A 115,039-nucleotide genomic window follows, 5' to 3' on the forward strand; every position below is an offset into this window, starting at 1 on the left:
AGCGCCGACGCAGTGAGTCCAAGTTCGATCGCAGCAAGTGTGAAGCTGCGGCACCTGACGATGGTCAGGAATGATCTCAAGTCCGCGAAGTCGATCCGATCCGTCTTTGCCATGATGAATTCCGTTCATCTCGCCATTGAATACCGCTCATTCTAGCTCGTGCAATCATGGATACCCGATCGACGCGGAAGCAGCGCGCGATTCGGCCAGCCCACGGGTTGGCCTTTTCTGATTCGGAGAGAGAGATCCATGTCCAATTTCGAGCAGGTGCGAATCGGCGATATCAACGGCACCAAGGTCCTCGTGACCGGCGCGTCGACAGGCATCGGCGCCGCAGTCGTTCGTGCATTTGCCGCACAGGGCGCTCACGTCGTGGCGCACTACAACGAGAGCGAAGCGGCTGCACGGGCACTGCGTGCTGAAAACCCGGAGCGGATCGAGCTCATCCAAGGGGATCTGGCTCAACCGGGCAGCGCGGCGCGCGTCGTCAGGGAGGCGGTAGCGATGCTCAACGGGCTAGACGGCCTGATCAACAACGCCGGCGGCATGTTGGGACGCATTCGCACCACGGAAATGCCCGAGGGTCATTTCGATCGCGTCGTCAATCTCAACGCCCGCGCCGTGTGGGACGCCACCGTGGCCGCTCACCCCTTTCTCAAAGCGGCACGGGGCTACATCATCAACACGTCGTCGGTGGCCGCACGCACGGGCGGCGGCGCAGGTGCGGTGCTGTACGCCGCCACCAAGGCCTTCGTCAGCAGCTTGAACCGAGGTCAGGCGAAGGAATTCGTTCAAGACGGCATTCGCGTCAATGCAGTCGCGCCCGGACTGATTCAAACGCCGTTCCACGAGAAATACACCTCCCCGGAGGTGCAGGCGGCGCAGACCGCTACCGTGCCGATGGGCAGAGCGGGATTGCCGGAAGAATGCGTCGGCGCGTTCCTGTTTCTGGCGTCCCCTGCCCTGTCCGGGTATGTCACCGGGCAGATCATCGAAGTGAACGGCGGCCAATTCATGCCATGAAAGAGGAAAGAAAATGAAGCAACGCACATTTGGACGGACGGGAAAGACCGTCTCCGAGATCGGGTTCGGCGCCTGGGCCATCGGCGGCTCGTGGGGCGACGTATCGGAACGCGACGCGAAGGCGGCGCTGCATGCAGCGCTCGATAGCGGCACGACATTCATCGACACGGCCGACGTGTACGGCGATGGGCGTTCCGAGCGCATCATCGCGGCCGTGCTCAAGGAGCGAGGCGGCCCGCGGCCGTTCGTCGCGACCAAGGCGGGCCGCCGGCTCGACCCTCACGTTGCACAAGGCTATACCGCGGCCAACCTGAATGCGTTCGTCGAGCGCTCGCTGAAGAATCTCGAAACCGACTGTCTCGACCTGGTGCAACTGCATTGTCCGCCGACCGAGGTTTACTACCGCCCGGAAGTGTTCGATGCGATGGACGGCATGGTCCGATCGGGAAAGATCCGGGACTATGGCGTATCGGTGGAGAAAGTCGAGGAAGGACTGAAAGCGATCGAGTACCCGGGCGTCAGGTCGGTACAGGTGATCTACAACATTTTCCGGCAACGGCCGGCCGATCTTTTCATGCGCGAAGCGCGAAACCGAGGGGTCGCCGTCATCGTGCGCGTCCCGCTCGCATCGGGGTTGCTGACCGGAAAGATGACGGCCGATACGACCTTCGCAGCCGATGACCACCGCCATTTCAATCGCGAGGGGCAAGCCTTCGACAAGGGCGAGACATTCGCGGGCGTTCCCTATGACGTGGCGCTCCGCGCCGTCGACACAATCCGCCCGTTGCTGCCGAACGGCGTCACGATGGCGCAATTCGCGTTGCGCTGGATTCTGATGAACGAGGCGGTCACGACCGTCATCCCCGGCGCCAAGAACGCCGCGCAAGCGAAGGCGAACAACGCCGCCAGCGAGCTGGCGCCGCTGAGCGATGCCACGATGTCGGCTTTGCGCGAACTGTATGTCGAGACGATCGCTCCGTTTGTTCATCACCAGTGGTGACGTAAGCGCCGCGCCCGCTGAGACTTGACGCATGTCAACACGGCGACGCGGCGCAAGCGTCAAGCTGGATGGGCAAACCGAAGAGGTTCCCATGGCCACGCTCTCTACCCGCTTGCCCACCGCGCTGCTGATCGCATGCCTCCTCGCGAGCAGCCACGTCTTCGCGCAGACCGAACCTACGCCTGTCGAGCGTAACGGCGTCACCTATGTCACCGGGGGCGTCGGCGAAGATGAGGTTCTCGCGTTCCGTCAGGTTGCGCCGAAATACAACCTGCGCATCACGCTCGCGTCGAAGTCGGGCCACTATCTTTCCGACGTCAACGTCAAGATCACTTCCGGCCCGCGCGCGGTGCTGGAGGTGCAGACCGAGGGGCCGTTTCTGTTCGTCCATGTGCCAGCAGGACACTATCGGATAGCCGCTCTTTATCGGCATCTGACGGAAACGAAAGACGTCGTGGTGCCGGCCCAGCGCGCCATCGACGTCCACTTGTACTGGGACGACCCTGATCGTCGCGGCGTCACGCTGATTTGTCGCCGCTGCCCGAAGCCGGTCCAGCAATAATCGTAATCGTCGGACAACCTCGGCTCTGCCCCTGCCAGCGTTTACCGGGGCAAGGATCCCGATCGCTTCGCGTGCAGGAATGAACTCGGTACCGGTGTTAAGAATCCGGTAAGGCAGCAGCCGGAACATGGCAAGCGTCCACCGGGAGTATTCACGATGATCACCTTCGGGCGCTCGTACGCACTGCACGCACGAGTCTCGAGTCGGGTACCCCATGGAAACTGTCTTTTCCATCCAGGCAGTCAGCAAGGTCTATCCGATGGGCGCCGTCAGCGTTCGGGCGCTGCACGATGTCAGCCTTGAATTTGCAGCGGGCGAGTTCGTGGTATTGCTGGGCGCATCGGGGAGCGGAAAATCCACCCTGCTCAATCTGCTGGGCGGGCTCGACACCCCGACGAGCGGCGCCATCAACTATCGGGATCATCGCCTCTCCACTGCCGCCGAGCGTGAGCTGACCCGGTTCCGCCGCGAGCACGTCGGCTTCGTATTCCAGTTCTACAACCTCATACCGGGCCTCACCGCGCGCGAGAACGTCGCGCTCGTCACCGATATCGCCGAACGTCCGCTCGACCCCGACGAAGCGCTGCGTATGGTCGGCATCGGCGCCTTGGCGGACCACTTTCCGTCGCAGATGTCGGGCGGCGAACAGCAGCGTGTGGCGATCGCACGCGCAGTCGCCAAACGCCCGGACGTGCTGCTTTGCGACGAGCCGACCGGCGCACTCGACTTCCAAACGGGACGGCTCGTGCTCGAAGTGCTCGAGCACGTCAATCGATCCTTCGGTTCGCTGACGATCGTCGTCACGCACAACGCCGTCATCGGCGATATGGCCGATCGAGTCGTGCGAATGAGCAGCGGCACGATCCTCGAGGAACGGCGCAATGCCAGCCGCGCGACGGCACAGGCGCTGACATGGTGAGCGCCCTTACGCGGCTGTGCTGGCGCGATCTATGGAATATGCGCGCCCAGGCGTTGGCAGCCGTGCTGGTCGTGGCGTGCGGCGTGGCCACGTTCGTGGGGATGCGAAGCACCTACGAGGTCCTGCTCAAAGCGCAACAGGACTACTACGTTGCCTATCGATTCGCAGATGTGTTCGTGCATCTGAAGCGTGCACCGCTGGCAGTCGCCACGCGGATTTCGGCGATACCCGGCGTGGCCCGCGTGCAGGCGCGCGTGGTATCGGACGTCACGCTCGATGTTCCCGGGCTTCGCGAGCCCGCCACGGGCCATATCGTGTCGATTCCGGACCAAGGCTGGCCAACGCTGAATCTGCTTCATCTGCGCAGCGGCCGGTATACCGCACCGGGCCGCGACGATGAGGCCCTCGTCAGCGCCGCGTTCGCCGACGCCAACCACCTGCATGCGGGACAGCAGATCGGCGCCGTGCTCAACGGACGCTGGAAACAGCTTCGGATCGTCGGGATCGCCTTGTCGCCGGAATACATCTATGAGGCCGGCGCCGGCTCCATCTTTCCCGACAGCCGGCACTACGGCGTACTGTGGATGGGCGACGACGCCGTGGCAACCGCCTTCGGCATGGATGGTGCCTTCAACGATCTGGCGCTCGCGCTGGAGCGCGGCGCGAACGCGCCCGAAGTCATCGCACGGATCGATCGCGAACTGGCCGTCTATGGCGGCCTCGGCTCGATCACGCGAGACGACCAGTTGTCGAATCGCTTCATATCGGACGAGATCGCACAGAACCGGATAACGGCCACCTACGTGCCAGCTATCTTTTTCTGCGTCGCGATGTTTCTGCTGCAGACCGTTCTGAGCCGATTGGTGGATACCCAGCGCGCGCAAATAGGACTGATGAAGGCGTTCGGATATGGAAACGCCCGTGTCGCGCTGCATTACCTGCTGTTCGCGGCGCTGATTGCGGCTGCGGGGGCATCGGTCGGCGTCGGCGCCGGGCTTGCATTGGGCTCGTCGCTGACCAGCCTGTACGACCGCTATTACCACTTCCCTCAACTTCAATATCGTTCCGACCTTCCCATCGTCATCCTGGCCTTCGTCGCGAGTTTCGCCGCATCGATCATCGGAGCGACAACAAGCGTCGCGAAAGCGGCGCGACTCATGCCGGTCGAGGCACTGCGCGCCCCGCCTCCGCCCGCTTTCGCCTCAGGCTGGGTCGAGCGGATCGGACTCGTGCGGCATCTGGCGGTGACGTGGCGGATGATCGTGCGCAACATCCTGAGACAGCCGATCAAGTCGCTACTTTCATGTCTGGCCATCGCCTGCGCAAGCGCGATTCTCGTGACAGGCGGTTTTTTCTTCGACGCGATCGACTATTTGTTCGATGTCCAATTCCAACAAATAGAGCGGCAGGACGCGACCCTCGTCTTCACGCAGCCCCTGCCCTATCGGGCCGTCTACGCGCTCGAGAGTCTGCCCGGCGTGTTGCGTGTCGAGCCATTTCGCGAAGTGCCCGTGCGGCTCGTTGCCGGATACCGGACGCGGCGCGTGTCCTTGAGCGCGGTCGTGCCGGGGGCGCAAATGCATCGCCTGGTCGACGAGCGCGGCGTTGCCCTGCGTGTGCCCCCCGATGGCATGCTGCTCTCATCTCAGCTGGCCGATACGCTCCATGTCCGCGCTGGCGATCGGATCACCATGGAGGTGCTCGAAGGCAAGCGGCAAATCCGGGACATCACCGTGGCGGGCCGGGTCGGCGAGCTGGTCGGCATGCATGCGTACCTCGATGAACAGGCGTTGGCCCGGCTTCTGGGTGAGGGCCGCAATTGGTCGGGAGCATGGCTGCGTATCGACTCGCGCACGACCGATCGACTGTACACGACACTCAAGCGCATGCCGGCCGTCAATGCCGTGGCGATCCGTCAGTCGGTGATCGATAGCTTTCGCAAGATTATCGACGAGAGCGTGCGGCTATCCACCTCGATCAATTTCGCCTTTGCCTGCATCATCGCGTTCGGCGTCGCGTATAACGGCATGCGCATCGCTTACTCGGAGCGGGTCCAGCAGTTGGCCTCGCTGCGCGTGCTCGGCTTCACGCGCGCCGAGGTCGCGTGGATCCTGCTGGGTGAGCAGTTCTTCCTGGCGGCGGTGGCCATGCCGGTCGGCCTCATGCTGGGCTATGGCCTGGCCGCGCTGCTGGCAAGGCGGCTCGCAACGGATTTGTACCGTTTCCCGCTTGTCGTCGAACCCGCCACCTTCGGGTATGCGATCGTCGTGACAGCGGGCGCGGTTGCACTTTCCGGGCTGGTGGTGGCGTGGAGGCTCCGAAGTCTCGATATCGTTGCCGTGCTCAAGGCGAGGGAGTCATGAAGAGTCCCGGCAAACATCGATTGTGGTTCGGGGCGGCAGCAGCGCTGGTTCTCGCTCTGGTGTCGGTCTATGTGTTTCGGCCGGCGCCGATGATCGTCGACACCGCTCGAATCGGCCGCGGCACGCTCCGGGTCACGATTGACGAGGACGGTGAGATCCGAGCGCACGATCGCTACGTGATCACCGCGCCGATCACAGGCCGCCTCTTGCGCGTGACCCTCCGGGAAGGGGACCACGTACGCGCCGGCCAGGTCGTTGCGGTCCTCGTGCCTGTACCCATGACACCCGGGGAAAGCGCCGAGCAGCAAGCCCGCGTCGAGGCGGCCGAGGCATCGTACCGGGAGGCGCAGGCACGCGTCGACCACGCCCGAGCCGATCTTGCTCAGGCGCGCCGCGAACGCGAGCGGGGACAGGCGATGTTCGACATCGGCGGCATCTCGAAGCAAAGCCTGGAACAGTTCCGCGCCGCCGAAACGTCCAGCGCGAGCGAGCTCGAAGCGGCGCGTGCGCGCGAGCGGTCGGCGGCGGCCGAAGTCAAAGCGGCGACAGCAAACCTGAAGGCACTGGAAACGGGGCACCCGGTGCAGGTGCGCGCGCCGGTCGACGCGGTGTTGCTGCGGGTCGATGAAAAGAGCGAGCGCGTGGCGACGGCCGGCACGCCGATCATGGTGCTGGCCGATCCTTCACGCTACGAAGTCGTCATCGACGTCTTGTCGACCGATGCCGTGAAAATCAGCACCGGCATGCGGGTGTCGGTCGAAGACTGGGGCGGCGGCGCGCCGATCGACGCGAGAGTGCGAGTCGTGGAACCGGGCGCGTTCACCAAGACTTCGGCCCTTGGTGTGGATGAGCAACGCGTACATGTCGTCGCGGACCTGGCTGGCTCGCCTGGACCGCTGAACGATGGCTATCGCGTACACGGCAGAATCGTCATTTGGGAACGCCCCGATGTACTCAGCGTTCCGATCGGTGCCTTGTTTCGATGCGGCGAGCGTTGGTGCGCATTCGTCGTCGACCAGGGGCGAGCCGTCCTGCGCGTCGTGGATATCGGCCAGCGCAACGCCGAGGCAGCCGAGGTGCTTGACGGACTGCGCGACCGCGACACCGTCGTCGTGTACCCGCCCTCCACGCTGACGGAGAACGCCCGGATTCGGCCCAGATAGGCGAGCCGGGTGTGCCCTGCCAACCGCGCAAGGCAGCGGCCCGGGCACCGTGTTCAGACCGGCGCTGTAGCGCTATCGGTCCGCTGACGCGGGTCCGCATGGGTCATCACGTTCAGCACCCTGTGACGCGTGTCGATGGCAAGCCCGACGGGCACGCGCCGCGTTACAACCGCCCCGCTAGCGGCCGCGCGTGGAATCCGGCATGGCCTGTAGCCGGTGCATCAACGGCTTGAGCGCCGGATAAAGGCCGGCATAGACTTCGAAACGATCGGAGTACAGTGCGAGACGATCGGCATCCGGCCGCGCGCGCTCGACGAGCCTCGCCCATCCGCCGCGCGCGACCTCGTCGGTGACGAGCGACGTACCGACCGCGGCCAAAAGCGCCGCACCCATGGCGGCCTCCACTTCCTGCTCGATCGTGTAAACCGGATAGCCCGTCACGTCGGCAATGATCTGCATCCACAGATCGGAATGGGCGGCCCCGCCGACCACGATCAATTTGTCGTCGAGAAACTGCGCGCCTTTGCGGCCCGCTTCGATGTTGTGCCTGAGCGCGAATGCAACGCCTTCAAGCACCGCGCGATACAAGTGTGCGCGCGTATGCACGAGATTGAGCCCGATGAATGCGCCGCTCGCCTTCGCATCCCACACGGGGCTGCGCTCCCCCATCAGATAAGGGAGAAACATCACGCCTTCCGAGCCGGCCGGCACGCGCGCCGCCGCTTCCTCCAGGAGCACATGCGGGTCGCCATGCGGCAAGGCGCGCGCCGCTTCGACTTCGGCCTGGCAAAACTGCTCGCGATACCACGTGACGGAGGCGCCCGCCGTGATCGCGCCGCCGAATACGTACATATCGCGCCGGCCATTGAACACGTGCGGCATGCTGATGAGACCGTTGCGCGCATCGACCGTCTGATTGATGTAACCCCAGCACATGCTCGTGCCGATCATCGCGACGTGCTGACCCACGCGCGTAGCACCGGCAGCGAACGTCGCGACCGCTGCGTCGACGCCGCCCGCGACGATCGGCGTACCCGCCTGCAGGCCGAGCCGCGCTGTCCATTGCGACAGGAGCGAGCCGACGACGTCCGTCGATTCGACGAGCCGCTCGGGCATCATCGTGGCGGGAATGCCGAGCATATCGAGCATCACGTCGGACCAGTCGCGTCGGCCGACGTCGTAGACGCCGCCGATGTTGCCGGCCGAACTGTGGTCGACGGCGATCTCGCCCGTCAACAGGTAGATGACGTAGGCATTCGGCGGCAGGAAGTAGCGCGTAGCGGCCCAGACGTCCGGGCGATTGTCGCGTAGCCACAGCATCTTCGTGAACCCGTAGTAGCTGTCCACGCCGTTGCCGGTAATCGCATACAGCCGTTCCAGATCGACGCTCTCTCGTACCTGGTCGACCTGCGCGGTCGCGCGTCGATCCATCCAGATCAGACACGGATGCAGCGGCTTGATGTCGTTGTCGACCGGAATGCCCGATCCGCCGTACAAGCTGCTGACGCATACGGCACGAATCGCCGACGCCTCGATACCCTGTTCGCGCGCCTGCTCGACGCAGCGCGCAATGCACTCGAGCACGGCGTCGAACCACACCAGGGGCCATTGCTCCGCCCATAGCAGCTTCGGCGTGTCGGGCTGATAGCCGACCGAATGCTTGGCGATGATCGTGCCGTCGCCGTCGACGAGCAACGCCTTCGTGCTTTGCGTGCCGATGTCGACACCGATCACATATTGCATGGAGCCTCCACGATCGATCAAAGATCGACGTTATTGGGAAGAATCACGAGATCGCGGATCGTCACGTGGCGAGGCCGCGTCAGCATGTAGCGCACCGCATCGGCCACTTCCTCGGGCTGCATCAGGCTACCCGAGGCCAGCGCCTCCTCCATTTTGGCTTTCGGCCAGTCGTCGAGCAATGCCGTGACGACCGGCCCGGGCGCCACCGCGCCGACGCGCACGCCGTGTTTCGCGACCTGACGCCGTGTCGTGTGAACGAACGCCTGAACCGCGAATTTGGAAGCAGTGTAAATCGGCTCCCAGACGACGGGCACGATACCCGCGATCGAGCTCGTGAAAATGATGTCGCCCGTTTTGCGGGCGACCATATGCGGCAGGACCGCATGGACCGAGCGAAACGCCGCGTTGACATTCAGGTTGAGCACTCTGTCCCACTCGTTTGGATCGCCGTCGACGACATCGCCCCCGACATAAGCGCCGGCGTTCGCATGGAAGATATCGAGGCCACCGGCAAGTTGGAGGATCTTGGGCAGCAGCGCCGACACTTCGGCCGGATTGAGCAGGTCCGCGACGAGCCCGAACGCATTGGGCCCGAGTTCCGCACAACATGCCGCGAGCCGATCGCCGGCGCGATCGATCAAGACGACCCGTGCATCCGCTTCGATCAACGTGCGCGCACACGCCAGCCCGATACCCGACGCCGCGCCGGTGATGGCGGCGACTTTTCCTTTCAACGATTCAGACATTCACTGCTCTCCTGGTTGAGGGGATCACGCGCGGCCGTGCGACAGGCGGGACTGCCTGGCGAGCGAATCGACGATCACCGCAATGGCCAGCACGGCGCCGGTGATCATGAAGCGCAGCGAGGACGACAGGTTCAAGAGCGTCAGGCCGCTCGCGATCGACTGAATGACGATGATGCCGAGCACGGCCGAATAGGCACTGCCGCGCCCGCCGAACAAACTGGTGCCGCCGATCACAGCCGCGGCGATCGCGTTCAGGTTCACGTCGCCGGTACCGGCTTGCTGACTGGCCGAGGCCAGCCGCGCCGCACTGAGCACGCCGCCAAGCGCCGCCAGGCTCGCACACAGCACAAAAGCACTGGTGTAGATGGCGCCGACCTTGATCCCGGCGCGACGGGCGGCTTCGCGGTTGCCCCCGACGGCGTTCATCGACCTGCCCCACCGCGTGCGCGTCAGCGCGTAATCCATGACGACGGTCAAGCCAAGAAAGATGCCGAACATCAACGGAACGCCACGCCCTCGATCGAGGTAGGCCACGACGATCTCCAGAAACGCGGTGAGGGAGAGACTGCGTGCGAGCAAGCCGCCGACCGACGCCGCCGACAAATTGGCCACATGACGGCGCATACGCGTGCGCATGCCGATGATCAGAATCACTGCGCCCGGCAGCAACGCAAGCACGTGCGAGACGACGGCCGGGATGACCGCCAGTTGCCCGAGGTTCACGAGGCGCGAGCCGTAGGGCAGATTGATCGACCCGGCAGCGCCGAGCACGTACAGTTGCATCCCGAGAATCGCGAGCAGTCCGGCCAGCGTCGAGACGAAGCTCGGCATGCCGAGCCGGTTGAAGAGCAGCGCATAGAGCCCGCCCACGCCCGCCCCCACGACGACGGCAACGACGATCGCAAGCGAGACGGGCCAGCCGTGGTCGACCCAGAGCATGCCGACGAGCGCCGACGCGAAGCCGCTCATCGAGCCGACCGATAGATCGATCTGACCGACCAGCAGCACGCACACGATGCCGAGCGCGATGACACCGACAGTCGAGCAGTCGAACAACAGATTCACGAGGTTGTTGGCCGACAAAAACACCGGATTGAGGCTCGTAAACACGGTCCAGATGATGACGAGGCCCACGATGACCGGTAACGATCCGACATCGCCCGACCGTACGCGGTCGACGAAGTCGGAGACCGTGTCGCCGATTCCGCTTGCATGCTTGACGCGGACGTCGCCGCGGTCAAGCGGTTCGGCGGGCTTGCCGTCGCTCCGTGTTTCAGGCTCAGGAGCATGGTGCGATCGATGGTTCATGGTCATTCCTTATTCCGGCCGGCCCGGCTGCCCGGCCTGGCGCCGCTGCGCGCGGCGCGATACGGCGTTCTCCGTCGCGCCCGTAATCGCGGCGACGAGTGCTTCATTGGACGAGTCGGGGTAGAAGATGCCATTGTTGCGGCCGAGCCGCAGGACCACGATTCGGTCAGCCACCGCGCGCACGTCCTCCATGTTGTGGCTGATCATGATCACGGCATGGCCACGGTCGCGCACGCGCTCGATCAGGTTCAGCACTTCGGCAGTCTGAGCCACGCCGAGCGCCGCCGTCGGTTCGTCGAGCATGATCAGCTTCGGATCGAGCAACAACGAACGGGCAATGGCCACAGTCTGGCGCTGCCCACCCGACAAGGAAGCGACCACGTCGCGCACGCTCGGGATGCGCGCCGACAGTTCGTTCAACAGCGTCCAGGCGCGCACCTCCATGGACACTTCGTCGAGCCGCCACGGGGCAAGCTCGCGCCCGAGGAAGATGTTCGCGACGACATCGAGGTTTTCGCACAGGGCAAGATCCTGAAACACGGTAGCGATGCCCAGATCGAGCGCCGTCGCCGGATCGGACAGCGCCACCTGCCGGCCGCCGAACGTGATAGTGCCCGCGCTCGGTTGATGGACGCCGGCGAGCACCTTCACCAGTGTCGATTTGCCGGCGCCGTTGTCGCCCACCAGCGCGACGACCTCTCCGGCATGTACGTCGAGTTCGATGTCGGTCAGCGCGGAGACCGCGCCGAAGTGCTTCGAGATGCCGCGCAGACTCAGCACGAGTTCGCCCGGCTTCGAACGTGTCCGTGAATTGTCGATCATGGGAGAAAGGACCTCGTCGTTACGTCGTTGCTTTGCTTCGCGGGGCCCGGCAGCGGCCGCGCCCCATCGTGCATCGGGTTCGATCAATGTTTGATGCCAAGCTTCTTGCAGCCGTCCGCGTAACGGCCCGTGCAGAGCTGATCGGCCGTCGTGAACCCCTTGTCGACGACTTCCGCCTTGATATTGCTCTGTGTGATCACCATCGGCGTGAAGAGCTGCGTCGGCGTCTTGAAGAGCGTGGTTTCCCCCTTCGGCGCCTGGCCCGACAAGAAGCCGACGGCGACTTTCGCCGCGGCCGCCGCGACGATTTCGCTGGGCTTCAGAATCGTGTTGTACTGATCGCCGGAAATGATCAGTTGCAAACCCGCGACCGTGGCATCGTTGCCGGTCACCGGAGGCACGGGATTGACGCCGGCCGCCTTGAAGGCCGCGATGGTTCCGCCGGCCGTGCCGTCGTTGGCGGCCACCACGCCGACGATCTGCGAACCGAAGCGCGTGATCTGCCCACTGACCCATTGTTGCGCCTTGGGCGGCGCCCATTCGGGCGTGTCGTATTCGGCAAGCGTCTTGTACCCGCTTCCCGCCAGCCCCTCGTGGATGCCCTTTCGGATCAGTCCAGCCGCCGCGTCGGTGGGCGAGCCATTCACCTCGAGCACGCCGCCCTTGCCGGTGGGCACGCCTTTGTCTTTCATATGTTGCACGAGCGACTGCGCGATGGCCTTGCCGATCCCTTCGTTGTCGAACGACACGTAATAGTCGGCCGGCGTCGAGGGCACGGGCCGGTCATAGGCAATCACCTTGACGCCCTGGGCTTGCGCCATGTGAACGAGCGATGCGGCGGCTGTCGAATCGACCGGATCGAGCACGATCACCTTGGCGCCCTGCGAGATGGCCGAATTGAACTGCTGTTGCTGCTGAGCGGCGTCCGCGTTGGCGTTTTGGTAGAGCAGCTTGCAATCGGGACAGAGCTTCTTCATCGCGGCTTCGAAGCCGGGGAAATCGTGCTGCTCGTATCGGGTGGAGGCTTCATCGGGCATCAGGAAAGCAACCGTTCCGCTGGGCCCGGCCACCGCTGCCGTGCTGCCGATCAGGCTCAAGGTCAACGCACTTGCGCCAATGAGGTAGTTCGTCGCTTTCTTCATCGCTTGTCTCCGTCGTTAGAAAAATGGTGGCGTGTGTGCCGCCACGGTTGAAGTTCAAATGGTCGATCTCTGAAATGCAGCGGTGCCCCTCGATGGCGTGAACGATTCAAAGTCGAGCGAAGCCCTCCCTCCTGCATCGATGCAGGACGGCCGGGACAATCCATGGAATCAGTCCGGGCTGCCGATCGGTCAGCCCGGCCGCGGGGCTGATGGCATGTTGCCCGGATGCGTCGGCTGCGCGCGCAGCGGCACGCCACGGGGCGTGGGCGCATCGTCGATGGATAGCGCGACATCGCGGCTGCGCGCATTCAGCCGCTGCAAGGCGCGAAATTCGGACGGCGACATCCCCTTCAACGCGCGAAACTGCCGGTTGAAGTTCGACACATTGTTGAACCCTGACTGGAAGCACACTTCGGTGATGCTCGCTTCGTCGGCAATCAGCATCTGGCAGGCAGATTCGATTCGCAAACGGTTGACGTACTGCACGAAGGGCATGCCCGTGTGCCGGTGAAACGCACGCGAAAACGCGCTGATGCTTTGCCCCGCCAGCTGCGCGAGATCCGCTTCGCGCAAATTCGATGCCAGATTCTTGCCGATGTAGGAGAGCGCATGGCTCAACCGCGTCGATGCGGCGTTGATCTGGTCACATGCGGGGCTGGCGAGCAGTGTTCGCTTGTCGGCGCCGCAAAGCCGATCGAGCAACAGCAGAAACAGCGAAGTGCGGCGAATGCCCTGTGCGCTCAGCAATTCCTCGAAGATCGGCGCAACGGCTGCGCTCGTCGCTTCGTCGAATGCGATGCCCCGACGCGCGTCGTCGAACAGGCTTTGCGCCTCGCGGCACTCGGGAAAGGCATCGATACAGCGACGCACGAAGTCCTGACCGAACTGCATCACGAGATTGCGACGTTCGATCGTTCCGCCCTCAGGGACATCGCTGACCCAGTTGTGCGGCAGGTTCGGCCCGAGCAACACGAGATGGCCGGGAGCGAACGCCCCGATATGGTCACCGACGAAGTACCGCCCTTGCGTCGCGACGATCAAGTGAAGTTCGTACTCAGGGTGAAAGTGCCAACGGATCGTCCGGTACGGATACCCGTGCGACCAAACCTTGAACGACTCGTCGCGGCGTACTTCGACTACCTCCAGGTCCGGGCGCATGATCGTGCTGTCTCCAATCTTGTACGGCTTGCGCGCTGCCGCCCGTTGAAACCTGTCAGGCGGCGACTCGATGTCTTATGACTGAAATTTAGGGCGCTCGCCCGCTTCGTGCCACCCACTTTACGCCGTTTTTTCTGTACTTTTTTGCTCCTGAATCGGGGATGAAGGCCCCGAACAGCAAAATTGTGCAATGCGAAAAAGCGCCAGAGCGGCGCCAACCGCCTGGTCGCGCGGCGCCTTCTCACGCGCCCGGCGGGCAATTCACATATCCAGTGACGGAATCCGTGCGTATACAGCTGATAGAAGACCGCGTTTCCTCCTTCTACCGAGCCTTGGTGACGAGTCCCCTATGAAAACAGCGTTTTGCAACATCGCCCCTCAGGTTTGGCTCGCCGCAAGCACGCTGTCGTTTCTGGTCATCGTGTTCACCGCGGCATGGTGGCGCCAACTTTACACGCGTAACGCCGGGATGATCGACCCGGTTTGGGCACTCTCACTGGGTGGCGTTGCGCTCATCTACGCGTTCTTCGCTTCAGGCGACACAGTGACGCGTTGGATGGTAGGGCTGGGCGGATCGATCTGGGCGTTCCGGCTCGGTACACACCTGTGGCGCCGCAATGCCGGCAAGCCCGAAGATGCTCGCTACCGCCGGTTACGCGAAACATGGGGTGCAAAAGCAAACAGTCGCATGTTCTGGCTGTTCCAGCTTCAGGTAGGCGTCTCCATGATGCTTTCTCTCGCGTTTGCGATGCCCGCCTATCGCCATGACCGACCCTCGGTGGCATGGCTCCTGGCTGCCTGCGCGGTATGGTTGATTTCGGTAGGCGGAGAAGCGCTTGCCGACAGGCAACTCGCCCGATTCGCCGCGGAGCCCCTCAATCGCGGTGCGGTCTGTCAAGCCGGGCTGTGGCGCTACTCGCGCCACCCGAACTACTTCTTCGAATGTCTGCACTGGCTGGCCTACCCATTCCTCTCCCACGGTGTGCCCTTCGCGTGGTTGACCCTGATTCCCCCGTTGCTCATGGCGTGGCTCCTGATCAAAGTGTCCGGCCTACCCATGCTCGAGCAACACCTCGCTGCGACGCGTCCGGGCTACGCCTCGTATATGCGTCGCACCAGCGCGTTGGTGCCGTGGCCGCCCCGGCGGCGCTAAACGGCGCAGCAAACGTGCAAAGCAACGCACCCACCGCAGAACGGCGGCTGCGTTGCGCGATCGTTCATTCACCACGACTGTCCAGCTACCGAGGTTCCAAGATGTCACAGACCACCACGAACTTGGCGGCAAGCTTCCCGCGCCGAGACCCATCAGATGATTTCCTCACGCGACTCTGCGAGAAAGGCTGGCTGCCGGACTGGCTCGTGCGCGCAGGGATGCGCAGGTTGATGGCGCAACGCCTGGCGGACGAAGGCGTGCAGGACGGCGAGTTTTGTGCGACGCGCCTTGCGTCTCTGCTCGACGAATTACGCGCGAGCCCGATCGCAGTCGAAACCGACGCTGCCAACGCCCAGCATTACGAACTGCCGGCTTCGTTCTTCGCCGCCCACCTGGGCCCTCACTTCAAGTACTCGTGCTGCCTGTATGCCGATGGTACGAGCACGCTCGCGCAAGCGGAGCAAGCCATGCTCGAGCTGTACGAGCGACGCGCGCTGCTGGCGGACGGGCAACGCATCCTTGACCTCGGTTGCGGGTGGGGGTCGCTCTCACTGTGGCTCGCCGCGCGGTATCCGAACGCCGAAATCGTGGCGCTCTCCAATTCTCATGGCCAACGAGCGCATATAGAAGCGCAGGCCGCGATACGCAAGCTCAGGAACATCAGGGTGCTCACGGGCAATATCGCGAGCTTCGACTTCGGCCAACTGAGCGAGCGCGAGCGCTTCGACCGCATCGTATCGATCGAAATGTTCGAGCACATGAAAAACTATGGCGCGTTGCTGGCGCGGATCGCCGGTTGGTTGCGCTCCGATGGCAAGCTGTTCGTGCATCTGTTTGCACATCGCACGCTCGCCTATCACTTCGAGGTGCGAGACCGAAGCGACTGGATGTCCAAATACTTCTTCACAGGCGGGACGATGCCCTCGGAGTCGCTGCTGCTCCACTTCCAGGACGATCTCGCCGTCAAACGCCACTGGTGGTTGAATGGCACGCATTACGAGCGCACGGCAAACGACTGGCTCGCTCGACTCGACGATGCCAAGCCAACCGTCCTACCGATCCTGGCGAAGACATACGGTGCTGCCGACGCGACGCGCTGGTTTCAGCGCTGGCGCATGTTCTACATGGCCGTGGCGGAATTGTTCGGCTTTGCGCAAGGCACCGAATGGGGCGTCGCGCACTACTTGTTCGAAAAGCGCTGACGCCCCCCTCGCCCTCGCAACCAAATCAAGAGGACATCGAGTTGAATTGCGAAGATAGCCCCAAGCCCCGCGATCCACGCGGGCACCACGACTTACCTCGAACGATACGGCTACGAAAAACCGTCGGCATGTTGGCGTGCCTCGCGGCGGTGACCGCGTCTGCCTGCACGCAGACGCCCCCCAATCCGAACCCGCGTGCGAACGTACCGCTCCAGACCGTCCCGATCGATCTGCCGCGCTACATGGGTCGGTGGTACATCATCGCCCACATCCCCTATTTCGCCGAGCGCGGTTTCGTAGGGAGCTACGCTCAATGGTCGCTGCGGTCGGACGGTAAGATCGACGACCGCTTTGTGGGTCATAAGAAGCGCTTCGACACGCCGCCTGCCGAGTACCATTTCGTCGACACCATCGTGCCGGGCAGCGGCAATGCGCAATGGCGGGTCCGCTTGTTCTGGCCGATCTACGTGACCCAGCTCACGGTCTATGTCGATCCGGACTATCGCTATACGATCCTCGGCTACCCGGACAAGAGCCTGGGTTGGATCTTCGCCCGCTCGCCCGAAATCAGTGACGATGTCTACCGGTCCCTGCTCGCTCGGATGGACGCGATGGGCTACGACACATCACGCGTGCGCCGCGTACCCCAGTTGCCTTCCCAGGTCGGCAGGCCGGGGTTCGAGTCTCCCGGCGGAAACGACTGAGCGCGTCGGCGCACGACCTTTTAAATGGCCTCGTGCTTTGCCGATGCAAGTTCGAAATGCATCACGTCTGTGCGCCCTTCGGTGAATCCCGCCTCGCAGTACGCGAGGTAAAGCCGCCACGTGCGAATGAATATCTCATCGAAACCCTGCGCCCGTACCGCGTTCAGACTCGCTTCGAAGTTTTCGCGCCAGCCACGCAGCGTGCGCGCGTAATCGGAACCGAAAGCGAGCGAACGGTGTGCGTGTAGCCCCGCACGCCGTGCCGCCGAGATAAAGCGTTCCGCCGAAGGCAGCATGCCGCCCGGAAAGATGTATTCGCGGATGAAATCACTCGAAGCGCGATAGGCGGAGAATCGCGCCTCGTCGATGGTGATGGTCTGAACGAGCGCCCGGGCCCCATCGGCCAAACACCGCCCCACTACAGTGAACCAGCGATGCCAAAACGCCTCGCCCACCGCTTCGAACATTTCGATGGACACCACCGCGTCGTAACGGCCCTGCACATCGCGGTAGTCGCACAGTTCCAGACTGACGAGTTCCGTCAGACCGGCGCGATGCACGCGGGCGCGCGCGTACTCGAGTTGCTCCGTCGATAGCGTGATCCCATGCACACGAATACCCTGCATCGCTGCATGCAGCGCAAACCCGCCCCACCCGCAGCCGATCTCGAGCACCCGCATGCCAGGACGCAGCGCCAATCGATCGACGATGCGTTGATACTTGGCGGTTTGCGCCGCCTCGAGCGAACGCCGCGCGTCACCTTCGAACAGTGCGCTCGAATACGTGAACCCCGGATCCAACCACAATGCGTAAAAAGCATTGCCGAGATCGTAGTGCGCATGCACGTTATGGCGACTGCCCGATCGCGTATTCCGGTTCATCCAGTGGCGCAGCCGGTACCACCCGCGTGCGAGCATCCGGCCGACGACCGGTTGCGGCATCGCGCTTTCGTTCAGCAGCGCCAGTCGCAGCAGCGCCACCAGATCGGGGGAGTCGAGCCATCCCTCCCGGTAGGCTTGCGCAAAGCCGATGTCTCCCGCTCGCAGCATGAGTGCGCATGCGCGCCAGTCGAGCAACGCCAGATGGGCGCCGGGCTGCGCATGCGCCTGACCGAACAATCGCTGCGCCCCGTCGGGCGTCGCCACGATCAAATGTCCGATGCGCAGACGATCGAGCAGCGCGAGAAACAACCGGGCCGAAGGTGGAACACCCGGTTCGCCCACCAAGGTAGGGAGTGGCTTCATCGTTGTACCTGTTCTTGCGAGGAGGAAACAGCTGGCAAAGAGGCGTCGCCTTGCGAAGCCGGAGCCGGGGTCGGGGCCGCGGCTGGCGGACGCTTGCCGTAGAACGGCACGCCTTTGAGCCAAAGTCGCAGCGCCTGCCAATGGATCCGCGCGACGATGGCGATCGTGAGCCACGGTTGGCGCACCACCGCGCGCAGCGCGCCCCACTGCGTGAGCGGGACTTTGCGCACGGCGATCGACGTGCGAATCAGAAGCCCTTCGGCGTCGTGGTAATCGATCGCAATCGACGCGGCCGCTTGCGTCTCCCGCACACGAAACACGTATCGTCCTTCCACGCGGCAAAACGGCGAAACATGAAACGCTTTAGCGCAAACGAGCGGCGTGTCGTAGCCGATGGGCTCATCGTCTTCGGCGCGAAGCAGATAGCGATGGCGCTCGCCGAACGTGTTGCGCACTTCGGCGAGTAGCGCCCGCAAGTTGCCGTCGCGATCCTCGCAGAGCCAAAAGCTCACCGGATTAAACGCATAGCCGAGCACACGAGGAAAGGTCTGCAACCAGACGCGGCCATCGGCGGGCAGGCCGGCCTGAGCGAGTTGGTCGCGTATCCATGCGAGCAGATCGGTGCCGTCGCACGGGCCGTAGTCGCGCGGGTCGATACCCAGAAGCCGCCATCTGCCGATGCCAAACCACCAGGCCCGCTGCGTTGCAAGATGACTCAGATCGAAACGCACGCAAAACACCGGATAGACGAAACGGTGATGCGCCGGTCGCACCCGTTCGTGCATCACCGTTCCGAGCATTAACGAATCCGGCGCGTACGGGCGTTCGGGTGCAGTGCCGTTCATATTCGCGCCCATGCCGGTCTGACGCCGAAAGCGGCCGCCACACGCAGGGCCGAGTTCAGTCCGTCTTCATGAAAGCCGTATCCGGTCCACGCGCCGGCAAACCACGTATTGCGCAGCCCTTGGATCTCATGTAGCCGCTGCTGGGCGCTTACGGCAGCGTGATCGAGCAACGGATGGTCGTAAGCGAAACGCCCCAGTACCCGATCGGGCCTCGGCTCGGTGCGCGCGTTAAGGGTGACGACGACGGGCCGCTTGAACGGCAGCGGCTGCAGCCGATTGATCAGGTAACTGACGCACACCGGCGCGTTCCCTTCTGCGTTGCGCGCCGCCAGATAGTTCCATGCCGACCATACGCGCTCGCGGCGTGGCAGCAGCGCGGCATCGGTATGCAGGATCGCAACGTTCGGCTGGAAGCGGACGGCGCCGAGCAGGCTGCGCTCCAGCGCATCGGCATCCTTCAACATCTTCAGGCTCGTAGGCGCATGCGTGGCGAGCACCACATGGTCGAAGCGCGCCGTCTCGCCGGCGACCGAAATGTCGATACCGTCCGCCACGCGAAGGATCCGCTCGACCCGCGCATGGGTGCGCACGCGACCTATGCCCGCAGCCAGGCGCCGGACATATTCGCGTCCGCCTCCGAGCACGGTGCGCCAGCGCGGACGCTGGTTTATCTGCAGCAGCGCGTGATTGATGCAGAAATTCAGGAAAGTGGCGGCGGGAAAGCGCAGCACATCGGCCGTCGCGCACGACCAGATGGCAGCTGCCATAGGGAGCAAATAGTGATTGCGGAAGGGTTCTCCATAACCGCCTGCATCCAGAAGATCTCCCACGCAGCAGCCCGTGCCCGACGACAGCGAAAGATAGCGGCTTGCTGAGCCGTTGAAGCGAATGATGTCACGCAACATGCCCAGGAAACCGGGCGAAAGCATGTTGCGCCGCTGCGCGAACAACGTATTCAGATTCGTTCCCGCCCATTCGAGCCGACCGCCGTCGAGCGACACCGAGAACGACATGTCGCTTTCATGGACGCCGACCTTCAACTCATCGAACAGCGCAATCAGGTTCGGGTAGGTACGTTCGTTGAAGACGAGAAACCCCGTGTCGACCGGATGCGTCACTCCGTCCAATGTGACGTCGACCGTGTTCGTATGTCCGCCCAATCGTTCGCCCGCTTCAAAGAGCGTGACGTCATGGCGACGCGATAGCAGCCACGCCGCAGCGAGGCCGGAGATGCCGCCGCCGACTACAGCGATTTTGCGGCCGGACGGGGGAGCGGATGTGATCTTGTTCATGCAACTGGTTGGGGTGGGCTTGCTGGACCGCGTCAAGCGACCGGCGCTTCGATCAGTTGCTTTAGATTGACGAGGCCCGACCTGATGCGGGCCTTCACCGTGCCGAGCGGCATGCCGAGCCTGCCCGCGACCTGCGAGTGCGAGCATTCGCGCAAGTAGGCAAGGCTGATGGCCTGCCTTTGCGCCGGAGCAAGTTGCGCAAGGCATGCGAGCGCACGCTTCACATCGACCGCCACGGCAGCGTCCGCACCTTCGCCCGACTCATCGGCGGCCTCATCGCCCAGCTGACCCACAGCATGCCGCGCGATCCCGGCTTCATGCTCGAAGGTCGCGTTGCGGCGCAATTGATCGAGCGCCTGGTTGCGCACGATGCTGACCATCCACGTCAGCGCCAACGCACGGGCCGAGTCATAGCTGCCCGCGAAACGCCAGACCTTGACGTAACTTTCCTGCAGCACTTCCTCTGTCCACTCCCGGCGCCGTAGGATCTTCCACGCGACACGCGAGAGCACCAGCTCGGTCTCGCGGTATAAAGTGGCGAATGCCGCAACATCGTGTCGCGCGACCCGCTCAAGCAGCAACGCAAGCATCGACGCGCGGTGCCCCTCGCGTTCAAATAAGACATCGCCAGGTTCGCTCCCTGCACGAGGCATCGTCATACCGCCCCCTGCCCGCGCCCTGGCAACAAGGTCATCAACTCGCGCCGCAATGCCGGATCGTTGAGAAACGCCCCGCGCATGACGCTCGTGACCATCTTCGCGTTGCTTTCTTTGATGCCGCGCCAGTGCATGCAAAAGTGGTCGGCCTCCATCACCACGGCGAGACCATCGGGGGCGATACGGCGCTCGAGCAGGTCGGCAAGCTGCTTGACCGCTTCCTCCTGAATCTGCGGGCGGCTCATCACCCAGTTCACCAATCTTCCGTATTTCGACAGGCCGATAAGATTGGACGACGCATTGGGCAGCACGCCCACCCACACGCGGCCAACAATCGGACACAGGTGGTGCGAACAAGCGCTTCTGACTGACAGTGGCCCGACGATATTCAATTCATTGAGGCGCTCGACGTTCGGGAATTCGGTGACGCGCGGCGCGCGCTCGTAGCGGCCCGCAAACACCTCGCGCACGAACATCTTTGCGACACGCTTGGCCGTCTCGCGGGTGTTGTGGTCGTTTTCGACGTCGATCACCAGCGCATGCAACACGCCTTGGAGTTGCGCTTCGATCTCGTCCTGAAGCAGATCGAGCTCACCCTCGCGCAGAAAGTCGGCGATGTTGTCGTTGGCGTGAAAGCGCACGCCGGCACGCAACAACCGTTGGCGGATCCGATGCGACACCGTCGTCGGTCCGGGCATCCACGCAGCAATTGGCGGGTTCACCGCATCGGCGGTCTCTTGTTCTTGTTCTTGTTCTTGTTCTTGTTCTTGCTCTGGCTCCCGCGACAACACGCATTGCTCGGTCAATGATTCCATGCACGCTTCTCCGGGCCCGGCTCTCGCCGATAATTGCCGTTGAAAAAAACGCATCTGTACCCCGTGAATCCTGTACAAGGCTGCGTGCCAACGAGCCGCGGTGCGATGTTCGATGTTCGAACTACCTACGTCTGGCTCACGCAAGGCGTAGTGTAACGCTTTTTCGATTCATATGTAACGTTTATGCCCGGATATATCGTTTCATTCAGGCGACGACAGCCCACCCCGCGCGCAGCGGATCACCGCGACGTCCGTCGAAAAGTGGCTTGTCGCCTATGGATGGAATGACGGCGCGCAATGGGGCGCCTGGTGGAGTCGATGCGCCTGTCTCACTGGGCTGTGCGCCGCAACATGGACACGTCGTAGCCCAACCCCTGCACACGCTGATAGAGCGCCTGCGCTTCTGACGGCGCTGGTCGCGCCACACGCGTCAATACCCACAGAAAGCGGCCTGAAGGCTCACCCACGATCGACCATGAGTAATCGTCGGCATGGTCGAGCACCCAGTAGTTGCCCACGAAGAAGGGGCCAAAGAACGACACCTTCAACTTCGCTCCGCGCGTGCCCGCCACGACCTTCGCACGCCCGTCCGAGACGCGCTCGCGCCCGTCTGCGCGACAACTATTGCGGACGGAGATGAGCCCATCATCGCGTACCGCGTATTCGGCGGTGACTGCATCGCACCCGCGCTCGAAGCGGTTTTCATAGCGAGCGAATTCGAACCACTTGCCGGTGTAACGCGCCAGGTCAACGGGCTTGGCCGGCTCGGGAACGCTCGCATTACCCACCTTCCCGCCAGCGAAATACGTGCAGCTGCACAAGAAGACACACGCGGCAAGGGCGGCGCAGGCGAACAACGACGCACGACCCGGTTTTGGTAAATGCATAGGACCCTCCCAACGAACGTTGCGCTGGCGAGCGCGCTTTGAGTTTGACTCGAAATACCGTTTCATGCAACATTGTCACAGAACAATATAACGCTACGCCCTACAAGGAATCATAGACGACGCCGGTCATGCCCGAGCAGCCCTGGATGTGATCACGGAGAGGCGCTGGCCGGCCCGTCTCTGCGGAAGTGGATGACGTCAAATGAATGAGTCGAGAGGGCACAAAGGCAACAAGCGGGCACTGCTCTGCAAAATTTGCGCCGCATGCGGGCGCACGATGACATGGCGCCGTGCATGGGCCAAAAGCTGGGCCGAAGTCCGCTATTGTTCCGACCGATGCCGGCGCCGCAGATTGCAGATGCGACGATAGCGCTCAATCTCTTGCTCGTATTCGATGCGCATTTACTCGCGGCCCTGCGCGTCAACCACGCGTTCCAGCGCGGCTTCCAACATCGCTCTGGCGCGATTTGCCACATCGCCCAAATGCCGATGCAGCACGGCATCGTCGACCGATCGCGACATGCAGTCATTGCTGTAGCGCTCGAACGCATCGAGACGCGTGATCAGCTCGCCCAGGTGTTGCGGACACTCGCACTGAACGATCGCCGATTGCAACATCAGGCGCTCCAACTCCTCGTCGCCAAAGCGGCGCGGTACGCGAACGCCAATCGCTTCGGTGCCGAGCACCTCGATACCGGCCCCGCCCGCCTGCAGATCGGCCGCAAGCTGCCGGCTTTCCACGGCAGTGAGCGGCGCCCGGTACAGCCGCACGCCCGCCAACCGCAGCGTCTCGGTGGGCGCGGCATTGCCGTAGGCATAGGAAACCGCCGCAATGCGTGCATGCAAACGCCCCCGCATTTCGAGCACTTGCGCGGCAACATCGTGTGTCAGCGCAAGCACGTCGACCACCAGAGCATCGACCTGCTCGCCCTTGTCGGCGGCGATCCCCGCTTCGCCGAGATTGGCCAGCTTGACCAAATCGACGTGGTTGGCTTGCCCCGTCTGGGCAAGCGAGAGCGCGAGCCGTCGCTGCACTCCCGAACCCACGACCGCGATCCGTGCAACGCGCTCGGCCCCGCCGTCCTTCGCTCGCGATTCCGAAGCGATGATTTCCGGGCGAGCCTGAAACAGCGACTCCAACTGCTCGCGCGGCAAGCGCGCGATCGAGCCGATCGAGTGCCCCTGCCTGACCAGCGCCTTAAGCAGGACCAGGCGGCGCACGTCTTCTTCCGAATACAACCGCTGGCCCGCCTCGCTCTTCAGGGGACTGATGACGTCGTAGCGACGCTCCCACATGCGCAGCGTGGTGGGCGGCATTTTCGCGCGCCGCGCGGCCTCGCCACTGCGATAGCGGTGCTCATCGCTCGCGCGCCCTTCCGTAGCTTTTGCCTCGACTGCCGGCGCGGCGGCTTTCTTTTTCATGCGCTTTCTCTCGACTATGGATTCGATGCGGAACACGAAACGCCGATGTGTCGCTTTTCCGATTCACCAAAAGCTCAATCCTACTATAGCGTCGGCCGCCCGGCACCCGCTTTCGCTCGGTTAAAGCCGCACCCCGGTGCGACAAAGAGCCCGTTGCGCCTGCTCAGCATGGCAATGCGTCGAAGGACCGTACGCCAATCTCGCTTCATCCTCGTATCGCCAAGGCGGTTTCGCCACAAAACCTTGTACACTTGCGTTTCATTGCTGACCAATCAAAGGCTATGACAGAACGCCGACAGCCACAACTGCGCCGACCGATCATCGTTTGGTTCCGCGACGACCAGCGGCTGGCCGACAATCCCGCCCTTTCGCACGCGGTGTCCAGCGGATGCCCAGTGGTGTGCGTCTACGTGTACGATGCCGAACCGCGGCATGGCCGATCCCTCGGCGCCGCCGCGCGCTGGTGGCTCCATGAGTCGTTGCGCGAACTCGATAGAGCACTGCGATCGCTGGGCGGCAGCCTCGTGTTGCTCAGCGGCGCGGAACGGGAAACGATCGAGGCGTTCGCCTCGGCTGTCGAGGCCGTCGAGGTCTGCTGGAACCGTCGCTATAGCGCCGCGCAACGGCAGACCGATGCGTCAATCAAGTCGGCGCTCGAAGCCAAGGGCGTCTTGGTCTCGACCTTCAACGGACACCTACTGCGCGAGCCGTGGAAAGTCACTACGCGAGAAGGCCAGCCGTTCCAGGTGTTCGGCGCGTACTGGCGTGCGGCACGCCTGGGCTTTTCTCCCGAGCCGCCCCAACCTGCCCCCGACGGTCTGCCGTTCTATTCGCTGCCTGAGCGCGCACGCACATTGGCCGTCGACCTCATCGACCTCAAACTACAGCCTCATGCACCGGACTGGGCGGCCGGGTTGCGAGAAACATGGACGTGCGGGGAAAACGGCGCACAGCAGCAGCTGCAGCACTTTCTAGCTCACGTGCTGGACGGCTACGCGGCGAGTCGCGACGCGCCGGCGCATGACGGAACGAGCAAGCTGTCGCCCTACCTTCGCTTCGGCAATATCTCGGTGCGGCAGATCTGGTACGCCGCACTCGCGACCGCGCAGTCGGAGTCGATCCCGGGCGAACACCTTCACCGGTTCCAGGACGAACTGGGATGGCGCGAGTTTTCGTATCATCTGCTCTTTCATTTTCCGCCGCTGCACGAAGTGAACTTCAGACGGCAATTCGACGCGATGCCGTGGCGCCACGATGCGCAAGCCCTGCGGGCATGGCAGCGCGGCAAGACCGGGTACCCCGTCGTCGACGCCGGGATGCGGGAGTTGTGGCGAACCGGCTGGATGCATAACCGGGCACGCATGGTGGTCGCGTCGTTTCTGATCAAGCATCTGCTGATCGACTGGCGCGAAGGCGAGTCCTGGTTTTGGGACACGTTGGTCGACGCCGACGAGGCCAACAATCCGGCAGGCTGGCAATGGGTTGCGGGCAGCGGCGCCGATGCGGCGCCATACTTTCGAATTTTCAATCCGGTATTGCAAGGGCAGAAATTCGATGCGCGGGGGGACTACGTGCGGCGCTGGGTGCCCGAGCTTAGCCGGTTGCCGGACGTATCGATACACGCGCCGTGGCTCGCCGCGCCCGCCCAGCTCGAAGCCGCCTCCGTTCGATTGGGCGAGACCTATCCGTTCCCCGTTGTCGATCATCCGCAGGCGCGCATGCGTGCGCTCGCGGCCTTCGATGCGTTGCGCGGCGGTGCCGCCCTTGAACGCGGCGATCGCTGAAAGGGCGCCGCGCGCGAGAAGCGACCGGCCGCCGCGCAGCTTTCACGATTGGCTCTTTGCCGAGTTGGAGAAATAACAGGCACGTTGGCGTCGATCGCGCGCGGCAAATCCGCTACCGGCGCCAGCCAGCCATCGACGAGCATCGATGCTGATTTCGATCAACGTAGCGCTGCGATCGACGCGTTAACCTGCAAGTCCAGCCGCGCCGCGACACCCTCCGAAATCGCAGGCAGCAAGGGGCGAATCCGGCAGCCCATAGCGTCCTCCAGCCATCGCATGAACCAGCGCCTCGCTGCCCGCATCCTGATCGCCCTATTTCTTGTCGCTCCGTTTTCCAACGCGGCGGCAGGACCGTGGTATGCCGCCTCTCCTAACACCTATGGCTGGCGATTCATGACCCCGGAAGAACGAGAGGAGCATCAGCGGCGCATGCGCAGCTTCACCTCGTATGAGGAATGCAAGGCCTATCAAGCCGAGCATCACGCTCTGATGGCCGAGCGGGCGCGCAAAGCGCGCGCGTTGCTTAAACCTCATGCGGACTCCGGTTGCGAGCAGTTGCGCGCACAAGGCCGATTGCAATGAGTCCGCACTCGATTGAACGCTGGCAACGGCGCTTGACGATCCCGGCGATTGCGGTGGCCTCGTCCCTATTGCTCGCATGGTGGGCGTTTCCCGTCGGCGTGCAGCCGTGGCGCAGTATCGGCATCGTCAGCGCCTGGACCGGCACCGGAATGCTCACGATCGCCACGGTCCTCATGGTGCGCGAGCCGCATCTTACCGGCGCGCTGGGTGGACTCGAACTCTGCTATCGCTGGCATCATCGCGCCGGTGTCCTCGCCTACCTCGCGCTGCTCGTGCATCCGCTCGCCCTTGCGATCGACGGCTGGAAGGAATCGCCCCGCGTGGCGTGGCAGTCGCTTGCTCCGTGGCTGCAGGCGTGGCCGGTCTGGCTTGGCTGGTGCGCGCTTGCTCTCCTGATGATCGGGCTGACTGCCACCTTCGCCTCGCAGTTGCCCTACCGTCGCTGGCGCGGCCTCCACGCGTTGCTCGGAGTCGGCGTTCTGCTCGCCTTCTCTCACGTGGGAGCGCTGCTCGGCGAGCCTGCGCCGTCGCTCGGCATCCTGATCCTCGGTATGTTTGCCCTGGCCTGGCGCATCATGGGAAGCGATCTCGGCCTCGCCGCCGCGCCCTATCGAGTGACTGCAGTGACAAATCCTGCTGCGGGGACGATCGAAGCGGCAGTCTCCCCGTGTGCCGCCGCACTCGCCGTTGCACCGGGTCAGTTCGTGCTGGCGGCATTTGGCCACGGCAAGCATTTCCGGGGCTGCGGTGAGTACCACCCGTTCACGGTGAGCCGCATCGAAGCGGAGCACCGTCTGCGGCTCACGATCAAGGCGCTCGGCCGGTGCTCGCAGAACCTGCAAGCGCTGGAGCCCGGCGTCCTGGTGCATCTGCAGGGGCCGTTCGGCAGCTTCCTTGCGGATACTGCCGATGGTCCCGAGCTTTGGATTGCGGGCGGTATCGGAATCACTCCGTTTATGGCCTCGCTGCGCGCGCAGCCCCGCATGCAGCCGACCACGCTGATCTACCTCTACCGATCAGCCGGCGATGCGGCTTTCCTCGACGAACTCGCCATGCTCGCGGAGATCGATTCGAACTTCGACCTGATAGCGCAAGCCACCGGCAATCACCCGCCAAACGTCGAACCGCTGATGGCGAAGGTGACACGCCTGACCGAGCGTCGGGTTTACCTTTGCGGACCGCCGGCGATGGTCGACACGCTGGTTCCTCGGCTGGTCGAGCTGGGTGTATCGCCTGGATCCATTCACTACGAGCGATTCGACTTCCGCTGATCATGCGTACACTCTTCATTCTGTCGACGGCAGTGTTCTGGCTCGCCGTCGGGGCGTTTTGGGCCGCCAACGTCTGGCTTCCCGATAAAGCGGCCGGTCCCGATGCAGTAGCGGCGGATAAAATGTGGACGCTCGTTGAAGTCGCTCGACACAACCAAGCGGCGGATTGCTGGATGGCAATCGATGGCGCCGTGTATGACCTCACCGCCTACCTGCCGCAACACCCGTCCAATCCCGCAATCATCCTGCCTTGGTGCGGCAAGGAGGCGACCGAGGCATACCATACGAAGACCAAGGGTCGACCGCACTCCTCCCATGCCGATCAGTTGCTATCGACGTTTCATATCGGGAGGCTTATCCGACCGTGAATCGCGTAAGCACGTTGCTCGGCGAAAAAAGAATACATCTTGCATTCAAGCTCAGCTTATGGTGCAAGGGTGCCTTCGCGCTATTAGAGATAGTAGCCGGCGTAGCCACCTGGTTCGTGCCGCCGCAGCTTTTGCTGACGCTTGTCCTTTGGGTCACCAAGAAGGAATTCGTCGAAGATCCGCAAGATCTCGTCGCGAACTTCCTCCTGCATACTGCCCAGGATCTTTCAGTCGGCACCGAAACGTTTGCCGCGATCTACCTGCTTGTGCATGGCCTGATAAAACTGTGGTTGATCGCCGGCCTGCTGCGAGAAAAGCTGTGGTATTACCCCGCCGCAATGTCGATCTTCGGCTTGTTTATCGCCTATCAGCTTTATCGATACACGTTTGCGCACTCGGTCTCGCTGCTACTCATCACGGCATTGGACATCGTCGTCACCGCGCTTACGTGGCACGAGTACCGATATATCAGGAAAGAACGGAGCGAAGCGCCTCACGCAGCGCCTTAAGCTCCCGTTAAGCCTCGCTGGATTAGTCTTGCGGCATCCATCTTCCACTCAATGATTGCCGATGTCCAAGCTTCCACCCCGGATGTATCTCCAGGCGCTACTTCTATGCGCGCAACTCGTCATCGGCGTGCAGACGACATACGCTGGCGAGATCAAGGTCGTCATGAAAGATATGAAACGCGCACTGCAAGGCGCAATGGCCAGTACCACGATGCCGGAGCTGAGCCGCTACGTGGCGCGGCTGGAAAGCGATGTCGATCATGCGAGTCGTCAGGCCTACCGTGACGATCAGGCGACCTACGACGAAGGCATGCAAAAACTGAAGCAGCAACTCGCTGTCGTCGACGAAGCCATTCGCGCCAACGACATGAACGAGGCCAAGCAGGATCTGCGCAAGATAAACGTCACAAGAAAGCACTACCACGATCTGCTGAACTAGACGATCGGTCCCTTACCCTTTGGAGTACCGCCCGATGAGGCACAAACCCCGCTATCCGCTTTCGATCAGCCTGCTTCACTGGCTGCTCGCCGTCGCGCTGATCGGCAATCTGGTCATCGGATGGCTGCTGGATGATCACGAGGAACTGATCGCACTGCACAAGTCGATCGGCATCGCCATTCTCGGCCTCGCATTGATCCGCATCGCGAATCGGCTGCGCATGCGACGCCGCTTGCCGCCTTCGATCAACGTGGCCGGATCGCCAAGCTACTTCGCGGAGAAAGCCGTCCATTACCTGCTCCTCGTTCTCATGCTCGCCATTCCTATGCTTGGCTGGCTGAAGACGAATGCGGCAGGCCACGTCGCCAGTTGCTTCGGCGTGTTCTCCCTCCCGACACTCGTGCCAAAAAGCCACGAGCTGTCACAGCTGTTTGGCGAACTTCATGCGTTGACCGCATATGGACTGGCGACGTTGATGGGCCTGCATGTACTGGCCGCCGTTGCTCATTGGCTGATGAACTCGGAGAACGTGCTGCCGCGAATCAGCCCGTTGCCTGGCCGCCTGCGGCCGAAGGTATCAACGCGCAATTGACGCCGTGCGCGTGGGGAGGAAGTCGGGTTCGAAAAAACACCGTCGCGGGCCGACGGCACATGCCTCGCCTTTCTCATGCCGATCAATTGCTATTGACGCTTCGTATCGGAAGGCGTGTCCGACCGCCCTCCGATTGCGCCGAGCGATTCATCATTGATCAGGTCGGCCTGCCATTCACGCCAAACCGCAAGCAGCGTGGCAATGACAAAAGGCCCGATGAAAATGCCCACGAAGCCAAATGCCAGTACCCCGCCCAGAATACCGAACACCACGAGCAAGAACGGCACGCGTCCCGTGCTGCTGATCACGAGCGGACGAATGAGGTTGTCGATCCAACTCACCACGAGTGCCCCCCATAGCAACAAGCCGATCCCCGCCCATGTGTCGCCGTTGATGATCAAAACGATGCCGGCTGGCGCCCATACCAGCGGCGTGCCGAATGGCAGCAGCGCAGCCAGCGCGGTCAACGTCGCGAGTAGCAACGGCGCACCCACACCCGCCGCCCAATAACCGATTCCCGCGAGCACGCCTTGAGCCGCCGCCGTGAGTACGATGCCGCGCACGACCGAGTGACAGACCGCGCCGATCGCGGCAAGGTAAAGGTCCAGCCGCTTGCCGAGGTAAGGCCACAGCGAGCGCCGGACCTGTTCAAGCAACGTCCGACCATCTCGATAGGCAAAGAAGAGCGTCAGCAAAGCAAAACCGAACTTCACGGCGTTGCGCCCGAGACTGCCCGCGAGTTGGGCGGCTTCGCCAATCCAGCGATTGCCCCACTGCGAGAACTGCGCGCGCCATGCGGAAGGTTCGCGCGCGATATCGTCGAATACGGTCTGCAGCCCCGCACCGAGCCACGGAATCGAGCGGACCGAACGCGGCAATACATGGTCTCCATCGGCCATCCACGCCGCCAATTGCCGCCCGAACGCCATCGTCTCTTTCGTCAGCGGCATCGTCAACAACAACACGGGAACCACGAGCCCAAGCATGACCAGCAACGTCATCAGCAATGCTGCAAGCGATCGCCTGTTGCGCGTGACGGCAATCAAACGCTCATAGGCAGGCCACGTCATATACGCAATGATGAAGGCCCACGTAATCGGAATCAGGAAAGGTCGCAGCACTACGATGCCGAGCGCAATGAGGCCGGCGAGAAGCAATGCATGTACTGCGCGCGTGCCGAATAATGTCGTCATGCTCCCCCCGATTCTCCCCCGCGCTCCGTCTCGCCTGCGAGGCGATCACGTCCCGGGCGATCAGACCGGGTGCGACGAAAGAAAAGTTTCTCGACCTCGATGAGCGAGAACACGATAACGGACGCTGCCAGCGAAAGCGCAAGTTCGGGCCCGCTGAGCGCAGTCGTCCGAAGCGCCGCACTCAAGCCTGGAACGTAGAGAGCCGCCATTTGCAGTGCGGCCGTGAGCGCGACCGCGGCGAGCATTGGCGCGTTCGATTTCAATCCCTGCGCGAACAGCGAAGTGCGCTCGGAACGGATCGCGAGCGCGTGGCCCAACTGAGAAAACGCCAGCACCGTGAACGTCATCGTCTGCCATGCGGCGTAGCCGCTGTGGAGCCCCCACGCTTGCACGCCGAGCGTGACGGCCGCCATGGCGACGCCACCCCAAAGAATCTGCCGCCACATGCCACCTGTGAAAAGGCCCTCGTTGGGCGGGCGCGCACGCTCCTGCATGAGCGTCGGTTCGGCGGGCTCGGCAGCAAACGCGAGCCCGGGCAACCCGTCCGTCAGCAGATTGATCCACAAAATGTGGATCGGCAACAGCGGCATCGGCAGCCCCAGCAATGGCGACGCCGCCACCACCCAAAGCTCCGCCGAATTGCAGGTCAGCACATACCGGATGAACTTTCGGACATTGGCGAAGATGCGTCGGCCTTCTTCGACCGCGGCCACTATCGTGGTGAAGTCGTCATCGAGAAGCACGAGGCTCGCTGCCTCACGCGCGACATCCGTACCCGCGCGCCCCATCGCGACACCGATGTCGGCGCGGGCAAGCGCCGGTGCGTCGTTGACGCCGTCCCCTGTCATCGCGACATATTGGCCCCGCGCCTGTATTGCCTCCACGATTCGAATCTTCTGCGCCGGGTCCAAGCGCGCGAACACCCTCACGTGCTCGATACGCCTCGCAAGCTCGTCATCGGCAAGTGCGGCAAGCTCACGTCCGGTCATGATCGTATCGCCTTCGTCGAGCATGCCGAGCGAACGCGCGATCGCCCGCGCCGTCATCGGATGGTCGCCCGTAATCATCACCAGCGTAATGCCCGCCGCGCGACACGTCGTCACTGCCGCCGACACACCGGGCCGCAGTGGATCGAGCATGCCGACGAATCCGATCAGCGTAAGCTCGCGCTCCACGGTATCCGGCGTAGCGCCCGTTGCCGGTAGCGCGGGCCATGCGCGCCGCGCAAGCGCGAGCACTCGCAGACCATCGGCTGCCATGGCACCTGCCATGGCAAGCAGCGCGCCCTGGTCGAGCGGCCCATGGCGGTCGTCGACGTTATCGCCATCCGCGCGCGCAGTGGATAGGCAACGCTCAACGATGGCCTCCGGTGCGCCCTTCGTATACGCGACGAAGCCGCTTCCGGCCCGGTGTATCGTCGTCATCCGCTTGCGGTCCGAATCGAATGCGAACTCCATGCAGCGCGGCATCGACCGTTCGAGCTTTCGCCTGTCGAGCCCCGCGTCAGCCGCCATACGCCATAACGCAACTTCGGTCGGATCACCCGCAATCCCGCCCCGCTCGTCGTATGCCGCATCGTTGCTCAATGCAGCCGCTTCGAGCAATTGCGCGGTCACGCCTTCGTGGGCGGCCGACTCCACGTCCACCCGGTTTTCTCCGCTCGGACAGATCTGCGTCACACGCATTTCGTTGCGTGTCAAAGTTCCGGTCTTGTCGGTGCAAATCCAGCTCACCGACCCGAGTGTCTCGACCGCGGGCAACCTGCGCACCAGCGCGTTGCGCCGCGCCATGTTGCGGGCTCCCAGCGCACGCATGATGGTCACGACCGCAGGCAGCGCTTCGGGAATCGCAGCCACCGCGAGGCTCGCGGCCGTGAGCAGCATCTGCGTCACCGCTTCGCCACGCAGCACACCCGCAGCAAAGATCACTGCGCATACCACGACGACCAGCACCGCCAGTTGACGCCCGAACACGGCCAAGCGCTTTTGCAGCGGCGTCGATGCAGGCGGCGCTTGCTCGAGCAGTGCCGCGATGCGCCCGAGTTGCGTGTTCATGCCCGTCGTTACCACGATGCCGCGTGCGCGTCCGTAGGTGATCATGGTGCCCTTGAACACCATGTTGATCTGGTCGGCAATCGGCAGCGCCGCATCGTCGAGGGGCGCGACGTTCTTTTCGATCGGAAAGGCTTCGCCTGTCAGCGCCGCTTCGCTCACCTTCAGTTGCGGTGCTTCGATCAGACGAATATCGGCCGGCGCCACGCAACCGGCCTCCAACAATACGAGATCACCGGGAACCATCGACGCAGCGGGGATCGTCGAGCGACGGCCATCGCGCACGACCGTCGCCTGGGGTGCGCCGAGCCGCTTGAGTTCGGCCATCGCGCGGTTGGCGCGAAAGTCCTGAATGAAACCGATGGCTGCATTGAGCGCCACAATGGCGACAATGACCAAGGTATCCTCTACGTCGCCCAATACGCCTGAGAGCACCGCCACTGAAATGAGGACAAGAATGGCGAAGTCGCGGAATTGGGCAAGGAACATCGCGATGACACTTCGCCCCTTCGCTTCGACAATCTCATTGGGCCCGTACCGTGCAAGCCGACGCGCCGCCTCCTCGCCGCAAAGCCCATTCGCGGCGTCCGACACCAGGCGCTGCGTCACGGCGTCAGCGCTCAGGGTGTGCCAGGTTTCCATCATGTGATGTTCATCCGCACGGGCATCGGGCCGCGGAGAGTTCTACCCATGGTGTCACCTTAGGCAGGTTCGAGAGCGTCCCGGAGCCGATCGTCGACCGACGCGCGCGTGGCTGATTGCGACTCCCCGCTCCGGCGTTGCACTAACACTACGCCCAACGCGTGCGGACGCGTTGATGCATGTCAATGCGCTGCAGGCGCCACAGCAGAAGACGTCTGGGGTATTTCGACCCAGTGATGTGATGGACCGATCTTCGCGGACAGGTCGAATAGGAGAACAATCCGAAACCGACGGGGAAAAGAGTTCGATTCCGGCGTGTCACCGCCGGAATCGATTACTGCAACCCGTGCTAATTATCGGCACTATCGCTCGAATCATCCGCTTTCATAAGCGGGCTCTCGGAAGCGATGAACGCTCCGGTCGCTGTCGTGGTGGCAAAAACGATCGATCGCGAACCCATGACGTAATACCCGGTGCCGGTCACCGGCGCAACAGCCCCCGCGTTCAGTGCAAAGCTCGCGGAAGCATCACTGAGGATGAACGCAGCCGATGCCGTCGGCGTCCATGTCGTCGCGGTCAGCGTCGGTGTCGCCGCCGGCGTTTCCTTCGTCGCGAACTCGAAATCGAATTCGCCATGCACCGATGTCGGGCTCGACATCGTCCATCCCCCCGCCGTCGGCACGACGCATTCGCCAAGCACGCCGCCACCCAGCCCCGGCACGAAACCGCTCAAACGAATCGGCTGGCCCGCCGTACAGGTTACGCCCGCATCGTCGCTGCTTCCGGCCGGCACTGCCACGCCGTTCCAGACCGGTACCGCACCACTCGCTGCCAGCACCGCGGAGAAATTCGTCAAAATGTTCGTCCCCGTATTGACCCCGCCCCCTTGCACCGCGAATGCACTACCTCCGGTCACGAGTGCGGCAGGCACCGTGCCGAGTTTGCCGCGCAATTGGTACGTCGCCGTGCCCGACTTCACGGACAGCTTGATCAAGCTACCACGGACGGCGCCCGTCACATTGCCGTCCGTCGAGGTAATCGTGCCGTCGTTAGCGATCGTCAGCGCCGTATCGGCCACGACGCTCGCCGCTGCGACGTTCGCAGGCGAGGAGGTAAGGTTCGCCGCCGTCAGACTACTATCGAGCCCCGTCTCCGCGACAAGCGCCTGCAACTGATACGCGCCGGCCGGCACAACGGACGTCCCCGACTCCAACACATCGCCCGTGGACAACTGCGGGCCGAACACGTCGTCGGACGTAATCGCTTGTTGCAACGTCGTCAGCGCGGCCGCACAGTTTCCGCCCAGGGCGGCAGCGGCAGATGCGAGCGTCGTCGAATTACCCGAGGTCAGGTTCGACGCCGCGGCGATGGCTGCCGCCAGATTCGTCGTGGACGTAATGCTGGCCGACGGCGTACACAACTTGTCGCCCACCGCCTTGATCGCCGATGCAATGACGAGAATGTCGCCGCGGTACGTCCGCAGCGTCGTCCGATATCCGCTGTGCGTCAAATTCGAATAGCCCCCCCCGTTCGCCTGCGCATAGACTGCTAATGCGGCCGTCGTCACGGGCGTGATGTCCAGGTCGGGCAGGTCGTTCGCACTGAGCGTTCCGGCCGAAGAGATCGCGGCCCCCGTTCCAAGGTAGCTCGACAGCACGAGGGAGGTTTGATTCGGATCGGTCGCGTTCGCAAAGATGGGGGCGCTGGTGGCGGGAACCGAAACGCTACCTGTGAACGAACCGTCGGCGCTGGCCGTCACAGTACCGATCACTGTGGCGCCGGTGTCGCCTTGCGGCGAGTTCGCCGTAAAGACGATTTGCGCGTTCGCGATCGGGCGATCGATCGCCTTACCCGACAATGACGCCGCCGCGACGACGCCGGAAGAGGTCGATGCGCTCGTCCCGGAGGAACTCCCCCCGCCCCCGCATGCCGCGATTGTCAACGACATTGCTGCAAGCGGCACCCACATCAGGCGCCATACAGTCTTACGTTCGGCCAGATTCGTCGCCAAACGTTTGCGCAAGCCTGCGCGTTGCTTTGTCATAGTCATAGAGCCGCCCTCCTAGTGCGGTTACAGGGGGTATCGGCACTTATTCCGAAATCTTCAATTTATCGGATAAAAATGCGTTCAATGCTCGCTTGCGGCTTCTTTCGCACGGTTCTTAAGGAGTCCTTAAGGTATGTTCATCCGAACCAAGATAGAATAATCGCCCCCGCGACAAGGCAAATCCATCCACCGACGCCCGCAACCACAACGAAACGATATGGCAGATTTTTGAAAATCGAATTTTCATTTACATGCCGATCGCGTTTGTTTCCTCTCGCAAAGCAAAATCATCGAATATGCGCCGCCGGCGCAGTTCTTCTCACTCGCCGAAGCGCACTCAGCAGTGTTTGCGAGCGGTGCGCAAGGAGATGTCAAACGCGCACTTACGTCCTATGATGAATATCATCGTCCCACGGCGGCGATAACCTCTTAATCGAGGAAAAAACATCATGAGACGCATCTACTTTCTCGTACCGGACGCGGCAATCGCCAGAGCAATCGTGGACGATCTGCTGCGGGCGCGAATCACCTGGCGCCATATCCATGTGCTTGCCAATCACAACGTCGCACTCGAACAATTGCCCGAGGCTTCGCTGTTGCAGAGCAGCGACGTGGTTCACGCGCTCGAACGCGGCGTTGCGCTTGGCGGCGCGACAGGCGCCTTTCTTGGTCTGATTGCGCTCGCGTTTCCTCCCGCGGGACTGACGATCGCCGGCGGCGCCGTCGTCGCAATGACGCTGGCCGGCGCCGGAGTTGGGGCATGGGCCGCCTCGATGATCGGTGTCGCCGAACCCAATACATTGCTCGCTCGCTTTCACGATGCGGTACGCGATGGCCAGTTGTTGCTGATGGCCGATGTGCCGGCGTCACGGGAACAGGAGATCGAGGAACTGGTTGCGCAGCATTTCCCGCAAGCCGAGCTGCACGGAGCAGAGCCGACGACGCCCATCTTCCCCTGATGCGCGCGCACAGAGCGCCCCCTAAAAAAATTCTGCGGATGATGTCACAAGCCTGAGTGCCGAGCCGTCTATTCCGAATCGGATTTCACGACTCGCGCGCTTATGTCAGATGATTCAGGCCCTCTCCTCGTCCCCGGCCCGGACGATCCATTCTCCGCCAGCTTTGCGACCAGTTACACCGGCGTCGTCTCGTTCCTGGCCGTCGCCAACGAAGGCAGCTTTGCGCGCGCCGGGGATCGGCTCGGGATCGGTCGCTCGTCGGTTAGCCGCAATGTGCAAAAGCTCGAAGCCCAGGTCGGTGCGCGGCTGTTTTTGCGCACGACCCGACACACTTCGCTCACGCGCGAGGGCGAACTCTTCTACGAGAACTGCCGGCAAGGCATCGAGCGCATCGCGCAAGCGTTCGAAGACATGCGCGAGCTGCGTAACGGCCCGCCGCGCGGCCAGCTACGGATCAGTTCGACGCCAGGCTTCGGCCGCAAGATTGTCGCGCCCCTGCTCGGAGGGTTTCACGCGCACTATCCGCAAATCGCGCTCGAATTGCTGCTGAACGATCGCCCCGCCGACTTCACGAGCGACAGGATCGACGTGTCGTTTCGCGATGGACGCATGGAAGACAGCGGAATCGTCGCGCGACAGCTGATTCCGATGCAGATGATCGTCTGTGCATCGCCCGGCTACGCACGGACTCACGGTTTGCCCCGCAATCCAGATGAGCTGGCCAAGCACCGCTGCATCAACTTTCGGACAGCGTCAGGCCGCCTCGCGGAGTGGGAATTCAAAATCGACGGCCGCCCGCAGCGGCGGCAGCCCCTCGCGCGACACACGTTCAACGATCCGGAGCTCGTCCTGCAAGCGGTGCGCGACGGGCTGGGCATCGCGCAGTTGCCCGCGTATCAGGTGTGCGATCTGGTTGGCGACGGTCAGCTGATCACTGCGCTCGCAGCGAACGCACCGGACGACGGCGGCCATTACATTTGCTACCTCAGCCGCAAGCATCTTCCCGCGCGCATTCGCGTGTTCATCGACTACATGATCGAGAAGACGAGAGCCCTCGATGTGCAGTGCCTGACGATGACGGCGCTCGTGACGGCAGCATAGCTGCCGCGCGGTACCTCGCACCCCTCAAGGGCTTCCAATTCACGCTCGTCCACCTCCAAGATGCCGTGTCTCTCCTCGCGAAGCAGAACGAGGAAGGTCCTGATCGTTGCATCGAGGAAGCGCCGGGATTGATACAGCGCGTAGACGTTCACCGGCTGCGCCTCGTAGTCGCGAACTACCCGCACCAATGCGCCCGATCGCAGATCACGCAGTGCGATAGAGTCGGGCAGGATGGCGATGCCGCGACCGTCGAGCACTGCTTTCAAAGCGGGGTCGGCATCCCGTCATCATAAAGCGCTCCATTCATGATCGCCGGCCGGGATTGGTGTCATATAGGAAACACGGTGCGTCGTCGAATAGCCCTACCGAACTCCCCAAAACGTCACCTACCATCCGTTAAACGGCCGCATCAGAGTCATCGGGGAGCGCCCCGGCAGCGCAGCAATGGATGCGCGACTCGGCGTCGCGGCACATGACAGAGTTCGAGAAAGCCTTATGAATAACGATAAGCTGCAACCCCCGCCGCTCTCCCTGCTCGACAGGTACCGCGGTCAGGAGTTTCATCCGCTGTATACGACAAGCGTCACAGTTTCCGGCGGAGAGACGGGGCACGGCCGTGCCTCCGGTATCGTCCGTTCAAGTGACGGGAATCTGGTTCTGGATTTGCGGCTGCCGACCGAATTCGGCGGCCCCGGCAACGGGACCAATCCCGAGCAACTGTTCGCAGCAGGGTTTGCAGCGTGCTTTCATGGGGCGCTGAACCTGCTCGGAAAGCGTGCCGGCATGGAGCTCGGCGATATCATCGTGGAAGCACACGTTTCGTTTGGCCGCGACCCAATGGACGGAGGCTACGCGTTGGTCGTCGATCTCGAGGTTCGAATGCCCAGCATCGAACGACGCGTCGCGGAAGAATTCGTTCGAAATGCCGAGCGCTTGTGCCCCTACGCCAAAATGGCCAGGCAAGGGGCCGTCAACATCATAACCGTTGTCGACTGATGCACGACGCGCCACGTGCCGGCGAGAGCATGTCGCTCGCCGGCACGGCGCCATGCATGCTCTCGGCGATTCACGACTCGCGATGACACGAAAGACGACGCTGCGCCCGCCGCCGCTTACGCTGCTCGACAAGTATCACGGGAAAGAAATCTAAACGTTGTATTCGACGACCGTTACCGTGACTGGCGGCGAGGTACACCATGGATTGGTGCTTAAACGACAACATCGTGCGCCCGTCTACCTATCTACCGCTATGCTCCGCCCGCACCTACGATTGATTCCGAGCGGCGCCTTGCCGCTAACGAAACGGAGGGTTGCATCATGAAGATCGTCGTCATGGGTGGCACTGGGTTGATCGGCTCGAAGACTGTCGCCATTCTTCGGCAGAAGGGCCACGAAGTGATTGCGGCCTCGCCGCAGAACGGTGTCAACAGCATCACCGGCGAGGGACTCGAAAACGCCATGCGCGGTGCAAAGGTGGTGGTCGATCTCGCCAACTCGCCCTCGTTCGAAGACAAAGCGGTCATGGAATTCTTCGAGACCTCCGGCCGCAATCTGTTGGCAGCGGAGGCGGCGGCTGACGTTGAACACCATGTCGCACTTTCGATCGTTGGAACGGACCGTACGCCCGAGAACGGCTATTTCCGTGCGAAGGTGGCTCAAGAGAAGCTGGTCGTCGCATCCGGGATCCCGTACACGATCATCCGTTCCACACAGTTCATGGAATTTCTCGGCGGCATCGCGGCGGCCGGTACGGAAGGCAATGTAGTCCGACTCTCGCCCGGCCTGTTCCAACCCATCGCATCGGATGATGTCGCCGCGTTCGTGGCCGATGTCGCGTTGGCGGCGCCGCGCAACGGCATCGTCGAAATTGCAGGCCCCGAGCGCGCGCCATTCGATCAAATCGTCGCTCGCTACCTGAAGGCGGTGGGCGATTCGCGCGAGGTCGTGCGTGACCCTCAGGCGCGATATTTCGGCGGTCTCGTCGAAGAGCACTCACTCGTGCCGTTGGGTGAGGCCCGTCTCGGTAGCATCGGTTTCGACGAATGGTTCCGTCGCTCGCAGGCGAAAGCGTGATCGTAGTCCGCCGGCTCGGATAGCGACTCCCCGCTCCGACGTTGCGCTAACACTGCGCCCAACAAGTGCAGCGCGTTGATGCACAATCAACGCGCTGCACGCGGCACAGCGACTCTGAGGAATTTCACGCAGTGACTGCGTTCTGCCATTGCGGCACCCTGCACTTGGCGATCAACGGTTGGCGTAGCCATCACATGACCACGGCGAGCTACAAAACTGACAAGCTCCGCCGTGTCCGTCCCACCGCGGGGTCTTGAACCTCGGAATCGGGAGCATAGGGTTGAGCGTTCTGAGTGGACATCGTTGTTCCAGCGATGAAATCGATAAACGCACGCACCTTTTGAGGAACATGGCTCCTACTGGGGTAATAGACATACAAGGGGAATACTTCGTCCGGCCACTCCGAAAATAAAACCTCGAGCTGTCCGTTCTGGAAATATTCATCGAGCCCGATATCAATGACCTGGGCGATGCCATAACCCGCCACGCAAGCGCCGATTTTCGTACCGGCATCCGTCACCGTCAGATTGCCCCGGACGTCGACGACCATCTTTTGCTGCCCTTTCCAAAACTCCCACTCGAACGGCCTGCCTGTCGATGGATCGATTGCCAATATGCATTCGTGATTGTCTTCAAGCAGTTCACTCGGGTGCTGCGGGCGCCCCCGGCGCGCCAGGTAGGAGGGAGCGGCAACCGTCAGGATGCGAGCGCTGAATAAACGGCGGCAAACCAGCGTAGGCAACGATGGCATACCAAAGCGCACGGCGAGATCGAATCCTTCGCTGACCAGGTCTGGAAGCTGGCTCCTGGTTTCGAGCTTGAGTTGTAGAGACGGATTTTCGCGCAGAAATGCCGTGAGCCGCGGCGCCAGAACCAAGCGCGAAAACAACGCGTCACAGGCAACACGTAGCGTTCCGCGAACCGAGGAACTGTGCTCGGCAGCCTCGGTCGTTGCCTCGTCGATTCCTTGCAGGTGCGGCAGCACTCGCGTCAGGAGGTCATGGCCTGCTTCAGTGACCTCAACATGACGGCTCGTTCGATTCACAAGCCGGGCGCCGAGCCGATCCTCAAGCCGGGCAACGGCCCTGCTTACGGCCGGTTGCGTTTTTCCGAGGCGCTCCGCGGCACGCCCGAAGCTTTGGGTGTCGGCTACGGCTGCGAGCGCAATCAAGCCGCCCACCAGTCCTCCATCAAGCTCTTCCATCATCGATGCGTTTCCGTAATAGCAGGAATGCCCGACTTGCAGTGGTGCGAGGCGGCACGAGGCATCACTATACAAGTCATCCCAATTTCATCAAACAGGAGCAGCAATGAACCAAACATCCGCAGTTGCGTCGCTCATCAATGACTATTTCAATCTCGCTTACGATCCGACCAGTCGCAAGTTCGACAATATCTTCCATTCGCAGTGCCTGATTCAATGGTTGAACAACGACACATTTCAATCGATGACAGCCAACGATTATCAAACACTCATCTATGGACGCCCCAGCCCATTGTCAATGGATGCTCCGCGCGACGAGGGCGTTATCGATATTAATCACATTTCGGCACATCTGTCTGCAGCGACCGTACGCGTTCGAATCGGGCATAAATCATTCGTAGATCATCTCATCCTTCATGAGATAGATAAAAAATGGTTGATCACCAACAAAACCTCTTTTATTGCATGCGATCGATCAAGCATATCGTCGACGCAAAATTAACCACGCCGGTTGATGGGAAACGCCTCGAATCGGACGCTGCGCGCCGCCGCATTTCTTTCGTTTCTCTTTCATTTAACGGCGCACGCGGACGTTGCGACCGAAATTGACGAGGGATTGGCGAAATCGCGCCGCCAATCTCCTGAGCGTGCACGGCGCGCATCGGCCATCATTGATCGATCTCGAGACATCGAGGGTGTGCGCACAATGTGGGATGCGACGCTGACTCGCGTTGTCAGCCGCGGCTCTCGAATCGGCAACCACCGAATAGGGATCCGCTAATGAATCAAGGCAATCATGTTGGGCAAATCGATCAACTGACAGGACTGCGCGCATTCCTCGCATTGTGGGTCGTCACGCGCCATCTGTTTTATCCATTCGAGAACGGCGCTTTCATCGATTTCGGTATCCGCTTCGCCGCGTTCGACCATGGGTACCTTGGCGTCGACGGTTTTTTCATCCTGAGCGGCTTTATCCTCGCCTACAACTACGCCAACGGCAAGCCGCTCGACTATCGGGCTTTCGTTGGCGCACGGATCGCGCGCATCTATCCGATCCATTTCGTGACGTTGCTGGGCGCGATCGGCTTGGTGTTCCTCAAGCAGTTCGTTTTCCACAAGCATGTCATCGGTACCGGGCAAAACACTTATCCGGCGCTCGCGGCCAATGTCGTGTTGCTCAATGCCTGGTCATTCAAATTCGTGACCGGATGGAACGACGTGGCCTGGTCGGTCAGTGCGGAATGGTTCGCCTATGTCTTCTTCCCGCTCTTCGTGGCACTGGCGCCCGCACGTAACCGGCTCTTTGCCGTAGTGCTGCTACTCGTGCCGGCCGGCGCGCTGGCCGTCATCGAGTGGCGCTCGTCCGCCGCATTGTCGTTGCCCGGAGGACTCGCGCGATTGATCCCGGAGTTCTACGCCGGCGTCTTGCTGTTTCGGCTGCGCAGCAGCTCGGGATTCGCCTCGCTGCCGCGCGCATTGGGTCTCGCGGCGATCGGCGTTATCGCGCTCGGCATCGCCGTGCAACTCGACACGTTGACCGTTGCGGGCCTGGGCCTGTTGATCTTCGCGCTGTCATCCAACGCCGATCTGGTCGCGCCCCTGCTAGCCTTTCGCCCGATCGTTTACCTCGGCGAGATTTCGTACTGCCTCTACATGGTGCAACGCTTTCCGATGGAGGGCCTATCGCTCGCCCGCAAAGCCAGCACCGCACTCGCAGGCTCGCCGCTCATGCAACTGATCGTATTGCTCGCGACGCTGCTCGTGGTGAGCCACTGGGCCCATCGGCTCATCGAACTGCCCGGCAGGAAATGGCTGCGACGCGTGCTCTCAGCCCGGCAGGTCCGGCCGCGGACCGTGGCGACGCACGGCCCGCAGAGCGCGGCCGGCGTGGTGCGCGAGTAAGGGGATGGCACCGCTGAGAATCTGCCCGCCGCGACACCGTTACTGCGCTCACTTATCGCAGGAGCGATTGCTTGCACTATGCCCTGAGCGGGATGGTCAACGCACCCTGACCACCATCGACGCCGAACTGTTGTCCCGTTACCCATGAGGCGTGCGGGCTCAGCAGAAAGTCGGCAAGTGCCGCCGTGTCATCGCCTGTTCCGAGCCGCCCGAGTGGATTCGCACGCGACAGGCGTGCTACCGCCGGCTCGGATGCGGTCAGACGGGCGGACATCGCGGAAAGGGTCAACCCAGGATGGATGCAATTGACGCGTATTCCTCTATCGGCATACGTTGCGGCCGCTGATTGAGCGAGCGCCCCGACAGCCGCTTTCGCGCTGGCGACGGCCTCATGGTTGGGAAAGCCTGTCCTCGCCGCCACGCTCCCGATCAAGACAGCACTGCCGGCCGTACGCTGCGAGATCAACTCGCGTACGAACGCGCGTAAGACATTCCATGCGGACAAATAGTTTGCGGCCAGAACCTGATTCAGTTCAGCGTCGGACGTCAGATGGATCGGCTTAATCACAATCGAGCCCACGCAATGGGCCATCCCCTCGGGCGGGCCGAACTGCGCGACTCCGCACTCCAGCGCGCGTTGGACGGTCTCGGCATCGGTCACGTCGGCAGGACACACCAGCACGGGGTCTGCATCGAGCGAATCCGCCAGAGCCGCCAACCTATCCGGCTCTCGTGCCGTGAGCACGATTGGAATGCCTTTGCTGCTCAGGCGGCGAGCCAGCGCGCTACCGATTGCGCCGCTTGCGCCTGTAATCCATACGAAAGCCATAGCGCTTCCACAGTGTTCGAGGAACATAGAGCAGGCTCGGCAGCAGGCCGAACCGTTTCGTTTCTCCACGCGTAGAACCCCGTTCCCAGCGAAGAGAACCTTCGTCACAAAGTGTACGCCATTTCGCTACGCGATGAAACGCCATATCGCGACATCGCCTCACAAACGCCAGCATCGAGCAACCTCTCTCGCTAACCCGACAACCTCGTACGGGCGGGCGCTCAAGCGAATCTGCACGTCACAACGTCAATACACGGCCATGCCGACACGATGCCCGCAATTCAAGCATTGAACCGCAAAAACGTTTCATCAAATGAAGCAATTATCAGACGCAGCTGCGTTGGCAGACGGACAATCAACGCTGCGCCGGGGCCGCTCCCGCAATCAGACGGTCCAGCCATTCGGTTCGCTGGCGGCGCGGCGTCGTGATCGCGTAGAAGCGTTCCTGCAAGTCCGCGGATTGCCCCACGATCACCAGACTGCCGGTTCGAATCTCATCCTGTACGACGACTTCCGGCAATACGGCGAGCCAACCGCTGTCGCGCGCGATAAGCCGAAGCATCGCCATATCGTCGACTTCGGCCCTCACCCGCGGTTTCACTCCGGCGGAAAGGCACATGGCGTCGAACTGAGCTCTAAAGACGTTCCGAGGACCAGGCAGCGCGATATCGGCGCCATCCAGGTCGTCGGGAATACGCAGCGTGCGCTGCGACCAATCCTTGGCGGGACCCACGAGCGAGATCGCCTGGCTACCTAGAAAGCGGGATTGCAAAGGGCGGTCCGGGTCGGACGGCACCGGTTGATTGGCAAGGACGACGTCGAGTTTGTGCTGAAGCAGGCGGTCCAGCAATCCTTCGAGCAAACCGGACTCCAACGTCAGCAGCACGGCAGGGTCCATGAGCAGCGGGCGAATCCAGTTCTCCTGGTAGTTGCGCGACATGGTGGCGACACTGCCCACACGCATCCGCACCATCCCCTCGCGTTGCCCATGAACGTGCCCGAGCATCTCCTGCCCTAGCCCGAAAATGTCTTCGGCATACGAAAACACCAGCTGGCCAGTATGAGTGGGGCTCAGGCGCCTGCGCTCTCGTTCGAACAGGGGCTCGCCCAGCCGATCCTCCAATTGCCTGATTTGTGCGGACAGGGCGGACTGAGAGACGTGCAACTCGGTCGCCGCACGCGTCAGATGGCCTGTCTTCGCCACTCTCCAGAAATAGAAGAGATGGCGAAAGTTGAGCTGGTCCAGGTCAATCATTCTCTTTTATGTATCAAATAGTTCCAATCAATGAATTTTACAGAACAAGAAACGAAGTGCAACATCGTGACACCCTGTCACAACCCTCCCAACCATGAACCTTGCGAACCTGATGGCGCTCGCGTGCGCGCTCACGCCAATCGGTCTGATGTCAACCGCCGCCCTCTCCGCCCTCGTCGGGGTGCGAAGCCCAACCACGCAATGGAAGCGGTTTGCTTTCCTCGCGCAATTGGGCCTGGTGGCCGCGCTGTCGACAGTCGTGCTGCAGTTTCTCTCACCACACATTGGCCCTGTTCAACTGTCGCGCTGGGTTGCGGTTGAACCGTTCGGCGCCTGCGTGGCCCTCCTGGTTCAGCTGCTCGCCACCGTCATTGGCGTGTTTTCGGCGCGCTACCTGGAGGGCGAACCCGATCAGCAGCGCTATATCGCAGCGCTCGCCAGTGTGCTGGCCTCCGTTCATCTTCTGCTGCTTGCGAACCACTGGCTGGTGCTGATCGTCTCGTGGTCCTTCGCCGGGTCTGCATTGCGGCGCCTGCTATGTTTTTATCGGGATCGTCCGCTTGCAATGCTGGCAGCGCATAAGAAGCGCGTGGCAGACAGACTCGCCGACATACTCCTTCTCGCCGCAGCCGCGCTTGCATGGTCGACGGTAGGCAGCGGTTCCTTCTCGGATCTGTGGCTGCATCTTGCTCGCGACGGTGCTTCGCTCCCACTGCAAATCAGCGCAGTCTGCCTCGCATTGGCGGCAGTTTTCCGGACAGCCCTGCTACCGATGCACGGGTGGCTGATTCAGGTCATGGAAGCGCCGACGCCAGTGTCCGCGCTAATGCATGCAGGCGTGGTCAACCTTGGCGGCTACGTGCTGATCAGATTCGCGCCGCTGCTGAACCATGCGCCGGCCGCGTGCTGGCTTCTGGTGGCCCTCGGGCTCGGCACTGCCGTGCTCGCGGGACTGGTGCTACTCACCCGAACCAGCATCAAAGTCCGGCTCGCGTGGTCGACCGTAGCGCAGATGGGATTCATGCTGCTCGAATGCGGATTGGGCCTCTACACGATGGCGGCACTCCATCTCATCGGCCACTCGCTGTACAAGGCTCACGCTTTCCTCTCCGCTTCGACGATTGTGCGCGAGACCAAACTGAAGGCGATGCGTGGCCAGACGTCCTTCTCGCTAATGAGCCTGATGGCGGCGCCCGCGTTCGCCGCATCGAGCGTCGCCGCGGTTCAGTTCTTCGTCGGGCATACCGCCTGGCCGTGGTGGTGGAGCGGTGCGCTGGCGCTGGCCTGGGCTCCCCTCTTTTGGCTACCGGCCGATCGTCAGGACGGCGCGATCGCGGCCTTATGGCGCGTCCTCTTCGGATGGGGTATCGCCGCAGCGCTGACGACGATTACCGCTGTCGGACATGCGCTGCCGCTTGGCGTACCCGATACGCCAAACGATGCTGCAGGCGGCGTCGCGTTGGCAGGTGTGGCGCTCATGTACCTGTCTCTCGTCGCCTTGCAGGTATGCCCCGAAAGGCTGAATACGTGGCGGCGATGGAGCTATGCGGGGTTCTACATCGACGAGTTCTCCACGCGCCTCGCTCTGCGCTTTTGGCCGACGCGCTGGACTGCTGCCGCGACAGCGGCACCGCGCGAGCACACGATGAAAGGCTCGATGGTCGCGGTAGCGGCCGAGTGACAAACGACATTGGGAAAACATATGGAAGCCTTGGCATTGCGCGATGACCTCCCGCGCTACAACCCGGAAGAATCGTCGGTCGCCCGTCATGCACCCGAGCGCGTGCCCGGACACGAATTGACGGCGCAAATCGAGGCCGCTTGCGAACGCGCATGCCAGTCTATTGCGCCTGCGTGGCCGCTGGATCGCGCCGTTGCGGTCAATCCGCATTGGGCACGGACCGGCCGGCCGCTGCGGCTCGTTGCGGCGCGCATGGCCGTGCTGGGGGGCGTTCGGGTGTTTCCGTCTCGCCGCTACATTGCGGATGCGTGGAGCAAAGAGCGCATCACGCACGCGGATCTTGCTTATGCACTCGCTTCGCTGCCGGTCGCGCGCGAAAACGCGCTGACCGCAAAGCAGTGCATCGACGCATTGCGCAACGAAGAAAACCCGCCGCGTTTGCCGCTTCTGATCGACGTATTGGATGCCGACCCAGCGCGTGAGAACTGCTTAACCTACAGGCAGGCGGTGACGCATCAGATCGGGCAAACGTGCGCCGCCTATTTCGACGACAGCCAGGCGGAGTGGCAGCCCGATCGATCCGGCGGGCTCTATGCCTTTTGGCGCAACACGCTCACGCACGACCATGGCATCGGAACATTGATGGGCATACCCGAGCTCGGCAAGTGGCTCGACAAGATTCCCGTCGACCGCCGTCAGGCGGAAACGTGGGTCTTGCAGCGTCTGGGTTTGCCGCCCGAGGTGTGGGCCGATTATCTGGAAGCTGTTCTGCTCTCCGTCAACGGTTGGGCTTCATGGTGCGCCTATCTTGGCTGGCAGGCCGTGCTGGCTGGCGAGACCGACCCGCATCTGCGAGACTTGCTGGCCATTCGACTTGCTTGGGGCGTGATCTTGCTGGAGAGCAACGGTGCCTCGAATGCTCACCGTGCGTTTTCGGCATTGCAGACCGAGTGGAACGACTCCGCCGCGGTGCTACGACATGCGCAAGACATGCTGACTGTCGACGAGGTTTGGCAGGTGGCCCTGGAAACCGGCTATCAACGGCAACTCACACGTAAGCTCAGCACGACATCGTCTTCTCGCATGAGCGCGGTCCCGCGCCAATCGATCGAAGTGCAGGCGGCTTTTTGTATCGACGTCCGTAGCGAACGGATGCGCCGCTCCATAGAAGCCGTGTGGCCCGCCGTGCAAACGATAGGTTTCGCAGGCTTCTTCGGCCTACCCGTTGCCTACGCGCCGCTTGGCACGTCGGCGTCGCGCCCTCAACTGCCAGCGCTGCTCGCGCCTTCGCTCGGATTGACTGATCGCATCATTGCTTCCGAAGCCGACCGGGCGAAAGGTGACGCGACCCTGCGCGACCGAGCGCGTCGAGGCAGGAGGCGTCGGTTTGCGCTTTCGGAGCAGGGACAAGCACTGGGCCGCTGGCCCAACGCCGCGTTTTCCTTTGTCGAGGCGGCCGGGGTGGGATACGTCGGAAAACTTGCGCAATGGTTCGCCCCATCGGGCGGCCCACGCGGGCGAGACGATTGGGCAGGACTACCGGCACGTTACAGAGCCATCTGCCGCCCAACGCTCGGCGATCTGGATACCGACACGAAGGTGGAGTTGGCCGCGGGCGTGCTGCACGCGATGGGACTGGACCGTCATCTGGCGCCTCTCGTGCTGTTCATCGGCCACGGCAGTCAAAGCAGCAACAATGCTCACGCCGCGTCATTGGATTGCGGCGCCTGCTGCGGTCAGACGGGCGAAGTGAACGCGCGTGCGCTAGCGCTGCTGCTCAACGACTCTGCCGTTCGCGAGGGACTGGAGTGCCTTGGCATTGCCATACCGCACGAAACCGTCTTCGTGGCCGCGTTGCACAACACCACCACCGATGAAGTCGAGGGCTTCGACCTGGATCTGTTGTCGCCCATTGCCCTCGAGCGCTGGAACAGCATGCAACGCGTTTTTGCTCAAGCGAGCGACCAGGTTCGCCGTGAGCGCGCCGTGAGTCTCGCTATCGATCCTCGAACCGCGAGCGCCCAACTGCTCACGCTGCTGCGCCGTCGAGGAAACGATGGCGCTCAGACACGACCGGAGTGGGGACTAGCCGGAAATGCCGCATGCATCATCGCGCCGCGCCATCGCACATATGGCGCGGCTTTGGACGGACGTTGCTTCTTACACGACTACGACGCGGACAGTGACCCGGACGGTAGCTTGCTGGAATCGTTGATGACCGGGCCACTGATCGTGGCTCATTGGATCAACTGGCAATATCACGCGTCAACGTGCGACCCGTTGCACCTGGGCAGTGGGAACAAGCTCCTGCATAACGTCGTGGGAGGGCGGATCGGCGTGTTCGAGGGCAACGGCGGCGACCTCCGAATCGGGCTGGCCCGCCAGTCTGTACACGATGGCACGGGCTGGGTGCACGAGCCGCTTCGAATGACCGCAATTATCGATGCTTCGGAAAATGCAATCGAGCGCGTGCTGCACAAACGCGAGGAGGTGCACCGCCTCGTCGAAAACGGCTGGCTGCATTTATGGCGGTTCGACGGCTCGAACCTCGCCCGCTACGTCGACGGTAGATGGCACGCACTGACGCTGGGTTGAGGCTGCGGCCACGAAACCGGACTGGCGCGAATTCAAAGTGTACGGATTTAGCAACGAATGAAACGATATTTGGGTTCATGTCACTACTTTTTCCGCATATTCCCACACGATGTCGCCACATCTGGCATCATGACTCGCGCAACGGTCGGGCTGAGGCGCGCAAGGGTTCTCGGCTCGCCCGCGCAGTAGAACGGCAGGCAGCGCCACGCCCGTAACGCGCCTGTAGCTTGAATCGTCAAGACAGGAAGACGAAGACCAACTCATGAGACAAGTCGACAACGAGTTCGAGGCTGTAACGATTGCACAACTGGCGGCATCAGATTTACGCCAGATCGACGCGTTGAACTATGGGGTCATTGGTTTCACGGCTGATTTCCGCGTGACTGTGTACAACGCGACCGAGTCACGAAACGCGGGACTATCGCCCGCACGGGTCATATCCCGACACCTGTTTGAGGAAGTGGCGCCCTGTATGAACAACTTCATCGTCGCCCAACGATTTATCGACTGCGAAGCGCTCGACGAAATCGTCGCTTATGTGCTTACCTTGCGGATGCGACCGACGCCCGTCAGGTTGCGCCTGCTGATGTCCCCGGACATTGCCACTCGTTATCTCCTGATCGACCGACAGGTGACAAGTTGACCAGTACCGCTGCTGACAACGACCTCGGCTCCGAGTACGAAGCGCTGCTGTCATTCATGTACCTGTCGCCTGTAGGCCTGGTTCGCAGTGACATGGATGGTGTCGTCGACATGATGAACCCGATGGCGGCGCAACTGTTGATGCCGCTCGTCAAGGGCGGTGGGTTGTCCAACATTCTCGATGCACTGACTGCAATTGCACCGGAACTGCGAAACATGGTGTCTGGCTTCACGGGAGAACGCGGAGCCGTCTGCGAGAATTACAGACTGTTTATACGTCCAGCCAAAACGCAGCCAGTGGTGCTTTCCTGTTCACTCATAAAGGTCGGCGAAAACCTTTTGATGACCGTGCTGACCGATATATCACGACAAGTCGTCGCCGAAAGACGAGTCCAACAAACAGAGTCATGGCTGGCCGGGATCTGCACAAATATTAACGATTTTGCGTTCTTCACACTCGATGAACACGGTCAGGTCGAAGCATGGAATTCTTCGATTGAAAGATTAGCGGGTTTCTCCCCCGACGACGTGGTGGGAAAGCGGTTGGATCTGTTTTATGGACTGGATCAAGAGAGGGGCGGCAGGCTGCTTCAACAGGTCGCACTCGCACGCGATGACGGATGGCACATGGAGGAGTGCTGGTGTGAAACGAAATCAGGACGACGCTTCTGGGGACAAGTTCTCGTGTGCGTACTCCGCGAAGACGCGGGTGAGGTATCCGGTTATTCCGTCGTCATTCGCGACACGTCCGAACGGAAAGTGACCACCGACAACCTGGAACGCTTGCTTACAACGGACCATTTGACTGGCGCCCGCAATCGAGCTCATTTTATTCAGGTGGCCGAGGCAGAAATTGCGCGCGCCAAGCGACATGCACGACCTCTATCGCTCGTCATGCTGGACGCGGATCATTTCAAAGCAATCAACGATACAGCCGGGCACAAGGCGGGCGACGAAGTGTTGAAGCACCTCGTCACCGAAGCCAAGGGTGTTCTTCGCCCGTCGGATGTCGTCGGCCGGCTGGGGGGTGAGGAGTTCGCCCTGCTTTTGCCGCAGACTCTTCCGCAAGAAGCCGTCGCGGTCGCGGAGCGACTGCGCGCCTTGGTCGAACATGCGCCCGTCGAGTTTGACGGCCAATCACTGAGGGCCACCATCAGCCTTGGCGTTGCATCGCTGAGCGAACGCAACGACAATCTTGACGACCTGCTCGAAGCCGCCGATCGTGCTTTATATGAAGCGAAGCGCTCTGGACGAAACCGTGTCTGCGTCGTGGGTATCGAAGAGGTCGTCAACGAAACGATTCCGCAGGACGAAACCTCGAAGCGCTGAAATCAGGTCAACTCGTAAACGGGTATCGAACGAGGCACATCAATCAGGGCAACTCAGGCAATGAAATCTCTAACCTTATCCCGTGCTGATGGGCAGGTGCCGTCCCACGGCTGCGAAGGCTGCAAAGACGAAACTGCGTTGTCGATCGATATCGCCTTCGCGTTTCAGCCCATTATGGACGTCGTCGACAAAAAGCCTTTTGCGTATGAGGCACTGGTTCGAGGTCGACAGGGAGAACCAGCCTCGACGGTGCTATCACAGGTTGATGGAAGAAATAGATACCGGTTCGATCAGAAATGCAGGCAAATCGCTATCGCGACAGCTGCGGAGCTGCAGTTAGAAACGCATCTCTCGATCAACTTCATGCCGAATGCTGTGTACCGGCCCGAAGTGTGCATCAGAACGACACTCGAGGCGGCTGAGACGCACGGATTCCCGCTAGAGCGGATCATATTCGAGACCGTCGAGGGCGAAGAAATTGCCGATCGCGCACACATGGTCGAAATTTTCAAGGCCTATAAGAACTACGGCTTCCTCACAGCAATTGATGATTTCGGTTCCGGTTATTCGGGGTTGGCTTTGCTGGTGGATTTCCAGCCTGATATCGTTAAGCTCGACATGTGCCTCCTGCGTGGCATTGACAGAGACTCCGTGCGACAGCGCATCGTCAAAGGGATATTGGCGATCGCCGCGGACTTGGGCATCAAGGTGATTGCGGAGGGTATCGAAACGAGCGGCGAACGCGACTTCTTTCTTGCTCATGGAGTCCGCCTGATGCAGGGTTATTTTTTTGCGAAGCCCGCGTTCCGGGCCCTGCCCCCGGTCAGCGAATGGGCGTTCGTTTGAAACGGATGAGATCGAGCCTGCGGATGACGCGACGTGCGTGACGCCCGGCGCCGCGCCGCCCGTCGCCAACATGTTGTCCGCACCTATCGTCGTCCTCATTGTTCAGCGTAGTTCCACAGCAAACCACCGTCGACGTAGAGCGTCGAGCCGGTAACATAGTCGGCCTCGTCCGACGCCAAGAACAGCACCGCGTTGGCGACGTCGAGCGGCTTGCCCAATCGTTTAAGGGGAATGTTGCCGAGCAGCGCGGTCAGCTTCGCCGGATCATGCAGCAACCGGTCGTTGATCGACGTGCCGATCGCGCCCGGCGCCACGTTATTGACGGTAATGCCGAGCGGAGCAAGCTCAATCGCGAGATTACGCATCATCATCTTCATTCCGCCTTTGCTGGCGCAGTAACTCGTGAAATGCGGAAACGGCAATTCCTCGTGCACGGAGCTGATGTTGACGATACGCCCGCCCCGCTGGCTATCGCGCAAATGACTCACGAATGCTTGCGTAACGAAGAATGCGCCTTTCAAATTGATGTCGAGGACACGGTCGTAATCCTCTTCGGTCACATCGAGAAACGATGCATTGTGCTCCACGCCGGCATTGTTGACGAGTACGTCGATTCTGCCCATATGCGTGATCGCTTCTTCGATCAGCCGGCGGCCGGCTTGCGTCTCACTGACATCGGCCGCCACGATGCACCCGTCGCTGCCCGCGGCGCGCACGTCGGCCAGGGTCTGCGCGGCGCGGTCGTCGTCGTGAAGGTCGTTGACGACGATCTTCGCGCCCTCCTGCGCCAAGCGCACGGCAACGGCACGACCGATGCCCCGCGCCGCGCCGGTCACGAGCGCTATCTTTCCTTGCAATCTCGCCACTTTCTCCATACTGACTCCTTTGACTGTGCGATGGGCGTATAGCTCGCTTTGCAAAAAGAAGCAATTCGCAGGCCCGGCGTAAAGAACAACATCAGCCGATCGTGCAAATGCGCGGCGATCGATCATCTGGTTCGTACGCGTGTCGCCGGCATCCCGACGGCTTGCCCCTTTCAAAGAACGCCAACCTCAGCTCTTTGTGACGTTGTGTATCTGCGATGTCTCCAGAGACAACCCGGCGGCACACGGCGCGAGCGCCGCCGACTCATTTCACCTGGTCATACCGTCACTGCCGGGTTATGGATTCTCCGGCAAACCGACGACGACCGGCTGGGGTCCCGAGCGCACCGCGCGGGCGTGGGTCGTGCTGATGAAGCGGCTCGGCTACGACACATTCGCGGCGCAGGGAGGCGATCTCGGCGGGGTAGTGGCGAATGTGATGGGCAGGCAGGCGCCGTCCGAACTGTTGGGCATCCACGTCAACTTTCCCGCGACAGTACCGGCGGATATTGTGAAATCGCTTCAAAACGGCGACCCGCCGCCGGCCAGCCTGTCGGCTGAAACATTACGCTGTACTGGTTGACCAACACCGGAGTTTCGTCGTCGCGATTCTATTGGGAGTCGCATTTCAATTTTCTGGCCGCCGCGGATGTGTCGGTGCCCGCCGCCGTCAGCGTGTTTCCGCGCGAGAACTACGAAGCACCGCTGAACTGGACAAAGCAGGCGTATCACCATCTCGTCCATTTCAACCGTCTTGACCGCGGTGGACACTTCGCGGCGTGGGAACAACCGGAACTTTTCGCAAGCGAAGTAAGAGCGGGCTTACGCCCGTTGCGCAACTCGTGAGTCAGCACGTTCCCAACTACTGCCCGCCTCTTCATCACCCTGACAACGCCTGCACGGCGACCGTACGCCTGGCTGCAAGGTTGATTTGCATCAATCGGCCGGGGCCGCGGCCGCGCACAATCAACGTCTAAGCGTGGAGCTTGCTGGCGGCGCAAGGTCGTGCAAGCTGGAACAGTCGGGGCAGAGATCGGAGGCCGCGAATTGAACCGTCAACCTCATGGAACAGTTGTCCGAGCCAGGCAGATTGTGCAAGCCCGTCCGACTGTCGATCTCGCTCGCATCATGCTGGGCGTGCTGGCGCTATCGCTGCTGATCGGCGGCAGCCTCTATATCCTTCGTCCGTTTCTGCTCGCGCTCGTCTGGGCCACCATGATCGTCGTCGCGACCTGGCCGGCCCTGGACGCGGTGCAGCGGCGTCTGCGAGGTCACCGTGGGCCTGCCGTGGTCGTGATGCTGCTGGCATTGATGGTCGTGATCGTGCTTCCTATCTATGGCGCGGTGTCGACTCTGGCGGCCCACGCAGACGAGATCACCACGCTCGTGACGGGTTTGCCGAACTACACGTTGCCGCCGCCGCCGAACTGGCTCGCCAGCCTGCCGCTCGTCGGCGCGCGTGCCACGCGCGAGTGGCAAACGCTGACGGACGCAGGACCGGGCGGCGTCCTGGCGACGCTGCAGCCGTATGCGGTTCGCGTGGCCGGGTGGCTGCTCGCACGTGCGAGCGCGATTGGCGCACTTGTGCTTCACCTGCTGCTCACCGTCTTCATCTGCGGCATTCTCTACACGAAGGGGGAAGCAGCCGGGCGCATCGTGACCCGCGTTGCACAGTGCGTGGCACCCGAGAACGGCGCGGCGATGGTGCGGCTCGTCGAACATGCGATTCGCGGGGTCGCACTGGGCGTCGTGGTGACGGCGCTGGCCCAGTCCGCGCTGGGCGGCCTCGGGGTGTGGGTCGCGGGCGTCCCGTATGCCGGCGTCCTGACAGCGATCCTGTTCATTTTCTGTCTCGCTCAGCTCGGTCCGCTTTTGCCATTATTGGCGTCTGTCGCGTGGTTGTTCATGCATGACGCACGGCTTGCGGCGATCCTGCTGCTCGTGTGGTCCATCGGCGTGACGGCGCTGGACAACATTTTGCGCCCGATCCTCATCCGGCGCGCCATCGCGCTGCCGATGATCCTCATTCTCGCCGGCGTGCTGGGTGGTCTGCTTGCGTTCGGTATGATCGGGCTGTTTATCGGGCCGGTGCTGCTTGCCGTCACCTATGCCCTCATGCTGGCATGGATCGACACGCAGGAAGCCGCGCGCGCCGCGGACAATGCACCAGCCATGCCTGACACGCCCCGCGCCGCGAACAACCCCGCGACCCATGAGTAACGCCAGCCACAGGTTTTGGAGATTGGCTGAACAGGTGCCCGGCTAAGGCTGCGCGCTATTTCCCGAGCGCGCCTGCCCTGTCTGCTGGCGCCGGTATTCGTCGAATTTCATCTGCATGTACTCCTGCCGATCCATTTCGTGCAGTTGCAGCGGATATCGTTCGTTTGCGTCGAACCAGTTGGTCAGTCGTTGCACGAATTGCTGGTCGGGCGGGGCAGACAACGCGCCGAGATAGGCCTCGACCGCCAGGTAGTAACGCATCGTGTTGCGCTCCATCAGGCCACGCATCCCGCCGATATATGCCGGCCGGGCAGCGGAGGACGGATCGTCGATCTCGGTGAAGCCGACCTTGCCGCGAGCAAAGGCGGCCAGATAGGCCTTCATCGCGAGACGCCCGATCGCGCCGTAGCTGTAGGCATACGTGAGATGCACGAACGTGCGGCCACCGCCAAGTTCCACCGCTTCCACGACGATCTGATAATCCCGGGTGCTCAATGGTCCGCGGTCCGCATGGAGCTTCACCTGCAAGTATCCCGGGCCGGTGGTCGCCGCGTCGTATTCGAATTGCACCACGTACGTGGTGCCGAGTTCTTCGGCAACTTCCTTCTTGCTGACGTTGACGACCAAAGTATTGCCGCCCTCACCGCTGGTAGCACGACAGTACTTGATATTGGGGTGCAGAATCATGACGTCGCACCAGTTCTTCGAGCCTTGCGTCGGGTCGTCGAACACCGCGTTCAAGGTCGCGAACGGATAAGCCATCACCGCGTAGACTTCCCCCCTGAGCGTGGAGGGCGACTCCTCCGAATCCAGATACAACGGCCGCTCGAACTGATTGTGCTCAAGCCGGGGCATCAACTTCTGGTATGTCTCGCGCAGGTTGGCCGCATCGTCCGCGCTGCTGGCCGGCACGCCCGGGCATGGCAAGCAGCACGCCATCAGCACCGACGCCATGAGCGCCGCCTTGCATAGCCGGCGGCTCGCCGGGATTGCGAGCCTCGGCATCGCTCTGTCTCGACCGGCAGCGGTCAACGCGGCTTTTTCGTCTGCTCCTTGACGGCTTCCTTGACGTCGCCGAGTTTCCTTTGCGCTCCGCCGACTGCCTGCTGGACATCGCCCTTGAGTTCCTGCTTCTTGTCGCCCGTTGCGTGGCCAACCACCTCGTTGACCTTGCCCTTGACCTGCGTTGCGGCACCCTTGACTTGATCCTTGTTCATGATGAACGCTCCATATTCAACTGCCAGTCGAACGACCTGATGCCCGTCGCGATCGGCAGGGTTTGAGAAACAGCCTCCGCTCGCCGCTTGTCGCGCCCCCCGCTGGCGCGACCATGCCGGAACCGGCTCGGCTTGTTTGCCTCACCGTTACAGCGGCGGCTTGTATTGATCAGCCCCGTGACCCCATTGCGAGTCGGCCATCGCGGGCCAATGGTCCTTGTCGAATCCGGATGCGCTCTTGATCCGATCTTCCGTAGCGTCGAGCCGGAAACATTTCTCGTCGGTATCCAGGATGAGTGCCTCCCACGGCACGGCCAAAAGCTTGTCGCCCATCCCGAGAAAGCCCCCGCAAGACAGCACGGCATACGCGATCCGCCCGCCGCGTACGTCCAGCATGATGTCGTCGATCTTTCCAACATCCTTGCCATCAGACGAAATCACCTTGTCACCAATCAACGTATCGGCCAACATGCAAGCCGGGCCGGGCCCGCCACTGCTGGTGGCGCGACCGATGATCCGGGCGCCGCTACCGCCGCTCGACGGTTCGTAAGAGGGAGAAACGGGTGTCATGATCAACTCCTGTGTGCATTTCGCGATATGCCGGCAAGCTTCGCCGGGCATGCTTGACGGTGCGACGCGTGCGCCGATCTGACACGGTTCCGGGCCAGAGCGCCGAGCGCTTCGCCTGCGATCGCCCGCCGTCATACGGGCCAATCGACGCGCTCGATTCGAGCACGTCTCGTGCTGGCATACATGCAACGTTTCGTCGCCCATGAGGAAAGCGACTATCGACGTACACGCCTCAAACATTGTCGGCCGCATGTGATGCCGTATCGTTGCTCTGCGAATCACGGTGATGCATACCTGAATTCGGGCATTGCCTTCAGCGAGTCGCTAGTCAACCCACTCAGTTGAACCTGCTCGTCGACGATTTTCAGATTGCTGAACGGCATCGCGACGAGATGTTTTCCGATGCCGGCAAATCCGCCGATCGACACAATTGCATAGGTGACGCTGTCTTTCGGACTCACAATCAAATCGTCGATCGTGCCGATCTTGTGCTTGCTGTCGTCGTACACAGCGGCACCGAGCACCTTCGATGCTCGATAGCCGGAAGCCAACTGAACCACGTCGGTCCGGCTCGCCGTGACTGACTGGGCAGGTCCTTGCGCATGCAAGGTGGCAGTGGACAGCGCGAGTGCGACTGCCGCAGCGGGAAAAGCCAGCGCAAATTTCATGGCAACCTCGTTCAGTTCGTGAACGTTGCCATCAAAGTATTGGCTACCGGCTTGGTTCGCCATTGACACACGTCAAAGTTGTGCCGGTAAGGGCCTATCCGACGAATGGGCGCTCTCATCGGCCGCTGCGATCGCCGCAGTCCCCCAGCCCGTCATCGGGTGCATTGCCTTAGATCAAACGGTCCCCTTTTCGAGCGCACTACAAAAACATATATGGGTGCTCGGCAACATACCCTGCTGCCTCCCATTTGTGAAAATGGCTTTAAAGAGGCTTCGTTGACGGGGCATTCCGAAATCGGACCGGTAAAAGGAGAAACAACATGTCGCTGGGAATGATTCTTCTGATCGTTTTGGTGCTGCTGCTCATCGGAGTGATCCCGACTTGGCCACACAGCAGGGGATGGGGTTACGGACCGAGCGGCATTCTCGGTGTCATCCTCGTCATAGTCGTCGTCCTGCTGCTGCTCGGCAGGCTGTGAGCGCGTCGACGTCATCGAGCCACACCGCGATGCGCCTGCCGCGCCCGTGATCGCGGAACTTGGATCGGCCACGCCGATAGAGTGTGCAACACGTTTTCCGGCGCCTATCGGGCCGGGTTGGCGTGCCTGACCGGCGCTTACCCGCGCTTACCCGCGCTTACCTATGGAGCAAGAAATGACAAATCGCAACCGCATTTACGCACTCTTCATGATGTTTCTGCTGACGTTTTTCCTCGGCTGCGCGGGTTCGCGTACCCATGAAGCAACCGGCGAATACGTCGACGACTCCGTCATCACCACCAAGGTGAAGGCGGCCATCCTGAATGAGCCGTCGCTGAAATCCGCCGAAATCAATGTGGAGACATTCAAGGGTGTCGTGCAGCTGAGTGGCTTTGTCCGGTCGCAGGCCGATATCAATACGGCCGTCGAGGTGGCTCGTCAGGTCAGTGGCGTCAAATCGGTCAAGAACGCGATGCGGCTCAAGTGACGGGTGATCGGTCGGACAGCGTCCCGGGCGTCCGGGACGCTGGTTGAGGAAGACCGCAAAGATGGCTGCGCTGAAACAGACACCTGTCCAATACTGTCGGCGCCCCTGCCCCCACTGTTCGCGCCGGATGTTCCCGAGTGGCGCGAGAAGGAAGCTTCGTCGATGCGTATCGCACAGATCGCCCCCCTTTATGAAGCCGTTCCGCCGAAACTCTATGGCGGAACAGAACGCGTCGTGTCGTACCTCACGGACGCGCTCGTCGAGCTCGGCCATGAGGTCACGCTCTTCGCCAGCGGCGACTCGAAGACGACCGCGCACCTGGAGCCGGCATGGCCCCGCGCGTTGCGTCTGGACCCGACCATCAGCGACACTTTTGCGCCGCATCTGCTGTTGCTTGAAATGGTGCGCCGCGTCGCTCACGAGTTCGACGTGTTGCACTTCCATCTGAGCTACCTGCCTTTTCCGTTCTTTTCTGAAGCAGGTGTGCCGTTTCTGTCGACGGTCCATGGGCGCCTCGATCTGCCGGAGCTGAAACCGGTGTTCGATGCTTTCCCGCACGCGCCGCTGGTATCCATTTCAAATGCACAACGCCTGCCATTACCGCATGCCAACTGGCTTGCCACGATCTATCACGGCCTGCCCGACAGTCTGCTGACGCCACATCCCGAACTGCAGCCAGGCTATCTCGCGTTCCTCGGTCGCATCTGTCCGGAGAAGCGCCTGGATCTGGCCATCGAGATCGCGGCGCAAGCCGGTCTGCCGCTGAAAGTTGCCGCCAAAGTGGACAAAGCTGACCAGGCTTACTTCACGACAGTGATCGAGCCTTTGCTGTCGGCACCGCATGTCGAATTCGTCGGGGAGATCGACGAAGCTCAGAAGTGCGCATTTCTGTCAGGCGCCAAGGCGTTGCTGTTCCCGATCGATTGGCCGGAGCCATTTGGCCTGGTGATGATAGAGGCACTGGCGTGCGGCACCCCGGTGATTGCGTTTAACCGCGGCTCGGTGCCGGAGGTGATCGAACACGGGGTAACGGGCTATATCGTCGACGATGTTCCCGGGGCTGTCGATGCCCTGACAAAACTCGATGCGCTCTCGCGCCCGCTGATCCGCGAGCATTTCTGCCGCCGTTTCAGTGCGCAATTGATGGCGCAGCATTATGTGGATGTCTATATGAGGCTTCTCCACGCTGCCCCTTGTACCAAGCCGCACCTCGCATCGAGTGCTGAAAGATCAATTGACGCCGATCATCGATACCAGATGAACGATCGCTAGGCTCTTTGCCTTTTTGTCTGGCACCACGTGGTCGTATTGAAACCCACTACTTCGGAAATTTCGCCTCGTCGATGAGAACGTGACAGTAGGCGTCCGAGGCCGCCAGGGCCAATTCCTCGGAGACGAACGTGCCCGGCACGTCCATCTTCGAAATCACGGTTTCGACGGTGCCGTCCCAATGACGTCGAAGAATATCGATCGTGCCGCGCCACTGGCCGTCTTGCCCGAAACTTGCAGACACTCGATAGAAGTAACCGCGATATGGCCTGAATTCGTCCACGTCCATTGCTTACCTCCCCTCATCCGGCTTTTCATCGTAGCACGCGAGGAGAATGGGATTGCAGGAATAATGAGCTGACGGCGCTCGAATGGCTGTTTGCTGACGCGCAGCCGCCGTGATTCAGGACTGAAACATATTCACCTCCCCCCGGGCATCGCAGCTATCGATTCAACGCGCAATCTTTCGCTCACACGCGGCGTCTCGAGGTCCCGGGATATTCATGCCGGTGGACTGCGGCGTCGACGAGGCCTACTGCTCGATCCAATGTTTTCGCCCCTGCAACAAAACCCGTGCTTTCTGCGCGGAATCCGACATCGAAGCATCAGCGGCACCACGCTCTCTCACGTGCCGCCGAAGCTGGCATGTTGCTCGCATCAGCTGCTCCGGTTAAGCCCCGTCACACCGTGTTCGTTAGATAGCGAACAGCCACTGAGTCGGATCGGACACGACTTGTGGACCACGTCGTCCTGAAGACGGGGTACTTCAGAGCCTGTTCACGATCAAGGAGCTAACACATGGCTGCTCGCTCACGATTCGCGGTCTACCTCGGCTTGCCCGATTCCACGCCGGCTACAGCGACACCGTCGCGGCAATCGGCAAGACGCTACGTTGCCCGAACGCTTGCTGTTTTCGCGGTATTAGCCGCCGCCGCATCACCACCGGCTATCGCCCAAACGCTCACCATCCATGACCTAGGCACGTTGCCCGACGGGCCCAATAGCTACGCTACCGCCATCAATAATCGTGGCCAGATAGTCGGCTATTCCAACTATTCCATCACGACGACCGGGGTCATTCCGTTCAGCCCGCCTCACCGGCAATTTCATGCATTTGTGCTCGACAAAGGCGTAATGACCGATCTCGGCGCCCTGCCCGGCGGCACCGTGAGCCAGGCTTTGGCGATCAACGAACGCGGCCAGATCGTCGGCTTCTCGACCATGCGTGGTCTCGCCGGCCCACGCCACGCGTTCATTTATGACAAAGGCGTCATGACCGACCTGGGCACACTTCCCGGCGGCCTTGGCAGCCAGGCTGCCGGGATCAACAATCGCGGACAGATCGTCGGTTTCGCCGATGCCGCCAGCGGGCTACAGCACGCCTTTCTGTTCGAGAACGGCGTCATGGGCGACCTTGGCACCCTACCCGGCGGCGACAGCAGCGAGGCGACAGGGATCGACAGCCGCGGACGCGTTGTCGGTTCCTCGAGCATCGTGACCGGAGCGCCGCACACCACGCACGCGTTTTCCTACAACAACGGTGTGATGGCGGACCTAGGGACGCTTCCCGGCGGGACATTCAGCCAAGCACTGGCGGCGAACAATAGCGGTGAAATTGTCGGCTACGCGGACAACGCCGGCGGGGCACAGCATGCCTTTCTGTATCGGCAGGGGCAGATGATCGACCTTGGAACGCTCCCTGGCGGTACCTACAGCGTCGCTATGGGGATCAACGAGAGAGGCGACGTTGTCGGCGTCGCGGACAACTCCGGGTCATCCAACCATGCCTTCTTGTATTCGAACGGGGTGATGAAGGATCTTGGCGCGCTGCCCGGTGGCGTTTTCAGTGAAGCGCTCGGGATCAACGACAAGGGAGACGTGGTGGGAGATGCGTTGACATCAAACGGCCATTCCCATGCAGTGCTCTGGACGAAGTGAAGACAGCGGCCGTGTCGGCGAGCCATGGATCGCGCGCCGACACGCTCACGTTCAGGCATGCGCTGACGAATAACCGGTAAATCGTTCACATCCTCTTCTTACGTGCGCTAGCGAACAAAAGACGCTAATCACGAGAAGACGGCAATGTTCGAACAATCAACGGGAATCAATGGCTCAGATCCACCCGCCATACAACCATCCATTTTCTTGTGATGATCCGACAATTATCATTGTCCGAAATGCATCCTTGAAATCAGATTGAAATAAGCTAGTCTATCGCCATCGATCGACTCCGGCGGTACGCATTGTTATGAAGAAATTCAAAGATGCCGGGCATTTTCTTTGGTTGGTTCGGAAAACATGGATTACGCGTGTCGCGCGCCTGTACTATTCTCAATTCGGCGAAGACGCGGTACTACGTGAGATAATCGACCCGGCCTACAACAACGGCGTCTACGTAGATGTAGGCGCATACCATCCCATAAAATTTTCAAATACCTACGCCTTGCATAAACGCGGATGGCGTGGCATCAACATCGACATGGATCCGATAAAGATTGAAGCATTCAAGCTCGCCAGGTCTTCGGATGTCAATGTTTGCGCGGCAATTTCAAGCGAGAAAACAATTAAACAGGCATACAGTTTTTCCAAGTATGGGCTCACCTCGACCTTGGAGCCTGCAACGGCCGCCGCCGACCCCCAGGCTCCGATATCGGTCCGCAACGTCGAGACAACCACGCTCGACGATGTGTTGGAACATAGCCGTTACTCGAACCAGGAAATCGATCTGCTTTCGATCGACGCGGAGGGGCACGATTTCCACGTGTTGCGATCGATTAACATCGATCGATACAAACCAAAAATCATCATCGTCGAAAGTGTGTCCTTTTCCATCAGGGATGTGATCAACTCTGAAATATACAAATACTTGGAAGAACATGGCTATCGGCTGATCAGTTGGACGCACATTTCCCTGATTTTCAGGGTCGACCGGTCGTCAATATTTCGATTCCAGTTGTAGCCAGGCGGCCAGAGCCCCCCAAGAGACGCGGATGGCCTCACTCCCGCGCACAAACAAAACTACCGGCCCGATCGGCTTCCCCTTTCCCGACATACCGCGGAAACGCCGGATACCTGCACAACGGCGCGTGCGCCCGTTGGTGGCCTGCGCGATATCGGTCACAACCAGCGTCTCCGGCGCAACCCCGTGCGTGACCCAATCGTCGAGCCGCACCGATCGTCTCCGACAGCCAGACCACTTGTTGACGGTGACGTCCCGGCCGCATGACATCGAAGTGCGCCGAATCGAACGTCGGGTCATGCGTGACGAAATACTTGATGTAAGCATCGCCCTGAGAAAACAAGTACCCGTTCGGCACGAATGCGGGCCGGGGAAGCGGCTGCTGAGAATGCGCGAGACCGAGCATGCTTGTCCAGCGCGTTCCCTTTTGCACCCGTTGGAGCGGCAGGGCGACGGCACACCGGGGGGCATCTGTCGCCGGTGCTGCTCGCTGTATTCGTCCTGCCCGATCCGCAGGCCAATCAGCCGCAGCCCTGAGAAGTTCAACGCCGGCACATTCGCCACTACGCCGTCGTAGTCGTCGGGATGGCGTTGGATCACCGTGTAGCCTTCGCGCCCACCCCTCGAGCCGCATAAGCTCAGGCCTGCGTCCGTAGCCGCGCTCGATCAGCGCGAGCGCAACGTCATGCACCTTTTTCAAGTGTGCATACCCGAAGTTCGACACCGCCTCGTCAAGCAATCCGAAGTTCGCTTGCGACGCACTGCCGTTATGCCCGGAGTCGTCGCCGAACGTCGCATAGCCGCGCGCGAGCGGCGCACCGTCCGGCGAAAACGGCATCGCCCCGTCCCCGTCACGACCACTCCGCTGTAACCGCCGCCGCCGAATTGCAATGCGCGTCCATTCCAGCGGCCCGGTAAATTGAGCTCGAATCGAATGTCTATCAAGCCTGGATCCCGAATTTTTCCCGGTACGCGCCAAACAGTTCCTCTTCCGTCGGCTCCTGGGGCGGGATAGACCACGAAATGCGGGTAATGTTCAGATAGTGCCGATAATTCAAGTTGTCGGAAATGCTATTCCTTCCCCACGTGCCGCATCCCATCGACAACGAAAACGGCAAGCCATTGTCGAAGCTGCCACCGGTCGCGAAACAATGCGCCTGATTGACGATGATTCGGCACGCGGGCATGGTCAATCCCAGGCGAAGCGGTCTGGCATCGTCGGCGCTGTGGATGCCGATGGAGTGCCCCGCGCCCTGATATTGGTAGATTTCGCGCACGCGTTCCATCGCTTCGTCGAAGTCGTGCACGCGGTATAGCGTGAGAACGGGCGAGAGCTTTTCGCCCGAAAAGGGATGGCTTTCTCCGACACCGGTCTCTTCCACCAGCAGACACGAGCACCGCGCGAACCCCGGACCCCTAAGGCCCGCGAGCGCGGCGATTTCAGGTGCCGATTTCGCGGTCACCTGCGATGAGAGCTTGCCGTCCGGCCACATCGTCGATTGCAAGCGCTCTTTGTCCGCTGGGGAGAGCACCACCGCGCCCTGCTGCCTGAATTGCTCGAGCATCGCCTCATAAACCGAGTCGACGATCACCGCGCTGTTCTCCGAAGAGCAACTCGTCGCGTTGTCAAACGTCTTCGATAGCCTGATCTTCAGCGCGGCATCGGCCAGATTCGCGGTTTCGTCGATGATCGTGGCCACATTGCCCGCGCCTACCCCTATCGCTGGCGTGCCGCTCGAATACGCGCCGCGGACGTTGTTCTGCGAACCGGTCACGACAAGCAGATCGGCGCGGGCCATCAGTTCCGCGGTAGCCGCCTTGGATACCGGCGCCGGGAGTTGCTGCACGAGATCGCGCGGAGCGCCGACGCGGTCGAGTTCGGCATGAATGAACCCGATCAAACGCGCACTGGTGCTGTGTCCCTTTGGGGACGGCGACACGATGATCGCGTTGCGCCCCTTCAAGGCATTGATGATCTTGTTGGCCGGCGTGGCCGCCGGATTGGTCGAAGGCGTAATGGCGGCCACCACCCCCACCGGGCGCGCGATTTCCACGAGGCCCTTGTCCGGCAATATCGCAATCACGCCGACAGACTTGGCGTTGCGCAAATCCCGCAACAGACCCATCGTCTTGCGGCGATTCTTGACGATCTTGTCGGCTACGTTGCCAAGGCCGGTGTCGCGCACCGCGAGTTCGGCCAATTCCTGGTTGTGCTGCGGCTCGACGATTGCCCAGCCAGCCGCGGTGACGACTTCATCGACTTGCTCCTGAGAATAGTTCTCGTAGATGCGTTGCGCGGTGCGCGCACGCGCAAGAAGTTCATCGATGTCTGCATGTTGCGCTGTCTGTTCGGTCTGTGCTGATGCCACGATGCCTCTCCGGTAACCCCATTAGGCCATATGCCAGCCATGGCTGACGACGATCGACTGTCCCGTCAATGCATTGGTTGGAAAGCTCGCCAGAAAGACTGCGACGCGGGCGATGTCTGCAGGCGTCGTGAACTCGCCGTCGACAGTCGTGCGCAACATCACGTCCCGTATCACGGCGTCTTCGCTGATGCCTCGATCGCGCGCGAGCTGCGGAATCTGACGCTCGACGAGCGGGGTGCGCACAAACCCAGGGCAAATCAGATTGGCTCGCACGCCATGAGCAGCCTCTTCCTTTGCCACGACGCGACACAATCCAAGCAACCCGTGTTTGGCTGCGACGTACGGGCCCTTCTGCTCCGAGGCTTCCTTCGAGTGGACCGATCCCATCAACAGGATAGTCCCGCCGCGCTTTTGCGCGCGCATATGGCGCAGACAGGCACGCGTCATCAGAAAGGCGCCGTCCAGGTGAACCGCCAGAATGCGCTTCCAGTCCTCGAACGATACGTCTGCGATCTCGTCCAGATGCTGCAAACCAGCGTTGCTGACGAGGACGTCGATGCCGCCCAGTGCCTGCGCTGCGGTGTCGACACCGCGCTCGACCTCGTCTTCGGAAGTCACATCGACACGCAGAGCGATGGCCGAGTCCGGCGCCAGTCCAAGTTCGCCGACCACGCGCTCTGCGCTGCCCAGATCGATGTCCGCCGCGCAAACCTTGGCACCGGCCTGCGCGCACGCTCGCGCGATCTCTGCTCCGATGCCGCTGCCGGCACCGGTCACGAGTACTGTCTTGCCATTGAGCTCCATGCCCCCTCCGGTGAAGTTCTATCGATTGATGGTGCGCATTGCATCGTCACTTGAGGAGCGCAACAGCGGACACGCTCATCAGCAAGACCAGCGCGACTTGCCGCAAAGCGCGCTCGCTCGCGTGGACGAACAGATGCGTGCCGATCACTATTCCGCCGTAAAAGCACGGCGCCATCACCAGGGGCGACAACGGACCCTCGAGATACAACGCGCCTTGCATCCACAGGATCGCAAGAGCAGCGAGTGAAATCGCCGCGACGCATAGCGTCAGATTCGCACGTGTCACTGCGATCGGATCTGGTCCCGAGAGCAGATACAGGATCACGGGTGGCGCGCCGATACCAGTGGCCCCGAGCATTACGCCACACACGCCGCCGAGCCCCGCGGATAACGCCACCGGCCGAGGCCCGCGATAGCGCACGCCGCTGAACAGCACCGCGGAGAACAGGAGCACCATGATCGCGATACCGCGCCGCAACACATGGGGCTCGGCATGCGTGAGCACGTAGGCGCCTAATGGCAATGTCACGAACGATGCGAGGCAAATCGGCGCGATGGTGCGATAGTGAGCGAGGCCGGCCGCTTTCGCCAGCATCGGCGCTGCGGCGAATGCCTCGACCAGCAGCACGGGCGGCACGACCCGCCTGGGGTCGAACAGCATGCTCAGCAGCGGCGTCATGATCAACGATCCGCCAAAGCCGGTCATGCCGCGAATCACGCCGCCCGCAATCGAGACAAGCATCGTGATGACAAGCAGGTGCGTCATCGCTCAGTTCACCACAAACCTGCCATCCGCGGCGATCGATTGCCCCGGCTTGGCGATGTGCGTGACGACGTCTCGCGCCGCACCTGCCAACACGGCCACTTTCCCTGTCAGACCCGTATCCATCGACATGCTCCGCGTGCATCCCGCATTTAGTGTTCAACCTCGAACTCGTCATGAATGAGATCACGCAGATGCATCTTCAACTCGATGAATCTCGGGTCCGCTTCGTTTCGCGGCCGTGGCAGATCCACTTCGATATTGGCCTTCACTCTTCCCGGGCGGCGGGTCAGCACGATGATCCGATCCGACAGAATGATCGCCTCCTCGATGCTGTGGGTGACCAGGACCATCGTCTTTCTGTTTTGTGCATCGCTTGTCGCGAGCAGTCGGCCCAGTTCCTCCTGCATGGAGGCACGATTCTGAGCGTCCAGCGCCGCAAAAGGCTCGTCCATCAGCAGTACGTTCGGATCGACGGCAAGGGCGCGCGCGATCGAAACGCGTTGCTTCATTCCGCCGGAGAGCTGATGCGGATAGCGCTTGGCGAAGCCGCTCAGCCCCACCAACTCGAACTGACGGCGTATGATCTCGGGCCGCTCACTGACCGGCACTTTTTTCATCTCGAGGCCGAATGCGATGTTCTGTTCCACCGTCATCCATGGAAACAGCGCGTAATCCTGAAAGATGATGGTCCGCTCCCAAGTCGGCTTTCCGACCTTCCGTCCATCGACCGCGACCTCGCCGCGCGTCGGCGTTTCAAAGCCGGCCAGCATGTTCAACAGCGTGGTCTTGCCGCAGCCGCTGTGCCCAAGAATGGAACAGAACTCATGGTTGCGGACCTCGAAGCTGACGTTGTCCAGCGCGAGCACGGGCTCATCGCGCGCGTCGTGGCCCGGGTACACCTTGCTAACGTTGGTGATTCTGACTTCGCTCATGCTTGTCTCCACGTCTCCATCGGGACCTCGCGAAATTCATCGGCCGGCGCGCGACCACGGCAACAACTTGCGCATCGACAGTCGTATCGTGGTATCGATAAGGAGACCGACCAACCCGATCGTTGCCATGCCGACCAGGATGTAATCGGTCCTGAGCACGGTGCGCGCATCGTTGATCATGAAACCGAGGCCGGAGGTCGCTCCCACCAGTTCGGCTGCGACGAGCGCCATCCAGCCGACACCCAGGCCAATGCGCACGCCCGTCATGATCTGCGGCAGCGCCGCTCGGAGCACCACGCGCCACAAGATCTTCCATTCGGGTGCGCCCAGACACCGTGCGGCGCGGACCAGATTGGGCTCGATCCCTTTGACGCCAGTGATCGTGTTCAACAGGATCGGGAAGAAGATGCCGAGGAAGATGATGAACTCGTTCTGCGTGTTGCCGATGCCGAACCACAAAATAGACAGTGGAATCCAGGCAAGCGGTGGCACCGGACGCAGAATCTCGAGCACAGGATCGAGTTGTTCTTCCACAAGAGCCCACCAACTCATTGCAATGCCGATCGGAATCGCAATGCTCGCCCACACGAATGCCACCAGTTCGCGTTCGACGCTGTCCCGCAGGTTGCGCATGAGTTCACCCGAGCTGATCAGCTCCCGCGCCGCCGAGAACATCGCGGACGGAGGTGGCAGCAGCGTTCGTGTGACGTCGCCCAGGACGTAGGTGCTCACGTACTGCCACAGGGCCAGCAGAACAACGAGAAGCGTGAGTCGCCTGAGTCTCCTCGCAATACGCGGCAGCACAGGAGGAGGCTTGCGAACTTCGATCTCCCCTGGCTTGGTTGTCGTCGATGTCATCTCCATGTCTCCACCCTGTTGGACATCCTTAATGCTTTGCCGCAGATTTCACGGCACGGGACGCGCAGGGACATCATGGCGCGTACGTCTTTCCGCCAAACGTCCACGGCTTGGTCAGGTCGCCGCTCTCGGGAAACGGCTGCGGCTGCTTCAGGTCCTGCTCTGTCAGGTACTGCGGGTACGGCGCCTTATCGGGCTTGCCTGACCAGTTGGCCGGAATGAACGGCGGCTGCTTCGGAACGGCCCAGCCGAGCTTCTGGAAGGTCTTCGTCATGAAGCTCGGGTCCACCGCCGAGGCGAAGTCGTTCGCGCTCAGCTGTCTTTCGATTCGCTTGTGGTCGTACAGCCACTTGAAAATCTGTTGGTTCGCGGCGCCCCAGAACTGCGCGTGGGGGTAGATGTACGTCGGCTTGTAGAGGTTGTTGTAGGCGTTGACCTGCTGCAGCAACAGGCCCTTCGAATAATTCTTCAGGTTCGGATCCTCCGACATCAATTGCGCGGCCTTCTCAGGGTACCGGCGGATCCATAACGTCGCCTCCGCGAATGCATCGGACAGCGCCTGAACGACATCGGGCGCATGTTGAACGAGTTCCGCGCGGACATAGAACTGGCCTTCGTACATGTTGTACGGGAAGATCGAATCCACGATCCGGCCGCTCTTTCGCTCATCCACGATCATGCTCGCGGTCGGGTCCCAGGCTGCCACCGCGTCCAGCCCCTTCGGCATGCTCATCTGGTCGCCTGGCGACATGTTTTTGAGGATGATGTCCTTGCCGATTTGGACGTTGTTCATCGCGGCCGCCATCTGTATGTAGAACTCGGCGGACGAGCCCGTCACGAGTCCGATTGCCGCCGGCGGATTGCTGCCCTTGAAATCCTTCATGCTCTTGATGTGCGAGTCTGAAGGCACGATCAGCGCGTGCAGCAGGTTCGGGCTCTCGATTGCGATCGCCTTCACCGGCACGCGTTTGTCCAGCAGCGAAGTGAACGGGAAGTTGCCGCCGCTCGCTGCCTGGAAACGGCCGGACACGATCACCTCGTTGATCGCAGGGCCGGACGCGAATGCCTGGAATTTCGTTTCCAGCCCGCGCGCCTTGAGCAGCCCCTGACGATCCATCACGATGTTGACGGTGTTCTGCCCGGACCAAGGCGCCTGAAAAGCGACCTTGAGCGGCCACCACCCCTGACTCTTGAGCCACTTTACGGAGTTGGGCGAGATTTGCTCATAAGGCAGCGGCCAGCCCCAATCGGAAAATTTGGTCTGGGCCTGCGCGAAACAGACAGACGGAGCAGCCACCACCGCCAGCCACCCGATGATCCACCATAGCCACGAAAAACGTGCTCGAACCGGAATCCGTACGTGCTCCATCACTGCCTCCTTGGTTGACAACCCCGCCGATGTGTCTGGCGACGCGCGTCGCGTGTATGTCCCAGCTTGTCTTGTCGTTGCACGGCCCCTCACGTCGATACCGTCAACTCGGCCCCCGCAAAGCGAATGCGCGCATAGTCCATATCCTTGCGGGCGCCCAGATAGCGGATCAGCTCGTGGAGTGGCGACGCCTTGTAGGCGTATTTCGGTGCGGGTTTGCTCAATGGCTGCAATAGCGCCTTGTCATAGAAGGCGTTAAGGAGGACATCTTCGTCGCTCGCCGATGCGCCGAGCTCCGCGCGCAACCGGGGCACCCATGCATCGACATGATCGCCGGGCCGCTGGGTCGTCATGTCCGACGGCTTGATGTTGGCGCGCTCGAGAAACGCAGCCGATGGTTCCGCGGCCAGCCTGCCGTAGTAGCCCATTGCGTACTTGCGCACTTCATCCGGGATCGTTTTGTACCGTTCGCCCTGCACCACGTTCAGCACCGCTTGCGTGATGATGTATTGGGCAAAAGGACTCACGAGAATCGGATAACCGAGATCCTGGCGCACCTGCGAGGCCTCTTCCAGAATTTCGGGCAAGCGCGCCTCCATGCCCATGGTCTGCAGTTGCGACTTCAGGTTCGAAATCATGCCTCCTGGCACCTGGTGCTCATACAAGGCCGGGTCATAAGCGGCGACCTTGCCTCGCGGCTTTCCTTCGCGCTCGGCAAGCCAGTTGAAGTAATCCGACATTTCCTGCAACGCGGTCTGGTCGATGCCGGTATCGACGCCGATCAAGCGCGCCCGCGCATCGATCTCTTCGGCCGCCGGCAGGGATGCACCGTTGGCGAGCGGCTCGACCGCGGTGTCGCCGTAGCGAAAGCCGCTTTGCATGGCGATCTGATAGACCTCCGGGGACAAGCCGGACTGGCAATGCGAATGCAATCGGAGCGGAATGTCGCCGACTGTCGCGGCCACCGCGGGAAACAGCGTCCTGGCCCGCTCGGGGGTGAGGAGTCCCGTTGGGTCCTTGATCGAGATAAAGTCGGCGTTGAGCGCGACGAGTTCTTTCGCGCGCGCCATGTAGTACTCGTCCGTATGCACCGGGCTCAGCGTGTAGGTCATCATTGCATTGACCTGCATGCCCGCGTCGTGCGCGGATATCACCGAGCATTCGATGTTGCGGTTGTCGTTGAGTGCGTCGTAGACCGTCAGCACCTTCAGCCCACGCTGCGCGAGCACTTGCGAATTCAGCACGACGATGTCGTCAGGAAAGAGTTCGAACGTGTACAGGCTCTGCCCGCGAGTCAGTCCATCGCACGGCGTCGACAAGCGACTGCACAGCAATCCGACGCGTTCGAATGGGTTTTCCTGCAAGTAGCGCACGCAGACATCGAACACGGCACCGCCGAGAATGTTGACATAGGCATATCCGACGCGATCCAAGGTTGCGAGGATCGGCGTCATCATCGCCGTCGTCATGCGCGTCGACCACAGACACTGATGGCCGTCGCGCAAGGTGACGTCGACCAGACCGAACGCGGCGCCGCCAGACGACTGAACTCCTGTTGCCTGCATCATTTTGCCTCCAGTAAAACATCTTCGACGAATTTGGTATGCACGTCGCCGCGCCGGAATTGCGCGTTGCGCAGCAAGGCCAGGTGGAACGGCAGCGTGGTCTTCACGCCATCAATGCGCATTTCTGAAATGGCGCGATGCATCCGCGCCAGCGCCTCTTCCCGGTTGTGCCCCCAGGCGATGACTTTCGCGAGCAGGGAGTCGTAATACGGTGGGATCCGATAGCCGGTGTACACGTGTGAATCGATGCGGATTCCGGGTCCCCCCGGCGCATGAAAATTCTGGATCGTCCCGGGGCACGGGGCAAAGCCGTTGTCGGGATCTTCAGCGTTGATGCGGCACTCGATGGCATGCCCCGACAGATGAATATCCGACTGCGCGAGCGTAAGCGGCGTGCCCTGCGCGATGCGGATTTGCTCCTTGACGATGTCGATGCCGGTGACGAGTTCGCTGACCGGATGCTCGACCTGCACGCGCGTATTCATTTCCATGAAGTAAAAGCGTCCCGTGCTGCCATCGAGAATGCATTCGATGGTTCCGGCGCTCTTGTATCCCACGTGCTTGCACAGCCGCACTGCCGCTTCACCAATCTGCGTACGCACGGTGTCGTCCAGCACGGCAGACGGACTTTCCTCGAGCAATTTCTGATTGCGCCGCTGAATCGAGCAATCGCGCTCGCCCAGATGAAGGACGTTCTCTCCATCCGATAACACCTGGATCTCGATGTGCCGTATGGCCCTGAGGTATTTCTCGATGTAGATGGAATCGTCGTTGAACGCCGCCTTTGCCTCGCGCGCAGCATCCGTGTATTGCGTCGCGATGTCGTTCTCGGACCACACGATTCGCATGCCTCGCCCGCCACCGCCCGCGGCTGCCTTGAGGATCACCGGATAGCCCAGTTCCGCCGCCACTGCCCTCGCTTGAGCGACGCCATCGAGCTTCCCGGCCGATCCCGGCGTGGTGGGCACCCCCGCCTCCTCGGCCATACGCCGGGCCATGGCCTTGTCGCCCATCAACGAGATGACGCGGGCGGACGGTCCGATAAAGGTCACACCTTCTCGCTCACACAGCCCGGCGAAGTGTGCGTTCTCGGACAGAAACCCATACCCGGGATGAATCGCATCGGCCTGATGGATCAGTGCAGCCGAGACGATGAATTCGGCGTTGAGATAGCTTTGGCTGGATCGTGGCGGCCCGATGCACACGGCCCGGTCCGCAAGCCGCACGGCGAGAGAATCGCGATCGGCGTCCGAATAGACCTGCACGGTCTCTACTCCGAGTTCGCGGCACGCACGGATGATGCGCACGGCGATCTCCCCGCGATTTGCCACCAGGATGCGTTTGAAAGGTTGAGCTGTCGTCGTCACGCTTCTATCCGGTTTGGCGGTAAAGATGCAATCAACTTATCGGACCGGTTGGCGCTACGCCGGGTCTAAGACCATCAACACTTGTCCGTACTCCACAGGATCTCCGTCGTCGACGAGGATGTGCGTGACGGTGCCCTTCTGACCCGCAGGGATCGAATTCATCAGCTTCATCACTTCGATGATGCACACGGTCGTGTCGGCATCGACCACCTGTCCGTGTTCAACAAAGGGGTGCCCGCCCGGTTCCGCTGCGCGGTAGAACGAGCCGACCATGGGCGACTTGATCAAGACCGCACCCGGCGGATACGCGAGCGGGGCGGCATGAGCGCCGGCCGCCGGCGCGCTTGCCGCAGGCACAGCCGATTCCACGACGATTTCGCCACCGCCCACGTGTCCGTGACGCTGGTGCGGCACGTCATCGCGCTTGACCGTCTCAACCGAAGCCGCCGGCGGTGCCGGGGGAGGCGTCATCGGTAGTCGCGGCTGCGCCGACGGAGACGGCGTCCGGGGCGCCGCTGCGTCCGCGTCGTCCCCGGCGTGTCGTGTGAGGTCGACCTCGAGATCGCCCATCTTCAGATGAAACTCCCTGAAGTCGGAGGACGACTTGATCAGTTCGACGAGTTCCAGCAGATCTCGATATGTCATGCGTTCGTTGCTCACGGAGTCCTTCTCCTGGGTTGAGTTCTGCTCGCACGCCTCGGCGTCGTTCGACCGAGTCCGCCCGCCTGCATTTCATCCAATGAAATCATTTGTTCCTGTTGATGAAATCATTGCATATGAAACCGGCGAGAGCAATAATGAAATGCACGATTTCACTGAACGAGAAGCTAAGGAGATTCCCTATGTCGAAGCCGGTCATCATCACGGTCGCCATTACCGGAGCGCTGCCGCGCAAGAAGGACAATCCGGCCGTGCCCATCACACCGTCTGAGCAGATCGAATCCACACACGAGGCCTTTGAGGCAGGCGCCTCGATCGTGCATGTCCACGTGCGTAATCCGGACGAATCGCCCGGCTCCGATCCGCAGCTTTATGGGCAGGTGCAAGAAGGCATTCGCAAGCACTGCCCGGGCATGATCGTGCAGTTCTCTACAGGCGGCCGCGGTCGTGACCCGGTCGCCCGTGGCGCGATGTTGTATCTGAGACCGGACATGGCTTCGCTGGCGACGGGTTCGGTCAACTTCCCCACGGGCATCTATGAGAATCCGCCCGACTTCGTCGAGGGGCTGGCCAGGACAATGCTCGAGAACGACATCAAACCTGAAATCGAGGTGTTCGACCTTGCGATGCTGTATAGCGCCGCCAAGCTGGTCAAATTGGGACTGCTCAGCGCACGCCCCCACATACAGTTCGTCATGGGGGTGCCGAACGCCATGCCTGCACGGCGCTCCATCTTCGATTTCCTGCGTGCTGAACTCAGCGACATCCTGCCGGAGGCGACCTGGGTCGCTGCGGGGATAGGGCGGCACCAGTGGGAGGTGAACCAGTGGTGCCTGGCCGAGGGCGGTCATTGCAGAACCGGCCTGGAAGACAATCTTCGCTTCGATGAAACGCGCCTTGCCACAAGCAACGCGGATCTGGTCAAAAAGATCGTCGACTCGTGCCCGCTGTTTGACAGAAGACCTGCGACGCCGACCGAAGCGCGAGCGATGCTCGGCCTGCGCGCGGCTGCCTGATTTCGCGAGGACCGCAAACCATCACCCGGATATCTGACCGGACTTTTGCAGCAAGGTTTTACGACCCGCTACTCTCAGGATCGTTTGGATACGCTCGCTCGCGTGCGGGCGGCGCAGTGATGGTCTGCTGCTGCGGCATCGTCGGCGACCATACTGGCGAGTTGACAAAGGAGGCCGGCTCCGCGCCGGTGACGGCGTCTGCCACAGGGAGCACAACAGACCATGCGATACAATAGTGACCCTCCACGAATCTCCCCGCCCGTAGCCATGGCGACCAAGGAAGAAAATAAGCCGGAGTCCACGGCCTTACGAGCGTTCTCGGTGCTCGAATATGTAATCAAAGCGGGGGTTCCCGTATCTCTGGACGATGCGACGCAGGCAAGCAATCTGCCCAAGCCCACCGTTTTCCGGATACTTGCGATGCTTCACGAGGCGGACTTGCTGCAGCGCGAACCTCTGAGCAAGCGCTACATCGTCGGTCCTCGCATGTCGCAACTCGCACTCGACGTGATGCAGCACTCCACGCTTCGCGCTCAATGTCACGGCGTGCTGCAAGAACTGGTCGACGAGATTGGTGAAAGCTGTAACCTGACCATGCTCGATGGCAACGAGGTGCTTTATATCGACCGCGTTGAAACGCCGTTGCCATTGCGCCTTCATCTCGAACCTGGCACACGCGTTCCGTTGCACTGCACGGCCAGCGGCAAAATCTTTCTCAGTGAGATGTCCGACAAGCAGGTTCATCGACTCCTCGGCAAAGAGCCGCTCAAGCGCTATACCGATAAAACCATTACCGATCCGGCAGTGCTCAGCGAAGAGATCAGGCGAACCAAGGAAACAGGCATCGGTACGCACGACAGCGAGTTGTTCGATGCATCCGTGGCGGTGGCAGTGCCGGTCGCCGACCCACACGGTCGCGTATATGCGGCCTTGGCGGCACATGCTCCGTCCTCGCGCATGAGCATCGAGTCTGCGATGAAACATGTGCCCGCCCTTCAGCAGGCAGCGCAAGCCATCGCATCGATTCTCACACCTTCGCCTGTGCGTCACGCAAAGGCTCGTGAAACGCGCAAGGACGTGAATACACGGAGTCGGCCAAGCGATTCGTCGGGCGGGTAAGCTTCCGCTTGCAATCTGCCCCCCGCCTACGGCGACGTCGCACAATGGCGCCGAACAGGCTAATCGTTAAATGGGGTGGATTGCGCCTGAGCGGCCGGGCAGCACGATACGAAAAATGCTGCCCGTTTGCACCAAACCTTTCCCACGCATAGCCAACGCGACCGCAGTTCCCAGCGTAGGCCCGATGCAAGGGCTCCATACCCCGCCCAACGTCAAGCCGATTAAATTGTTGCGCGACGCCACGAAGCCTGTCGTTTCCGTGTAGGCCGTGCCCATCTATTTGGTCTTTCGCACTGTCTTGGCGGTCACCTTGCCGCTCTCCGCGCGAGTGTTCCCGGATCCGGCAGGTCGCTGTACGCCGGAAGTACGACGATCTTGCGAAGACGTGTTTGCCATCGCTGAAGCGCTCAGTGAAGCGAGGATTGCATCGCGACACACCGCGAGGAATTCGTCGGCGAGCGGCGAGTCGTCCGGACAGGCTCGCGACATGACCAAGGCGCCCACCGCGTGCGCCAGTGTATCGAGGTACCGGGCACGCGTCTGAGCCGCATTCGTACCGACCGACCCGGTGTCTTCGGGGCCGAGCGCAGCCAGCAGGTTCTCGATGCCCGCCGCAAACGTGGCCCTGACTGCCGCCGGCTGACGCGCGGCATCCCCGCTCAGTGCGGCCATCGTGCAGCCGGTCGCTCGATTGTCCCGGTGCTCGCGAGAAAGGTAATAGCGCACGAACTCCGGCGGGTTGACACCCGCGGTCTGCGCCGCGGTCTGCGCTATGCCGCAGGCCGTCGATTCCGCCATCAGATCGGCCTTTGATCCGAACTGCTTGTAGAAGCCGCCATGCGTGAAGCCCGCGGCAGCCATCAGATCGGCCACGCCAACCCCATCGTAGCCGCGCTCCCGAAACAGCTTCGACGCCGTCTCGACAACGTGCTCCCGGTTCGCCTGCGCCTGCGCCTTGGTGACCTTCATTTCCTAACCACGATGGTTCATGTGTTCGACGGCTCGATTATACATTGATGTCGGTCATCATCAAAACCTTGACAGATTAGATTATAGTCATCATCATTAACACCATCCCAACCACCAAGTAGCTGACGCCGCTTGAGGCGCGCGCTGCTTGCGCCTGCGTCCAAACCGCTTTTGCAAAGGAAACTACTCATGACCACGCTTCCGACTGTTCTCGTCACCGGCGCATCCTCCGGCATCGGTGCCACCTACGCTGAGCGCTTCGCCGGCCGCGGCCACGACCTCGTACTGGTTGCGCGCGACAAGGCACGCCTCGATACGCTGGCCACACGCCTGCGTGAAGAGCATGGCGTGGCCGTCGAAGTGCTGCAGGCCGACCTCACCCACCCCGCCGGCCTGGCAGCGGTTGAGACTCGTCTGCGCGAGGATGCCCGCATAGGCGTCCTGATCAACAACGCCGGGATGGCTCAGTCTGGCGGCTTCGTAGGGCAAACCGCTCAAAGCATCGAACGCCTGATTACGCTCAACACCACGGCGCTAACGCGGCTCGCAGCCGCGGTCGCTCCGCGCTTCGTGCAGTCGGGTAGCGGCGCGATCGTCAACATCGGCTCGGTTGTGGGTTTCGCGCCCGAGTTCGGCATGTCGATTTACGGCGCCACGAAGGCCTTTGTGCTGTTCCTCTCGCAGGGATTGAACCTCGAGTTGTCGCCCAGCGGCGTCTACGTGCAGGCGGTACTTCCGGCGGCGACGCGCACGGAGATCTGGGGGCGGGCCGGCATCGACGTCAACACGCTTACCGAAGTGATGGAGGTCGATGAACTCGTCGATGCCGCGCTGGTCGGCTTCGATCAGCGCGAACTGGTCACCATCCCGCCGCTGCACGTGGCCGGACGCTGGGACGCATTGGATGGCGCGCGTCAAGGGCTCTTGTCCGACATTCGGCAAGCGCACGCGGCCGATCGCTATCTCTCACAAGCCTGACCAGCACCGCTTCTCGGCCCGTTGCTTCGGAAAACCCGCCTGACATGGCCAAAATATTTCCGAATAGTCAGCTCATCATTTATCCCGATGCGGGGCATGGTGGCATTTTTCAATTTCACAGTGAGTTCGTGACCAGCGCACTTGCGTTCCTTGGCCGCTCTACACCATAGGGAGAACGAGTTGGGTACATACACAGCGACCAACATTGGAATGCGCGCGCTGGTGGCGACCCAGGTGCTCGGCAAGCCACGGTTGCCGCTGCCGGTGCGGCCGACTTCGTGCTAAACGCGTGGGATTTTTCAGGCGCCAGCACGGAAACAATGGAGCCGATTTCGCCGGCCACCGAAGTACATCGCTACTTGGGCTCGAGCCGGATTCCGCCCGAACCCTGCTCATCATTTGCCCGATATTGGATCTGGAACAACATGAAAGCACTCGTCCTCAAACGCTATGGCAAGTCACCCGATATCGGGTTCGCCGAAGTGCCCCGCCCTACGCTACAGCCCGATGAACTGTTGGTTCAAGTCCATGCCGTGGGCTTGAACCCAGTCGATAACGCGATTCCGTCTGGAACGTTCAAGCCCATCCTCAAGTTCCGATTGCCGGCCACGATGGGGAGCGATATTGCCGGCGTGGTAACCGAAGTGGGCAACCGCGTGACGCGTTTCAAGCCGGGCGATGCAATCTTCGCCAGCGTCTTCGATCTTGGTAGGGGCTCGCTCGCTGAATTCGCAGCGGTGCCGGAGAGTGTTGCCGCGCCGAAGCCCGCCAATCTCGACTTCGTGCAGGCGGCCGCCGTTCCGATGGTCGGACTCACCTCCTGGCAAGCGTTGAAGGAGCGCGCCAATCTTCGGCCGGGGCAGAAGGTGTTTGTCCCTGCGGGGGCTGGCGGTATCGGTACATTTGCAATCCAGCTGGCAAAGCACTTTGGCGCCAAGGTGGGAACGACCACCAGTACGGGCAACGTTGAACGCGTAAGCAGTTTAGGCGCAGACGAGGTGGTCGATTACAAGAAGCAGGAATTCGACAAGACATTGCGCAGCTACGACGTCGTGCTCGGCACTATCAGAGGTGACGCGATTGAAAAATCCATAGGCATCCTTAAATCGGGCGGCAAGATCGTGTCCCTCGTCGGGCCGCTGGATGCCGCGTTCGCGCGAACTCGCAGGCTGAACTTTGTTCTGACGTTCGTATTCTGGCTAATGAGCCACAAGGTCATGCGGCTTGCAAGAAAGCGCAAGGTCACCTACTCGTTTCTCTTCGTACGCCCCGACGGCGGCCAACTTGCTGAAATTGGCGAACTGCTCCGGTCTGGGAGCATTCGCCCCGTGATCGACAAGGTTTTTCCGTTCGAGCAAGCAAAGGCCGCGCTTGAATACCTGGCCCAGGGCCGCGCCAAAGGCAAGGTCGTCGTGAAGATCAACTGACTTACAAACGATAGACACGCTGAGCATTGTCGTGAAATAACGCTTGGCGTTCATGCGGCGCAAAGTCCTTGGTGATGGCCTTGAACGCATTGAATACGTCGTCATAGCTGCTGAAGAGCTTATCGACAGGGAAGTTGCTCGCGAACATGCATCGTTCGGTTCCGAATGCTTCGATTGCATGCAAGACGAACGGGCGGATACGGTCGACCGTCCACTTCCAATCTCCCATGCCAAGCCCCGAAATCTTGCACGATACATTCGGGGCTGAAGCAAGCAGCTTCATGCTCTTTTTCCAGCCTTCGATTTCTTCCGGTGCGCGATCCACCGGCATTCCCGTATGGTTGAGCACGATAGGCGTTTCGGGAAAATCGCGCGCCAGCGCGACAGCTTCTTCCATCTGGGTGTAATAGAGCTGCAAATCGAACGAGAGGCCATAGCGCCCGAGCAGTGCATACCCGCGCCGCCAACGACTGTCACTGATCAGATGGGGGTTGTCGATGAACGTCTTGACGGGGTCGCGATGGAAGTTCAAGCACTGACGGATGCCCCGCACGTTCGGAAATTCACAATGGGCTTCGATCACCGCCTGCGCGCCGTCGGAAGCAAGATCCGCGAAGGCGACGATGCCATGCGGATACCCGTGCTTATCCGCCACTCCCTGCAACCATCTCGTCTCCGCGACGGGATCGTTATGATCGTACTCGACCTGCAGATGGACGGTCTTCACCACGTTTTGATTCTTGATGTCGGCCAGGAAGTCGTCGATAAGATAGTCCTTGCGTATGGCCGAATAGTCGCCAAAAACACGCTTCAGCATCGGACCTTGCAGCCAGGGGTAATGTCCCGTACGCAGATCGTATAGATGGTGGTGCGGGTCGATGATGGGCAGGTCGTCCATGATGTCTCCAAAGCATTCTGAGTTCGTTGCGGCCGAGGCGACGCCCGCCTGAAGCGGGCGCGTCGACGATGGGAAAGCGATCAATAATTGCCGGCCGAAGGCGGATACACACGCTTGAGCTTCGTTTGTGCCTCCGGTTGATCGATCGTGTCGTGCGTCACCAGGGGCTCCTTCAAGGCCAGCTCCTGAGTCGTCGGCTTGTGGCTCAGCGCATTGAATACCTGGGTCGTGGCATCGATCCCCTGACCGACAGCCTCTTGCAGGAAGATGCCTTGGATCGCCCCTTCACGCAGCAGATGAATCGTCGTCGGACTGCCGTCCGCGGTAACGATCGCCACCTTCCCCGTGAGTCCCCTCGTTTGCAGGGCCTTCGCAGCGCCGATCGCGGCTTCGTCGTACATGCCGTAGATCGCTTTGAGGTCAGGATGTGCCGTAAGGACATCGTTGGCTTGCGAGATCGCTTCGTTGACGGTCAAACCGTGCGTTTGCAACACTTGGACAAGATCACAACCATCGGTCTTGAACGACTCCTGCGCGCCTTTCATATACTTCTGCGCATTCTCCCGGTCGAGCGGCAAGGCGAGCATCGCAACCTTGTTCCCGCCGCGAGCCTTCGCGAGTTTGCAAACATATGATCCTTGCGCCTTCCCGGTCTCGTAATTGTTCGCTGTGACGGCGGACGTGAAATCCGTTTGCCCAGCCTGTGGCCCGATTCCGGCGAACGCGATCGGCACTGACTTCTCCTTCAGCACACGCAGGATGGGGGGCGTACTCGTTGAACTGACCGGGCCCATCACGATCGCGCTCACACCGCGCGTCAGCGCCGTATGAACGTTGTCCATCTGCTTGGCGGGCGAGTTCTCCGATGTAAATTCGACATAGTTCATACCGAGTTCCTTCGCGCGCTGCTTGACGCCATAAGCAACCCATTGCCAGTACGAAATATCCAGGGAAGGGGCAATATAAGCCACCGTCTGCTTCGCCTGCGCGAGTGACGCTTGCGATGCGAGTGCTGAACCGATCAGTGCCGCGGCCGTTATCCATCTACGGAACGGCTTCCCAGCAACCCCACCTTCGTTCGTCGTCGTGATGTTCATCTCCGTCTCCTTTAGTCTCGTAGATGCGGCTTAGCGCCGTGCCTTGGTCACGCGGTCGACAAGCACCGCGATCAGAATGACGATTCCGGTCACGGTGCCTTGCCAAAAGCTATTCACACCGATCAGGTTTGCGCCGTTTTGAATGATCGTGATCATCAGCGAACCCAGTAGCGCGCCGACCGCTGAACCCGTTCCGCCAAAGAGGCTCGCCCCGCCGATAACGACGGCGGCAATGGACTGCAACATCAGGCTCGAACCCGCCGTGGCTTCCGCATTGCTGACGTACGACACGCTGACGATTCCAGCGAAAGACGCCAGCAACCCCGATAGCAGGTAGGCCGTAAGGCGTACACGGTTGACGGGGATGCCGATCACCCGCGCAGACGCACTGCTGCTGCCGACGGCATACAGCCAGCGGCCCCCTACGACCTTGCGCAGAGAAAACTCGATCGCGATCAGCAGGAGCGCACACCACAAGACATAGTTGGGCACGCCCGGAAGCAGCGTCCCGGCGTCGAGCAGCCAATAGTTCGGATCCGAGATCGGCAGAGAATTGCCGTTGGTCACGATGAAGGACAGACTTCCGGCAATCGCGTAGGTGCTCAGCGTCACGACGAATGGAGCGAGACCGACGAACGTGACGAGCGCTCCGTTGATCAAGCCAATGAGCGCCCCCACGGCAAGCCCCGCGACGCTGCTTGCGATGGCGCCGTATCCATGTGACATGGCGAGTCCCGTCACCATGCCCGTCAACGAAAAGACAGAACCGACGGATAGATCGATCCCTCCGGTAATGATGACGAGCAACACCCCGAATGACATGATCACGAGCGGAGCCGAAGCCTGCAGCACGTTCGCGATATTGCCGCCGGACAACGCGGCGGGCACCACCATACCGACGCCCAACTCGACGATCACGATCGCAATTGCGATCGCGATTTCCGTCCGGTATGTCGACAACAGGCGGCGCAGTCCGCCGCGGGACTGAGCCCGTTCGCTCGCAAGTGGATGGGTAACCGACTTCATGCTCGTCTCCAGATTGATAGGCTTATTCGCTGCGCATCACGCACCAGGTTTTCACGCTGCCATGCCGGTCGCGTCGGCGAGCTGCGTCTCGGTCACCTGCGCATTGCACAGCACCCGGGTTGGGTGACCGTCGAGATCGAACGCGAGCACGGTGTCGCACAATTCGACGAGTTCGACGTATTCGGTTGACCACCAGATCACCGCCGTTCCTTGCGCAGCCATCTTCCTGATCAATGCGTAGATCTCATGTTTGGTGCGGATGTCGACGCCGCGGGTCGGCTCTTCGAGCACCAACAACCTGGGCTGTAGTGCGAGCCAGCGAGCAACGAGCAGCTTCTGCTGCGTGCCGCCGCTCAATGTGGAAGGCAGGTCCCAAAGCGAAGCCGCCTTGATGTCCAGGGCGTCGACCACCCTCGCCCCCTCCTCTGGCTCTGAACGGCTCACGCAACCGCGGCGCTCGACGATGCGCCTGGCCGCCATCAGGTTGTCGATGATCGGAAGCGCTCCGAGGATCCCCTTGTTCGCGCGGTCGCCGGAGACGAAGCCGACGCCGGCGCGCGCCGCGGCCGCCGAACTGGCGTAGGCCATCGGCGCGCCATTGCGCTCGACCTTCCATGACGATGCATCCGAAAGGCCCGTCAGCGCTTCGATCAACGCCATCGGCCCCGTCGGGGCTCCTGCAAGCCCAACGATCGCCCCGGGTTGGACCGTCAGGTCGATATCGTCGCGCTTGATCCTGATGGTGTCGCCGTCCGCCGCCATGGTGTCGCGACGCCCCTTCACCCGTGGGGAACCCCGGTCCCGGAGAGCCGCGGCTTCTTCGTGCGCGATGCTCTGCCCCATGCACTCGACGATCTCGCCGTCCGTGATCGCGCACAACGCGACACGGTCGATCGCCGTCTTGCCGTCCCGGATGACCGTACAGACGTCCGCGATCTGCCGGATTTCCCGCATCCGGTGTGAAACGAACAGGACGGCAAGGCCAGCGTCGGCCACCAGCCGTCGTATGACAGCGAATAAGCGCCCGGTTTCGGAAGCCGTGAGATTGGCGGTAGGCTCGTCGAGCAGCAGCAACTTCGCTCCCGACCCGAGCGCTCGCGCAATCTCCACGAGTTGTCGCTCGTGCAGTGTCAGATCGCCGACCATGCGGGCAACCGACTCCCGCGCGAAGCGTGGGTCGATGAGCGAAAGGGCTTCGATTGCAATGGCTTCGGATGCACGCTCGCTGTACTTGTGACCCGCTCTGCGCAAACGCGGCAGCGCGATGTTTTCGGCAACAGACAGATGCGGAAGCAGCGCCAACTCCTGATTCACGACCGCAATCTCGCCGGCGTCGACATGTGCTGCCACGGAACCTTCTAGCGTTTGCCCACCGAATTCGAGCACGCCGCCATCGCGGTCGAGCTGCCCAGAGATGATCTTGATCAACGTCGACTTCCCAGCACCGTTACCACCGAGAAACGCGTGCACCTCGCCGCGCGCGAGGGAGAGATCGACACCCTTGAGCACGTTGGTCGGACCGAAACTTTTCACGATCGATCGGGCCGCCAGGAGGTATGGCTGTGAACCCATCTGCATTTCTCCAATGACGAAGGACGATTCGCGCAGACACCCGGCGCGATGGGAAACGAAGCGAAGACCTCGGAGGCCTAGACCGGCGAGCGCGGGGGTACGGCTGAAGGACAGTTGGCGAAAGCCCCGCGCTGGCGTGCCCGCCAACATTTTTCTGCCGCGAAGGTTCGCGTTGCCGACCCGAAGTGGGGATAATGCATTGGCGTCTCCTGCGCGGTTGTGCATCGCGTCATGTGTGTATGAGGCCGAGAACCGAAAGCGTCTCCCGCCTACGCACGGCCCATTTCCGCCATCGAGCGAGCGTGTCCGTGTGCTTATCCACAGAATGGCAGCGTCCACAGCGCCGGAGCAACGCGGTTTTGTTCAACTGCGATTGAAAAAAATTTCACGATGCGTATTCCCCCGCTCAAAGCCATCATCGCGTTCGAAAGCGTCGCCAGAACAAAAAGCGTCAATCGCGCGGCCGATGAACTCGGTTTGACGGCATCCGCAGTGAGCCATCAACTCAGCAATCTCGAGTCGATCATCGGGCAGCCGCTGTTCCAACGATCGGGGCGCGGATTGGTGCTAACCCCGACAGGCGAGCGCTATCTCACCGACGTGACGGGCTCGCTTGCCGACCTGAGCCGAGCGACGGAACGGGCATCGAGCCGCAAGGAAATGGATATTTTGCGGGTGCATTCGAGCCCCAGTTTCGGCTTGATGTGGCTGCTTCCGCGCCTCGCGTCGTTCCAGGCGGCCAACGGCGACATCCAACTGAATCTCGCCTGTTCGTATGAGGACGTCTCGTTCTCGAACGGCTACTACGACATCGACATCCGCCACGGCTACGGCAACTGGAGCAACCTCGAAGTGCGAACCATTCGCGGCGAGTACATTGCCCCGCTCGCCTCCCCGGCTTACCTCGAACGGCACCCCGTCCTGACACCGGCCGACTTGCTGAGCCATCGCCTGATCTATTCGGAGACGCCGCTAGCCCAGTGGAAGCAATGGTTCGGCAGGACCGGCGTGCCCGCCACTCAGAAGACGTTCGACTTCTCGTTCGATCGTTCGTACATGTCCATCGAGACAGCGGCCCTGGGGCTAGGCATCGCGCTCGAAAGCCTCATGCTCGCGTCCGTGAAGATGAAGGAGGGCCTGTTGGTCCCTGTTTTCGACAATACGTACGCGGTCGAGGTCAGTGCTCACCACCTCGTTTACCCGAATCAAAATGCCGATCTGCCGCGGGTCGCGCGGTTTCTCGCATGGATGGAACGGGAGACATCCGCCCGCCTCTAGTCATCGACAGCACTGACCTGAATTTTTCTCAGCCATTGTTGAGCGTTTCCGTGTTGTTTCGGTCGCCCCTTCAGCGAAAACTATGGGCACCCATCAACACTCAGGAGACAAGCAATGTTGCTCGAGAACAAGGTCATCATGGTCACCGGCGCCGCCTCGCCTCGTGGTATAGGCAAGGCAACGGCAAAGGCGCTAGCGGCCCACGGCGCGCACGTGGTCGTGATCGACCTGCGAAAAGAGGATGCAGAAGCGGCAGCGGAAGACCTGGGCAGAGCGCATCTGGGACTCGGCTGCAACGTGACCGATAAGTCAGCCTGCGTCTCCGCGGTCGATGCGACGCTCGAAAGGTACGGCAGGATCGACGGACTCATCAACAACGCGGGCATCACTCAACCCGTACGAACGCTTGAAATCGGCGGCAAGGATTTCGATGCCATCGTCGACGTGAATTTGCGCGGCACGCTCTATATGTCGCAGGCTGTGATCCCTGCGATGAAAGCGCAAACAAGCGGCAGCATCGTCTGCATGTCGTCCGTCTCCGCCCAGCGCGGCGGCGGCATCTTCGGCGGCCCCCACTACAGTGCCGCGAAAGCCGGCGTACTCGGGCTTGCCAAAGCCATGGCCCGCGAATTCGGCCCCGACCATATTCGTGTCAACTCCATCACGCCGGGTCTGATCCAGACCGACATCACGGGCGACAAACTCACGCCGGACATGCGTACCGAGATCATCAAAGGCATCCCTCTCGGCCGACTCGGCGATGCGGCCGACGTCGCCAACGCATGCCTGTTCCTCGTGAGCGATCTTTCGACGTATCTGACGGGAATCACGCTGGACGTCAACGGCGGCATGCTGATTCACTAACGACGTAGCCCGCGCCGGTGCGGCGTGCATTCTTAATATCCCGGACGACACGGGAATTGGGTCGCTGAGGCCCTAACGAGCTTTGTACAACTGCCCGTCGAGTGCGCGAGCGGGAATACGGCTCGGCCCTCAGCCCACAGGAGACACAAAATGAAATCGACCTACGCGGCATCGCCTGCCGCCCCTGACAATTCAGTCGCGGACAGCGACTCGCCGACATTCGAGGCCCAAACCTACGCGAAGGTGAGCCGCCGGATCATTCCGTTCCTGATGCTCTGCTACCTCGGCGCATACCTCGACCGCGTGAACGTAGGCTTCGCAAAACTGCAGATGCTGAACGACCTGCGATTCAGCGAAACGATTTACGGATTGGGCGCGGGCATCTTCTTTCTCGGCTATTTCTTATTCGAGGTACCGAGCAACGTCATACTCCATAAGGTTGGCGCACGCACCTGGCTCGCTCGGATCATGCTGACGTGGGCTGTCATATCCGCCAGCTTCATCTTCGTAAAATCACCGACAACCTTCTACGTGCTTCGGTTTCTGCTCGGTGTCGCAGAAGCAGGCTTTGCGCCGGGCGTCATTCTTTACCTGACTTATTGGTACCCCAGCGCGCGCCGCGCAAAGGCGTTGTCGATCTTCTTCATGGCAATCCCGCTCGCGGGCATTTTAGGCGGCCCCTTGTCAGGCTGGATCATGCACTCGCTGCAAGGCGTGATGTCGCTGACCGGCTGGAAATGGCTGTTTCTGCTCGAAGCCGTCCCTTCGCTGCTGCTCGGCATCGTGATCCTGTTCTACCTCGATAACGGCATCGCAAGTGCGAAATGGCTCACCGACGCCGAAAAGCGCCTCCTCGCTCGCAACGTCGAAGGCGACAACGCGCACAAGAGCGCGCACGGCTCCATCGGGGCATTCATCGGCGACCGTCGTTTGTGGCTCCTCGCGGCCATCTATTTCTGCGTCGTGTTGGGTCAGTACGGGCTGACATTTTGGCTGCCCACGATTATTCGCAAAGCCGGCGTATCGGATCCGCTCCACGTCGGGCTCTTTACCGCGATTCCTTATCTCTGCGCCATCGTCGCGCTGCCGCTCATCGGCATGAGCGCGGATCGGTTGCGCGAACGACGCCTTCACCTGGCTATTCCCATGCTCGTGTCCGTAGCCGGCTTCGCGATGCTGCCGCTGCTCGGGAGCGTCGGTGCCTCGATCACATTGCTGAGCATCGCGTCCGCCGGCATTCTCGCCGCATCGTCTCAGTTCTGGTCGTTGCCGACCGCCATGCTCGGTGGCGTTTCGGCTGCGGCCGGCATTGCAGCCGTCAACTGCTTTGCCAACCTTGCCGGGTTCTTCTCGCCGGCCATCGTCGGTTGGCTCAACGACCTGACGGGCAAATCGACCGCGGGCCTCATCTTCATCTCTTTAGCCGTCACGCTGGGCGCCTTGCTCGTGTTCCTCGTTCCGGCCAAGTCAGTTAATCGCTGAACGGCGCAAAGCCGTTCGACATCAACGGAGTCACTCATGAATAACGAAGCCATCATTGAGGACGTCACGCTCTCGGAGCGCGCGTACAGGATACGAAGAAACGCATTACTGATGGGCGAAGTTCAGGGGCAAGGCTACATCGGCCAGGCGCTCGATATCGCCGACGTGCTCGCGGTCGCCTACTTCGGCGCCATGCGCTACCAACCGCACGACCCCGAATGGGAAGGACGCGACCGCTTTCTGCTTTCCAATGGCCACTATGCGATTGCGCTGTACGCCGCACTCTTCGAAGCGGGAATCCTGCCTGCCGATGAACTCGAGACCTACGGCAGCGACGACAGCCGCCTTCCCATGTCGGGCATGGCCAGCTATACGCCCGGCATGGAGATGTCAGGCGGCTCGCTTGGACAAGGGCTCACGATAGCCGTTGGCCGTTGCCTCGGCCTGAAGCGCAAGGGTTCCAACGCATTCGTCTACACGCTGTTCTCCGACGGCGAACTCGACGAAGGGGCGATTTGGGAAGGCATCATGTCGGCCGCGCACTGGAAGCTCGACAACCTGATCGCCATGGTCGACGTCAATAACCAGCAAGCGGACGGTCCTTCAACGCAGATCCTGGCCTTCGAGCCGCTCGTGCCCAAATTGGAAGCGTTCGGCTGGTACGTTCAACGCGTGGACGGCAACGACATCGACGCAGTCGAACGCGCATTCGATCACGCACGCAATCACGACCAGCCACAACCGCGCATCATCATCTGCGACACGAGGATGGGGTGCGGTGTGCCATTTCTGGAACAACGGGAAAAGAACCACTTCATCCGAGTCGATGCACACGAGTGGCAGCTCGCGCTCGAAGCACTCGAATCTGGGAGGCAAGCATGAGCACCATCGATAAGAAACCTCGCCTGAAAACGTCGGCCATGATCGCGTCGATCGCGGCCGAGGGCCAGCTCACGCGTTCCGCACCGTTCGGCCATGCGCTGGTCGAGCTGGCACGAAACAAGGCCAGCGTGATCGGGATGACGGCGGACCTTGGCAAATACACCGACCTGCATCTCTTTGCGAAAGCATTCCCGGAGCGCTACTACCAGATGGGGATGGCCGAACAATTGCTCATGGGTGCGGCGGCGGGATTCGCGCACGAAGGCGCGCAACCGTTCGTCACGACATACGCCGTGTTTGCCACGCGACGCGCCTATGACTTCATTCACCAAACCATCGCGGAAGACAACCTCGATGTGAAGATCGTCTGCGCGTTGCCCGGCTTGACGACGGGCTACGGCCCGAGCCACCAGGCGGCCGAGGACCTTGCACTCATGCGCGCAATGCCGAACATGACCGTGATCGATCCGTGCGACGCGCTCGATATCGAGCAGATGGTGCCGGCGATTTCTGCCCACAATGGGCCGGTCTATGCCCGGCTGCTGCGGGGCAACGTGCCTGCCGTGCTGGATGAGTATGACTATCGTTTTGAGCTTGGCAAGGCCAAGCTGCTGCGCGACGGCAACGATGTCCTGTTGATCTCTTCGGGCATCATGACGATGCGCTCGCTCGAAGTCGCAAAAGCCCTGGCGGCCGACAACGTCGATGTCGCCGTGCTGCATGTGCCGACGATTAAGCCGCTCGATACGGAAACAATTGTCCGCGAAGCGAGCCGCACTGGCCGCATGGTTGTCGTGGCGGAAAATCACACGATCATCGGCGGGCTGGGCGAAGCCGTCTCCCGCGAACTGTTGAGCGCGGGGGTCACTCCCGCATTCCGCCAGGTCGCGCTGCCCGACGAGTTTCTCGACGCGGGCGCGCTGCCTACGCTGCACGCGCGGTATGGCATCGCAGCGGATGCTATGTGCGAAACCATCAAGGGATGGCTTGGCTAGTCGGTTCATGTAGCCCCATACGCCGGGCATCGGCCATAGCAGTTCGGCGTTCCCGGCCTATACGCTGATCCCCTGCGCATGACTTGCTGAGCGGATGACCCATCGCCCCAACGTGGCGCGAGTAGGTCTCTCAATTCTTAGTCTGAATGGAAAAGCGCGGCCCATCCCATAGTCGATGCCGCGCATGCTGCAGTAAATGCCGTCGACATTGCGCCGGCATGGGTCGCAGTCCACCCACCCCCGAAAATCATCACCCACTCGCCATTGCTCCGCGACCGCAAAAACATTGCGGCGGTTTATCGCCCTTCGCATTGGGTTTGAATCGACCCACGATTGCGGATATCGACACGTCGAATCCCCGCCGAAACCAACGCATCGCTTATGTGCCAACGCCTGGCATGCCTATTGCGTAAATCCTCACACGAATCTGTCTATCGTCTCATCCATGGATACGAGCAGAGGCCATGGCGATCGACCGAATCGATGGCAGTAACGAGTCCGCCATACGTAGACCATGGCTGAGTTGCTGATTCAAGCAACGACGGCGCGCTGAGCATGCTCATCGCCGAACAAATAGACCGTTTCAATAAAGTCAATATCGCGAGGTGAGATCATGAGTGAAAGCGTTCAGAAAAAGCTCCTGCGTGTGCGCCCTCCCCGGGTCAAGATCACGTATGACGTAGAAACAGGCGGCGCCATCGAAAGGAAGGAGCTGCCCTTCATCGTCGGCATTCTCGCCGACCTGCAAGGCGAGCGAAGCGACCCGTCCACCTATCCGCCGCTGAAAGAACGGTCGATGGTCGAGATCGACCGAGACAATTTCGACGACGTGATGGCGACGATTCTGCCGCGCGCCGTGCTCACAGCCGCGAAGCAAGCCGATGAAGCGCTCAAGGATTTGCTCAAGGATGAGAAGGACAACGAACTGACCTTCGCCAATATCGACGCCTTCGAGCCGATGACGGTCATTCAGTCTTTGCCCTCGCTCAAGGCACTCTATCAATCGCGCAGCCAGATCCGCGAGTTACAGGCCAAGGCCGAGACAATCGATGCCGTCAGCGAGCAACTCGACGCGTTGATCGAAAAAGCCCAGCCCGGCAAGGAGGGAGCACCCGCGGTGGACGATGCGAGCGTGACCGCGGCGAATACCGCGCTCGCCACGCCGCTCGGCATGACGGCGGATCAGACCGCCGCGTTGGTCAATGCCTTTGTCGCCCAACTGAATCTCTATTTCGTCGAGGCGAATGCGGACGCCACCCGCCAGATCGAACAAGCACGCAAGCGCGGCGCGATCGCGGTGATCGACGAACTCGTCTCGCTCATCGACGAAAAACTAAGCAGCGCGCTCTCGAGCATCATGCACTGCGACAGCTTCAAGGCGATGGAAGCCACTTGGCGCGGGCTCCATTTCCTCGTGATGAACACCGAGACGAGCACGATGCTCAAGCTGCGCGTGTTCAACGCCACCAAGGACGAACTGCGCAAAGACATGCTCAAAGCGGTCGAGTTCGATCAAAGCGCGCTGTTCAAACTGATCTACGAAGCCGAATACGGCACGTTCGGCGGCAATCCGTACAGTCTGCTCGTGGGCGACTACGCGATCGGCAAGTCGGGCGACGACATCGATTTCGTCACGAAGATGGCCGAAGTGGCGGCGGCCGCCCATGCTCCGTTCATCGCGCAGGCTTCGACCGAGCTGTTCGGGCTGGGCGGATTCGACAAGCTCGACAAGCCGCGCGACCTGAAGAAGATCTTCGAAGGGGTGGATTCGGCGGGATGGCAAGCCTTCCGCGAAATGGAAGACGCACGCTACGTCACGCTCGTGCTGCCCCGCGCGCTGCTGCGGCTGCCCTACGGCTCGCCCAACAAGCGCAACACGACGCCCTGCGAAGGCATCAACTTCGACGAGCAAGTGGGCGGCGCCAATTCGGCGACCGTCTATTCGATGACCGGCGAACTGCTCAACTACCCCGATCCGGAACCGAACCGTTTCCTCTGGGGCAATCCGGCCTATCTGCTTGCCGAGCGGATCACCAACGCGTTCGCGCTCTATAGCTGGACCGCCGCCATTCGAGGCGTCGAAGGCGGCGGCCTCGTCGAGGGCCTGCCCAGCTATACGTATACGTCGAGCAACGGCAGCGTCGAGCTTCTGTGCCCGACCGAGATCTCGATCACCGACCGCCGCGAGAAAGAGCTTAACGACCTGGGCTTCATCACGCTCTGTCACTGCAAGGGCACCGGCAAGGCGGCATTCTTCGGCGGCCAAACCACCAATCAGCCCAAGAAGTACTTCTCCGATTCGGCCAACGCCAATGCCAAGATTTCCGCGATGCTGCCGTACATGCTCGCCGCTTCGCGCTTTGCTCATTACATCAAAGTGATCATGCGGGAAAAGATCGGCACGTTCATGACGCGCGGCAACGTCGAGGATTTTCTCAATTCGTGGATCTCCAACTACGTGCTGCTGGACGATAACGCATCGCAGGACGCCAAGGCCGGCTACCCGCTTCGCGAAGCCAAGGTGGTCGTGACGGACGTGCCGGGCGAGCCGGGCGCCTACCGCGCAACGGTGTTCCTCAAGCCGCATTTCCAACTCGAAGAACTCACGACTTCGATTCGACTCGTAGCCAACCTGCCGAAGTAACGCCTCTATTTTTCGATCGAAGGAGTGGTCATGGATTTGATTCTTTTCCAACCTGGCGACCAAAGCATCATGAACAGCGACGGCAGCCAGATCGACAATTCGTCGTGGGTGTCCGATGGGCCGAGCGGGCTCTGCATCGAAATTGTTTCGCTGCATCAAGGCATGAAGCAGCAGGTCACCACGGACGTCAGTAACAACGCGCGGACCTCCGGCCGCCCCATCATCACCGAGTTCACGCTCGTCAAATACGTCGACCAGACATCGGTAAAGCTCTACGAATACTGTCTCGGCGCCAAACTGCTCGGAACCGGCGCAGGTGCGCCGAGCACGATCTATATCGCGCGCGAATCGGGCGGCAAGACGCAGAACATCATCAAGATCGAGCTCAAAGATGCGCTGATCAGCGAAATCCAGTTGCAGACGCATCCGAACGATATGCCGACCGAGCAGTTCAAGCTGAACTTCACCGAAGTCATCTGGACGTACACGCAGCAGATCAACGACATGGCGTCCAAGGGTGTGAAGACCGCCGGATGGAGTCTGGCCAAGAACATGCCGATCGCCGGCAAGTTCTCGTCCAACCCCTGAGACGACGTATCGCGCTTGTCCTCGTGGAGGGCCGGCATTTTCTTTGGTCAGGAGATGGCATGCAGTTCTTGCTCGAACGCCTCGCGCAGCCCCCAACGTTCGACGGTGTGCAGCAGTTCGACCTGCGTGCCGCAATCGCCGCGCAAATCCAGCGTCTCGTCAGCGCGCGCATCGCGCGTTCCGGCGGTGACCTCGATTTGCTCGACTTCGGCACTCAAAGCGTGGTGGAGTTCGAGTTGCACAGCAAGCCCCAGCTCGAGCAATACGCGCAGCGGCTGGCGCGCCTGATCGCTCGCTACGAGCCGCGGCTGAAGACGCCGCGGGTTCAGATCGAGCCGAGTGCCGAGGCGCTCAGCCCGTATCGCATAGCCATCTACGGCGCCATCGACGACAGCAACGGAATGGACGTGTTCCATTTCGAGCTGCCTTCCCACTGAGGACCGCATGCAAAGCGCAACCGTCACGCTCAGCGACTGCTTCCGCGAGGAACTCGGCGCCCTGCGAAACGAATCGGTCCTGTTCAGCGAGAAGCATCGCGAACTGGCACGCACGCTCGGACTCAATGCGCGCGAGGCGACCGATCCGCAAGTGGAGTTGCTGCTGCAGTCGTTCGCGTTTCTCGTGGCCAGACTCAGGCACCAGGTGGAGCTGGACAAGGCGCGGCTGCCCGACGCCTTGCTGGCCTTTCTGTACCCGCATCTCGAAGCGCCGATTCCGTCGATGCTGATCGCGCAAATCGGCGTCAAGCCGGACGGCACCGACTTCTCCAAGGAACAACTACTCGCGCGCGGCCGCATGATCACCGCGGCAACGACCAATCATCTCGGGCAGACAACAGAGTGCCGTTTTCAGACCTGCTATGAAACGCCGTTGCTACCCTTGCGGATCGACACCGTAATTCTCGAATCGGCGCTCGAATACCCGTTCCTCGGCAAGGCGTCGTCGCCCCAGTCGGTGCTGCGCGTGCGCGTGCGCCCCGACGGCGTCGGCGCGCTCCAGGCCAAAGGCAAGGGGCCCCGCCGCCTGCGCTTCTACATCAACGATGCGCAGGCCAACGCAATGGCGCTCTACGAGCTCCTGGCCGTCCATCTTTCGGGCATTGCCGTGCTGCCCGCGGCGCCCGCGCAGCAGGTGCGGGTGCTCGAGCCCGATGCATTGCGCTGGCTCGGCATGGAGCCCGACGAGGCGGCGTTGAAGGCCAACGCGCACACGCATCCGGGGTATCGGTTGCTGCAGGAATATTTCTCGTTCCCCGAGAAATTCTATTTCTTCGAGCTCGACCGGCTCGATCAGCTCGATTTCAGCGGAGTGGAAGACTATTTCGATCTGATCCTGGCGCTCGATCGTCCGTATCAGCCGATGATGCAATTCAACCCGGCCTCGCTGCAGTTGAACTGTGTCCCGCTCGTCAATCTGTATTCGCAGCGCATCGATCCGATTGCGCTCAGTCACAGCGACTACGAATATCGCATGACGGGCGATCTTAAGAATCACCGCTACTGCGAAATCCATTCGATCGAGGAATTGGAGTCGATCTCGAGCGAAGGCAAACCGCGCCCGATCGCACCGTACTTTGCGATGGACAATTTCCGGCGCATGGAGCAGCAGGACTATTTCTATTTGTGCCGTCGCATGCCCGCGACGGCCAATCATGTCGCGGGCAGCGAAATGTTCATTTCGTTTCTCGACCGGCAATTCAACCTGAGCCAACTCACCGACGAAGTGGTGGGCGGCCGCGCACTATGCACGAACCGGCGCCTGCCCGAGCGCCTGATGTCGGGCAGCCCGCTGCACCTCGAAGGCGCAGGCCCCGTCCTGAGCATTCGCGCGGTGACGAAGCCGACCCCGCATCACACGCCTCCGCAGATCGGCAACCGACCTTGGTCGCTGGTGTCGCAATTGGCGCTCAACCACCTCTCGCTCGACGGCGGACCCATCGCGCTAGGCGCACTGAAAGACATCCTGCGCTTGCACGTCGGGCCGAACCAGGAGAGCGGCTGGAAGCAAATCGATGCGATCAAGGCGCTTCGCAGCCGCAGCATCGCGCGCCACGTCGGCAAGGACGCGTGGCGCGGCTTCGTGCGCGGCTGCGAACTGACCGTCGTCATGGAGCCGAGCGACATCGGTCCGAGCAGCGCGGTCCTATTTTGTTCCGTGTTGCATCACTTCTTGCGCGGCTACGCCAGCGTGAACCACCTGGTCGAAGTCGCACTGGAAACGAGCAGTCTTAAAGGGAGCCCCAAGCAATGGCGCGCATCGGCCGGCACCGCTATCGCACTATAAGGGAGTATCTGCTCCAGCAGTACGGCGACTTCAACACATTCCAGTTGATGCGTCTGCTGCTGTCGGATACGGAACGCAGCCTGCCGATCGGGCAGCGTCTGCGTTTCCGCGCCGATCTTTCGGCCGCGTTTCCGATTCGCGAGTTCACGCAGGTGAAGCTGCTTGCGCCCGCCGCGAACGATACGCAAGCTGCGGGGCAGCCTGTCGAGATCCGCACGGCCAATTTTTGCGTCGCCAGTGTGACCGGCCCCTTGCCGGAACCGTTCACGGAATGGGTGCGCGAGTTGTCGGCGCAGCGCGAAACTGCGATGGCCGATTTTTTCGACATGTTCAATCAGCGCGCGAACCTCGTGCGCTATCAGTTCAAGCAGGCGCTGACGCCAGGGCTCAACGACAAGGCGCCCGGCGAAACCGAGATGGCGCACTGCCTGGCGTCGCTGGTGGGCCTCGCGAACGCCAACCTCGCCGCGCAGGTGCCTTTGCCGGCGCGAGGCTGGCTGGGCATCGCCGGCCTGCTCGCGAACCGGCGTAAGCAAGCATCGACGATCGTCGACGTACTGAGTGTGGCGCTGGGCGCGAAAGTGTCGCTGACCGAATACGTCGGCGCCTGGCTCGACATCGACGAGCGAGAACGATGCGCGTTAGGCCGGCGCAATCATCGGCTGGGTCAGACGTGCGTCGTGGGCCGACGCGTGTGGGATCAGCATGCGAGGCTGCGCCTCGACATTCATGCGGTCGACTACGACGCGCTGCGCCGCCTTTTGCCGCCCTTGCCGTCGCAGCCTCCCGCGGCAAGCGGCAACGCCGACCCACGGCATGCAGGCCATGACGCCGCCGGCGAATCGGATTACGCCATGTTGAGCGGATTGGTGAAGTTGTTGGTCGATCGATTGGCCGACTGCGAGATCGTGCTTCACGTCAAGACCGACAGCATCGCGCCGAGGCCGCTGCCCCAGCCCGCACGGCGCGACGACTTCACCTCGATGCGGCTCGGCCACAGCGCGTGGCTTGCCGGCACGCCCGCGCAGCGTCAAGAGACGCGCCCGGTTCGCTATCTGATTTCCACCTACAACTCTGTGGAGGCGGCATGAGCGAAGTGCAAAGCGCCGACACGGCTCACACGTTTTCGGTCAATCGACTGGCTCCGCCGGAGCCGGCGGTCTTTCTGCACTGCGCGATCTTTGTCAATCGCAACACGATACTCAGCGCCGAAACGTTCCGTCTCGAAAGCTTTCAGGGGCAGGAGAGCGTGTCCGAGTTGTTCGAGTTTCAACTCGAGTTGAGCGCCAACTCGGACGGCGCCAATGCCGTCGCGATGCGCTTTGACGAACTCATCGGCCGCGCCATCACGGTCGGCATCGGCAAATACACGAGCGCCGACGGCAGCACCGACCAATTCAAGGCCGCCATCGAAGGAAGCGCCCCCGTCACATCAAACCTGTCGCTCTTCAACGGCATCGTCACGAGCTTCGCGGTGAAGAACCGCGGCTCCTACAGCATTTCGATGAAGCCCGCGCTGCATCGGCTCAATTTGACGAACCACTATCGCGTGTTTCATCGCAAGACGGTGTGGGAGATGATTCAGGCGCTGCTCGATGAGCATAACGTCGCCTATGCGCCACTCGCCCAAACGCAGTCCAACCTGGCCGCTAGTCGGCGCCAAGACTGGATGCAAGCCGGCGAAACCGACTTCGAGTTTCTGAAGCGGCTCATGAGCAAGGCCCTGCTGCATTTCTACTTCGCCCATACAGGCACGGGTCAAACCGTCGTGTTTTCCAACCAGGCACAGTATCCGGAGATCATGCCGGGCGCCATGCCGGTTCGCTATACCTTCACCGACACCCGCGCGCTGAGCTTGGAACAAGACGATGTCGTCACCGGGTTCAGCATGAAGAAATCGCTCGGCAGCACGGGCGTACATGGGGTCTTGACGCAGCAGGACGGCGCCTGGCTGCACAACCGGATCGTGCAGTTCAATTCGTTCTACGCCGATGAGGGCGACGACACGCAACTGCTGCCGTTCAATCTTTACAAAAGCTACCAGTACGGCTGCAGCAAGGACGAAGCGCAGGTCTTTTCGAGCGCGACGCAAAGCACGCTGGACGGCAGCCGCAGCGAGTTGAGCGGCACGAGCAACTGCGCGGCCTTTCGTGTCGGGCACCGCTTCTCGTTGACGAGCGGCGCCGGCCCGACGAATCCGAGCGTTCCCTTTCTCGATAACGGCTCGTTCGTGCTCACGATGGTGTCGCATCGGGCGAATGCGGACGGCAACTACGAAAACGAGTTTCAGGCAGGCGACGCTGCGTTCCTGATCACGCCCTACTCCATTCAATCCACACAGCAGGGCGCCGTGCTGGCCGAAGTGGTGTCGGGCGCGACTGCGCCTGTGCAAAACCCCGTCGACTTCGGCGCGGTGAGTTCGTTCAACGCGGCGCAAAGCACCTTCACCGATTCGATGAACGCCGCGCCGTTCCCCCAAATCGGCGTCTACGTGCGCTTCTCGACGGCCGCCAAGGACGATCCCTCCGTATGGGTCAAGCTGTCTTCGTCGATGCAAACGGCCCCCACCGTCGGGTCCATCGTCATCGTGGCTCGCGCCCAAGACGAATCGGAACTGCCGGAAATCCAAAACATCATCCAGACCAACGGCAGCGAACTGGTGGTGCCGTCGGGCTGGCTGTCGAACACGCACGTCGGGAGCAATTATTCGACGAGCTACGGCGACAACCAAAACATCAGCTACGGCAAGTATTCGATTCCGGATTTGAGCCAAGCCACGCGCATCGTCACGAATGCGTATCACACGGGCAGGTTCGGCAACGCCAGCTTCGCCCAAGGCGCCAGCTACAGCTTCAGCACGGCGGACAGCGCGGCGCCCGGCGCAAGCCCGAATGCGGGCGAACTGTATGGATCGGGGGCGGTGGCCGGCGACATCCTGAGCGCGGCCGAATCGTTCGGCTCGACCTACAGCCGGCAAATCGGCACCGTCAGCTATAACCATTCCCACTTCGACCAATCGATCAGCAACAGTTGGATCGAAACCGAGGAGTCGACGCGATACACGGGCAACAGCGTCAGCGTGAGCACGGGCATCACGAGCACCTCCACGACGACGCTGGCCGCCTCGACCACGAATACGAACATCGGCGTGTCCACCAATGTCTCGACGACGGGCCAGACGTTCACGACGAGCATCAGCGGCGATGTGGTCGAGAGCATTACCGTCGGCAATACGACTCGCACGACGACGAACGGCGATCTCATCGAAACGAGCATTGCGGGCAACACCACGCGTACGTCGACGAGCGGCAACATCATCGAGACCAGCGTGATCGGCAACACCGTTCGCGATTCGACCTCCGGCAACGTGGAGGAAACATCGGTCACAGGCGACACGATCCGCAACTCCATCTCCGGCGATCTCGAGGAAACAATCGTCACCGGCGCGGTCACTCGCACCGTCACGAACGGCATGACGGTCGAAGATCACGTCAATTGCGGCGAAACGATCACGAAGGTCAACGGTGTCGTGCAGCAGGACGAAACCAAAGGCGCGGCGACGATCATGGTGACGGTGGGCGACACCACTCGCATCGAGACCAGCGGCGCCACCTCGAACATCGTCACCATGGCCGAGGCCACGACGGTGGAAACAGCCGGCCCCGGCGCCAAGGTATCGAACAACGATGAGACGCCGCACGTCGACAATATCGTCACGCGCATCCATATGATCGAAGCCACGATCATCTTCATGTGAGCCGAGATGAAGATCATCAAACCTCAATCGCTCGGCGTGTTGTACAAGCCCTACTCTCATCTTGGGCGCCACTATCTGTCGGTCGCCGTGATCGGGTTCTTCCCGCTCGGCGCGCACACGGACCGCTTTTTGAGCGAAAGCAAACAATGGCCGCATGTCGTCGCGAGCCTGCCGCCCGGGCAGCCGCTCGACGAAGCGATGCCCAAGCAAGGGGCCGAGGTCCTGCTGCTCGGCTCCGCCCACGCCCCCGAGCGCAAGGCATGCACCAGCCTGACCGTTCAACTGAAAGTGGACGACGTCGCGGGGCAACCGGGCATCAGCAAATGCCTGTGCGTGTGCGGCGAGCGCGAATGGCGCTCGCGCGTGCTGCGCCCGCCGCGTGTCGGCCGGCCCAAGCCGTTTCTCGAGATGCCGCTCACTTATAGCCGCGCCTTCGGCGGCGCGCGCAATCCGGTCAACCCGGCGGGGTGCGGAAGCCGCGGGCTCGGATTCGGCAAGGCGAGCGGGGCGATGCCCAACGTGTCGTACGCGCCGAAGGCGGTGGATGACGCCTGGCGCGCCAATATCCCGGCAGGGTTCGGGCCCATCCCGATCGGCAGCGCCGCACGCCGCTCCAAGTTCGGCAGCTACGGCCGCACCTGGCGCAAATACGATGCGCCCGGCTTCGCGCGCGACATCGACTGGAGCGTCTTCAACATGTCCCCGCCCGATCAGTGGACGCAGGCGCCGTTCCAAGGCGGCGAGCGCTACACGCTGCGCAACCTTCACCCGCGGCACGCCGAACTCGAAGGCGCACTGCCGAGCCTGGCCGCGCGCGCCCTCGTGCTCAATGAAGGCGCGACGTCCGATAAGGCGCGCGAAGTGCCGCTAAAGATGGACACGGTCTGGTTCGTTCCCAATCACGATCTGGGTATCGCGATCTACCACGGCAAAACCGAGATCCAAGACAGCGACGGACTCGACATCGGCGTGCTGATGGCCGGCTATGAGCACACGAGTGCGCCCAAGAGCGAGTCGCACTATCGCGAGGTCATGCAACTGCGCCTGGATCCGAAAACGGCCTTGTTGCACGTGTTCAACGACAGCCAGCTCGCGCCCGAGCGCTCTGAAGCCGAGCAAGCGCGGCGCGCCAGGGCCCAACGCGAAGCCGAGCAGGCCGCCCTCGCCCGCAGTCAGCAGCGCCTCGATTTGCTCGACGAGCAGTACTGGGCCCGGCGCGGCGCCACCCCGCCGGCGGATCATCAGAGCGCCCGCGCAACGCTGCCGGCGCTCGGGTTGATGACCTCGGAAACCGCGGCCGAAGGCGATTTCGAACTGTCGGAGATCGTGACCAAGGCCAAGGCGCTTGCAGCCGAAGCCGAACGGCGCGGCAAGCAAGCGCTCGCCAAGGTGCCTCCCATGCCGCCCGTCGTCGTCGACTCCGCCAGGTTGCTGGCCGCGGCGCTCGAGCGCGCCGCCAAGCCGGCCCACGACCTGCTGCCGCCCGAGCTAGCCGGCAGGGATCCGCAAGTGGAAACGATGCTGGCGCAGTTGCCCAAGCCGCCAAGCGATGCGAGCGAGAAACAAGTCGCCCAATACGAAACATCGCGTGCGGCAGTGATCAAAATTCCGGCGTTGCGCCGTCAGGCACGTCGCGCGGCGCCGAAGGTCACCTCGCCCACGCTGCCTTATCCGTCCGATGTCGCCCAGCAGCTCGGGGCGCAAATACGCCAGTGGCACGAGGCCGGCGTGCCACTGGCCGGCCGAGACCTTGCGGGCGCGGACCTCAGCGGGGTCGACTTCTCCGGCGCGGATCTGCGCGAGGTCATGCTGGACGGCGCGGATTTGACGCACGCTCGCTTCGTGGGCGCGAACCTGCACGGCGCGGTGCTCGTCGGCGCACGACTGGAGCGCACGGACTTCTCCAGAGCCGATCTCACCGCGGCGAATCTGTGCGAAAGCCAAGGGCGCGACATCTCGTTCGAAATGGCCGACCTGAGTCACGCCCAGGCACTGGGCGCCCAATGGCCGCAAGCGAACGTGCGCCGCGCCTGTTTGCGCCGCCTGCTCGGTATTCGACTTGTCTGCCCCGCCGCCGTGTTCGACGAAGCCGATGCGAGCAAAGCCACCTTGTTCGACCTGGAGGCGGACGAAAGCAGTTGGCAAGCGGCCACGCTCGAGAAAACGGTGTTTCTGCGCGCCCGTCTCCAACGCGGCAACTTCCGACGCGCAGCGCTCAAAAAGACCGTATTCAATATGTCGGAACTTCAACATAGCCGCTGGGACAGCGCCACGCTGGACCAGGTGCAAGCCGGCGGGAAAACGAACTGGCGCGACGCCGCGCTGATTGACGCCGTGGCGAGGCGCTGCGGCTTCCACGGCGCCGATATGTCGCGAGTCGACATGAAGGGCGCACAGTTCCTGCGCTGCGATTTCGGGCAATGCGACATGCGCTCGGCGTTGCTGACCGACAGCACGTTTTCGCATTGTGGCCTGTATCGCAGCAACCTTCGCAGCGCCGAAGCCGGAGGCGCCGAATTCTTTCGTTGCCTTTGCCGCAAGACCGACTTTACCGGGGCCCGCCTGCTCGGCGCCGCATTCGTTCAATCCGAAAGCAGCGGGTCGATTCCCCCAGAGGGCAACGCGCTACAGGCGGGGAGCCGAGCATGAAGATATGGGACGACATCGCGCTGTCCATCAGGCTCGACCAACCGATCCGTCAGCGCGACTTGCACGGACTCGACGCACGCAAGCGCGAGCTCGCCGGCGCCACATTCAACGAAGTCGACTTCTCGAACGCGTCGTTCGCCGATTGCCGGCTCGCGCGCGCCAAATTCATCCACTGCGATTTGCGCGGCGCCGACTTCAGCAATGCAGACCTGGACCACGCGACCTTCGTCAAGTGCAATATGTCGCACGCACGGCTATGCGCCCGCAACATGCGACACGATTGCTGGGTGGATTGCGACCTCACCGGCAGCCAATGGGAACATGCCCATCTGCAGGTCAGCTCGATCGTGAACAGCACGTTGAAGTCTGCCCGCTTGAACGCTGCCGCACTCGAGCGCTGCACGTTGATCAACGACACCTTCGACGACGCGAGCGTAGCCGGCGCGCAGCTCGATCAATGCGTAGTCAGCCCCGCCGATTGGCGCAAGGTCGACTTGCGGACCATGCATGCGAGCGGCGTGATTTTCTCGAACGCGAACTTTCAAGGCCAAATCATGAGCGGTCTGCATCTACGCCGATGCTCGATGCAAGATGCCGATCTGACACAAGTCGACCTCGCCGCGGCCGATATCGCCGAATCGAATTTCTATCGTGCGCGCTTGCGGCACGCGAACTTGAGCAACGCGAATGCATCGCACGCGCTCTTGCTGAAAGCGCAGCTGGACCAGGTGAATCTTTCCGACGCGCAGCTCGAAGGCGCGATCTTTCAGCAGGCTACCCTGCGCCATTGCCGCCTGGACGGCGCACGGCTGAAAGCCAGCGTCTGGAATAAAAGCCAACACGACAATGTGTCGTTTCAAGGCGCCGACCTCGCGTACGCGCGCTTGGAACACATCGAGGGCGACCACGTCGACTTCTCCGACGCCACGCTCGATCACGCTCAATTTCATAACGCCAAGCTGTGCCACGCGCAGTTTCGCGGGGCCAGCTTGCGCCAGGTCGGGAAGACCGATCAGGCACGCCTGTCCGCCGAAGCTCGCACGCTTGCTCTGGAGAACGAATAATGGGTTCCTTGAAAACCACCAATAAACTTCCGCCGCCGCTGCCGCTGCATCTGGTCGAAGCGAAGATCGTCGTGGCGCTCGAGCAGCACGCTTATCTGCTCAACGACGGGCGCATGGCGTACCAGGCGCTGAGCTGCCTCGTTCGTCCGGAGGTCGGCGACCATGTGCTCACGGCCATCTGCCAAAACGACACCGGCTACATCCTTCACATCTTGCAACGCGCCGAGCCGAAGCAAGTTCAACTGGGCGCGCCGGGCGCATCCGAGATGCGCATCGAGCAAACCCGGATCACGCTCAATGCCGTGGAGAACATCGCGCTGCACTCGCTCACCGACGTCGAGGTCACCGCCGCCACCGGCGTACTGAGCCTGAACGGCCGCAACCTTTTTACGACGGTGCAGGAGAGCCTCGTCCAAAGCGTGGGGCACTTCATCGGCAAGGCCGAGCACTATCTGCTCGAAGTGCGGCAGTTGCTGCGCATGCACGGCCAGCAGGCGATCGTCACAGCCGAACAAGACATGAAAGTCGACGGCGAACGCATCAGCATGGGTTGAACCTCGCCAATATCGATCCCATTCGCATCAGGAGAAACCCATGTTCGCCACCAACAGCATTGCCGCCATGTCGATGATGACCGTACCGGACGTCTGCAAGACGCCCATCGTCGTGCCGGTACCCATCCCCTACCCGAACATCACGATGTCGACGGCGCACATTCCATCGGTGTTCAACGTGATGTTCGGCACCGGGCTCGCGGAAAACCTGATGACGGAAGGCACCATCAGCATGGGCGACGAACCCGGCGTGGAAGGCGGCGTGGTGTCGGGGATCTTCATGGGACCGGACACCTATGTGAGCGGCAGCTTCAAGGTCATCGTCGGCACCGCGTTCGCGACGCGGCTGACCTCGCTCGTCGGCATGAACGGCATGCCCTTCAATACGATCGGAATGTCGATCGTGCCGGCGCAATTTCGCGTTCTGTTGCTGAGCTAGACATGACCTCTTCTTTCCACGCGGCGGTTCGCCGATCCATCTTGCCCAGCAGGTCCCGGCTCGCCTGCATCGCGGTATTGAGCGGATCGTGTCTGCTCTCCGCTTGCAGCTGGCTCGGCTGGTCGAAGTCCGCCGCGGTGTCGCAAATCAAAGTGGTGGCCGAAGTGGGCGCGAATCAGAACGCCGCGACGCAGCTCGATATCGTGTTCGTCTACGACAGCAACGTGGTGGCGCTGTTGCCGGGCACCGGACCGGATTGGTTTCAGAAGAAGGACGCGCTCGTCGCGGGGCTCGCGAACGGCATCGACGTCGTCAGCCTCCAAGTGCCGCCCGCGACGCTGGCCACGGCGAGCCTGCCCAAGCGCCACGGCAAAGCAATCGACGTGTACGTGTACGCCAATTACCTGACAGCCGCGGGGCAACCGAAGGGCAACATCACGCCCTACAAGAACGTGACCATTTGGCTCACGCCGACGACCGTGCTTTACAAGTCGCAGTGACGCAGAAGCGAGAGCAGCGAGCACCGAAATGACCAGCGCCCTGATCCACACCGCCCCTCTGCCCGACGCCATACAGTGGTCGGAAGGCATGATGCTTTCTCCGCAGCACTTGCAGCAAAACGATCGCTACTGGCATGCCCATCTGCGGCATCGCCTGCAAGCCGTCGCGCCCCACTACTGGGGCGTACTGAAGCTACACGTCGATATCGTCAAGGAAGTGCTGATCCTCAGCGAACTCGAATGCATCCTGCCCGACGGCCTGCTCGTTTCGTTCCCGGGTGGGCTGCCGCGCAATCCCCCCGGCAACATGGAGTTGGATATCGGCGCCGCCTGCAAGAGCGGCGATGCGCCGCTCAAGGTCTGGTGCGTGGTCAATCCCAGAGGCGCTCACGCGGCATGCCAAGACAGTCAGGAGCGGCGCTACAACTCGGTCTTGGACGAACCGCTCCCCGACGAGAACACCGGCGACAACGGGTTGGCGCTGCCGCGCCTGCAAGTGCGCTTCCATCTGCACCTGAGCGCCAGTTCACCGGCGGTTCATAGCGCCGTTCCACTGCTCGAAGTCGTGCGCGGCGAACACCAGCAGTTGCAGCTCACGGCCTATCACCCGCCGATGCTGCACATCGAGGCGTCGGAATGCCTGGGGCAGGCGAATCTGTGGCGCGCCCTGCATGAGCTGCACGACGGCCTGTGGGACAAGCTCGCGCAACTCGGAGAAAACGGCAAGGCCGGCGATGCCGAGGACAACATGGGTAACGAACGACGCCAGCACTTGATCGCGGCCCGCCATATCAGCGCGTGTCTGCCGCCCTTCTCGACGCTGCTGCACGGACGAACGCATCCGAGCGAGTTGTACCAGGCGCTCGCGCAACTCGTGGGCGCAGTGGCGGCTATCGGCCCCAATCCGTTGCCGCTGTTGATGAAGCCGTATCAGCACGACGACTGTATGCCGCAATTTCAGCAATCGATCGACTTCATCCAGACACGTATCGATACGGTCGATACGCGCTATGAGACGCTGGCCTTCCTGCGCACCGATCAGCACGACCCCGGCTTGCCCGACGCTTGCTTCGAACGACGCCTGCCCGCCGGTGCGACGGAAGAACTGATCGTCGAACTCGAGCCGCGCGACGGTCAAACGGCGGCGCAACTCTTGAGCTGGTTGAGCGAGGCGGTCATCGCCGACGCCGCCCTCATGCCGACGCTGCGCCGCGCGCGCGTCGGGGGCGCGTCGGTTCGCGCATTGCAGGCGCACGAGATCGAGCGCGAAAAGCTGCGCCCGCAAGCGTATCTGTTCTTCGTCAGGAATCAGGCGCTCGCGCTCGACGACCAAGGCCCGCAAGACGCCTTCCACGAAAACGAAGTGCTGCAGATAGTCGGTAGAAAGAACGACGCGCTGCCGGCGGCGATCACGCTGTACCGTAGAAAGCAAAAGGCGGGCCCCGCCTCGTCCTCCGTCCCGTCTTCGTCGCCGCCCGCGCCGCCGTCGTCGCCCGAGAACGATCATGCGTGAAGCGCCCGAATGGCTGGAGCCGCGCCAGGGCAATTTCGAACTGGTGTCGCGCTTTGCCGACTTCTACCAGGAGGTGGCCGCGATCAAGCGGGCGCAAGCCGACGGCTGGCTCGCCGCCTACCTGGCCGGGGAGAGTTCGCCGCAGCCGAGCACCGGCGCCGAGTTCGCCCAACGCGTCAGCGCGCGGCTTCTCGGCGCACTGCGTCAGCAGGAACGCCGCTGCGCGGACGAACCGTCATCCGAGGCGGGACAGCTGGAACGCAAGGCCCTCTATCTCATGGCCGCGCTGGCCGACGAAATTCTCATCTTCGAACTGGAATGGCCCGGCCGCGATGCGTGGCTTGCCGTGTTGCTCGAACAATCGATGTTCGGCTCGAGCAACGCCGGCTCGCGATTTTTCGCGATGGCGGAGCAACTCGTGCATGACGAGCAACGCTCGCCGCTGCATGTCGATTTGGCCGCCGTGTTCCTGCTCGCGATGGAACTCGGCTTCAAGGGCCGTTATCGCGCGCGCCAGGCCCAGCCGCAGTTGGACACGATACGCAGCCGGTTGTATCAACTCGTGTCGAATGCCGGCAGCGATGTAAGCGATAGCAAGCATGCGTTTGCCCAGGCCTACGGCTACTCGTTGATGGGCCACCGAGACGAACGGCTCGCCCCCGTCTCCCCCTGGCGCAATCTCGGGTTGTACGGATTGCTCGGGTACCTGTTGTTGACGACGGTTGCGTGGATCGTGTTGATGCATCCGTTCGAACGATATCTGAATACCTAGCGGCTCAAGCAGGAGCGCATTTGTGGATGTATTGCAAAAATCGATCGCGTCGCTGAAGGCTCAGACGGGGTGGGCGCCCGATGCTCACACGGTTGAACTCGCACTGCTCGCCGTCTCGGCGGTGGTGGTGCTCGCCTTGCTCGTCGGCATTGCCCGCAAGTTGTGGAGCAAGGTCAAGCCGCTCATCAAGGCGCCGTCGGTTCCGACCTTGTGCGGTTGTGCGCCGCCGTCGGAGCCGCGCATGGCGGGTTGGATCGAGCGCGCCTCGCTCGCAATCGACTATCTGCGCACGCGGCGCGAGTGGCGTTATGCCACGCCTTGGTTGATGATGCTGGGCCAAGCGGGCGCCGGCAAGACGAGCCTGCTCGAGTCGATCGGGCCGCAGCATAGACAGCCGCTAAGCGAGCGCCAAAAAACCCTGAGCATCGACGATGCGACCTGGTACGCGCTCGATGAGGCGCTCGTGCTCGATCCCACGGGAAAACTGCCCGATGCGGCGGCGAGCGCGGTGCTGGAGGGCGGCGTGCAGGACACACCGGACGCGCGCGCCTGGCAAAGATTTCTCGATCACCTCGACGCGCTACGCCCGGAGCGCGCGCTAGACGGCATCGTTCTCGTGGTGTCGGCCACCACCTTCTTGCAGCGCGATCCCGTGCGATGCATGGCCGCCGCGCAGAATGCCCGGCAGCAATTACGCACGATCGAAGAGCGGCTGGAATTCGCGCTCCCGGTCTATCTCGTGGTAACCGCCTGCGATCACATCGAGGGCTTCAGTGCCTTCTGGCGCTCGCAGAGTTCGCCGCGGCGGTATGAAATGGTGGGCTGGTCCACGCCGGGCCAGTCGCCCGAAGGCCCGCCTTCTCAATGGGGCGCCTCGATCTTCGAGGACATCGGCAGACAGTTGCGGGCCCTGCAAGTCGAGGCCGCCGCGCATTGCGAACGCATCGCGCCCTTTGACGCCGATCCGCTCTTCCTCTATCCGCATCAATTTGCGCAGATGCAGGGCCCGTTCGAGCAATGGCTGTCGATCGTGTTCCAGGTCTCGGCTTGGGAGACCGCGTTCTTCCTGCGCGGCGTCTACTTCACAGGTGTCGTCGCGGAGCACGGAGACGGTGTCGCGCACTTGATCGGGCCGCGCCAGGACGTCTCCTTCGTACGCGACGTGATGCTCGAGAAGGTGCTCGCGGAAAGGCGCCTGGCGCGGCCGACACGCGCCGGCGTCTGGTCTCGCAATCTGCTGATCCGCCGCGTTCAATGGCTCTGCGTCTTCGTCTTCTCGGTGCTGCTGATCGCGTGCGGCGTGCGCATATATCAACTCGACCGGCAGATCGATCACGTCGTGCAGGATCTGCAGCGGATGCAGCAATTGCAAGCGCCCGCCCCGGGCGGCAGTTGCATTGCTCAGGCTCCGGTTTACCAATTGATCGAGCAGGTCTCGCAGATCGACGCCGATGCACGCAGCGCTCTGCTCCCCGCCTCGCTGTTCGACTCGAGGTTGAGCCGTCAAAGCGCCAGGCGCGTGATCGACGATGCCTTCAAGAAAGTCATCCTGCCCGGACTTGCCTGCCAGATGTCGCAACGCGCCTACGAACTGAGCGCACAAGCCAACGGCAGTGTGACCGCGGGCGCCGACTATGCCCAAGCCCTGAGTCAACTGAAGGGCTTCATCCAGCAGGTCGACAACTATGAACAAAACGCGAGCCGCTTTCAGCGGCTGTTGGGCAAGACGCCGTACGCCAAGGAAAGCGCACCCCTGCCCGACTTCATCGATTTGGTCGCGTATGCTTATCGCGCTCCGCTGCCGGCGATCGTCCGCGCGCGTCCGGGGCTGCTGCCGATCGCGCTGGAGAGCTTGACCAATCGCGATTTCAGCGGCGATATCGCGACGCCGCCTCGGCTCAAACGCAACGTGAGCGACCATATCGTCGCGCTGGCCGCCCAGTCCGGATCGTTGATGCAATCCGAACTTCAAGCCGGCCCGCCCCTTCTCGCGCAATTGCAAGCGAAGAAACTGCCGATTCTGGCGCATGTGCAGCAATTCACGCGATGGTTGACGTGGATCCGCACGTCGTGGCTCGGCTCGAGTGCATCGGACAATCCGCTGTCGTCGGTACAGAACGAACTCGCGGCTGGCCTGCACCCATTGATCGCCGACTTCGGCTACCCGTCGTATCTGGTGGCGCAAGTCAACGCGCAATTCGATGCGGCCGCGCAGTATCCCGCCGCCATGCAGACGCTGAACGGCATGTCGCTGCCGGGCTATGGGCCGCTTTTCGTCACGACCCATGGCCAAGTCACGCTGAACCCGGCGGTGCAAGGCGAGCTGACCGGCTTGAATGCGCTGAGCAGCCTGGGCTACATGGCGATCGACCCGGTATCGGACTTCACCTGCGCGGGGAATCTCGCCAATTGGAGCCCGGGACTGCTGAAGGACGCCAACCAGTACGCGCTCGATTACCAGAAGTTCATCGCTCAGCCCACGTTGAAGAACGGGCAGCCCGACGCGCTGTATCGCCGGCTGGCCCTGTACCAGCTCGAGCTCGCGATGAACACGAGCCTGCAATCGGCTCAGGCGGCAGCGAACGGCGCATCGAACGGCGCCGGCGCGACCACGGCCGACGCGCAGCAAAGCGCCGACAGCAGCAACTTCGCCGCCATTGCCCCCGCTCTGATCGCCGTCGAAAAACAATTTAGCGCGCTGGGCATGAGCGGCAGTGCGACGCAGTTGACGCAATGCGCGCACCAATACGCAAACAGCCAGTTAAGCCGCATTGCGTTACTGGCCGACCAAAGCCAGCTGTACCAAGCCACGTTCCTGCCCGCATCGCCGGACCCGGACGCGTATTTCTTCGACCTCGGCAGTACGTCCGTCATCACCGACACGCTCGCGCGCCAGGTCAGCCGCGTACAGGTGCTGGTCGGCTACGCGCAGCCCATCTTGAACTATCTGAACCAGGCGGAGCCGTCGTCGTCGAATGCAAGCGCCAACACCTCTAACGCGGCATATTGGAACAATACCGCCAACGAATTGAAGCGCTACGCACAGGGCAAGGACCCGAACTCGCAGCCGTCCCTGCTCGACAACCTTTTCATGAAGCTGCTGCCGAGCCTGCAAAACGGCACGTGCGGCACGGTGCTCGCGAGCTACCAGTCCGCCCCGCTCGGCAACGACTTGTTCTCGAATCATCGCCAGCAATTGGAGCAGAGCGTGCAGATGCGCTGCAAGGGCGAGCGCTATGCGCAGGCTCAAAACGCCTATCAGCCTATCGCCACCCGCTTCAATCGCGACCTGGCGGGACGCTTCCCGTTCGGTTCGCTCGACGCCGACGACGCGAGCCTGTCTGCCGTGAAGGGATTCTTCACCGACTACGAAAGCACGCGCGCGGCGCTCGAGAAACAGATCGCCAGCCTGAGCGATCCGTACTGGAAGAGCGTCCGGCAGTTCCTCTCGCAGCTCGATCAAGTCGATAGCTTCCTGCACGGAAACCTCGTTCCGGGCAGTGCGACGGGCGCCGACACCGATCCTCTGCTCAACATGAACGTGAATTTCCGTGCGCTCCAAAGCGCGGCTAACGGCAGCAATCAAATCAGCCAGATGAACCTGATGTCCGACGCCAAGGGCGTAGCGTTCCCCAACGGCGCCAACAGCATGGACTGGCAATACGGGCAACCGCTCGTGCTCGATCTGTCGTGGGCCGACCTTTCGTTGTGGCGCCCTGCCGCCGCCGTCGACGTACCGGATCTACAAGTGGACGGCAACACCGCCTCGTATGCCGCGGCCGGCAACTGGGCCCTGCTGCGCATGATCGAACGCCACCGTCCCACGTCCGCGCCGGCGAACGATCCGCGCGACCCGTCGCGCACGTTGCTGCAGTTCGATGTCCGCGTGCTCGACTCGCATAACGCCGGAGCGCCCGCCAGCGATACCGCACACGTCTTCCTGAGCCTGAAGCTATCGAACGCGAACGCGAAGACGCCTACGCCGTTGAAGCTGCCCGCGACCTTCCCGGCCTCCGCGCCTCAATGATAGGGATGCCCCTGATGAATAGCCCACTCTACCCGGACGCCGACCGGCACTTTCGACAATCTTTGGGCGTTGACCTCGACGCCCTGCTCGCGCCGATCGATCCGTCGGCGCCATGCGGACAGCCCGCGCGCCGATGCCCGAGCTACGCCGCGCTATGCGAGGCCAGGCGCCAAGACGATCCCACGTTGCCGCTCGGGGCCTGGGAGCGCGAATTGAAGCGCGCCGATTGGGGCGCCGTGAGTCTCCTGATCGGTCACGCGCTGCAGCACGAGAGCAAAGACATGCAACTGCTCGCATGGTTATACGAGGCGCAGGTCAAGCTCTATGGCATCGCCGGTATCGGCCCGACGCTCGTGCTGATCCGCGAAATCTGCACGCGCTACTGGGACGACATTCATCCGAGCGCGGCGGACGGCGACGTCGAGCATCGCGCCAACATCGTGGGGTCCATCGCCGAAAAGAACCTGCCCGCGATCCGGCTCGCGCCGCTGATCGGCAATGCCGGCAACCGTCCGTACTGCTGGGCCGACTGGGAGCGCGCCTATCGAAACGAGCAGTTTCGACCGGCTCACGGCAAGACCGAGGTCGAACTCGAAGGCGTCAGCCTGCAGGAGCTCCAAAGCGCGCTAGGCGGCGCCGCGACCGATGATTTCATCGAAATGCGCCAGTGTTTGTCCGCGGGCCTGCAAGCGATCGAGGAGTTGAGCGCGGCATTGGACCCGCTTTTCGGGGATCAAGCGCCGAGCATCAGCAACATGGCGGAGCTGCTCGAACAGATGCGCTCGCTGATCGACGGCGAACTGCACAAGCGCGGCATCGAGCCGCATGAACCTGCGCCCGAAAGCGAGACGGCGGCGGCCGCCGCCGAGCACATCGTCGAACGAGAAGCGACGCCAGAGCGCTCGGTCGCAGTCGGGGCACTACGCGAGCGCGCCGATGCGTACGCCAGGCTGGCGGAAACCGCGGAGATCCTGATGCGCCTGGAACCCCATAGCCCCGTTCCCTACCTCGTGCGTCGAGCGACGGAATGGGGCCGTTTGAATACCGCCGAGCTGTATCAGGAGTTGTTCCTTCGGCTGGGAGGGCAAATCAACATCTTCGAGGTGCTGGGAATCGACAGTCCCGGCAACGCCAAATAAGAAGCGCACGGGGCGAAGCGCGGCAATCCGAGAATTGCACTTTATCGCTCGACGCGAACGGGGGAACGGAGACAATGCATACCGCAATAGTGGAGGCCGGGCGAGAGCATATCCGCGGCGGATACGATGCCGCGCAACTCGCGCGTCGCGCGCTCGACGAGGCATTGACTCGGTTGACGCAGTCCGACTGGCATCCGTCGATGCTCGTCGCGTATCTGCCCATGCTCGTTCGACAAGCGCCGGCGCTCGCGCCTGCCAGCCGCGCGGCCTGGTTGGAGGGACTTCATCGATCATGGCGGCAGCACCGGGCGACGCTCGGCATCGTTGCAAGAAAATCGTTGCTCGAATTGGCTGCTGCCTGGTCATACTGGCCGCTCGTGATCGCCGTGGGGGCATCGTTCGAAGCCGCGGATCGGCTCGACGACGCTGTGTTTCAGCGCCTATCCGAAGCTCATTGCATCGTAGGGAATGCCGAGGCGGCCATCGATCTTACCGTTGCGATGCAGCTCTCGTACCCCGCCAGGCAAAGTTACGCAGGGGCGTATGAGCGCCTCGTTGCCTGGCGAGATTGGCGCGCCGATAGACTGCCGATCGCCGAGCTCGCGCGAGAAGACGACATCGTGTCGCTCGAACCGCTGACCCATCGACACGTCTCCGACTTCGGTTGGCAGTACTACGACCCGTCGATCGCGGAGCTCTGTTGCCTGCCTGGCTTCGAGGATGACAGCGAGTGGCACGACTGGCTCACGCAAGCATACGCACGCGGGGGCCAGGAATTATTCGCCGTCATGCATCGCCAGTGGGGATTCATCGGCAGCGTGGGCCTCGTGCAGCGCGGCGACGTCGGGCTGATCTATTACTGGATCGGCCGCGATTACCGGGGATGCGGATTCGCGCCGGACGCGGCGACCCTGTTGCTGGCCGCCGCGCACCGCTACGCAGGCATGCGTTGCTGCTATGCCCAGGTCTACGACTACAACGTGCCGTCCCGAAAGGTCCTTCAAAAGATCGGATTTGTCGAAACGGGGGTGCGCGCCGCCGCGCCCAACACCGACCAACTGTTCTATCGCATCGGCCATGACGACTCCGACGCGCACATCGCCTTGGAGCTGCATGCATTGATGGATTACTTCGAAGCCGAAGTCCGGGTCGCGCTGCCGCTGCTGCGTAGCGTTTCCTAACGTCCGATCGCGTCCCGAGCGCACCGCGGTCATGTCGCCTTATGTCGCCTTATTTCGCCACTCAAGTGAAAGGAACGAGCAATGCCCAAATTCGAAATCAAAGATGGGATGTTGATGGGCAGCACCGGCCGTCCACTCGTTGCCGACGAAGTCGACATTCCGTCGCCGCATACGCGGGCATACCAAGACATCGAGGCGCGAATTCACGAAATGAGCGACAGGCAGGTCGAAGACTATGCGGAGTCGCTGCGACACAAAATTCACGTGTTCGACCAGCACGACACGCTGGAGGAGGCCAGAGCCGGCGGACGCCTGGCTTATCGCTCGTGGCCGATGAGTCCCACCGCGGACCAGGACATCATCGGCAAGGGCGGCAAGTATGTCAGCGGATTTTCGAGCTTGAGCACGACGCGCGACGCCGTCGCGCTACGCCAGGCGCAGCGCGACTTCCGGCAAGGCACGCAGCCCGATCCTTTTACTTCAGCGCCGTCCACCATCCTGGGCCGAGACCCGGATCGCGCGGAAGCCCTGTGGTCGGGCAGCGGGCCCGGCATGGTGACGACATTGCTGCCGGAAGATCACTATGTTGCACTCGAAGCGCTGAATCGACGCGTACAGCAATCAGATGCGAGCTTCAAGCTCGCGGAACTCAACGATACATTGCGCGCCGAGGTAACGAGACCCCACCTGCTCGATAACAAGGACCTCAGCTCCATGGTGATGACCTTGGGCACGGAGACGGAGCGGCGCGGCAAACCGTCCGCACGCACGCAAAACCCCGCGTCCGACTTCAAGCTGCGCGAGAACGCCACGCGTTATCAGTCGTTCATGAACGCACACGGCGCGGAGCAAACCGAGATCCACAACGAAATGGCCGTGCATTACCGACAGACCGGCCACTCGACGCCGGCGATCGAAATGACGCTTCAAGAGCCGCCCAAGACGTCGCTCTTCGACAAAGTAGCCGCTACGTTCAAAAAAGCGGCACTGGCCTTCGCCCCGGAAAATCCCACGCGCGACACGGCCACGTTGGGCACGCAACTGAACACGAATCGAACTTATCCAGTGCGAAAGAAATAACGCACGGCAAGCGCATCCCTATCGTCTCCTCAATCCTTAGGGTGATCACGATGTCATATTTCTTCAAAAACAACCCGAAGCTGATCCTGGCCGGCACCGCGCTCGCGTTCGGCGGCGCCATGCTGCTTGCGCATCGCTACCGGACCGGTCAAAAGGCTCAGGACGACAACGCAAACAGCAACGAGAATCCGAATGCACCGAGACCTATCACAGGCCATTGGATCGGCACCGATCCCGTCTTGCCTTCGCATATCTCTTCCGACCTGAATACAACGCAGCGCACGGCCGTTTCGGACTATCTGACGAAAACGCACATGAACATGCAGCACGCCGATATGGAAACGCTGCAGAAACGCGCCTTCGCGCATCAGATGTGGGGCGGGGCCGAAAACACGATCTTGGATAACACGCGCGCGGCCCTATGGAACCATGAAAGCCCGCATTTCCAAATGAGCAGCCACATGGTCCATAACGAGCGCCGTTTGCTTGCCGATCGCGCCGACCAAATGAGAGAGAGCATGCACGAGGGCGCCGACACCGCGCTCTCGAAAGAGGTCACGCGCATGACAACCGAGCGTGCGCAAGGCATGGGTCCGGCCTACGACAGCTTGACCGACATGATCGTGCACGGCAAAAGAGGCCCGCTCACGGTCGAGCAGTCGGCATTGGGCGTCGAGGCGACCATCGTCGGGCACCACGTGCTCGACAAGACCAGCAAGTACGCAAAAGACAATCCGAGAATGCAGGCGACGCGGCCGATCGATCCGTTGAACAACAAACCGTCGCATCCGACCACGAGCCGCTACGGCATGGACTTGTCGCAAGATCCCGGCACGCAGATGCGCGAGAGCCTGGGCTTGCCGGTCATGACCGGCACCTCGGGCTCCGCCTCCGACGTTATCCGATCCTACAACTTCACGACGGACGCCTTGAGCAAAATGATGCCCGAGGTGGAGTTCAAGTCCGCCAAGACGCATCGCGACGTGCTGCACGACCTGGCATTCAACTGGATGAGGCGCGGCGTGCCGATGGAAAACGTCAGAACCTTGATCAGCAAACATCAGAGCGAAAATCAGTTTCAAAAGATGACGACCCCGCTGCCGACGGCCACGCAAACGCACACCTATCCCGAGATCGTGGCCGGCGTCGACCTGACGCTCGACGGCAATACCACGGAGAACTTGCGCAGCAGTACGCATCGGGCCATGGACAAGATGAAGCAGCATCAGTGACGCCCGCGAAGCGGCAACGCAATTGCGCGCCGCTTCGCGCGCGCCATTTTCCACCATGAGAGGGCAAGATGTCGAACCCATTCAAAATCAAAAACGGCGTGCTCACCGGCAACCGCGGACGCGTCATCGTCGACGAACTCGATATCCCGTCGCCGCACACGCGCGCGTATCAACGCATGGACATGGACATCCATTCCATGAGCGACGACCAGGCGGTGCAGTTCGCGACGCAGTTGAGACAAGACATTCATCATTTCGATGCGAACGACTCGCTGGGCGCCGCCCGCAGCGAGGGCCGCCTGGCCTACCGGTCATGGCCTCAAAGCTCGACCGCCAGCAGTGTGGTGGTCGGCGGCACGGGCTCCTACACCAGCGGATTTTCCAGCCTGACGACGAGCCGCGACGCCGTCGCGCTGCGGCAGGCGCAGCGCGATTTTCAGCTTGGCGTATCCCCCGATCCTTTCACGTCGGCGCCTTCCACGGTGCTCGGACGCGACGATACGCACGAGGAATCGCTCTGGTCCGGCGA

At 61.8% G+C, this 115,039-nt stretch carries 103 protein-coding genes and 2 pseudogenes (2 of these 105 running past the window's edge); 63 read left to right on the forward strand and 42 right to left on the reverse strand.

Annotated features, from left to right (window positions below; all coding sequences use genetic code 11):
• Positions 1-113, reverse strand: the beginning of a protein-coding gene (locus C0Z19_RS11210) for a LysR family transcriptional regulator (RefSeq protein ID WP_102609902.1). 850 nt of this gene lie to the left of the window's left edge; only the first 113 of its 963 coding nucleotides appear in the window; its start codon is at positions 111-113; its stop codon lies off the left edge, out of view.
• Between the two features lie 136 nt (positions 114-249).
• Here C0Z19_RS11210 and C0Z19_RS11215 point away from each other — a divergent pair, with 136 nt between their 5' ends.
• The 6 genes from C0Z19_RS11215 to C0Z19_RS11240 all read left to right on the forward strand — a co-directional run bounded on the left by C0Z19_RS11215 (position 250) and on the right by C0Z19_RS11240 (position 7,030).
• Positions 250-1,023 carry an SDR family NAD(P)-dependent oxidoreductase gene (locus tag C0Z19_RS11215; protein ID WP_102609903.1) on the forward strand — a complete coding sequence of 258 codons (774 nt, stop codon included), beginning with the start codon at positions 250-252 and terminating at the stop codon, positions 1,021-1,023.
• Positions 1,024-1,036: 13 nt separating this feature from the next.
• Positions 1,037-2,023, forward strand: a complete 987-nt coding sequence (locus tag C0Z19_RS11220) for an aldo/keto reductase (RefSeq protein WP_102609904.1) — start codon at positions 1,037-1,039, stop codon at positions 2,021-2,023.
• 91 nt (positions 2,024-2,114) lie between these two features.
• Entirely contained in the window at positions 2,115-2,585 is a 471-nt protein-coding gene (locus tag C0Z19_RS11225; RefSeq protein ID WP_102610077.1) for a hypothetical protein, read from the forward strand.
• A 214-nt stretch (positions 2,586-2,799) separates the two neighbouring features.
• Positions 2,800-3,504: an ABC transporter ATP-binding protein gene (locus tag C0Z19_RS11230; protein WP_102609905.1), complete on the forward strand. Its 705-nt coding sequence runs from the start codon at positions 2,800-2,802 to the stop codon at positions 3,502-3,504.
• Positions 3,498-5,867: an ABC transporter permease gene (locus tag C0Z19_RS11235; protein WP_102609906.1), complete on the forward strand. Its 2,370-nt coding sequence runs from the start codon at positions 3,498-3,500 to the stop codon at positions 5,865-5,867. The genes C0Z19_RS11230 and C0Z19_RS11235 overlap by 7 nt, the downstream gene beginning before the upstream one ends.
• Positions 5,864-7,030 (forward strand): efflux RND transporter periplasmic adaptor subunit, encoded by a 1,167-nt coding sequence (locus tag C0Z19_RS11240; protein WP_102609907.1) that lies wholly within the window; start codon positions 5,864-5,866, stop codon positions 7,028-7,030. The genes C0Z19_RS11235 and C0Z19_RS11240 overlap by 4 nt, the downstream gene beginning before the upstream one ends.
• A gap of 177 nt (positions 7,031-7,207) precedes the next feature.
• On the opposite strand, the gene C0Z19_RS11245 is transcribed toward C0Z19_RS11240, so the two are convergent.
• The 6 genes from C0Z19_RS11245 to C0Z19_RS11270 all read right to left on the reverse strand — a co-directional run bounded on the left by C0Z19_RS11245 (position 7,208) and on the right by C0Z19_RS11270 (position 13,952).
• On the reverse strand, positions 7,208-8,773 hold the full coding sequence (locus C0Z19_RS11245) for an FGGY-family carbohydrate kinase (RefSeq protein WP_102609908.1): 1,566 nt from the start codon (positions 8,771-8,773) through the stop codon (positions 7,208-7,210).
• 17 nt (positions 8,774-8,790) lie between these two features.
• On the reverse strand, positions 8,791-9,519 hold the full coding sequence (locus tag C0Z19_RS11250; protein WP_102609909.1) for an SDR family oxidoreductase: 729 nt from the start codon (positions 9,517-9,519) through the stop codon (positions 8,791-8,793).
• Positions 9,520-9,543: 24 nt separating this feature from the next.
• Positions 9,544-10,827 carry a sugar ABC transporter permease gene (locus C0Z19_RS11255; protein WP_102609910.1) on the reverse strand — a complete coding sequence of 428 codons (1,284 nt, stop codon included), beginning with the start codon at positions 10,825-10,827 and terminating at the stop codon, positions 9,544-9,546.
• 9 nt (positions 10,828-10,836) lie between these two features.
• Positions 10,837-11,649: an ATP-binding cassette domain-containing protein gene (locus C0Z19_RS11260; protein ID WP_102610078.1), complete on the reverse strand. Its 813-nt coding sequence runs from the start codon at positions 11,647-11,649 to the stop codon at positions 10,837-10,839.
• Between the two features lie 83 nt (positions 11,650-11,732).
• Positions 11,733-12,791, reverse strand: coding sequence for an ABC transporter substrate-binding protein (locus C0Z19_RS11265; RefSeq protein WP_102609911.1), 1,059 nt, complete (start codon positions 12,789-12,791; stop codon positions 11,733-11,735).
• A 189-nt stretch (positions 12,792-12,980) separates the two neighbouring features.
• The gene (locus tag C0Z19_RS11270) at positions 12,981-13,952 is read right to left on the reverse strand and encodes an AraC family transcriptional regulator (protein WP_102609912.1); all 972 of its coding nucleotides are present in this window, start codon (positions 13,950-13,952) and stop codon (positions 12,981-12,983) included.
• Positions 13,953-14,298: 346 nt separating this feature from the next.
• Here C0Z19_RS11270 and C0Z19_RS11275 point away from each other — a divergent pair, with 346 nt between their 5' ends.
• The 3 genes from C0Z19_RS11275 (at position 14,299) to C0Z19_RS11285 (ending at position 17,008) form a co-directional block, all read left to right on the forward strand.
• Positions 14,299-15,102: a DUF1295 domain-containing protein gene (locus C0Z19_RS11275; RefSeq protein ID WP_102609913.1), complete on the forward strand. Its 804-nt coding sequence runs from the start codon at positions 14,299-14,301 to the stop codon at positions 15,100-15,102.
• A 101-nt stretch (positions 15,103-15,203) separates the two neighbouring features.
• Positions 15,204-16,304 carry an SAM-dependent methyltransferase gene (locus C0Z19_RS11280; RefSeq protein WP_102609914.1) on the forward strand — a complete coding sequence of 367 codons (1,101 nt, stop codon included), beginning with the start codon at positions 15,204-15,206 and terminating at the stop codon, positions 16,302-16,304.
• Positions 16,305-16,432: 128 nt separating this feature from the next.
• Positions 16,433-17,008 (forward strand): lipocalin family protein, encoded by a 576-nt coding sequence (locus tag C0Z19_RS11285; RefSeq protein ID WP_102609915.1) that lies wholly within the window; start codon positions 16,433-16,435, stop codon positions 17,006-17,008.
• Positions 17,009-17,028: 20 nt separating this feature from the next.
• Here C0Z19_RS11285 and C0Z19_RS11290 read toward each other — a convergent pair whose 3' ends face one another.
• The 6 genes from C0Z19_RS11290 to C0Z19_RS11315 form a co-directional block, all read right to left on the reverse strand.
• Complete coding sequence (locus C0Z19_RS11290) at positions 17,029-18,252, reverse strand: SAM-dependent methyltransferase (RefSeq protein WP_102609916.1); 1,224 nt, start codon at positions 18,250-18,252, stop codon at positions 17,029-17,031.
• Positions 18,249-19,052: a DUF1365 domain-containing protein gene (locus tag C0Z19_RS11295; protein ID WP_102610079.1), complete on the reverse strand. Its 804-nt coding sequence runs from the start codon at positions 19,050-19,052 to the stop codon at positions 18,249-18,251. The genes C0Z19_RS11290 and C0Z19_RS11295 overlap by 4 nt, the downstream gene beginning before the upstream one ends.
• A gap of 41 nt (positions 19,053-19,093) precedes the next feature.
• On the reverse strand, positions 19,094-20,389 hold the full coding sequence (locus tag C0Z19_RS11300) for an NAD(P)/FAD-dependent oxidoreductase (RefSeq protein WP_102609917.1): 1,296 nt from the start codon (positions 20,387-20,389) through the stop codon (positions 19,094-19,096).
• Positions 20,390-20,421: 32 nt separating this feature from the next.
• Positions 20,422-21,048 carry an RNA polymerase sigma factor gene (locus C0Z19_RS11305; protein ID WP_233196096.1) on the reverse strand — a complete coding sequence of 209 codons (627 nt, stop codon included), beginning with the start codon at positions 21,046-21,048 and terminating at the stop codon, positions 20,422-20,424.
• Positions 21,045-21,743, reverse strand: a complete 699-nt coding sequence (gene folE, locus C0Z19_RS11310) for a GTP cyclohydrolase I (RefSeq protein ID WP_102610080.1) — start codon at positions 21,741-21,743, stop codon at positions 21,045-21,047. The genes C0Z19_RS11305 and folE overlap by 4 nt, the downstream gene beginning before the upstream one ends.
• A 446-nt stretch (positions 21,744-22,189) precedes the next feature.
• Entirely contained in the window at positions 22,190-22,747 is a 558-nt protein-coding gene (locus C0Z19_RS11315) for a lipocalin family protein (protein ID WP_102609919.1), read from the reverse strand.
• A gap of 202 nt (positions 22,748-22,949) precedes the next feature.
• Here C0Z19_RS11315 and C0Z19_RS29160 point away from each other — a divergent pair, with 202 nt between their 5' ends.
• Positions 22,950-23,117: a DUF2256 domain-containing protein gene (locus C0Z19_RS29160; protein ID WP_102609920.1), complete on the forward strand. Its 168-nt coding sequence runs from the start codon at positions 22,950-22,952 to the stop codon at positions 23,115-23,117.
• 32 nt (positions 23,118-23,149) lie between these two features.
• Here the strand turns inward: C0Z19_RS29160 and C0Z19_RS11325 are convergent, their stop codons facing one another.
• Positions 23,150-24,169, reverse strand: coding sequence for a MerR family transcriptional regulator (locus tag C0Z19_RS11325; RefSeq protein WP_102609921.1), 1,020 nt, complete (start codon positions 24,167-24,169; stop codon positions 23,150-23,152).
• A 281-nt stretch (positions 24,170-24,450) separates the two neighbouring features.
• On the opposite strand from C0Z19_RS11325, the gene C0Z19_RS11330 reads away from it, so the two are divergent.
• From C0Z19_RS11330 to C0Z19_RS11360, 7 genes are all read left to right on the forward strand, one after another.
• Complete coding sequence (locus C0Z19_RS11330) at positions 24,451-25,953, forward strand: cryptochrome/photolyase family protein (RefSeq protein ID WP_102609922.1); 1,503 nt, start codon at positions 24,451-24,453, stop codon at positions 25,951-25,953.
• Between the two features lie 84 nt (positions 25,954-26,037).
• Positions 26,038-26,535, forward strand: coding sequence for a hypothetical protein (locus C0Z19_RS28460; RefSeq protein ID WP_199180772.1), 498 nt, complete (start codon positions 26,038-26,040; stop codon positions 26,533-26,535).
• Positions 26,532-27,806 carry a ferredoxin reductase family protein gene (locus C0Z19_RS11340; RefSeq protein ID WP_102609923.1) on the forward strand — a complete coding sequence of 425 codons (1,275 nt, stop codon included), beginning with the start codon at positions 26,532-26,534 and terminating at the stop codon, positions 27,804-27,806. Before C0Z19_RS28460 ends, C0Z19_RS11340 begins: the two co-directional genes overlap by 4 nt.
• A gap of 2 nt (positions 27,807-27,808) precedes the next feature.
• Positions 27,809-28,174 carry a cytochrome b5 domain-containing protein gene (locus C0Z19_RS11345; protein WP_233196097.1) on the forward strand — a complete coding sequence of 122 codons (366 nt, stop codon included), beginning with the start codon at positions 27,809-27,811 and terminating at the stop codon, positions 28,172-28,174.
• Positions 28,171-28,683 carry a DUF2127 domain-containing protein gene (locus tag C0Z19_RS11350; RefSeq protein ID WP_102609924.1) on the forward strand — a complete coding sequence of 171 codons (513 nt, stop codon included), beginning with the start codon at positions 28,171-28,173 and terminating at the stop codon, positions 28,681-28,683. Before C0Z19_RS11345 ends, C0Z19_RS11350 begins: the two co-directional genes overlap by 4 nt.
• Positions 28,684-28,744: 61 nt before the next feature.
• Positions 28,745-29,122, forward strand: coding sequence for a cytochrome b562 (locus C0Z19_RS11355; protein WP_175083944.1), 378 nt, complete (start codon positions 28,745-28,747; stop codon positions 29,120-29,122).
• A 34-nt stretch (positions 29,123-29,156) separates the two neighbouring features.
• Positions 29,157-29,714 (forward strand): cytochrome b, encoded by a 558-nt coding sequence (locus tag C0Z19_RS11360; protein WP_102609925.1) that lies wholly within the window; start codon positions 29,157-29,159, stop codon positions 29,712-29,714.
• Positions 29,715-29,803: 89 nt separating this feature from the next.
• Here C0Z19_RS11360 and C0Z19_RS11365 read toward each other — a convergent pair whose 3' ends face one another.
• The 3 genes from C0Z19_RS11365 to C0Z19_RS11375 all read right to left on the reverse strand — a co-directional run bounded on the left by C0Z19_RS11365 (position 29,804) and on the right by C0Z19_RS11375 (position 35,650).
• Entirely contained in the window at positions 29,804-30,907 is a 1,104-nt protein-coding gene (locus tag C0Z19_RS11365) for an AI-2E family transporter (protein ID WP_102609926.1), read from the reverse strand.
• Positions 30,904-33,603: a cation-translocating P-type ATPase gene (locus C0Z19_RS11370; RefSeq protein WP_102609927.1), complete on the reverse strand. Its 2,700-nt coding sequence runs from the start codon at positions 33,601-33,603 to the stop codon at positions 30,904-30,906. Before C0Z19_RS11370 ends, C0Z19_RS11365 begins: the two co-directional genes overlap by 4 nt.
• A gap of 346 nt (positions 33,604-33,949) precedes the next feature.
• A complete protein-coding gene (locus tag C0Z19_RS11375; protein WP_146012041.1) occupies positions 33,950-35,650 on the reverse strand; it encodes a hypothetical protein in 1,701 nt (566 codons plus the stop codon).
• A gap of 446 nt (positions 35,651-36,096) precedes the next feature.
• Here C0Z19_RS11375 and C0Z19_RS11380 point away from each other — a divergent pair, with 446 nt between their 5' ends.
• Together C0Z19_RS11380 and C0Z19_RS11385 are read left to right on the forward strand one after the other, a co-directional pair.
• On the forward strand, positions 36,097-36,606 hold the full coding sequence (locus C0Z19_RS11380; protein WP_102609929.1) for a DUF1269 domain-containing protein: 510 nt from the start codon (positions 36,097-36,099) through the stop codon (positions 36,604-36,606).
• A gap of 102 nt (positions 36,607-36,708) precedes the next feature.
• Positions 36,709-37,707, forward strand: coding sequence for a LysR family transcriptional regulator (locus tag C0Z19_RS11385; RefSeq protein ID WP_102609930.1), 999 nt, complete (start codon positions 36,709-36,711; stop codon positions 37,705-37,707).
• Here C0Z19_RS11385 and C0Z19_RS11390 read toward each other — a convergent pair.
• Entirely contained in the window at positions 37,635-37,964 is a 330-nt protein-coding gene (locus tag C0Z19_RS11390; protein ID WP_233196114.1) for a LysR substrate-binding domain-containing protein, read from the reverse strand. The two genes, C0Z19_RS11385 and C0Z19_RS11390, sit on opposite strands and share 73 nt — an antisense overlap.
• Positions 37,965-38,202: 238 nt before the next feature.
• On the opposite strand from C0Z19_RS11390, the gene C0Z19_RS11395 reads away from it, so the two are divergent.
• Both C0Z19_RS11395 and C0Z19_RS11400 read left to right on the forward strand, forming a co-directional pair.
• The gene (locus tag C0Z19_RS11395; RefSeq protein ID WP_102609932.1) at positions 38,203-38,703 is read left to right on the forward strand and encodes an Ohr family peroxiredoxin; all 501 of its coding nucleotides are present in this window, start codon (positions 38,203-38,205) and stop codon (positions 38,701-38,703) included.
• A 321-nt stretch (positions 38,704-39,024) separates the two neighbouring features.
• Positions 39,025-39,780, forward strand: coding sequence for an SDR family oxidoreductase (locus C0Z19_RS11400; protein WP_102609933.1), 756 nt, complete (start codon positions 39,025-39,027; stop codon positions 39,778-39,780).
• Positions 39,781-39,988: 208 nt separating this feature from the next.
• Here the strand turns inward: C0Z19_RS11400 and C0Z19_RS11405 are convergent, their stop codons facing one another.
• On the reverse strand, positions 39,989-40,987 hold the full coding sequence (locus tag C0Z19_RS11405) for a LysR family transcriptional regulator (RefSeq protein ID WP_332882212.1): 999 nt from the start codon (positions 40,985-40,987) through the stop codon (positions 39,989-39,991).
• Between the two features lie 103 nt (positions 40,988-41,090).
• On the opposite strand from C0Z19_RS11405, the gene C0Z19_RS11410 reads away from it, so the two are divergent.
• Both C0Z19_RS11410 and C0Z19_RS11420 read left to right on the forward strand, forming a co-directional pair.
• Positions 41,091-41,486 carry a nuclear transport factor 2 family protein gene (locus tag C0Z19_RS11410; protein ID WP_102609935.1) on the forward strand — a complete coding sequence of 132 codons (396 nt, stop codon included), beginning with the start codon at positions 41,091-41,093 and terminating at the stop codon, positions 41,484-41,486.
• Positions 41,487-41,764: 278 nt separating this feature from the next.
• The gene (locus C0Z19_RS11420; protein ID WP_102609937.1) at positions 41,765-42,886 is read left to right on the forward strand and encodes an acyltransferase family protein; all 1,122 of its coding nucleotides are present in this window, start codon (positions 41,765-41,767) and stop codon (positions 42,884-42,886) included.
• 76 nt (positions 42,887-42,962) lie between these two features.
• On the opposite strand, the gene C0Z19_RS11425 is transcribed toward C0Z19_RS11420, so the two are convergent.
• On the reverse strand, positions 42,963-43,715 hold the full coding sequence (locus tag C0Z19_RS11425) for an SDR family NAD(P)-dependent oxidoreductase (protein WP_102609938.1): 753 nt from the start codon (positions 43,713-43,715) through the stop codon (positions 42,963-42,965).
• Positions 43,716-44,070: 355 nt separating this feature from the next.
• Positions 44,071-44,970 (reverse strand): LysR substrate-binding domain-containing protein, encoded by a 900-nt coding sequence (locus tag C0Z19_RS11430; protein WP_425330241.1) that lies wholly within the window; start codon positions 44,968-44,970, stop codon positions 44,071-44,073.
• Positions 44,971-45,064: 94 nt separating this feature from the next.
• On the opposite strand from C0Z19_RS11430, the gene C0Z19_RS11435 reads away from it, so the two are divergent.
• The 5 genes from C0Z19_RS11435 (at position 45,065) to C0Z19_RS11455 (ending at position 52,063) form a co-directional block, all read left to right on the forward strand.
• Positions 45,065-46,651, forward strand: coding sequence for an NADH-quinone oxidoreductase subunit L (locus tag C0Z19_RS11435; protein WP_102609939.1), 1,587 nt, complete (start codon positions 45,065-45,067; stop codon positions 46,649-46,651).
• A gap of 21 nt (positions 46,652-46,672) precedes the next feature.
• On the forward strand, positions 46,673-49,246 hold the full coding sequence (locus C0Z19_RS11440) for a YbcC family protein (RefSeq protein WP_102609940.1): 2,574 nt from the start codon (positions 46,673-46,675) through the stop codon (positions 49,244-49,246).
• A gap of 262 nt (positions 49,247-49,508) precedes the next feature.
• The gene (locus tag C0Z19_RS11445; protein ID WP_102609941.1) at positions 49,509-49,889 is read left to right on the forward strand and encodes a phosphonate transporter; all 381 of its coding nucleotides are present in this window, start codon (positions 49,509-49,511) and stop codon (positions 49,887-49,889) included.
• Positions 49,886-51,217, forward strand: a complete 1,332-nt coding sequence (locus tag C0Z19_RS11450; protein WP_102609942.1) for a sensor domain-containing diguanylate cyclase — start codon at positions 49,886-49,888, stop codon at positions 51,215-51,217. The genes C0Z19_RS11445 and C0Z19_RS11450 overlap by 4 nt, the downstream gene beginning before the upstream one ends.
• 60 nt (positions 51,218-51,277) lie before the next feature.
• A complete protein-coding gene (locus C0Z19_RS11455) occupies positions 51,278-52,063 on the forward strand; it encodes an EAL domain-containing protein (protein WP_102609943.1) in 786 nt (261 codons plus the stop codon).
• A 95-nt stretch (positions 52,064-52,158) separates the two neighbouring features.
• Here the strand turns inward: C0Z19_RS11455 and C0Z19_RS11460 are convergent, their stop codons facing one another.
• Positions 52,159-52,938: an SDR family NAD(P)-dependent oxidoreductase gene (locus C0Z19_RS11460; protein WP_102609944.1), complete on the reverse strand. Its 780-nt coding sequence runs from the start codon at positions 52,936-52,938 to the stop codon at positions 52,159-52,161.
• Between the two features lie 220 nt (positions 52,939-53,158).
• Between C0Z19_RS11460 and C0Z19_RS11465 the strand changes: the two are divergent.
• Positions 53,159-53,772, forward strand: a pseudogene (locus C0Z19_RS11465) (alpha/beta fold hydrolase); the annotation flags it as partial.
• A gap of 201 nt (positions 53,773-53,973) precedes the next feature.
• Positions 53,974-55,146, forward strand: coding sequence for an AI-2E family transporter YdiK (gene ydiK, locus C0Z19_RS11470; protein WP_233196098.1), 1,173 nt, complete (start codon positions 53,974-53,976; stop codon positions 55,144-55,146).
• 42 nt (positions 55,147-55,188) lie between these two features.
• Here ydiK and C0Z19_RS11475 read toward each other — a convergent pair whose 3' ends face one another.
• The 4 genes from C0Z19_RS11475 to C0Z19_RS11490 form a co-directional block, all read right to left on the reverse strand.
• Entirely contained in the window at positions 55,189-56,151 is a 963-nt protein-coding gene (locus tag C0Z19_RS11475) for a hypothetical protein (RefSeq protein ID WP_102609946.1), read from the reverse strand.
• Between the two features lie 23 nt (positions 56,152-56,174).
• Positions 56,175-56,363: a CsbD family protein gene (locus C0Z19_RS11480; RefSeq protein ID WP_102609947.1), complete on the reverse strand. Its 189-nt coding sequence runs from the start codon at positions 56,361-56,363 to the stop codon at positions 56,175-56,177.
• 147 nt (positions 56,364-56,510) lie between these two features.
• Positions 56,511-56,933, reverse strand: coding sequence for a PRC-barrel domain-containing protein (locus C0Z19_RS11485; protein ID WP_102610085.1), 423 nt, complete (start codon positions 56,931-56,933; stop codon positions 56,511-56,513).
• 278 nt (positions 56,934-57,211) lie between these two features.
• Positions 57,212-57,601, reverse strand: coding sequence for a PRC-barrel domain-containing protein (locus tag C0Z19_RS11490; protein ID WP_102610086.1), 390 nt, complete (start codon positions 57,599-57,601; stop codon positions 57,212-57,214).
• A 320-nt stretch (positions 57,602-57,921) separates the two neighbouring features.
• Here C0Z19_RS11490 and C0Z19_RS11495 point away from each other — a divergent pair, with 320 nt between their 5' ends.
• From C0Z19_RS11495 to C0Z19_RS11505, 3 genes are all read left to right on the forward strand, one after another.
• Positions 57,922-58,080 (forward strand): DUF3309 family protein, encoded by a 159-nt coding sequence (locus tag C0Z19_RS11495; RefSeq protein WP_102609948.1) that lies wholly within the window; start codon positions 57,922-57,924, stop codon positions 58,078-58,080.
• 175 nt (positions 58,081-58,255) lie between these two features.
• On the forward strand, positions 58,256-58,567 hold the full coding sequence (locus C0Z19_RS11500; RefSeq protein ID WP_102610087.1) for a BON domain-containing protein: 312 nt from the start codon (positions 58,256-58,258) through the stop codon (positions 58,565-58,567).
• Positions 58,568-58,729: 162 nt separating this feature from the next.
• On the forward strand, positions 58,730-59,839 hold the full coding sequence (locus C0Z19_RS11505; RefSeq protein ID WP_102609949.1) for a glycosyltransferase family 4 protein: 1,110 nt from the start codon (positions 58,730-58,732) through the stop codon (positions 59,837-59,839).
• Positions 59,840-59,885: 46 nt separating this feature from the next.
• On the opposite strand, the gene C0Z19_RS11510 is transcribed toward C0Z19_RS11505, so the two are convergent.
• On the reverse strand, positions 59,886-60,125 hold the full coding sequence (locus tag C0Z19_RS11510; RefSeq protein ID WP_102609950.1) for a hypothetical protein: 240 nt from the start codon (positions 60,123-60,125) through the stop codon (positions 59,886-59,888).
• A 509-nt stretch (positions 60,126-60,634) separates the two neighbouring features.
• Here C0Z19_RS11510 and C0Z19_RS11515 point away from each other — a divergent pair.
• Positions 60,635-61,774 (forward strand): HAF repeat-containing protein, encoded by a 1,140-nt coding sequence (locus C0Z19_RS11515; RefSeq protein WP_102609951.1) that lies wholly within the window; start codon positions 60,635-60,637, stop codon positions 61,772-61,774.
• Positions 61,775-62,084: 310 nt separating this feature from the next.
• Positions 62,085-62,795: an FkbM family methyltransferase gene (locus C0Z19_RS11520; RefSeq protein ID WP_102609952.1), complete on the forward strand. Its 711-nt coding sequence runs from the start codon at positions 62,085-62,087 to the stop codon at positions 62,793-62,795.
• A 37-nt stretch (positions 62,796-62,832) separates the two neighbouring features.
• On the opposite strand, the pseudogene C0Z19_RS11525 reads toward C0Z19_RS11520, so the two are convergent.
• The 10 genes and pseudogenes from C0Z19_RS11525 to C0Z19_RS11570 all read right to left on the reverse strand — a co-directional run.
• Positions 62,833-63,803 (reverse strand): annotated as a pseudogene (locus C0Z19_RS11525) (tannase/feruloyl esterase family alpha/beta hydrolase); the annotation flags it as partial.
• Positions 63,737-65,164 (reverse strand): acylating sulfoacetaldehyde dehydrogenase, encoded by a 1,428-nt coding sequence (sauS, locus tag C0Z19_RS11530; protein WP_102609953.1) that lies wholly within the window; start codon positions 65,162-65,164, stop codon positions 63,737-63,739. The pseudogene C0Z19_RS11525 and the gene sauS, both read right to left, overlap by 67 nt.
• A gap of 21 nt (positions 65,165-65,185) precedes the next feature.
• On the reverse strand, positions 65,186-65,968 hold the full coding sequence (locus C0Z19_RS11535) for a 3-hydroxybutyrate dehydrogenase (RefSeq protein ID WP_102609954.1): 783 nt from the start codon (positions 65,966-65,968) through the stop codon (positions 65,186-65,188).
• A 46-nt stretch (positions 65,969-66,014) separates the two neighbouring features.
• Entirely contained in the window at positions 66,015-66,734 is a 720-nt protein-coding gene (locus C0Z19_RS11540; protein ID WP_102609955.1) for a sulfite exporter TauE/SafE family protein, read from the reverse strand.
• A gap of 149 nt (positions 66,735-66,883) precedes the next feature.
• Entirely contained in the window at positions 66,884-67,666 is a 783-nt protein-coding gene (locus tag C0Z19_RS11545) for an ABC transporter ATP-binding protein (protein WP_102609956.1), read from the reverse strand.
• A gap of 36 nt (positions 67,667-67,702) precedes the next feature.
• Positions 67,703-68,524 (reverse strand): ABC transporter permease, encoded by an 822-nt coding sequence (locus tag C0Z19_RS11550; RefSeq protein ID WP_158242969.1) that lies wholly within the window; start codon positions 68,522-68,524, stop codon positions 67,703-67,705.
• Between the two features lie 73 nt (positions 68,525-68,597).
• Positions 68,598-69,893 (reverse strand): ABC transporter substrate-binding protein, encoded by a 1,296-nt coding sequence (locus tag C0Z19_RS11555; protein ID WP_102609958.1) that lies wholly within the window; start codon positions 69,891-69,893, stop codon positions 68,598-68,600.
• A gap of 89 nt (positions 69,894-69,982) precedes the next feature.
• On the reverse strand, positions 69,983-71,461 hold the full coding sequence (locus tag C0Z19_RS11560; RefSeq protein ID WP_102609959.1) for a pyruvate carboxylase subunit B: 1,479 nt from the start codon (positions 71,459-71,461) through the stop codon (positions 69,983-69,985).
• A complete protein-coding gene (accC, locus tag C0Z19_RS11565; protein WP_102609960.1) occupies positions 71,458-72,825 on the reverse strand; it encodes an acetyl-CoA carboxylase biotin carboxylase subunit in 1,368 nt (455 codons plus the stop codon). The genes C0Z19_RS11560 and accC overlap by 4 nt, the downstream gene beginning before the upstream one ends.
• 54 nt (positions 72,826-72,879) lie before the next feature.
• Positions 72,880-73,485 carry a biotin/lipoyl-containing protein gene (locus tag C0Z19_RS11570; protein WP_146012042.1) on the reverse strand — a complete coding sequence of 202 codons (606 nt, stop codon included), beginning with the start codon at positions 73,483-73,485 and terminating at the stop codon, positions 72,880-72,882.
• 182 nt (positions 73,486-73,667) lie between these two features.
• Between C0Z19_RS11570 and C0Z19_RS11575 the strand changes: the two genes are divergently transcribed.
• Positions 73,668-74,501, forward strand: coding sequence for a 3-oxoadipate:acetyl-CoA acetyltransferase (locus tag C0Z19_RS11575; RefSeq protein WP_102609962.1), 834 nt, complete (start codon positions 73,668-73,670; stop codon positions 74,499-74,501).
• Positions 74,502-74,768: 267 nt separating this feature from the next.
• Complete coding sequence (locus tag C0Z19_RS11580; protein ID WP_102609963.1) at positions 74,769-75,620, forward strand: IclR family transcriptional regulator; 852 nt, start codon at positions 74,769-74,771, stop codon at positions 75,618-75,620.
• Positions 75,621-75,896: 276 nt separating this feature from the next.
• Here C0Z19_RS11580 and C0Z19_RS11590 read toward each other — a convergent pair whose 3' ends face one another.
• Positions 75,897-76,589 (reverse strand): TetR/AcrR family transcriptional regulator, encoded by a 693-nt coding sequence (locus C0Z19_RS11590; protein WP_102609964.1) that lies wholly within the window; start codon positions 76,587-76,589, stop codon positions 75,897-75,899.
• Between the two features lie 189 nt (positions 76,590-76,778).
• Between C0Z19_RS11590 and C0Z19_RS11595 the strand changes: the two genes are divergently transcribed.
• Together C0Z19_RS11595 and C0Z19_RS11605 are read left to right on the forward strand one after the other, a co-directional pair.
• A complete protein-coding gene (locus C0Z19_RS11595; RefSeq protein WP_102609965.1) occupies positions 76,779-77,567 on the forward strand; it encodes an SDR family NAD(P)-dependent oxidoreductase in 789 nt (262 codons plus the stop codon).
• A gap of 425 nt (positions 77,568-77,992) precedes the next feature.
• On the forward strand, positions 77,993-78,994 hold the full coding sequence (locus C0Z19_RS11605) for an NADP-dependent oxidoreductase (protein WP_102610088.1): 1,002 nt from the start codon (positions 77,993-77,995) through the stop codon (positions 78,992-78,994).
• A gap of 1 nt (position 78,995) precedes the next feature.
• On the opposite strand, the gene C0Z19_RS11610 is transcribed toward C0Z19_RS11605, so the two are convergent.
• The 4 genes from C0Z19_RS11610 to C0Z19_RS11625 all read right to left on the reverse strand — a co-directional run bounded on the left by C0Z19_RS11610 (position 78,996) and on the right by C0Z19_RS11625 (position 83,548).
• Complete coding sequence (locus C0Z19_RS11610; RefSeq protein WP_102609966.1) at positions 78,996-79,892, reverse strand: amidohydrolase family protein; 897 nt, start codon at positions 79,890-79,892, stop codon at positions 78,996-78,998.
• Between the two features lie 80 nt (positions 79,893-79,972).
• Positions 79,973-80,989, reverse strand: a complete 1,017-nt coding sequence (locus C0Z19_RS11615) for a substrate-binding domain-containing protein (protein ID WP_233196099.1) — start codon at positions 80,987-80,989, stop codon at positions 79,973-79,975.
• 30 nt (positions 80,990-81,019) lie between these two features.
• Entirely contained in the window at positions 81,020-82,015 is a 996-nt protein-coding gene (locus tag C0Z19_RS11620) for an ABC transporter permease (protein ID WP_102609967.1), read from the reverse strand.
• A gap of 51 nt (positions 82,016-82,066) precedes the next feature.
• Positions 82,067-83,548: an ATP-binding cassette domain-containing protein gene (locus C0Z19_RS11625; RefSeq protein ID WP_233196100.1), complete on the reverse strand. Its 1,482-nt coding sequence runs from the start codon at positions 83,546-83,548 to the stop codon at positions 82,067-82,069.
• A gap of 429 nt (positions 83,549-83,977) precedes the next feature.
• Here C0Z19_RS11625 and C0Z19_RS11630 point away from each other — a divergent pair, with 429 nt between their 5' ends.
• From C0Z19_RS11630 to C0Z19_RS11745, 24 genes are all read left to right on the forward strand, one after another.
• Complete coding sequence (locus tag C0Z19_RS11630; protein ID WP_102609968.1) at positions 83,978-84,865, forward strand: LysR substrate-binding domain-containing protein; 888 nt, start codon at positions 83,978-83,980, stop codon at positions 84,863-84,865.
• Between the two features lie 114 nt (positions 84,866-84,979).
• Positions 84,980-85,729, forward strand: coding sequence for an SDR family NAD(P)-dependent oxidoreductase (locus C0Z19_RS11635; protein WP_102609969.1), 750 nt, complete (start codon positions 84,980-84,982; stop codon positions 85,727-85,729).
• Positions 85,730-85,879: 150 nt separating this feature from the next.
• Positions 85,880-87,211: an MFS transporter gene (locus tag C0Z19_RS11640; RefSeq protein ID WP_102609970.1), complete on the forward strand. Its 1,332-nt coding sequence runs from the start codon at positions 85,880-85,882 to the stop codon at positions 87,209-87,211.
• A gap of 36 nt (positions 87,212-87,247) precedes the next feature.
• Positions 87,248-88,093: a transketolase gene (locus tag C0Z19_RS11645; protein ID WP_102609971.1), complete on the forward strand. Its 846-nt coding sequence runs from the start codon at positions 87,248-87,250 to the stop codon at positions 88,091-88,093.
• Positions 88,090-89,088 carry a transketolase family protein gene (locus C0Z19_RS11650; protein ID WP_102609972.1) on the forward strand — a complete coding sequence of 333 codons (999 nt, stop codon included), beginning with the start codon at positions 88,090-88,092 and terminating at the stop codon, positions 89,086-89,088. The genes C0Z19_RS11645 and C0Z19_RS11650 overlap by 4 nt, the downstream gene beginning before the upstream one ends.
• Before the next feature lie 613 nt (positions 89,089-89,701).
• On the forward strand, positions 89,702-91,732 hold the full coding sequence (gene tssC / locus C0Z19_RS11655; protein ID WP_102609973.1) for a type VI secretion system contractile sheath large subunit: 2,031 nt from the start codon (positions 89,702-89,704) through the stop codon (positions 91,730-91,732).
• 30 nt (positions 91,733-91,762) lie between these two features.
• A complete protein-coding gene (locus C0Z19_RS11660) occupies positions 91,763-92,320 on the forward strand; it encodes an Hcp family type VI secretion system effector (protein ID WP_102609974.1) in 558 nt (185 codons plus the stop codon).
• A gap of 59 nt (positions 92,321-92,379) precedes the next feature.
• Positions 92,380-92,757 (forward strand): GPW/gp25 family protein, encoded by a 378-nt coding sequence (locus tag C0Z19_RS11665; RefSeq protein WP_102609975.1) that lies wholly within the window; start codon positions 92,380-92,382, stop codon positions 92,755-92,757.
• 7 nt (positions 92,758-92,764) lie between these two features.
• The gene (gene tssF, locus C0Z19_RS11670; RefSeq protein ID WP_102609976.1) at positions 92,765-94,603 is read left to right on the forward strand and encodes a type VI secretion system baseplate subunit TssF; all 1,839 of its coding nucleotides are present in this window, start codon (positions 92,765-92,767) and stop codon (positions 94,601-94,603) included.
• Complete coding sequence (gene tssG / locus C0Z19_RS11675) at positions 94,567-95,694, forward strand: type VI secretion system baseplate subunit TssG (RefSeq protein WP_102609977.1); 1,128 nt, start codon at positions 94,567-94,569, stop codon at positions 95,692-95,694. The genes tssF and tssG overlap by 37 nt, the downstream gene beginning before the upstream one ends.
• Complete coding sequence (locus C0Z19_RS11680) at positions 95,691-98,360, forward strand: contractile injection system protein, VgrG/Pvc8 family (protein ID WP_102609978.1); 2,670 nt, start codon at positions 95,691-95,693, stop codon at positions 98,358-98,360. Before tssG ends, C0Z19_RS11680 begins: the two co-directional genes overlap by 4 nt.
• A 6-nt stretch (positions 98,361-98,366) precedes the next feature.
• Positions 98,367-101,009 (forward strand): DUF2169 family type VI secretion system accessory protein, encoded by a 2,643-nt coding sequence (locus C0Z19_RS11685; RefSeq protein ID WP_102609979.1) that lies wholly within the window; start codon positions 98,367-98,369, stop codon positions 101,007-101,009.
• Positions 101,006-102,073 carry a pentapeptide repeat-containing protein gene (locus C0Z19_RS11690; RefSeq protein WP_102609980.1) on the forward strand — a complete coding sequence of 356 codons (1,068 nt, stop codon included), beginning with the start codon at positions 101,006-101,008 and terminating at the stop codon, positions 102,071-102,073. The genes C0Z19_RS11685 and C0Z19_RS11690 overlap by 4 nt, the downstream gene beginning before the upstream one ends.
• The gene (locus C0Z19_RS11695; RefSeq protein WP_102609981.1) at positions 102,073-102,627 is read left to right on the forward strand and encodes a DUF3540 domain-containing protein; all 555 of its coding nucleotides are present in this window, start codon (positions 102,073-102,075) and stop codon (positions 102,625-102,627) included. Before C0Z19_RS11690 ends, C0Z19_RS11695 begins: the two co-directional genes overlap by 1 nt.
• A 40-nt stretch (positions 102,628-102,667) precedes the next feature.
• On the forward strand, positions 102,668-103,066 hold the full coding sequence (locus tag C0Z19_RS11700) for a DUF4150 domain-containing protein (protein WP_102609982.1): 399 nt from the start codon (positions 102,668-102,670) through the stop codon (positions 103,064-103,066).
• A 41-nt stretch (positions 103,067-103,107) separates the two neighbouring features.
• Positions 103,108-103,566 carry a hypothetical protein gene (locus C0Z19_RS11705; RefSeq protein WP_233196101.1) on the forward strand — a complete coding sequence of 153 codons (459 nt, stop codon included), beginning with the start codon at positions 103,108-103,110 and terminating at the stop codon, positions 103,564-103,566.
• 28 nt (positions 103,567-103,594) lie between these two features.
• The gene (tssK, locus tag C0Z19_RS11710) at positions 103,595-105,079 is read left to right on the forward strand and encodes a type VI secretion system baseplate subunit TssK (RefSeq protein WP_233196102.1); all 1,485 of its coding nucleotides are present in this window, start codon (positions 103,595-103,597) and stop codon (positions 105,077-105,079) included.
• Positions 105,072-105,851 carry a DotU family type IV/VI secretion system protein gene (locus tag C0Z19_RS11715; protein WP_102609983.1) on the forward strand — a complete coding sequence of 260 codons (780 nt, stop codon included), beginning with the start codon at positions 105,072-105,074 and terminating at the stop codon, positions 105,849-105,851. Before tssK ends, C0Z19_RS11715 begins: the two co-directional genes overlap by 8 nt.
• A 22-nt stretch (positions 105,852-105,873) precedes the next feature.
• The gene (locus C0Z19_RS11720) at positions 105,874-109,878 is read left to right on the forward strand and encodes a type VI secretion protein IcmF/TssM N-terminal domain-containing protein (protein WP_102609984.1); all 4,005 of its coding nucleotides are present in this window, start codon (positions 105,874-105,876) and stop codon (positions 109,876-109,878) included.
• Positions 109,879-109,892: 14 nt separating this feature from the next.
• Complete coding sequence (tssA, locus tag C0Z19_RS11725) at positions 109,893-111,017, forward strand: type VI secretion system protein TssA (RefSeq protein WP_102609985.1); 1,125 nt, start codon at positions 109,893-109,895, stop codon at positions 111,015-111,017.
• A 74-nt stretch (positions 111,018-111,091) separates the two neighbouring features.
• A complete protein-coding gene (locus C0Z19_RS11730; protein WP_102609986.1) occupies positions 111,092-112,198 on the forward strand; it encodes a GNAT family N-acetyltransferase in 1,107 nt (368 codons plus the stop codon).
• 81 nt (positions 112,199-112,279) lie between these two features.
• Entirely contained in the window at positions 112,280-113,278 is a 999-nt protein-coding gene (locus C0Z19_RS11735; protein ID WP_102609987.1) for a hypothetical protein, read from the forward strand.
• Between the two features lie 50 nt (positions 113,279-113,328).
• The gene (locus C0Z19_RS11740; RefSeq protein ID WP_146012044.1) at positions 113,329-114,510 is read left to right on the forward strand and encodes a hypothetical protein; all 1,182 of its coding nucleotides are present in this window, start codon (positions 113,329-113,331) and stop codon (positions 114,508-114,510) included.
• A gap of 68 nt (positions 114,511-114,578) precedes the next feature.
• Positions 114,579-115,039 carry the 5' portion of a hypothetical protein gene (locus C0Z19_RS11745; RefSeq protein ID WP_102609989.1) on the forward strand. 580 nt of this gene lie beyond the right edge of the window, so 461 of the gene's 1,041 nt are visible here — the first part of the coding sequence; the start codon lies at positions 114,579-114,581; its stop codon lies beyond the right edge, outside the window.

The sequence above is a fragment of the Trinickia soli genome (assembly GCF_002879855.1).
Classification (GTDB): Bacteria; Pseudomonadota; Gammaproteobacteria; order Burkholderiales; family Burkholderiaceae; genus Trinickia; species Trinickia soli.

Excerpts from the sequence above, each read along its gene's own strand:
- C0Z19_RS11215 (WP_102609903.1), top strand. The coding sequence starts at position 250 with ATGTCCAATTTCGAGCAGGTGCGAATCGGCGATATCAACGGCACCAAG.
- C0Z19_RS11220 (WP_102609904.1), top strand. The coding sequence starts at position 1,037 with ATGAAGCAACGCACATTTGGACGGACGGGAAAGACCGTCTCCGAGATC.
- C0Z19_RS11225 (WP_102610077.1), top strand. The coding sequence starts at position 2,115 with ATGGCCACGCTCTCTACCCGCTTGCCCACCGCGCTGCTGATCGCATGC.
- C0Z19_RS11230 (WP_102609905.1), top strand. The coding sequence starts at position 2,800 with ATGGAAACTGTCTTTTCCATCCAGGCAGTCAGCAAGGTCTATCCGATG.
- C0Z19_RS11235 (WP_102609906.1), top strand. The coding sequence starts at position 3,498 with ATGGTGAGCGCCCTTACGCGGCTGTGCTGGCGCGATCTATGGAATATG.
- C0Z19_RS11240 (WP_102609907.1), top strand. The coding sequence starts at position 5,864 with ATGAAGAGTCCCGGCAAACATCGATTGTGGTTCGGGGCGGCAGCAGCG.
- C0Z19_RS11245 (WP_102609908.1), bottom strand. The coding sequence starts at position 8,773 with ATGCAATATGTGATCGGTGTCGACATCGGCACGCAAAGCACGAAGGCG.
- C0Z19_RS11250 (WP_102609909.1), bottom strand. The coding sequence starts at position 9,519 with ATGTCTGAATCGTTGAAAGGAAAAGTCGCCGCCATCACCGGCGCGGCG.
- C0Z19_RS11255 (WP_102609910.1), bottom strand. The coding sequence starts at position 10,827 with ATGAACCATCGATCGCACCATGCTCCTGAGCCTGAAACACGGAGCGAC.
- C0Z19_RS11260 (WP_102610078.1), bottom strand. The coding sequence starts at position 11,649 with ATGATCGACAATTCACGGACACGTTCGAAGCCGGGCGAACTCGTGCTG.
- C0Z19_RS11265 (WP_102609911.1), bottom strand. The coding sequence starts at position 12,791 with ATGAAGAAAGCGACGAACTACCTCATTGGCGCAAGTGCGTTGACCTTG.
- C0Z19_RS11275 (WP_102609913.1), top strand. The coding sequence starts at position 14,299 with ATGAAAACAGCGTTTTGCAACATCGCCCCTCAGGTTTGGCTCGCCGCA.
- C0Z19_RS11280 (WP_102609914.1), top strand. The coding sequence starts at position 15,204 with ATGTCACAGACCACCACGAACTTGGCGGCAAGCTTCCCGCGCCGAGAC.
- C0Z19_RS11285 (WP_102609915.1), top strand. The coding sequence starts at position 16,433 with ATGTTGGCGTGCCTCGCGGCGGTGACCGCGTCTGCCTGCACGCAGACG.
- C0Z19_RS11290 (WP_102609916.1), bottom strand. The coding sequence starts at position 18,252 with ATGAAGCCACTCCCTACCTTGGTGGGCGAACCGGGTGTTCCACCTTCG.
- C0Z19_RS11295 (WP_102610079.1), bottom strand. The coding sequence starts at position 19,052 with ATGCTCGGAACGGTGATGCACGAACGGGTGCGACCGGCGCATCACCGT.
- C0Z19_RS11300 (WP_102609917.1), bottom strand. The coding sequence starts at position 20,389 with ATGAACAAGATCACATCCGCTCCCCCGTCCGGCCGCAAAATCGCTGTA.
- C0Z19_RS11305 (WP_233196096.1), bottom strand. The coding sequence starts at position 21,048 with ATGACGATGCCTCGTGCAGGGAGCGAACCTGGCGATGTCTTATTTGAA.
- folE (WP_102610080.1), bottom strand. The coding sequence starts at position 21,743 with ATGCCCGGACCGACGACGGTGTCGCATCGGATCCGCCAACGGTTGTTG.
- C0Z19_RS11315 (WP_102609919.1), bottom strand. The coding sequence starts at position 22,747 with ATGCATTTACCAAAACCGGGTCGTGCGTCGTTGTTCGCCTGCGCCGCC.
- C0Z19_RS29160 (WP_102609920.1), top strand. The coding sequence starts at position 22,950 with ATGAATGAGTCGAGAGGGCACAAAGGCAACAAGCGGGCACTGCTCTGC.
- C0Z19_RS11325 (WP_102609921.1), bottom strand. The coding sequence starts at position 24,169 with ATGAAAAAGAAAGCCGCCGCGCCGGCAGTCGAGGCAAAAGCTACGGAA.
- C0Z19_RS11330 (WP_102609922.1), top strand. The coding sequence starts at position 24,451 with ATGACAGAACGCCGACAGCCACAACTGCGCCGACCGATCATCGTTTGG.
- C0Z19_RS11340 (WP_102609923.1), top strand. The coding sequence starts at position 26,532 with ATGAGTCCGCACTCGATTGAACGCTGGCAACGGCGCTTGACGATCCCG.
- C0Z19_RS11345 (WP_233196097.1), top strand. The coding sequence starts at position 27,809 with ATGCGTACACTCTTCATTCTGTCGACGGCAGTGTTCTGGCTCGCCGTC.
- C0Z19_RS11355 (WP_175083944.1), top strand. The coding sequence starts at position 28,745 with ATGTCCAAGCTTCCACCCCGGATGTATCTCCAGGCGCTACTTCTATGC.
- C0Z19_RS11360 (WP_102609925.1), top strand. The coding sequence starts at position 29,157 with ATGAGGCACAAACCCCGCTATCCGCTTTCGATCAGCCTGCTTCACTGG.
- C0Z19_RS11365 (WP_102609926.1), bottom strand. The coding sequence starts at position 30,907 with ATGACGACATTATTCGGCACGCGCGCAGTACATGCATTGCTTCTCGCC.
- C0Z19_RS11370 (WP_102609927.1), bottom strand. The coding sequence starts at position 33,603 with ATGATGGAAACCTGGCACACCCTGAGCGCTGACGCCGTGACGCAGCGC.
- C0Z19_RS11375 (WP_146012041.1), bottom strand. The coding sequence starts at position 35,650 with ATGACTATGACAAAGCAACGCGCAGGCTTGCGCAAACGTTTGGCGACG.
- C0Z19_RS11380 (WP_102609929.1), top strand. The coding sequence starts at position 36,097 with ATGAGACGCATCTACTTTCTCGTACCGGACGCGGCAATCGCCAGAGCA.
- C0Z19_RS11385 (WP_102609930.1), top strand. The coding sequence starts at position 36,709 with ATGTCAGATGATTCAGGCCCTCTCCTCGTCCCCGGCCCGGACGATCCA.
- C0Z19_RS11395 (WP_102609932.1), top strand. The coding sequence starts at position 38,203 with ATGAATAACGATAAGCTGCAACCCCCGCCGCTCTCCCTGCTCGACAGG.
- C0Z19_RS11400 (WP_102609933.1), top strand. The coding sequence starts at position 39,025 with ATGAAGATCGTCGTCATGGGTGGCACTGGGTTGATCGGCTCGAAGACT.
- C0Z19_RS11405 (WP_332882212.1), bottom strand. The coding sequence starts at position 40,987 with ATGATGGAAGAGCTTGATGGAGGACTGGTGGGCGGCTTGATTGCGCTC.
- C0Z19_RS11410 (WP_102609935.1), top strand. The coding sequence starts at position 41,091 with ATGAACCAAACATCCGCAGTTGCGTCGCTCATCAATGACTATTTCAAT.
- C0Z19_RS11420 (WP_102609937.1), top strand. The coding sequence starts at position 41,765 with ATGAATCAAGGCAATCATGTTGGGCAAATCGATCAACTGACAGGACTG.
- C0Z19_RS11425 (WP_102609938.1), bottom strand. The coding sequence starts at position 43,715 with ATGGCTTTCGTATGGATTACAGGCGCAAGCGGCGCAATCGGTAGCGCG.
- C0Z19_RS11430 (WP_425330241.1), bottom strand. The coding sequence starts at position 44,970 with ATGATTGACCTGGACCAGCTCAACTTTCGCCATCTCTTCTATTTCTGG.
- C0Z19_RS11435 (WP_102609939.1), top strand. The coding sequence starts at position 45,065 with ATGAACCTTGCGAACCTGATGGCGCTCGCGTGCGCGCTCACGCCAATC.
- C0Z19_RS11440 (WP_102609940.1), top strand. The coding sequence starts at position 46,673 with ATGGAAGCCTTGGCATTGCGCGATGACCTCCCGCGCTACAACCCGGAA.
- C0Z19_RS11445 (WP_102609941.1), top strand. The coding sequence starts at position 49,509 with ATGAGACAAGTCGACAACGAGTTCGAGGCTGTAACGATTGCACAACTG.
- C0Z19_RS11455 (WP_102609943.1), top strand. The coding sequence starts at position 51,278 with ATGAAATCTCTAACCTTATCCCGTGCTGATGGGCAGGTGCCGTCCCAC.
- C0Z19_RS11460 (WP_102609944.1), bottom strand. The coding sequence starts at position 52,938 with ATGGAGAAAGTGGCGAGATTGCAAGGAAAGATAGCGCTCGTGACCGGC.
- C0Z19_RS11475 (WP_102609946.1), bottom strand. The coding sequence starts at position 56,151 with ATGCCGAGGCTCGCAATCCCGGCGAGCCGCCGGCTATGCAAGGCGGCG.
- C0Z19_RS11480 (WP_102609947.1), bottom strand. The coding sequence starts at position 56,363 with ATGAACAAGGATCAAGTCAAGGGTGCCGCAACGCAGGTCAAGGGCAAG.
- C0Z19_RS11485 (WP_102610085.1), bottom strand. The coding sequence starts at position 56,933 with ATGACACCCGTTTCTCCCTCTTACGAACCGTCGAGCGGCGGTAGCGGC.
- C0Z19_RS11490 (WP_102610086.1), bottom strand. The coding sequence starts at position 57,601 with ATGAAATTTGCGCTGGCTTTTCCCGCTGCGGCAGTCGCACTCGCGCTG.
- C0Z19_RS11495 (WP_102609948.1), top strand. The coding sequence starts at position 57,922 with ATGTCGCTGGGAATGATTCTTCTGATCGTTTTGGTGCTGCTGCTCATC.
- C0Z19_RS11500 (WP_102610087.1), top strand. The coding sequence starts at position 58,256 with ATGACAAATCGCAACCGCATTTACGCACTCTTCATGATGTTTCTGCTG.
- C0Z19_RS11505 (WP_102609949.1), top strand. The coding sequence starts at position 58,730 with ATGCGTATCGCACAGATCGCCCCCCTTTATGAAGCCGTTCCGCCGAAA.
- C0Z19_RS11510 (WP_102609950.1), bottom strand. The coding sequence starts at position 60,125 with ATGGACGTGGACGAATTCAGGCCATATCGCGGTTACTTCTATCGAGTG.
- C0Z19_RS11515 (WP_102609951.1), top strand. The coding sequence starts at position 60,635 with ATGGCTGCTCGCTCACGATTCGCGGTCTACCTCGGCTTGCCCGATTCC.
- C0Z19_RS11520 (WP_102609952.1), top strand. The coding sequence starts at position 62,085 with ATGAAGAAATTCAAAGATGCCGGGCATTTTCTTTGGTTGGTTCGGAAA.
- C0Z19_RS11535 (WP_102609954.1), bottom strand. The coding sequence starts at position 65,968 with ATGGAGCTCAATGGCAAGACAGTACTCGTGACCGGTGCCGGCAGCGGC.
- C0Z19_RS11540 (WP_102609955.1), bottom strand. The coding sequence starts at position 66,734 with ATGACGCACCTGCTTGTCATCACGATGCTTGTCTCGATTGCGGGCGGC.
- C0Z19_RS11545 (WP_102609956.1), bottom strand. The coding sequence starts at position 67,666 with ATGAGCGAAGTCAGAATCACCAACGTTAGCAAGGTGTACCCGGGCCAC.
- C0Z19_RS11550 (WP_158242969.1), bottom strand. The coding sequence starts at position 68,524 with ATGACATCGACGACAACCAAGCCAGGGGAGATCGAAGTTCGCAAGCCT.
- C0Z19_RS11555 (WP_102609958.1), bottom strand. The coding sequence starts at position 69,893 with ATGGAGCACGTACGGATTCCGGTTCGAGCACGTTTTTCGTGGCTATGG.
- C0Z19_RS11560 (WP_102609959.1), bottom strand. The coding sequence starts at position 71,461 with ATGATGCAGGCAACAGGAGTTCAGTCGTCTGGCGGCGCCGCGTTCGGT.
- C0Z19_RS11575 (WP_102609962.1), top strand. The coding sequence starts at position 73,668 with ATGTCGAAGCCGGTCATCATCACGGTCGCCATTACCGGAGCGCTGCCG.
- C0Z19_RS11580 (WP_102609963.1), top strand. The coding sequence starts at position 74,769 with ATGGCGACCAAGGAAGAAAATAAGCCGGAGTCCACGGCCTTACGAGCG.
- C0Z19_RS11590 (WP_102609964.1), bottom strand. The coding sequence starts at position 76,589 with ATGAAGGTCACCAAGGCGCAGGCGCAGGCGAACCGGGAGCACGTTGTC.
- C0Z19_RS11595 (WP_102609965.1), top strand. The coding sequence starts at position 76,779 with ATGACCACGCTTCCGACTGTTCTCGTCACCGGCGCATCCTCCGGCATC.
- C0Z19_RS11605 (WP_102610088.1), top strand. The coding sequence starts at position 77,993 with ATGAAAGCACTCGTCCTCAAACGCTATGGCAAGTCACCCGATATCGGG.
- C0Z19_RS11610 (WP_102609966.1), bottom strand. The coding sequence starts at position 79,892 with ATGGACGACCTGCCCATCATCGACCCGCACCACCATCTATACGATCTG.
- C0Z19_RS11615 (WP_233196099.1), bottom strand. The coding sequence starts at position 80,989 with ATGAACATCACGACGACGAACGAAGGTGGGGTTGCTGGGAAGCCGTTC.
- C0Z19_RS11620 (WP_102609967.1), bottom strand. The coding sequence starts at position 82,015 with ATGAAGTCGGTTACCCATCCACTTGCGAGCGAACGGGCTCAGTCCCGC.
- C0Z19_RS11630 (WP_102609968.1), top strand. The coding sequence starts at position 83,978 with ATGCGTATTCCCCCGCTCAAAGCCATCATCGCGTTCGAAAGCGTCGCC.
- C0Z19_RS11635 (WP_102609969.1), top strand. The coding sequence starts at position 84,980 with ATGTTGCTCGAGAACAAGGTCATCATGGTCACCGGCGCCGCCTCGCCT.
- C0Z19_RS11640 (WP_102609970.1), top strand. The coding sequence starts at position 85,880 with ATGAAATCGACCTACGCGGCATCGCCTGCCGCCCCTGACAATTCAGTC.
- C0Z19_RS11645 (WP_102609971.1), top strand. The coding sequence starts at position 87,248 with ATGAATAACGAAGCCATCATTGAGGACGTCACGCTCTCGGAGCGCGCG.
- C0Z19_RS11650 (WP_102609972.1), top strand. The coding sequence starts at position 88,090 with ATGAGCACCATCGATAAGAAACCTCGCCTGAAAACGTCGGCCATGATC.
- tssC (WP_102609973.1), top strand. The coding sequence starts at position 89,702 with ATGAGTGAAAGCGTTCAGAAAAAGCTCCTGCGTGTGCGCCCTCCCCGG.
- C0Z19_RS11660 (WP_102609974.1), top strand. The coding sequence starts at position 91,763 with ATGGATTTGATTCTTTTCCAACCTGGCGACCAAAGCATCATGAACAGC.
- C0Z19_RS11665 (WP_102609975.1), top strand. The coding sequence starts at position 92,380 with ATGCAGTTCTTGCTCGAACGCCTCGCGCAGCCCCCAACGTTCGACGGT.
- tssF (WP_102609976.1), top strand. The coding sequence starts at position 92,765 with ATGCAAAGCGCAACCGTCACGCTCAGCGACTGCTTCCGCGAGGAACTC.
- tssG (WP_102609977.1), top strand. The coding sequence starts at position 94,567 with ATGGCGCGCATCGGCCGGCACCGCTATCGCACTATAAGGGAGTATCTG.
- C0Z19_RS11680 (WP_102609978.1), top strand. The coding sequence starts at position 95,691 with ATGAGCGAAGTGCAAAGCGCCGACACGGCTCACACGTTTTCGGTCAAT.
- C0Z19_RS11685 (WP_102609979.1), top strand. The coding sequence starts at position 98,367 with ATGAAGATCATCAAACCTCAATCGCTCGGCGTGTTGTACAAGCCCTAC.
- C0Z19_RS11690 (WP_102609980.1), top strand. The coding sequence starts at position 101,006 with ATGAAGATATGGGACGACATCGCGCTGTCCATCAGGCTCGACCAACCG.
- C0Z19_RS11695 (WP_102609981.1), top strand. The coding sequence starts at position 102,073 with ATGGGTTCCTTGAAAACCACCAATAAACTTCCGCCGCCGCTGCCGCTG.
- C0Z19_RS11700 (WP_102609982.1), top strand. The coding sequence starts at position 102,668 with ATGTTCGCCACCAACAGCATTGCCGCCATGTCGATGATGACCGTACCG.
- tssK (WP_233196102.1), top strand. The coding sequence starts at position 103,595 with ATGACCAGCGCCCTGATCCACACCGCCCCTCTGCCCGACGCCATACAG.
- C0Z19_RS11715 (WP_102609983.1), top strand. The coding sequence starts at position 105,072 with ATGCGTGAAGCGCCCGAATGGCTGGAGCCGCGCCAGGGCAATTTCGAA.
- tssA (WP_102609985.1), top strand. The coding sequence starts at position 109,893 with ATGAATAGCCCACTCTACCCGGACGCCGACCGGCACTTTCGACAATCT.
- C0Z19_RS11730 (WP_102609986.1), top strand. The coding sequence starts at position 111,092 with ATGCATACCGCAATAGTGGAGGCCGGGCGAGAGCATATCCGCGGCGGA.
- C0Z19_RS11735 (WP_102609987.1), top strand. The coding sequence starts at position 112,280 with ATGCCCAAATTCGAAATCAAAGATGGGATGTTGATGGGCAGCACCGGC.
- C0Z19_RS11740 (WP_146012044.1), top strand. The coding sequence starts at position 113,329 with ATGTCATATTTCTTCAAAAACAACCCGAAGCTGATCCTGGCCGGCACC.